The sequence below is a fragment of the Azospirillum baldaniorum genome (genome assembly GCF_003119195.2).
Taxonomy (GTDB): Bacteria; Pseudomonadota; Alphaproteobacteria; order Azospirillales; family Azospirillaceae; genus Azospirillum; species Azospirillum baldaniorum.
In genome coordinates, this window is sequence record NZ_CP022254.1 from 107,501 (window position 1) to 218,601 (window position 111,101).

Annotated in this window: 104 protein-coding genes, 1 tRNA gene and 2 rRNA genes (2 of these 107 running past the window's edge); 73 read left to right on the forward strand and 34 right to left on the reverse strand. The window is 68.9% G+C overall.

Translation table 11 applies throughout. From position 1 onward, the window contains the following. The 4 genes from Sp245p_RS14810 to pyk all read left to right on the forward strand — a co-directional run. A 23S ribosomal RNA gene (locus Sp245p_RS14810) occupies positions 1–882 on the forward strand (it extends 1,865 nt beyond the left edge of the window). Positions 883–1,010: 128 nt separating this feature from the next. Then, a 5S ribosomal RNA gene (gene rrf / locus Sp245p_RS14815) occupies positions 1,011–1,126 on the forward strand. A 100-nt stretch (positions 1,127–1,226) separates the two neighbouring features. Further along, positions 1,227–1,303: transfer RNA gene (locus Sp245p_RS14820), tRNA-Met, on the forward strand. Positions 1,304–2,009: 706 nt separating this feature from the next. Then, entirely contained in the window at positions 2,010–3,428 is a 1,419-nt protein-coding gene (pyk, locus tag Sp245p_RS14825) for a pyruvate kinase (protein WP_014198596.1), read from the forward strand. 167 nt (positions 3,429–3,595) lie between these two features. Here pyk and Sp245p_RS14830 read toward each other — a convergent pair whose 3' ends face one another. Beyond that, entirely contained in the window at positions 3,596–4,597 is a 1,002-nt protein-coding gene (locus Sp245p_RS14830) for an aldo/keto reductase (protein ID WP_014198597.1), read from the reverse strand. A gap of 150 nt (positions 4,598–4,747) precedes the next feature. Between Sp245p_RS14830 and Sp245p_RS14835 the strand changes: the two genes are divergently transcribed. Then, complete coding sequence (locus tag Sp245p_RS14835; RefSeq protein WP_014198598.1) at positions 4,748–5,656, forward strand: LysR family transcriptional regulator; 909 nt, start codon at positions 4,748–4,750, stop codon at positions 5,654–5,656. Positions 5,657–5,660: 4 nt separating this feature from the next. Here the strand turns inward: Sp245p_RS14835 and Sp245p_RS14840 are convergent, their stop codons facing one another. Both Sp245p_RS14840 and Sp245p_RS14845 read right to left on the reverse strand, forming a co-directional pair. Then, positions 5,661–6,425, reverse strand: coding sequence for a metallophosphoesterase family protein (locus Sp245p_RS14840; protein WP_014198599.1), 765 nt, complete (start codon positions 6,423–6,425; stop codon positions 5,661–5,663). 199 nt (positions 6,426–6,624) lie between these two features. Then, complete coding sequence (locus Sp245p_RS14845; RefSeq protein ID WP_014198600.1) at positions 6,625–7,314, reverse strand: hypothetical protein; 690 nt, start codon at positions 7,312–7,314, stop codon at positions 6,625–6,627. Between the two features lie 188 nt (positions 7,315–7,502). Between Sp245p_RS14845 and Sp245p_RS14850 the strand changes: the two genes are divergently transcribed. After that, a complete protein-coding gene (locus tag Sp245p_RS14850; protein WP_014198601.1) occupies positions 7,503–9,164 on the forward strand; it encodes a CorA family divalent cation transporter in 1,662 nt (553 codons plus the stop codon). A 164-nt stretch (positions 9,165–9,328) separates the two neighbouring features. Continuing rightward, positions 9,329–9,487: a DUF3309 family protein gene (locus tag Sp245p_RS14855; RefSeq protein ID WP_014198602.1), complete on the forward strand. Its 159-nt coding sequence runs from the start codon at positions 9,329–9,331 to the stop codon at positions 9,485–9,487. 67 nt (positions 9,488–9,554) lie between these two features. Here the strand turns inward: Sp245p_RS14855 and Sp245p_RS14860 are convergent, their stop codons facing one another. After that, positions 9,555–9,791, reverse strand: a complete 237-nt coding sequence (locus Sp245p_RS14860; RefSeq protein ID WP_014198603.1) for a hypothetical protein — start codon at positions 9,789–9,791, stop codon at positions 9,555–9,557. A 199-nt stretch (positions 9,792–9,990) separates the two neighbouring features. Here Sp245p_RS14860 and Sp245p_RS14865 point away from each other — a divergent pair, with 199 nt between their 5' ends. Beyond that, positions 9,991–10,467 carry a CYTH domain-containing protein gene (locus tag Sp245p_RS14865; RefSeq protein ID WP_014198604.1) on the forward strand — a complete coding sequence of 159 codons (477 nt, stop codon included), beginning with the start codon at positions 9,991–9,993 and terminating at the stop codon, positions 10,465–10,467. 208 nt (positions 10,468–10,675) lie between these two features. Next, entirely contained in the window at positions 10,676–11,320 is a 645-nt protein-coding gene (locus Sp245p_RS14870) for a BON domain-containing protein (RefSeq protein WP_014198605.1), read from the forward strand. An 84-nt stretch (positions 11,321–11,404) separates the two neighbouring features. Here Sp245p_RS14870 and Sp245p_RS14875 read toward each other — a convergent pair whose 3' ends face one another. After that, positions 11,405–11,827, reverse strand: coding sequence for a bacteriohemerythrin (locus tag Sp245p_RS14875; RefSeq protein ID WP_041812471.1), 423 nt, complete (start codon positions 11,825–11,827; stop codon positions 11,405–11,407). Between the two features lie 221 nt (positions 11,828–12,048). On the opposite strand from Sp245p_RS14875, the gene Sp245p_RS14880 reads away from it, so the two are divergent. Beyond that, positions 12,049–12,855, forward strand: coding sequence for a Fic family protein (locus Sp245p_RS14880; protein WP_014198607.1), 807 nt, complete (start codon positions 12,049–12,051; stop codon positions 12,853–12,855). A gap of 13 nt (positions 12,856–12,868) precedes the next feature. On the opposite strand, the gene Sp245p_RS14885 is transcribed toward Sp245p_RS14880, so the two are convergent. Next, positions 12,869–14,542: a CocE/NonD family hydrolase gene (locus tag Sp245p_RS14885; RefSeq protein ID WP_014198608.1), complete on the reverse strand. Its 1,674-nt coding sequence runs from the start codon at positions 14,540–14,542 to the stop codon at positions 12,869–12,871. 258 nt (positions 14,543–14,800) lie between these two features. Beyond that, positions 14,801–15,316 carry an adenine phosphoribosyltransferase gene (locus tag Sp245p_RS14895; RefSeq protein WP_035678983.1) on the reverse strand — a complete coding sequence of 172 codons (516 nt, stop codon included), beginning with the start codon at positions 15,314–15,316 and terminating at the stop codon, positions 14,801–14,803. Between the two features lie 198 nt (positions 15,317–15,514). On the opposite strand from Sp245p_RS14895, the gene Sp245p_RS14900 reads away from it, so the two are divergent. From Sp245p_RS14900 to Sp245p_RS14920, 5 genes are all read left to right on the forward strand, one after another. Beyond that, positions 15,515–16,651: an MlaE family lipid ABC transporter permease subunit gene (locus Sp245p_RS14900; RefSeq protein ID WP_244948005.1), complete on the forward strand. Its 1,137-nt coding sequence runs from the start codon at positions 15,515–15,517 to the stop codon at positions 16,649–16,651. A 6-nt stretch (positions 16,652–16,657) separates the two neighbouring features. Further along, entirely contained in the window at positions 16,658–17,455 is a 798-nt protein-coding gene (locus tag Sp245p_RS14905) for an ABC transporter ATP-binding protein (RefSeq protein WP_014198613.1), read from the forward strand. 9 nt (positions 17,456–17,464) lie between these two features. After that, positions 17,465–18,424: an MlaD family protein gene (locus Sp245p_RS14910; RefSeq protein ID WP_014198614.1), complete on the forward strand. Its 960-nt coding sequence runs from the start codon at positions 17,465–17,467 to the stop codon at positions 18,422–18,424. After that, positions 18,421–19,086, forward strand: coding sequence for an ABC-type transport auxiliary lipoprotein family protein (locus Sp245p_RS14915; RefSeq protein WP_014198615.1), 666 nt, complete (start codon positions 18,421–18,423; stop codon positions 19,084–19,086). The genes Sp245p_RS14910 and Sp245p_RS14915 overlap by 4 nt, the downstream gene beginning before the upstream one ends. 81 nt (positions 19,087–19,167) lie before the next feature. After that, on the forward strand, positions 19,168–19,929 hold the full coding sequence (locus tag Sp245p_RS14920; protein WP_014198616.1) for a DUF6969 family protein: 762 nt from the start codon (positions 19,168–19,170) through the stop codon (positions 19,927–19,929). Positions 19,930–19,954: 25 nt separating this feature from the next. Here Sp245p_RS14920 and rpoH (Sp245p_RS14925) read toward each other — a convergent pair whose 3' ends face one another. Further along, positions 19,955–20,854, reverse strand: coding sequence for an RNA polymerase sigma factor RpoH (gene rpoH / locus Sp245p_RS14925; RefSeq protein ID WP_014198617.1), 900 nt, complete (start codon positions 20,852–20,854; stop codon positions 19,955–19,957). Between the two features lie 300 nt (positions 20,855–21,154). On the opposite strand from rpoH (Sp245p_RS14925), the gene Sp245p_RS14930 reads away from it, so the two are divergent. The 4 genes from Sp245p_RS14930 to pseG all read left to right on the forward strand — a co-directional run bounded on the left by Sp245p_RS14930 (position 21,155) and on the right by pseG (position 25,401). Beyond that, a complete protein-coding gene (locus tag Sp245p_RS14930; protein ID WP_014198618.1) occupies positions 21,155–22,564 on the forward strand; it encodes a cytochrome ubiquinol oxidase subunit I in 1,410 nt (469 codons plus the stop codon). 5 nt (positions 22,565–22,569) lie between these two features. Beyond that, positions 22,570–23,577, forward strand: coding sequence for a cytochrome d ubiquinol oxidase subunit II (gene cydB / locus Sp245p_RS14935; RefSeq protein ID WP_103041523.1), 1,008 nt, complete (start codon positions 22,570–22,572; stop codon positions 23,575–23,577). Between the two features lie 88 nt (positions 23,578–23,665). Beyond that, a complete protein-coding gene (locus Sp245p_RS14940; protein WP_052584409.1) occupies positions 23,666–24,340 on the forward strand; it encodes a hypothetical protein in 675 nt (224 codons plus the stop codon). Positions 24,341–24,357: 17 nt separating this feature from the next. Further along, complete coding sequence (gene pseG, locus Sp245p_RS14945; protein ID WP_014198621.1) at positions 24,358–25,401, forward strand: UDP-2,4-diacetamido-2,4,6-trideoxy-beta-L-altropyranose hydrolase; 1,044 nt, start codon at positions 24,358–24,360, stop codon at positions 25,399–25,401. On the opposite strand, the gene Sp245p_RS14950 is transcribed toward pseG, so the two are convergent. Together Sp245p_RS14950 and Sp245p_RS14955 are read right to left on the reverse strand one after the other, a co-directional pair. Then, positions 25,388–26,158, reverse strand: a complete 771-nt coding sequence (locus Sp245p_RS14950; RefSeq protein WP_109138654.1) for an SDR family NAD(P)-dependent oxidoreductase — start codon at positions 26,156–26,158, stop codon at positions 25,388–25,390. The genes pseG and Sp245p_RS14950 overlap by 14 nt on opposite strands. 11 nt (positions 26,159–26,169) lie before the next feature. Next, positions 26,170–27,252 carry a 3-oxoacyl-ACP synthase III family protein gene (locus tag Sp245p_RS14955; RefSeq protein WP_014198622.1) on the reverse strand — a complete coding sequence of 361 codons (1,083 nt, stop codon included), beginning with the start codon at positions 27,250–27,252 and terminating at the stop codon, positions 26,170–26,172. Positions 27,253–27,370: 118 nt separating this feature from the next. On the opposite strand from Sp245p_RS14955, the gene Sp245p_RS14960 reads away from it, so the two are divergent. The 17 genes from Sp245p_RS14960 (at position 27,371) to Sp245p_RS35750 (ending at position 49,154) form a co-directional block, all read left to right on the forward strand. Further along, positions 27,371–28,498, forward strand: coding sequence for an aromatic ring-hydroxylating oxygenase subunit alpha (locus Sp245p_RS14960; RefSeq protein WP_014198623.1), 1,128 nt, complete (start codon positions 27,371–27,373; stop codon positions 28,496–28,498). Between the two features lie 8 nt (positions 28,499–28,506). Beyond that, positions 28,507–29,265 carry an SDR family NAD(P)-dependent oxidoreductase gene (locus Sp245p_RS14965; protein ID WP_109138845.1) on the forward strand — a complete coding sequence of 253 codons (759 nt, stop codon included), beginning with the start codon at positions 28,507–28,509 and terminating at the stop codon, positions 29,263–29,265. A gap of 29 nt (positions 29,266–29,294) precedes the next feature. Further along, positions 29,295–29,846, forward strand: a complete 552-nt coding sequence (locus Sp245p_RS14970) for a GNAT family N-acetyltransferase (protein WP_014198625.1) — start codon at positions 29,295–29,297, stop codon at positions 29,844–29,846. 164 nt (positions 29,847–30,010) lie between these two features. Beyond that, the gene (locus tag Sp245p_RS14975) at positions 30,011–30,718 is read left to right on the forward strand and encodes a sugar phosphate nucleotidyltransferase (protein WP_236778230.1); all 708 of its coding nucleotides are present in this window, start codon (positions 30,011–30,013) and stop codon (positions 30,716–30,718) included. A 14-nt stretch (positions 30,719–30,732) separates the two neighbouring features. Next, complete coding sequence (locus Sp245p_RS14980; RefSeq protein WP_109138656.1) at positions 30,733–32,679, forward strand: tetratricopeptide repeat protein; 1,947 nt, start codon at positions 30,733–30,735, stop codon at positions 32,677–32,679. 65 nt (positions 32,680–32,744) lie between these two features. Beyond that, complete coding sequence (locus Sp245p_RS14985) at positions 32,745–34,364, forward strand: glycosyltransferase (protein WP_014198629.1); 1,620 nt, start codon at positions 32,745–32,747, stop codon at positions 34,362–34,364. 30 nt (positions 34,365–34,394) lie between these two features. Further along, positions 34,395–35,447: a pseudaminic acid synthase gene (gene pseI, locus Sp245p_RS14990; protein ID WP_014198630.1), complete on the forward strand. Its 1,053-nt coding sequence runs from the start codon at positions 34,395–34,397 to the stop codon at positions 35,445–35,447. Continuing rightward, the gene (locus tag Sp245p_RS14995; protein WP_014198631.1) at positions 35,444–36,202 is read left to right on the forward strand and encodes a cytidylyltransferase domain-containing protein; all 759 of its coding nucleotides are present in this window, start codon (positions 35,444–35,446) and stop codon (positions 36,200–36,202) included. The genes pseI and Sp245p_RS14995 overlap by 4 nt, the downstream gene beginning before the upstream one ends. A gap of 15 nt (positions 36,203–36,217) precedes the next feature. Then, positions 36,218–36,451: a hypothetical protein gene (locus Sp245p_RS15000; RefSeq protein ID WP_014198632.1), complete on the forward strand. Its 234-nt coding sequence runs from the start codon at positions 36,218–36,220 to the stop codon at positions 36,449–36,451. 7 nt (positions 36,452–36,458) lie between these two features. Then, positions 36,459–37,277, forward strand: coding sequence for an alpha/beta fold hydrolase (locus tag Sp245p_RS15005; protein WP_014198633.1), 819 nt, complete (start codon positions 36,459–36,461; stop codon positions 37,275–37,277). A gap of 13 nt (positions 37,278–37,290) precedes the next feature. Beyond that, positions 37,291–37,569, forward strand: coding sequence for an acyl carrier protein (locus Sp245p_RS15010; protein WP_014198634.1), 279 nt, complete (start codon positions 37,291–37,293; stop codon positions 37,567–37,569). After that, positions 37,566–38,759, forward strand: coding sequence for an ANL family adenylate-forming protein (locus tag Sp245p_RS15015; protein WP_014198635.1), 1,194 nt, complete (start codon positions 37,566–37,568; stop codon positions 38,757–38,759). The genes Sp245p_RS15010 and Sp245p_RS15015 overlap by 4 nt, the downstream gene beginning before the upstream one ends. Then, entirely contained in the window at positions 38,756–39,487 is a 732-nt protein-coding gene (locus Sp245p_RS15020; protein ID WP_014198636.1) for an SDR family NAD(P)-dependent oxidoreductase, read from the forward strand. The genes Sp245p_RS15015 and Sp245p_RS15020 overlap by 4 nt, the downstream gene beginning before the upstream one ends. A gap of 16 nt (positions 39,488–39,503) precedes the next feature. Beyond that, a complete protein-coding gene (locus Sp245p_RS15025; protein ID WP_014198637.1) occupies positions 39,504–40,616 on the forward strand; it encodes a 3-oxoacyl-ACP synthase III family protein in 1,113 nt (370 codons plus the stop codon). Between the two features lie 142 nt (positions 40,617–40,758). Beyond that, positions 40,759–42,624, forward strand: coding sequence for a flagellin N-terminal helical domain-containing protein (locus tag Sp245p_RS15030; protein ID WP_014198638.1), 1,866 nt, complete (start codon positions 40,759–40,761; stop codon positions 42,622–42,624). A 132-nt stretch (positions 42,625–42,756) separates the two neighbouring features. Beyond that, positions 42,757–43,185: a flagellar biosynthesis repressor FlbT gene (locus tag Sp245p_RS15035; protein WP_014198639.1), complete on the forward strand. Its 429-nt coding sequence runs from the start codon at positions 42,757–42,759 to the stop codon at positions 43,183–43,185. Continuing rightward, a complete protein-coding gene (locus Sp245p_RS35750) occupies positions 43,182–49,154 on the forward strand; it encodes a tetratricopeptide repeat protein (RefSeq protein WP_246119782.1) in 5,973 nt (1,990 codons plus the stop codon). The genes Sp245p_RS15035 and Sp245p_RS35750 overlap by 4 nt, the downstream gene beginning before the upstream one ends. A gap of 83 nt (positions 49,155–49,237) precedes the next feature. Here Sp245p_RS35750 and Sp245p_RS15055 read toward each other — a convergent pair whose 3' ends face one another. Together Sp245p_RS15055 and Sp245p_RS15060 are read right to left on the reverse strand one after the other, a co-directional pair. Continuing rightward, positions 49,238–49,420, reverse strand: a complete 183-nt coding sequence (locus tag Sp245p_RS15055) for a YdcH family protein (protein ID WP_014198642.1) — start codon at positions 49,418–49,420, stop codon at positions 49,238–49,240. Positions 49,421–49,645: 225 nt separating this feature from the next. Continuing rightward, positions 49,646–53,239, reverse strand: a complete 3,594-nt coding sequence (locus Sp245p_RS15060; protein WP_014198644.1) for a tetratricopeptide repeat protein — start codon at positions 53,237–53,239, stop codon at positions 49,646–49,648. A gap of 153 nt (positions 53,240–53,392) precedes the next feature. Between Sp245p_RS15060 and Sp245p_RS15065 the strand changes: the two genes are divergently transcribed. Next, positions 53,393–54,682: a tetratricopeptide repeat protein gene (locus Sp245p_RS15065; RefSeq protein ID WP_014198645.1), complete on the forward strand. Its 1,290-nt coding sequence runs from the start codon at positions 53,393–53,395 to the stop codon at positions 54,680–54,682. Between the two features lie 17 nt (positions 54,683–54,699). Here Sp245p_RS15065 and Sp245p_RS15070 read toward each other — a convergent pair whose 3' ends face one another. The 3 genes from Sp245p_RS15070 to Sp245p_RS15080 all read right to left on the reverse strand — a co-directional run bounded on the left by Sp245p_RS15070 (position 54,700) and on the right by Sp245p_RS15080 (position 57,656). Next, entirely contained in the window at positions 54,700–56,085 is a 1,386-nt protein-coding gene (locus tag Sp245p_RS15070) for a tetratricopeptide repeat protein (RefSeq protein WP_014198646.1), read from the reverse strand. Positions 56,086–56,108: 23 nt separating this feature from the next. After that, positions 56,109–56,795: a BON domain-containing protein gene (locus Sp245p_RS15075; protein ID WP_165359981.1), complete on the reverse strand. Its 687-nt coding sequence runs from the start codon at positions 56,793–56,795 to the stop codon at positions 56,109–56,111. Between the two features lie 63 nt (positions 56,796–56,858). Continuing rightward, positions 56,859–57,656, reverse strand: a complete 798-nt coding sequence (locus Sp245p_RS15080) for an N-acetylmuramoyl-L-alanine amidase family protein (protein ID WP_014198648.1) — start codon at positions 57,654–57,656, stop codon at positions 56,859–56,861. A 307-nt stretch (positions 57,657–57,963) separates the two neighbouring features. Between Sp245p_RS15080 and Sp245p_RS34950 the strand changes: the two genes are divergently transcribed. The 4 genes from Sp245p_RS34950 to Sp245p_RS15095 all read left to right on the forward strand — a co-directional run bounded on the left by Sp245p_RS34950 (position 57,964) and on the right by Sp245p_RS15095 (position 60,404). Further along, positions 57,964–58,116, forward strand: coding sequence for a hypothetical protein (locus Sp245p_RS34950; protein WP_158282581.1), 153 nt, complete (start codon positions 57,964–57,966; stop codon positions 58,114–58,116). Positions 58,117–58,544: 428 nt separating this feature from the next. Then, positions 58,545–59,288 (forward strand): MotA/TolQ/ExbB proton channel family protein, encoded by a 744-nt coding sequence (locus tag Sp245p_RS15085; protein WP_165359982.1) that lies wholly within the window; start codon positions 58,545–58,547, stop codon positions 59,286–59,288. Continuing rightward, the gene (locus tag Sp245p_RS15090) at positions 59,275–59,886 is read left to right on the forward strand and encodes a hypothetical protein (RefSeq protein WP_014198652.1); all 612 of its coding nucleotides are present in this window, start codon (positions 59,275–59,277) and stop codon (positions 59,884–59,886) included. The genes Sp245p_RS15085 and Sp245p_RS15090 overlap by 14 nt, the downstream gene beginning before the upstream one ends. Further along, on the forward strand, positions 59,883–60,404 hold the full coding sequence (locus Sp245p_RS15095) for a hypothetical protein (RefSeq protein ID WP_014198653.1): 522 nt from the start codon (positions 59,883–59,885) through the stop codon (positions 60,402–60,404). The genes Sp245p_RS15090 and Sp245p_RS15095 overlap by 4 nt, the downstream gene beginning before the upstream one ends. A gap of 43 nt (positions 60,405–60,447) precedes the next feature. Here Sp245p_RS15095 and Sp245p_RS15100 read toward each other — a convergent pair whose 3' ends face one another. Further along, positions 60,448–60,834: a hypothetical protein gene (locus Sp245p_RS15100; protein WP_014198654.1), complete on the reverse strand. Its 387-nt coding sequence runs from the start codon at positions 60,832–60,834 to the stop codon at positions 60,448–60,450. 169 nt (positions 60,835–61,003) lie between these two features. On the opposite strand from Sp245p_RS15100, the gene purU reads away from it, so the two are divergent. After that, positions 61,004–61,870 carry a formyltetrahydrofolate deformylase gene (gene purU, locus Sp245p_RS15105; RefSeq protein WP_014198655.1) on the forward strand — a complete coding sequence of 289 codons (867 nt, stop codon included), beginning with the start codon at positions 61,004–61,006 and terminating at the stop codon, positions 61,868–61,870. Positions 61,871–61,902: 32 nt separating this feature from the next. Here the strand turns inward: purU and Sp245p_RS15110 are convergent, their stop codons facing one another. Continuing rightward, positions 61,903–62,697 (reverse strand): response regulator, encoded by a 795-nt coding sequence (locus tag Sp245p_RS15110; RefSeq protein ID WP_014198656.1) that lies wholly within the window; start codon positions 62,695–62,697, stop codon positions 61,903–61,905. Between the two features lie 581 nt (positions 62,698–63,278). Between Sp245p_RS15110 and Sp245p_RS15115 the strand changes: the two genes are divergently transcribed. The 4 genes from Sp245p_RS15115 (at position 63,279) to Sp245p_RS15130 (ending at position 66,595) form a co-directional block, all read left to right on the forward strand. Further along, a complete protein-coding gene (locus tag Sp245p_RS15115; protein ID WP_014198658.1) occupies positions 63,279–63,842 on the forward strand; it encodes a hypothetical protein in 564 nt (187 codons plus the stop codon). A gap of 175 nt (positions 63,843–64,017) precedes the next feature. After that, positions 64,018–64,551 carry a MarR family winged helix-turn-helix transcriptional regulator gene (locus tag Sp245p_RS15120; protein WP_014198659.1) on the forward strand — a complete coding sequence of 178 codons (534 nt, stop codon included), beginning with the start codon at positions 64,018–64,020 and terminating at the stop codon, positions 64,549–64,551. Then, positions 64,548–66,185 carry an AMP-binding protein gene (locus Sp245p_RS15125; RefSeq protein WP_014198660.1) on the forward strand — a complete coding sequence of 546 codons (1,638 nt, stop codon included), beginning with the start codon at positions 64,548–64,550 and terminating at the stop codon, positions 66,183–66,185. The genes Sp245p_RS15120 and Sp245p_RS15125 overlap by 4 nt, the downstream gene beginning before the upstream one ends. Next, entirely contained in the window at positions 66,182–66,595 is a 414-nt protein-coding gene (locus tag Sp245p_RS15130; protein WP_014198661.1) for a GtrA family protein, read from the forward strand. The genes Sp245p_RS15125 and Sp245p_RS15130 overlap by 4 nt, the downstream gene beginning before the upstream one ends. Here the strand turns inward: Sp245p_RS15130 and Sp245p_RS15135 are convergent. Both Sp245p_RS15135 and Sp245p_RS15140 read right to left on the reverse strand, forming a co-directional pair. Continuing rightward, the gene (locus tag Sp245p_RS15135; protein WP_014198662.1) at positions 66,559–67,329 is read right to left on the reverse strand and encodes a class I SAM-dependent methyltransferase; all 771 of its coding nucleotides are present in this window, start codon (positions 67,327–67,329) and stop codon (positions 66,559–66,561) included. The two genes, Sp245p_RS15130 and Sp245p_RS15135, sit on opposite strands and share 37 nt — an antisense overlap. A gap of 179 nt (positions 67,330–67,508) precedes the next feature. After that, positions 67,509–68,384: a ChbG/HpnK family deacetylase gene (locus Sp245p_RS15140; RefSeq protein WP_014198663.1), complete on the reverse strand. Its 876-nt coding sequence runs from the start codon at positions 68,382–68,384 to the stop codon at positions 67,509–67,511. Between the two features lie 48 nt (positions 68,385–68,432). On the opposite strand from Sp245p_RS15140, the gene hutI reads away from it, so the two are divergent. From hutI to hutU, 4 genes are read left to right on the forward strand one after another with little or no spacing between them, the layout of a single operon-like run. After that, positions 68,433–69,647, forward strand: a complete 1,215-nt coding sequence (hutI, locus tag Sp245p_RS15145) for an imidazolonepropionase (protein ID WP_014198664.1) — start codon at positions 68,433–68,435, stop codon at positions 69,645–69,647. Between the two features lie 45 nt (positions 69,648–69,692). Next, positions 69,693–69,941, forward strand: coding sequence for a hypothetical protein (locus tag Sp245p_RS15150; RefSeq protein WP_014198665.1), 249 nt, complete (start codon positions 69,693–69,695; stop codon positions 69,939–69,941). Beyond that, positions 69,938–70,363, forward strand: coding sequence for a type II toxin-antitoxin system VapC family toxin (locus Sp245p_RS15155; RefSeq protein ID WP_014198666.1), 426 nt, complete (start codon positions 69,938–69,940; stop codon positions 70,361–70,363). Before Sp245p_RS15150 ends, Sp245p_RS15155 begins: the two co-directional genes overlap by 4 nt. A 43-nt stretch (positions 70,364–70,406) precedes the next feature. After that, on the forward strand, positions 70,407–72,095 hold the full coding sequence (hutU, locus tag Sp245p_RS15160) for a urocanate hydratase (protein WP_014198668.1): 1,689 nt from the start codon (positions 70,407–70,409) through the stop codon (positions 72,093–72,095). Here the strand turns inward: hutU and Sp245p_RS15165 are convergent. Both Sp245p_RS15165 and Sp245p_RS15170 read right to left on the reverse strand, forming a co-directional pair. Next, a complete protein-coding gene (locus Sp245p_RS15165; protein ID WP_109138661.1) occupies positions 72,073–73,029 on the reverse strand; it encodes a DMT family transporter in 957 nt (318 codons plus the stop codon). The genes hutU and Sp245p_RS15165 overlap by 23 nt on opposite strands. Before the next feature lie 28 nt (positions 73,030–73,057). After that, on the reverse strand, positions 73,058–73,855 hold the full coding sequence (locus Sp245p_RS15170) for a helix-turn-helix transcriptional regulator (protein WP_109138662.1): 798 nt from the start codon (positions 73,853–73,855) through the stop codon (positions 73,058–73,060). A 112-nt stretch (positions 73,856–73,967) separates the two neighbouring features. Between Sp245p_RS15170 and Sp245p_RS15175 the strand changes: the two genes are divergently transcribed. The 7 genes from Sp245p_RS15175 to Sp245p_RS15205 all read left to right on the forward strand — a co-directional run bounded on the left by Sp245p_RS15175 (position 73,968) and on the right by Sp245p_RS15205 (position 81,051). Continuing rightward, positions 73,968–74,732: a class I SAM-dependent methyltransferase gene (locus Sp245p_RS15175; protein ID WP_014198671.1), complete on the forward strand. Its 765-nt coding sequence runs from the start codon at positions 73,968–73,970 to the stop codon at positions 74,730–74,732. Between the two features lie 30 nt (positions 74,733–74,762). Then, positions 74,763–75,233 carry a GNAT family N-acetyltransferase gene (locus Sp245p_RS15180; protein WP_014198672.1) on the forward strand — a complete coding sequence of 157 codons (471 nt, stop codon included), beginning with the start codon at positions 74,763–74,765 and terminating at the stop codon, positions 75,231–75,233. Positions 75,234–75,369: 136 nt separating this feature from the next. Further along, positions 75,370–76,971: an ABC transporter substrate-binding protein gene (locus tag Sp245p_RS15185; RefSeq protein ID WP_014198673.1), complete on the forward strand. Its 1,602-nt coding sequence runs from the start codon at positions 75,370–75,372 to the stop codon at positions 76,969–76,971. Between the two features lie 132 nt (positions 76,972–77,103). Continuing rightward, entirely contained in the window at positions 77,104–78,114 is a 1,011-nt protein-coding gene (locus tag Sp245p_RS15190) for an ABC transporter permease subunit (protein WP_014198674.1), read from the forward strand. A gap of 8 nt (positions 78,115–78,122) precedes the next feature. Next, positions 78,123–79,049, forward strand: a complete 927-nt coding sequence (locus tag Sp245p_RS15195; protein WP_014198675.1) for an ABC transporter permease subunit — start codon at positions 78,123–78,125, stop codon at positions 79,047–79,049. Positions 79,050–79,057: 8 nt separating this feature from the next. Further along, positions 79,058–80,047, forward strand: coding sequence for an ABC transporter ATP-binding protein (locus Sp245p_RS15200; RefSeq protein ID WP_014198676.1), 990 nt, complete (start codon positions 79,058–79,060; stop codon positions 80,045–80,047). Continuing rightward, complete coding sequence (locus tag Sp245p_RS15205) at positions 80,047–81,051, forward strand: peptide ABC transporter ATP-binding protein (RefSeq protein WP_014198677.1); 1,005 nt, start codon at positions 80,047–80,049, stop codon at positions 81,049–81,051. Before Sp245p_RS15200 ends, Sp245p_RS15205 begins: the two co-directional genes overlap by 1 nt. A gap of 25 nt (positions 81,052–81,076) precedes the next feature. Here Sp245p_RS15205 and Sp245p_RS15210 read toward each other — a convergent pair whose 3' ends face one another. Further along, positions 81,077–81,370 carry a DUF3072 domain-containing protein gene (locus tag Sp245p_RS15210; protein WP_014198678.1) on the reverse strand — a complete coding sequence of 98 codons (294 nt, stop codon included), beginning with the start codon at positions 81,368–81,370 and terminating at the stop codon, positions 81,077–81,079. Between the two features lie 178 nt (positions 81,371–81,548). On the opposite strand from Sp245p_RS15210, the gene Sp245p_RS15215 reads away from it, so the two are divergent. From Sp245p_RS15215 to Sp245p_RS15240, 6 genes are all read left to right on the forward strand, one after another. Further along, positions 81,549–81,959, forward strand: coding sequence for a bacteriohemerythrin (locus Sp245p_RS15215; protein ID WP_014198679.1), 411 nt, complete (start codon positions 81,549–81,551; stop codon positions 81,957–81,959). A 421-nt stretch (positions 81,960–82,380) separates the two neighbouring features. After that, the gene (locus tag Sp245p_RS15220) at positions 82,381–83,034 is read left to right on the forward strand and encodes a MotA/TolQ/ExbB proton channel family protein (protein ID WP_014198681.1); all 654 of its coding nucleotides are present in this window, start codon (positions 82,381–82,383) and stop codon (positions 83,032–83,034) included. Next, positions 83,031–83,666: a hypothetical protein gene (locus tag Sp245p_RS15225; protein ID WP_014198682.1), complete on the forward strand. Its 636-nt coding sequence runs from the start codon at positions 83,031–83,033 to the stop codon at positions 83,664–83,666. Before Sp245p_RS15220 ends, Sp245p_RS15225 begins: the two co-directional genes overlap by 4 nt. A 22-nt stretch (positions 83,667–83,688) precedes the next feature. Then, the gene (locus Sp245p_RS15230) at positions 83,689–84,225 is read left to right on the forward strand and encodes a hypothetical protein (RefSeq protein ID WP_014198683.1); all 537 of its coding nucleotides are present in this window, start codon (positions 83,689–83,691) and stop codon (positions 84,223–84,225) included. A gap of 127 nt (positions 84,226–84,352) precedes the next feature. Then, positions 84,353–84,841, forward strand: coding sequence for a YajQ family cyclic di-GMP-binding protein (locus tag Sp245p_RS15235; protein ID WP_014198684.1), 489 nt, complete (start codon positions 84,353–84,355; stop codon positions 84,839–84,841). A 190-nt stretch (positions 84,842–85,031) separates the two neighbouring features. Further along, the gene (locus Sp245p_RS15240; RefSeq protein WP_014198685.1) at positions 85,032–85,487 is read left to right on the forward strand and encodes a hypothetical protein; all 456 of its coding nucleotides are present in this window, start codon (positions 85,032–85,034) and stop codon (positions 85,485–85,487) included. Between the two features lie 15 nt (positions 85,488–85,502). Here Sp245p_RS15240 and Sp245p_RS15245 read toward each other — a convergent pair whose 3' ends face one another. Then, complete coding sequence (locus Sp245p_RS15245; protein ID WP_014198686.1) at positions 85,503–86,513, reverse strand: M23 family metallopeptidase; 1,011 nt, start codon at positions 86,511–86,513, stop codon at positions 85,503–85,505. Between the two features lie 129 nt (positions 86,514–86,642). Then, positions 86,643–87,017 carry a response regulator gene (locus Sp245p_RS15250; RefSeq protein WP_014198687.1) on the reverse strand — a complete coding sequence of 125 codons (375 nt, stop codon included), beginning with the start codon at positions 87,015–87,017 and terminating at the stop codon, positions 86,643–86,645. Between the two features lie 247 nt (positions 87,018–87,264). On the opposite strand from Sp245p_RS15250, the gene rpoH (Sp245p_RS15255) reads away from it, so the two are divergent. Then, positions 87,265–88,140: an RNA polymerase sigma factor RpoH gene (gene rpoH, locus Sp245p_RS15255; protein WP_014198688.1), complete on the forward strand. Its 876-nt coding sequence runs from the start codon at positions 87,265–87,267 to the stop codon at positions 88,138–88,140. A 343-nt stretch (positions 88,141–88,483) separates the two neighbouring features. Beyond that, complete coding sequence (locus tag Sp245p_RS15260) at positions 88,484–90,562, forward strand: putative bifunctional diguanylate cyclase/phosphodiesterase (protein WP_109138663.1); 2,079 nt, start codon at positions 88,484–88,486, stop codon at positions 90,560–90,562. 28 nt (positions 90,563–90,590) lie between these two features. On the opposite strand, the gene Sp245p_RS15265 is transcribed toward Sp245p_RS15260, so the two are convergent. Beyond that, on the reverse strand, positions 90,591–92,480 hold the full coding sequence (locus Sp245p_RS15265) for a potassium/proton antiporter (protein ID WP_014198690.1): 1,890 nt from the start codon (positions 92,478–92,480) through the stop codon (positions 90,591–90,593). A gap of 274 nt (positions 92,481–92,754) precedes the next feature. Here Sp245p_RS15265 and Sp245p_RS15270 point away from each other — a divergent pair, with 274 nt between their 5' ends. Together Sp245p_RS15270 and Sp245p_RS15275 are read left to right on the forward strand one after the other, a co-directional pair. After that, positions 92,755–93,507, forward strand: coding sequence for a porin (locus Sp245p_RS15270; protein WP_041812479.1), 753 nt, complete (start codon positions 92,755–92,757; stop codon positions 93,505–93,507). 139 nt (positions 93,508–93,646) lie between these two features. Then, positions 93,647–93,826, forward strand: a complete 180-nt coding sequence (locus Sp245p_RS15275; protein ID WP_014198692.1) for a hypothetical protein — start codon at positions 93,647–93,649, stop codon at positions 93,824–93,826. Positions 93,827–93,903: 77 nt separating this feature from the next. On the opposite strand, the gene Sp245p_RS15280 is transcribed toward Sp245p_RS15275, so the two are convergent. Further along, positions 93,904–94,434 (reverse strand): GNAT family N-acetyltransferase, encoded by a 531-nt coding sequence (locus tag Sp245p_RS15280; protein ID WP_014198693.1) that lies wholly within the window; start codon positions 94,432–94,434, stop codon positions 93,904–93,906. A gap of 180 nt (positions 94,435–94,614) precedes the next feature. Here Sp245p_RS15280 and Sp245p_RS15285 point away from each other — a divergent pair, with 180 nt between their 5' ends. Then, on the forward strand, positions 94,615–94,929 hold the full coding sequence (locus tag Sp245p_RS15285; protein WP_014198694.1) for a hypothetical protein: 315 nt from the start codon (positions 94,615–94,617) through the stop codon (positions 94,927–94,929). A 20-nt stretch (positions 94,930–94,949) separates the two neighbouring features. On the opposite strand, the gene Sp245p_RS15290 is transcribed toward Sp245p_RS15285, so the two are convergent. Further along, positions 94,950–95,966: a patatin-like phospholipase family protein gene (locus tag Sp245p_RS15290; protein ID WP_014198695.1), complete on the reverse strand. Its 1,017-nt coding sequence runs from the start codon at positions 95,964–95,966 to the stop codon at positions 94,950–94,952. A 190-nt stretch (positions 95,967–96,156) separates the two neighbouring features. Here Sp245p_RS15290 and Sp245p_RS15295 point away from each other — a divergent pair, with 190 nt between their 5' ends. Then, positions 96,157–97,950, forward strand: coding sequence for an ABC transporter ATP-binding protein (locus Sp245p_RS15295; protein ID WP_014198696.1), 1,794 nt, complete (start codon positions 96,157–96,159; stop codon positions 97,948–97,950). Between the two features lie 21 nt (positions 97,951–97,971). Here the strand turns inward: Sp245p_RS15295 and Sp245p_RS15300 are convergent, their stop codons facing one another. Then, a complete protein-coding gene (locus Sp245p_RS15300; protein ID WP_014198697.1) occupies positions 97,972–100,584 on the reverse strand; it encodes a hybrid sensor histidine kinase/response regulator in 2,613 nt (870 codons plus the stop codon). A gap of 351 nt (positions 100,585–100,935) precedes the next feature. Here Sp245p_RS15300 and Sp245p_RS15305 point away from each other — a divergent pair, with 351 nt between their 5' ends. Further along, positions 100,936–102,714 carry a tetratricopeptide repeat protein gene (locus Sp245p_RS15305; protein WP_109138665.1) on the forward strand — a complete coding sequence of 593 codons (1,779 nt, stop codon included), beginning with the start codon at positions 100,936–100,938 and terminating at the stop codon, positions 102,712–102,714. A 22-nt stretch (positions 102,715–102,736) separates the two neighbouring features. On the opposite strand, the gene Sp245p_RS15310 is transcribed toward Sp245p_RS15305, so the two are convergent. The 5 genes from Sp245p_RS15310 to Sp245p_RS15330 form a co-directional block, all read right to left on the reverse strand. Then, positions 102,737–103,462 (reverse strand): protein tyrosine phosphatase family protein, encoded by a 726-nt coding sequence (locus Sp245p_RS15310; protein WP_014198699.1) that lies wholly within the window; start codon positions 103,460–103,462, stop codon positions 102,737–102,739. Positions 103,463–103,554: 92 nt separating this feature from the next. After that, entirely contained in the window at positions 103,555–104,556 is a 1,002-nt protein-coding gene (locus Sp245p_RS15315) for a hypothetical protein (protein ID WP_014198700.1), read from the reverse strand. Positions 104,557–104,587: 31 nt separating this feature from the next. Beyond that, entirely contained in the window at positions 104,588–105,583 is a 996-nt protein-coding gene (locus Sp245p_RS15320; RefSeq protein ID WP_014198701.1) for a hypothetical protein, read from the reverse strand. Positions 105,584–105,693: 110 nt separating this feature from the next. Further along, positions 105,694–106,533, reverse strand: coding sequence for a 23S rRNA (adenine(2030)-N(6))-methyltransferase RlmJ (locus Sp245p_RS15325; protein ID WP_014198702.1), 840 nt, complete (start codon positions 106,531–106,533; stop codon positions 105,694–105,696). A 57-nt stretch (positions 106,534–106,590) separates the two neighbouring features. Further along, complete coding sequence (locus tag Sp245p_RS15330; protein ID WP_244947660.1) at positions 106,591–107,235, reverse strand: transglycosylase SLT domain-containing protein; 645 nt, start codon at positions 107,233–107,235, stop codon at positions 106,591–106,593. A gap of 522 nt (positions 107,236–107,757) precedes the next feature. On the opposite strand from Sp245p_RS15330, the gene Sp245p_RS15335 reads away from it, so the two are divergent. Next, positions 107,758–109,137, forward strand: coding sequence for a tetratricopeptide repeat protein (locus Sp245p_RS15335; RefSeq protein ID WP_014198705.1), 1,380 nt, complete (start codon positions 107,758–107,760; stop codon positions 109,135–109,137). A gap of 31 nt (positions 109,138–109,168) precedes the next feature. On the opposite strand, the gene Sp245p_RS15340 is transcribed toward Sp245p_RS15335, so the two are convergent. Beyond that, positions 109,169–110,107: a LysR family transcriptional regulator gene (locus tag Sp245p_RS15340; RefSeq protein WP_014198706.1), complete on the reverse strand. Its 939-nt coding sequence runs from the start codon at positions 110,105–110,107 to the stop codon at positions 109,169–109,171. 127 nt (positions 110,108–110,234) lie between these two features. Here Sp245p_RS15340 and wrbA point away from each other — a divergent pair, with 127 nt between their 5' ends. Together wrbA and Sp245p_RS15350 are read left to right on the forward strand one after the other, a co-directional pair. Then, positions 110,235–110,837 carry an NAD(P)H:quinone oxidoreductase gene (gene wrbA / locus Sp245p_RS15345; protein WP_014198707.1) on the forward strand — a complete coding sequence of 201 codons (603 nt, stop codon included), beginning with the start codon at positions 110,235–110,237 and terminating at the stop codon, positions 110,835–110,837. 67 nt (positions 110,838–110,904) lie between these two features. Beyond that, positions 110,905–111,101: the start of a glutathione S-transferase family protein gene (locus tag Sp245p_RS15350; protein WP_014198708.1), read on the forward strand. 751 nt of this gene lie beyond the right edge of the window; the window shows 197 of its 948 coding nt (coding positions 1–197); it begins with the start codon at positions 110,905–110,907; its stop codon lies beyond the right edge, outside the window.

The following is a 111,101-nucleotide window of genomic DNA, read 5'->3' on the forward strand; positions in this document are numbered from 1 at the left end:
TCAGCGAAATTGAACTCTCCGTGAAGATGCGGAGTACCCGCGGTCAGACGGAAAGACCCCGTGCACCTTTACTACAGCTTTGCAGTGGTGCTAGGGATCTCATGTGTAGGATAGGTGGGAGGCTAGGAAGCCCGGGCGCCAGCTCGGGTGGAGCCATCCTTGAAATACCACCCTTGAGGTCTCTGGCATCTAACCGCGCTCCGTTCATCCGGAGCCGGGACCCTGCATGGCGGGTAGTTTGACTGGGGCGGTCGCCTCCCAAAGTGTAACGGAGGCGCGCGATGGTGGGCTCAGAGCGGTCGGAAATCGCTCGACGAGTGCAATGGCATAAGCCCGCCTGACTGCAAGACAGACAAGTCGAGCAGAGACGAAAGTCGGCCATAGTGATCCGGTGGTTCCATGTGGACGGGCCATCGCTCAACGGATAAAAGGTACGCCGGGGATAACAGGCTGATGACTCCCAAGAGTCCATATCGACGGAGTCGTTTGGCACCTCGATGTCGGCTCATCACATCCTGGGGCTGGAGCAGGTCCCAAGGGTTCGGCTGTTCGCCGATTAAAGTGGTACGTGAGCTGGGTTTAGAACGTCGTGAGACAGTTCGGTCCCTATCTGCCGTGGGTGTCGGAGTTTTGCGAGGATCTGTCCCTAGTACGAGAGGACCGGGATGGACATACCTCTGGTGCACCGGTTGTCACGCCAGTGGCATGGCCGGGTAGCTAAGTATGGACGGGATAACCGCTGAAAGCATCTAAGCGGGAAACCCACCTCTAAACCAGAACTCCCTTGAGAGCCGTGACAGACCATCACGTCGATAGGAGGCATGTGGACGGGCGGCAACGCCTGAAGCTGAGCCTTACTAATCGCTCGATCGGCTTGATCCTTCCCAGCAGGCGGCCCGCGCGCAGCGGCAAGCCCTGGGCGCATGAGCCAACACCGCAAGAATGCAAAACGTCCTCGATCAACGCCCCCTCTGCCGTCCAATCCGGATGGTTCGCGTGTGCCTTGGTGACCTGGTGGTCATGGCGAGGCTCCCAACACCCGATCCCATTCCGAACTCGGCCGTGAAACGCCTCAGCGCCGATGGTACTGCGTCTTAAGACGTGGGAGAGTAGGTCGCCGCCAGGTCACCACGGCACACGCCAAACCACCACGGACGTGGACGCAGAAGGCTTCCAGCACACTTGACAATCGTCGTCGCACTGCCGGTTCCCAGCAGCCCAACACCCGCGGGGTGGAGCAGCCCGGTAGCTCGTCAGGCTCATAACCTGAAGGTCGCAGGTTCAAATCCTGCCCCCGCAACCAAATCACCTGTTCGCCAAGGCCGGCCCCGGAGACGGGGTCGGCCTTTCGCGTTTCCAGGCCACGGATCCGGGCAAGGCCCCTCATCGAGCCGCTTCCCACGCTGCGCAGCCCGCGACGCGACAGGGGCTGGCTCCGGAACGCCTCTCCGATCCGAAGCCGGATTCCGTTCCTTGCCAGCGGTAGCGCAGACCGGCGCTCAGCGTGTGGCCGGTGGCGTCCCGGCGCAGGTCGGCGTTATAGCTGCCGTAAGCATGGAACCGGTCGCCCAACTCCGCCGGCAAGCCTGACCGTGCTTTCCGCCCGTCACCGCGAACTGGGCCAGCGCCGGGCTGGACGCGAACAGCAGAAGGCCCACGCAACCGTGCAGCACCGCGGTTGCCAAGAGCCCCTGTCGTGTCGGCATGGGCACGCTCCCTGTCATGACGCGATGCTGTGATGGCGGATGTCTTGCGGGCGGAATGGAGCCGCGAGTGATGGCGGCCTTGCGTGACCGTTCGGTGATGACTGGAGACGCGAACGGACGCGGGAACCGGCCTGGCGGCGGCTCTGCCACAGCCGGGTATTATTGCGGGTTCGGTGGTTGTCAGCGGGCCGTTACCCACCAATGTGAACGGCAGCCGGGCGGTTCCATGACCGCCCACTTCCCACCCGGCATGCCCGCCGTTCGACACTCCATCAAGGAGGCGGCCCAAGAGGCCGAAATTATATGCGTCGTCACCGCCGCGCGAAGATCGTTGCCACGGTCGGTCCCGCCAGCAACACGCCTGAGATGCTGAAGCGGCTGTTCCTGGCCGGCGTCGATACCTTCCGCCTGAATTTCAGCCACGGAACGCACGAGGATCACGCCAAGGTTCACGCCGCCATCCGCGCGCTGGAGGCCGAGATGGGCCGTCCCATCGGCATCCTTCAGGACCTGCAGGGACCGAAGATCCGCGTCGGCACCATCCGTGACGGCAAGATCACCGTCGCCGCCGGCGAATCGATCCGCTTCGTCCTGTCCGGCGCCGACGGCGACAAGACCGCGATCCCGCTGCCCCATCCGGAAATCTTCGCCGCGGTGATGCCGGGCCACAATCTGCTGATCGACGACGGGCGCGTCCGCGTCGCCGTGACCGGGCTGGGCGACGATTACATCGACGCCAAGGTGGTGATCGGCGGGACCATCTCCAACCGCAAGGGCGTCAACCTGCCCGACACGGTGCTGGAGCTGTCGCCGCTGACCGCCAAGGACCGCGTCGACCTCGCCTTCGGTCTGGAACTGGGCGTCGACTGGGTGGCGATGTCCTTCGTGCAGAAGCCGGCGGACCTGCTGGAGGCCCGCGGGCTGATCGGCGACCGCGCCGGGCTGATGTCGAAGATCGAGAAGCCGGCGGCGCTCGACCGCATCGACGACATCATCCGCCTGTCGGACTCGGTGATGGTTGCCCGCGGCGACCTGGGCGTCGAGATCCCGCACGAGGAGGTGCCGGGCCGCCAGAAGGAGCTGGTGCGCGCCTGCCGCCTCGCCGTGAAGCCGGTGATCGTGGCGACGCAGATGCTCGACTCCATGGTCAACGCGCCGACCCCGACGCGGGCCGAGGCGTCCGACGTGGCGACCGCCATCTATGATGGCGCCGACGCGGTGATGCTGTCGGCGGAATCGGCCAGCGGCGCCTTCCCGGTGGAGGCCGTGGAGATGATGGACCGCATCATCCGCAGCACCGAGCAGCACAAGCTCTACCGCTCGATCATCGACGCGTCCGACCCCGGCGAGGAGCAGACCGCGCCCCACGCGGTGGCCGCCGCCGCCGCCGATCTGGCCGAGGTGATCCACGCCTCGACCATCGTCGCCTACACCTCCAGCGGCACCACGGCCGCCCGCATCGCCCGGCGCCGCCCGGCGGTGCCGATCCTGGCGATCACGCCGCACGCCGCGGTGTCGCGCCGCCTGTCCCTGCTCTGGGGCGCGCACAGCGTCCTGTCCGCCGACATCCACACCTACGAGGAGATGGTCGAGCGGGCGCTGGGCTTCGCCAAGGAGGAGGGCTTCGCCAAGCCCAACGACCAGATGGTCGTGGTTGCCGGCATTCCCTTCGCCAAGGCGGGGACCACCAACAACCTGCGCGTGGTGCAGGTCGAGGGGTAAGGCGCGGGCGGCGGTTGCCCTCTCGCTAACCCTCCCCCGCTCTCGGCGGACCAAAGGTCCGCCTGCCGCGTCAGCGCAAACCTCTGGTTTGCGCGAGAGCTTCGCAGGGGAGGGGACAAATCTCCCTCTCCCGCGAAAGCGGGGGAGGGCCGGGGTGGGGGCAAACCTTACCGCTGCCTGTACGTCTCGCTGTCCATATGGACGAGCTGCGCCGCCGGGTAGCGTTCGCCCGCCGCGGCGCCGGGCGGCAGGGCTTCGGCCAGCTGCGCCAGATCCTCCGCCGACAGGGTGAGATCCAGGGCGCCCAGCGCCTCGGCCAGACGGTCGCGGCGGCGGGCGCCGACCAGCGGGACGATGTCGCGGCCCTGCGCCGCCACCCAGGCGATGGCGACCTGGGCCACCGAGCCGCCGATGCGCTGGGCGATCTCGCGCAGACGCTCGACCAGCGCCAAGTTCCGGTCCAGATTCTCGCCCTGGAAGCGCGGGCTGCGGCTGCGGAAATCCTGGCCCGTCCGGTCCTTGCTCCAGTGGCCGCTGATCAGGCCGCGCGACAGCACGCCGTAGGCGGTGACGCCGATGCCAAGCTCCCGGCAGGTGGGCAGGATGGCCTCCTCGATCCCTCGGGAGATCAGGGAGTACTCGATCTGCAGATCGCTGATCGGGTGCACCGCGGCGGCGCGGCGGATGGTGTCCGGGCCGACCTCCGACAGGCCGATGTGGCGGATGTAGCCGGCCTTCACCATGTCGGCCATGGCGCCGACCGTGTCCTCAATGGGGACGCTCGGGTCGAGCCGCGCCGGGCGGTAGATGTCGATGTGGTCCACCCCCAGCCGGCGCAGCGAGTAGGTCAGGAAGTTCTTCACCGCCGCCGGGCGGGAATCGTAGCCGTTCCAGCCCATCTGCGGATCGCGCAGGGCGCCGAACTTGACGCTGATGAGCAGCCCGTCGCGGTCACGCCCGCGCAGGGCGTCGCGGATGAGCAGTTCATTGTGCCCCATGCCGTAGAAGTCGCCGGTGTCGAGCAGGGTGATCCCGGCGTCGAGCGCCGCGTGGATCGTGGCGATGCTCTCCTCCTGGTCGGCGGGGCCGTAGAAGTCCGACATGCCCATGCAGCCGAGACCGATGACCGAGCTGACGGGGCCGGCGGCCCCGAGTGTGCGCTGTTCCATGTTCCTGATCCTCTCCGTCCGTCGCGGCGCCGTTCCAGCGCCGCCTTGCCCTGAATGATGACCCGGGGATGATGACCCGGCGCCATTGACCCGATAAGCTGGACAATGCCGAATGGGCTGTTCATTGCATCGAACAATCGGAATCTGGGAATGGACGACACCGACCTGCGCGACCTGCAAGCCTTCGCCGCCGTCGCCCGCCATCGCAGCTTCCGCCGCGCGGCGCTGGAGCAGCGGGTGTCCGTCTCCAGCCTCAGCCAGCGGATGCGGGAGTTGGAGGAGCATCTCGGCGTCCGCCTGCTGAACCGCACGACCCGCAGCGTCGCCCCGACCGAGGCCGGGGAGCAGCTTCTCCGCCGTCTGGAGCCGGCGCTGGGCGAGGTGGCCGGCGCCCTGTCCGACCTGCGGGAGCGGCAGGGGCGTCCGGCGGGGCGGCTGCGCATCAACGCGCCGGCCCCGGCGGTCGATCTCGTGCTGGCCCCGATGGTCACGCCCTTCCTGACCCGCTTTCCGGATGTGGAACTGGAAATCACCGTGGACATCGCCCTGATCGACATCGTGGCGCAGGGCTACGACGCGGGCGTGCGCTACGAGGAACATCTGGCGCAGGACATGGTCGCGGTGCCGCTCGGCCCGCCGCAGCGCTTCGTGCTGTGCGCCGCGCCGTCCGTGCTCGACCGTTTCGGGGTGCCGGAACGGCCCGAGGACCTCCTGGGCAAGCCGAGCGTCTCAACCGTGTATGCCAGCGGCGCCCACCCGCCCTGGGAGTTCGAGAAGGACGGCCGCATCGTGCGCATCCAGCCCGGCGGCCCCTTCCACGCCGGGCACACCGGAATCCAGCTGCGGGCGGCGCTGGACGGGTTGGGGTTCCTGATGACCTTCGATGAGTATGTGCGCGAGCACATCGCCGCCGGCCGTCTCGTCGCCGTGCTGGAGGACTGGAGCCAGAGCTTTCCCGGCCCCTTCCTCTACTACCCCTCGCGCCGCCAGCCCCCGGCGTCGTTGCGCGCCTTCCTCGACTTCCTCAAGGACTGGCGCCGTCAAGCCGCCACACCGTGAGGCGTCAGATGGTGCAGAGGAAGCGGCGCTCGCCGCCCTCCAGGACCAGCGCGGTCAGCCGGTTGGAGGCGTAGGCCCCGGTGTCGATGCCGATGCGGTTGGAGCGGATGTCCGGCTGCTCGACGATGGTGTGGCCGTGCACGACGAGCTTGCCATGGTCGAGGTGGGAGGTCAGGAACTCCCGACGGATCCACAGCAGATCCTCGTCCCGCTGGCGGTGCAGCGGCAGGCCGGGACGGATGCCGGCGTGGACGAACAGATAGTCGCCGATGGCGACGCTGGAGCGCAGCCCGGCCAGGAAGGTCCGGTGATGCGGCGGCAGGGCGGCCGCGAAGCGCTGGCGGGCTTCGTCCACATGCTCCGGCGGGGCGCCTTCGACGGGGGCCGGAACGCCGTAGCTGGCCAACGTCGCCCGCCCGCCATACTCCAGCCAGTCCGGCCCGGCCTCCGGCTTCTCGATGAAGTCCATCATCGCGGCCTCGTGGTTGCCGCGCAGGTGGATGGCGCCGAAGCCGGGCAAAGGCTCGCGGCACAGCCGTTCGATGACCATCGCGGAGTCCGGACCGCGGTCCACATAGTCGCCGAGAAAGACCAGATACTTGACGAGGTCAGCGCCGCTCGCCGCGTCGCGGTCGATCTGCGCCAGCAACTGCTCAAGCAGATCCAGGCGTCCGTGGATGTCGCCCACCGCGTAGACGCGCACGCCCCGCGGCACATGGCTCGCGACGGGCTCCGGGTCCGACCACAGTTTGCGCGCAAAGCCGAACACGCTCCGCTCTCCTCCGTCTTCGATGGGTGGGTCCTGCCTTGACAGGATGGGGATGACGGCGAGCGCTCTCAAGTCGGACAGCCGATTGCCCGGAACGCCTTCACCGAATTCATCCTCATGGGGCGAGTCGGACGGCAAAGAGTGGGTGCGGTCAAGCGGCCGGAATGGGTACCCCGGACGGCGTTCCTTGGCGGCGCCGTCAGGAACCGGGCATGGCCCGGTCCAGCGCCTCCAGCAGGCCGCCCAGCCGGAACTCCACGGTCCGCCGGTCGAGCCGTGGCCAGTGATAGACCTGCGTCGCGCTGTTGGCCTGCTTTTGGAACTCCAGCCGCAGCGGGCGGTCCGAGCGGATCAGCGGCATCAGGCGCTCCATCGGGCCGCAGGTCAGGCCGATGCGCCGCGGCTCCTTGATGGCGGCGAAGCGCCTCAGCATCTCCGCCCCCGCGTCCTCGTCGGCGATGGCGCCCTCGGCCACCTGACTCAGGAAGCGGTTGAATTCGGGCGGCCCCCCTTCCGACCCCGTGTCGGGCTGGCCTGCTCCATCGAGCGCATCGGCGAGGTCGGAAAGCTGTCGCGGCGTGTAGAAACGCTGCGGCGGGGCGCCGTCCACCGCCAGGGCAATCGGGTGGGCGAGCGCGATGGGCTCGTCGAACACGATGTAGAGGGAGGTGCAGGCCGCGTCGCGCACCGCGCTGATGCTCAGCTCGCCGAGGCCGCCCCGGTTGTCGGGGAAGGGCTGGACGGCCGACACGGTGCAGCGCCGCCCGGCGCCCTCGCCGGCGCAGACGGTGTCGGAGACAATGTTGGAGACAGGGGCCTCCACGGCCAGGGCGGACGTGGCCGTTCCCAGCCCGGCCACCAACAGGAACAGCCCGATCCGGCGCGTCATGGGCAAATGAATCCTCCTTCGGCGCATGATCTGAACGGGGACGCTACCAAGGCCGGGCTTTCGTCCTGGTTAATGGTCCGGCTCGATGGGATGGTGCGAACGCCCGGCAATCCCACTTTGGTGCCGCGTTTTCGCCGGTCCGGACTCTGCTAGGATGTGGGAAAAGAAGGACAAGGGGGAGGGGCGCCATGGACGAAAGCCCGATCCGCGTGCGCCGGTTTCGCGAGATCCTGCTGTGGCCGGTGCAGTTGATGCCGCTGAAGGAGGGCGCGCAGATCCAGAACCATTGGGAATGGCTGGGCGGGCCGGGCTGCCCCTGGCAGGAGGTGGCGGACGAGTTCACCCAGGACCCCGCCGAATTCAGCGAGCGCCATTACAGCGAGTTTGTGTCCTTCCTGCCCTATGTCCAGCGCTTCCTCTATGGCGAGGGGGAAACGCGCGACCACCGGCCCGGCTATGGCGGCTCTCCGATCCGCGTCTTCCGGCGGCGCGACGTGGCGGCGCTGACGGTCACCCTGCGGCGGGGGCAGGCGCCGCTGCGTTTCTCCATTGCCCATGTCGATCTGCATTTCTTCCACGACGTTGACGTGGCGATCCTCGTCGTCGAACTGTTCGGCGATAACCTGCCGCTGGACCGCGTGCAGGACACGCTGTTCCGGCTGGGACGCACCTATCCGCCCGCCTGGGAGCCGGACGGCAGCGCCGCGCAATGCCCGCACCGCGTCGAATGGATCGGCACCGACGGAGCCGTGCTCGCCGTTTCCGACTATGAGCGGAAGGCCGATTACCTGTCCTTCGTGTGCCGCCATCGGGCGCCGCGCATCGCCGCCCACTGGTCGTTCCTTCTGCGTCCCCTGGTCCACCACCATTCGGAGGAGACCGGGCTGCTGCGCTACCGCCAGCTCGAATATCAGCGGATGCCGGCCATGGCCTATCTGTCGCTGGACGAGCCGGAACGGCTGGAACGGGCGGACTGGGTGCGGCTGGGCTTCGCCACGTCGCCCGGGCTGGGACCTCCTGAGGTGATGCCCTTCGCCCCGGCCTTCCTGGAGGGCTTCGAGCAGCGCTACTGCTACGACCGCTACTGGGACCCGCGGGCGCCCGGCGCCTGGACGCGCAGCCGCATCCTGTGCTGCGGCCATTCGCTGGTCATGGTGGGGCCGGAGGGCGATGCCTTCTTCACCGATGCGGAAACCGGGCTGCTCGGCCAGTTCCGGCACCAGTATTTCCTGCTCGGGCTGGTCGTGCATTTCCACCGGGCGGCCCTGGTGATGCTGTCCGATCGGCTGGTGCTGGCGGTCAGCCAGCTCGACATCGGCACCGTGGAGTCGGTGAAGCGGTTCAAGCGCGACATCCGGCAGGTGTTCGAGATATTCCTGCGCTTCACCCACCGCTACTGGTTCCACGAGCTGTCGATCCAGGGGCCGTTGCGCGACCTGTTCCGTCTGTGGGCCGGGCATCTCGGCACCGACCGCCTCTACGCCGAGGTGCGGGACGAGGTTCAGGACATGTCGGACTATTTGGACAGCGACGGGCTGCGGCGGCAGGCCAACACGGTGCTGCGGCTGACCGTGGTCACGGTGGTCAGCACCATCGGCACGCTGGTCACCGGCTTCCTCGGCATGAACCTGCTCGCCATGGCCGACGACCCGCTGCCGGCGCGCGTTCTGTTCTTCCTGTTCGTCCTGCTGGCGACGGTTGGCCTGATCGCCTTCAGCGTGATGCGCTCCAAGCGTCTGGCCGACTTCCTGGAAGCGCTGTCGGACGAACGGCTGCCGGGGCGGAGCAAGCTGGCACTGCTGGCGAAGGTGTGGGAGCGCCCGAGTCGCCGCGCCGGACCGCCCTTCTGAGCGGGTGGAGGGCCGGTGGAAACGTGATTTGAGGAAAGACCGGAAGGGTAGGGCGTCGCTTCCCCGAATGGAGATGGCAGGCGCCAAAGAACAGGAGGGGGTCAGGAACCAGCCGGCCAAGCTCGCGTTCTTCTCAGCGAAAGCTCCACATTTGGGAGGACGTCATGAGCATCGGCACCATTCTGCTCATCATTTTGATTCTCGTTCTAATCGGCGCGGTTCCGGCCTGGCCGCACAGCCGCGGTTGGGGCTATGGCCCGAGCGGCATCCTCGGCGTGCTGCTGCTGGTCCTGATCGTGCTGCTGCTGATGGGCCGCATCTGACGGGCAACCCCGTCCGGGCAATCCAACGCGCGGGCGCCGTTCCCGTTCCGCCACCGGCCTTTGGGCGTCACGCTCCGGGGCTGCGGCCGGGACGGGAACGGCGCCCGTTGCGCATGACGAACATCAGCCAGCCGATCGGCCCCAGAATCAGCACCATCACCACCCAGCCGGCCCGTGGGCCGAAGGGGCAGCGCGTGCCGGGCGGGGGACGCCACGGGCCGCCGCGCCGTGACAGCATCACATGGAGGAGGGGCGCGCCGTAAAGGGCGAACAGGATCAGCCAGGGTGCGAAGTCTTGTGCCATGGCGGCATGCTACCCCAGAACGGGTGGCGGCTCCCACCACGGAGCGTCGGGAACCGCGTCGTGGGCGCTTGTTCGATGATGTGTCCAAATGGTAATACCGCAACGCAGGAATGGACTTCATGCGTATGAGGCATGGTTGCGCCGCAACGTCGCGGGCGATTATCCTCAGCGGCGTCCGATATGCCGAAAGGCGGATATCATGGCGGTTGAGATCGAACGGCGCTTTCTGGTCCGGAGGGACATCCGTCCCCTGTGCCGAAACGGCCTGTCCATCGTCCAGGGCTATCTGCCCTCCGACGATGGCCGCACGGTGCGGGTCCGGGTGGCCGGTCCGGACGCCACACTGACCGTCAAAGGCCCCCGCCGCGGCCTGTGCCGTGAGGAGGTCGAACACCAGATACCCCTCGACCTCGCCTTGGGCCTGCTGCGCCACAGTTGCCGGCGCGGGCTGATCGAGAAGACCCGCTACCTTGTCCACCATCATGGTCTCTGCTGGGAAATCGATGTGTTCGGCGGCGAGAACGCCGGTCTGGTGATCGCCGAGGTCGAACTGTCCCATCCCGACCAAGTCGTTCCGCTTCCCAATTGGGTGGGGGCGGAGATTACGCATCGGGCGGCCTACAGCAACTCCGCCCTGTCGCGCAGCCCGATCCGTCACTGGGTCAGCGCGGCTTAACTCTCCTCCCGGAAAAAAGAAGCCCCGGTCCGAAGGAAGGACCGGGGCCAAGGCTGCGTGGATGACTGTGTGCAATGCAGCAATCCGCGTGCCAGATTGTGCGGACACTCCGGCGATGCGCCGAAAGGGGAACGCAGCCCGGCGCCGTCCTGTTGCAAAAGGGCCGTCCGAACGGGCGGCGGGCAACGGCGAACGGGAGTCTGGCACGATGTCTCAGTACGAGAACCGGTGGAAGGACGAGGCCCGCAACGTGGACGAGGACGACCGCCGCGACGTCCGAGACCGCAATGAATTTGGGCGTGGCGCCTACGGCGCAGGCGGTTATCCCCGGAGTGACTACGAAAGCGGCGGTTCCGGCGGACGCGATCCCAGCCGTCGCTGGGGCAGCGACTGGGGCCATGCCGAGCGCGGATGGCATCGCGACGACCACGGGTGGGATGACCGGATGCGGAATGAGCGCCATCGCGACGAGCCCATCGGGATGGCGCGGGAACGCAATTTCTGGGAGCAGGCCGGTGACGAGGTCGCCTCCTGGTTCGGCAATGACGATGCCGAGCGCCGCCGCGAGGAGGACGAGCGGCGCGCCCAGTTCCGCGGCCGCGGCCCACGGGGCTACACCCGGTCGGACGAGCGTATCCGCGACGATCTGAACGACCGGCTGACCGAGGACCCCTATCTCGACGCCTCGGACATCACGGTGTCCGTGTCGGGCAGCGAGGTCACGTTGGACGGCACGGTGGACGATCGCATGGCGAAGCGGCGGGCCGAGGACTTGGCCGACGCTATCTCCGGCGTCCGTCACGTTCAGAACAACCTGCGCCTTCGCGAGCCGGGCGGCACCATGGCCTTCTGATAGGACCTTCTGATCGAGTGCGGCCTCCGAGGCGCTGACGAGACGCCCCCGCTCCACCCGGTGCGGGGGCTTTCGCGCGTGCGCTCAATGGGCGGTGGTGCTGCCGGCGTCTTCGGCCATGAAGGGGCTGTACTGCTTGTCCACCGACTGGATGTGCTCGATGAACCATTCCTTCAGGAGAAGGATCAGGTCGATGCGCAGCATCATCTCGTTGCTGTCGTCATCGTCCAAGGTCAGCTTGTGCACCTCGTCGATGAAATAGCGGTGCGCGGCCCGGTGGGCGTCGAGGCCGGGATAGCCCTGCTGCTCCATCAGCGCCTCCTCCCGCTTGAAATGCACGGTCGTGTATTCCTGCAAGCCCCCCAGCAGCCCGGACAGGCTGGCACGGTCCTTTTCCGCGATGCCGGCCTTCAGCAGCCGGTTGAACATGTCGAGCAATTTTCGGTGGTCGTCGTCGAGAATTTCGACGCCGACGCTCATCGATTTATCCCAGGCAACATGTTGCATCGGATCAATCCTTTCAGAGGGCCGGGTCAGGCGAGTATAGGGGGCGCGGAAATCTTGTATTGCGATGTTAAAACCGGCAACCGCGGCGGCACAAGCGGCAAAAAACCGCAGGCCGGAGGTTGCGTCGCCCCCTGTTGACCTTGTGGGCCGGCAAAGGATGTGCTTCCCCGCGCGCCGTCCAGGCATTATGAAAATGCACGGGATCTGCGGAGTTCGGGACGATGGCGCTGCTGGACGATATTCTGGAAAAGAAGCGGGTTCTGGACGACGCCCGGCCAATGCCGTTGACAGTGGTCCGCGATCTGGCCGACCGCTTCGAGCGCGGCCTGACCACCGCCTGCCTCCTCGTCGAGGGGGTGGAACTGTCCCCCGACGACATCCGCATGGTGCTGGATCGCGGCGCGGTGCTGCGCAGCCGTCCGGCCGAGCCGCAGCGCCTCGCGCTCAACCACCGCGCCGCGCTGGAACTGATGGCCCGCCTGTCGTTCCAGGGCGGCGGGGTGGTGACGGAGCGCACGATCGCGGCCTTCCATGGCGTGCTCTACCAGGGGATCGACACGAACGCCGGGCGCTACCGGGACGGCGCGCTCAAGGACGACGCCGGGGCCTCTCCCGATCCGGCGAAGGTGCGGGTGTCGATGTCGGCGCTGTCGGGCTGGCTGCGCCGGACGGAAGCGGGGCCGGAGGCCGCCTTCGAGGCGCATCACCGGCTGATGAGCGTCCGTCCCTTCTTCCAGGGCAACGCCGCGACCGCACTTTTGCTGTGCAACCTGATCCTGAACCGTGCCGGCTTCCCGCCGGTGGTGATCACGGACGAGGATCGCGAGATGTACGCCGCGATGGTCGAGCGCGCTTGGTCGCTCGGCGACAAGACGCCGTTCCGCGACCTGATGATGCGCTTGCTCGACCGCAGCCTGAACCTGTGCCTGCGCAGCGCCGCCCGCGCCCTCCGTGACTTCGAGCCGGCCGACGAGGATGAACACGGCTTCGGCGGTGACCATGACGAGGGCTACGGCCGGCGCCCCTGACGGGGTCTGACGGTCAGCCTCGGGCTGGCAGCAGCAGGCGCGACGGCCGGGCGCCACCGCCGTGGATGAGCAGGGTGATCGGCTGCGCGTCCACCAGCCGGGTTTCGCCCGGCTCCGCCCCCGTCCCCGGATTGATGGGATAGGCCGGGAAGCAGGACCCGGCGAGGCTGAGGCGCAGCGCGCTTCCGGCGGGCAGGGTCGCGCAGAGCGCGCGCAGGGCCACCGGCATGGGACGCTGCTCGCCGCCCGGCTCCACCCGCGCGTGCCCCTGGCTGAGCGGCAGGACGCGCCCGTCGGGCAGCACGGCGGAGAGGACGGCGCTGACGTCGAAGGACGGCGCGTCGGCCTCCACCCAGATTTCCAGGGCGGCCAATCCCGACAATGTCAGCGGCGCCGTGAGCGGAGCGGTGTCGTAGACCGCCACGTCGGGGCGGGCGTCGGCGGCGGCGCGGTCGCGCGGGCCGGCGTCCGGAACCGCGTGACCGCCCACGGTGGGCACCGGATCGCGCGGATCGTGGACCAGCACGTCGAGGAACGCTTCGTCCGGAGCATCGTCGCGCAGGGCGCCGCCGCGCCGCGTGGCGAGTCCGTCGCTCGACAGATGCAGGGGCCTTGCGGCGGGCAGCAGGGCCGGCAGGTCGCGCCAGCGGCGTTCCAGAACGTCGAACAGGCGGATTGGGCCGCCGCGCTCCGCGCCGTTCATCTCCCCTTTCAGGAAGCGCTCGAACCAGCCGAGTTGCAGGGCGTCGAAGGACGGCACGTCGGCCGGCTTCGGGCTGTCGAGCCCGGCATGGACCGCCACCCCATGGCGATCCCAGGGACCGACCAGCAGGCGGACGGTGCCATCGCAGCCGGCGGACAAGGCGTCGTGCGCCTCCAGCGTGCCGGTCAGGCGCGGGTCGTACCAGCCGCCGATCTGAAGGACGGAGACCTCACCGATACCGCCGGAGAGAGCGTGGCGGGGAGACAGCTCGTCCCAGCTTCCGCCCGGGCCCGGCGTGGTCAGCCAGTCGTCGTAATGGCAGTGCCGCGCATAGTCCCGCAGCACCCGCGGGCGGGACGGAATCTCGTCGTCCAGCGGCAGGCTGCGGATCGCCTCCAGGAGTGCGCGGTAGGCCGCGCCATCCTCCAGCCGGCGGGCGGACTCCGCCGCGCAGTGCAGCGCCCAGCCCATCGCGTCGGCCAGCCGGAAGGCGCCGCCCTCCGTCGCCCAGTCGGTGAAGACATCCCACCCGGCCAGCGCCGGAACCACAGCGCGCAGCGCGGCGGGCCGCTCGGCCAGGGCCAGAAGCTGCGCCATCCCGGCGTAGCCGCTGCCGTACATGCCCACCGTGCCGTTGGAACCGGGCAGGGAAGCCGCCCAGGCCACCGCGTCGGCGCCGTCCTCGCGCTCCGCTTCGAAGGGGCGGAATCGGCCCTCCGACGTGCCGCGCCCGCGCACGTCCTGCACCACGACGACGTAGCCGCGGGCGGCGTACCAGCGCGGGTGCGCGTAATGGCTGGTCATCGCCGTGCGCCGCCCGCAGGCCAGACGCAGCAGCAGGACCGGCCAGGGGCCGACCCCGTCGGGGCGGTAGAGATCGGCGTCCAGCCGCACACCGTCGCGCGTCCGCATGGAAACGGTTTCGGGCGGCCGGACGGCCAGGAGAGGCGGCTGTTCGAGAATCACCGGGGCCATATGGGTCATGGGGCGCCCTGCCGAGCAACTGTGACCGGCAACTCTCGCAAGCGCTGTGCCATGACCGGCGGATGGCCGTCGCGACGTTCCCTCTCCCGCCCCGGGAGAGGGAAGGGACCCGCGCAACGCGCGGGAAGGGTGAGGGTACCGGCACAGGTTGGTGTCTGATCCTCGGCAGCACCCTCACCCGGCGCCTTCGGCGCCACCCTCTCCCGGGGCGGGAGAGGGTGCCCAAACGATGGGCAGACGCCTTTCCGGAAGGCGCTTTTACGAATCGTAGCTCATCAGCGAGACGCTGGGCACGTCCAGCTTGTCGCGGCCGTTGAGGAAGGTCAGCTCGACCAGGAAGGCGGCGGCGCGGACGTCGGCGCCGACGCGGCGCAGCAGGCTGATCGCCGCGGCCATGGTGCCGCCGGTCGCCAGCAGATCGTCGAGGACGACCACGCGCTGGCCCGGCTTCACGGCGTCGGCCTGAACCTCGATGGTGTCGGTGCCGTATTCCAGGTCGTAGGAATGGGCGACCTTGTCGCCGGGCAGCTTGCCGTGCTTGCGCACCATGATGAAGCCGGTGCCGAGCGCCAGGGCCAGCGGGGCGGCGATCAGGAAGCCGCGCGATTCGATGCCCACCAGCAGTTCCGGCTTGTGCGGGCGCAGCGCCTCGGCGAGCTGGTCCACCGCTTCCTTCCACGCCTCGGCGTGAGCCAGCAGCGGAGAGATGTCGTAGAAGAGGATGCCGGGCTTGGGGAAGTCGGCGATGCCGCGGATGTGGTTCTTCAGATCGATGGGGTTCGGCATGATGAAAAGGTTCCTGTGCAACGGCGGCGCCATACTATCGGGGCGGACCTCCGCGTGCAAACCACCGCTGTGCGGCTGTTTTTCCCCGGCTTGAGGTTGACCATCGGGGGGCTTGCGGCCAAGTTCCTCTCCACAAGCATGAGCATCGCCGCATGGCGGCACCGGAAGGGAAGGGCAGGACGGGGCATGGCGCGCGAAAGGGCGTGGTTGGAATCGTCGCGCGCCGGCGACGGTGAGTGGCGGCTGGCGGCTCTCGGCCATTGGGATTTGAAGGCCGCCGGGTCGCTGTCGGGCACGCTCGACCGCTTCGCGCTGGACGGCGGCGGGGCGGTCAGCCTCGACCTGTCGCGGCTGGACGCCATGGACACGGTGGGGGCCTATCTGCTGTCCGCCCTGTCCGACCGGCTGAAGGCGGCTGGCCACGGCGTCGATCTGGCCGCCATCCGCCCGGAGCACGCCGCCCTGTTCGACGCCGTGCGCGAGGTCGGTCCCCCGCCGGTCGAGCGGGCGCAGACGCACCGCCCCATCCTCGACATGCTGGAGCGCACCGGTCGCACCGCCGTCGACGGGCTGCGCGAGGGGCGGGATCTGCTCTCCTTCCTCGGCCTCATCGCCATCACCTTCGGGCGGCTGATCGTGAATCCGCGCCGGCTGCGCTTCCGCTCGGTGATGTTCCACATCGAGCAGACCGGGCTGAACGCCCTGCCGATCCTCGGGCTGCTGTCCTTCCTGATCGGCGTGGTGCTGGCCTTCCAGGGGGCGGACCAGCTCCGCCGTTTCGGGGCGGAGCTGTTCGTGGTCAACCTGCTGGGCGTGTCGATCCTGCGCGAGATCGGCATCCTGATGACCGCCATCATCGTGGCCGGGCGCTCCGGTTCCGCCTTCACCGCGCAGATCGGCACCATGAAGGTGAACCAGGAGGTGGACGCCATCAGCACGCTGGGGCTGGACGTGGTGGAGCTTCTGGTGGTGCCGCGCGCGCTGGCCCTGATGATCACCCTGCCGCTTCTGGCCTTCTACGCCGACATCATGGGGCTGTTCGGCGGTGCTGTGATGAGCTACGCGACGCTGGACATCACCTTCGGGCAGTTCATCCGCCAGCTTCACGGCGCCGTCACGCTGCCGCATTTCCTGGTTGGACTGGTGAAGGCGCCGGTCTTCGCGCTGGTGATCGCCATGGTCGGCTGTTACGAGGGGCTGAAGGTGTCCGGCAGCGCCGAGAGCGTGGGCACGTTGACCACCAAGTCGGTGGTCGAGTCCATCTTCCTGGTGATCGTCCTGGACGCGGTCTTCTCCGTCCTGTTCTCCTTCCTCAGGCTGTGAGGGACCGTGGCGCCTTTCGACGATGACCAACGGACCGGTGCGCAGGACGCGGTGATCCGCGTGCGCGGGCTGGTCACGCGCTTCGGCCCGCAGGTGGTCCATGACGGGCTCGACCTCGACGTGCGGCGGGGCGAGGTGCTGGGCGTGGTCGGCGGCTCCGGCACCGGCAAGTCGGTCCTGCTCAAGGAGATCCTCGGCCTGATCCGCCCGGCGGACGGCCGGATCGAGCTGCTGGGCCGCGACACCGCCGGCCTGCCGGAATCGGAGCGGGTGGCGCTCCAGGCGCGCACCGGCGTGCTGTTCCAGAACGGCGCGCTGTTCAGCTCGATGACCGTGGCGCAGAACGTCATGGTGCCGCTGCGCGAGCACACCGACCTGTCGGCGGCGCTGTCGGCGGAGATCGCGCGGGTCAAGATCGCCATGTCCGGCCTGCCGGCCAACGCCGGGGCCAAGTTCCCGTCGGAGCTGTCGGGCGGCATGATCAAGCGCGCCGGTCTTGCCCGCGCGCTGGCGCTCGACCCCGACATCCTGTTCCTCGACGAGCCGACGGCCGGGCTGGACCCCATCGGCGCCGCCGCCTTCGACCAGCTGATCCGCAACCTCCAGCGCAGCCTGGGGCTGACCGTCTTCATGGTCACCCACGACCTGGACAGCCTGACCTCCATCTGCGACCGCATCGCCGTGCTGGTGGACAAGAAGATTCGCGTGGGCACGCTGGAGGAGCATCTCCGCGACCCGCACCCCTGGATTCACGACTATTTCCACGGACCGCGCGGCCGCGCCGCGCGCCATGCAGAAAGCTGACCGGACGCCATGGAAACCCGCACCAGCTACATCCTCGTGGGCAGCTTCGTGTTGGCCTTGCTCGCCGGCCTCTTCGTCTTCACGGTCTGGGTCGCCAAGATCCAGCTGGAGGAGACGCGCCAGCCCTATTACATCTACTTCACCGGCTCGGTGACCGGCCTTCAGGAGGGCAGCCCGGTGCGCTACCGCGGCATCCCCGTGGGCACGGCGACCGACATCCGCCTGGACCCCAACGACGTCAGCCGCGTGCGCGTGCGGATCGAGGTGCAGGAAGGCACGCCGATCAAGACCGACTCCATCGCCTCGCTGGAGGTCCAGGGCATCACCGGCGGCGCCTACGTCCAGATTTCCGGCGGCACGGAGATGAGCGAGCTTCTGCGCACCGCGCATGACGGCGGCATCCCGGTGATCCCGTCGCGCCCGTCGTCGCTGACGGTCTTCGTCGACGCCGCCCCGCAGCTTCTGAACCGCGCGCTGGACCTGACCAACAGGGTGGCGGACCTGCTGACCCCGCAGAACCAGGCGGCCATCGCCGAGATCCTGGCGAACACCCGCGACCTGACCGGCGAGCTGGCCCGCGCCAGCCAGGGGCTGGACACGACGCTCGCCCAGGCCAACCGGACGCTCCAGGGCTTCGAGACGGTCGGGCCGCAGATCGGCGAAACCATGGACCAGGCGCAGCGCACGCTGGCCGCGGTGGAAGGCGGCATGAAGACGGTGAGCGGCGATCTGCACACGCTGGCCGGATCGCTGAACAAGACCGCCAACCAGCTCAACGCCATGATCGGGGAGAACCGTGGGGCGATCCGCGACTTCACCGGTGGCGGGCTGTATGAACTGACCTTGCTGATCTCGCAGTTGCGCGACCTGTCGGGGCAATTGTCCCGCGTCGTGACGCGGATCGAGAACGACCCGTCGAACTTCCTGTTCGGCGGAACCCGCCAGGGCGTGGAGGTGCGTGGACGATGACGAGCCGTTTGATGAAGGGGGTGGCGGCGGCGCTGCTGGCGGTCGGCCTGATGACCGGCTGCGCGGCGCTGAATCCCACCGCGCCCAGCCTCTACACGCTGACGCCGGGAACCGTGGCGGAGTCCGGGCTGCCGCCGGTGAGCTGGCAATTGCTGGTGGAGCCTCCGGCGGCCAGCGCCGGGATCGACACGCCGCGCATCGCGGTCACCCGCTCCGCCACCGCGCTCGACTATTTCGCCGGGGTGTCCTGGGCCGACCGGGCGCCGAACATGGTGCAGGGTCTGATCGTCCAATCCTTCGAGGACAGCCGGCGGATCGTCTCGGTCGGGCGCGATTCCGCGGGCTTGCGTTCCGATTTCCTGCTGAAGACCGAACTGCGCGACTTCCAGGCGGAATTCAGCGCCGCCAGCGCCGCGGCTCCGGACCGGGTGCGGGTCCGGCTGTCGGCCAAGCTGGTCGCCATGCCCAACCGGACCATCGAGGCGGGCGAGACCTTCGACGCCGTGGTCCCGGTGCGCGGGTCGGATTTCACCGACGTGATCGCCGCCTTCAACACGGCGCTGGGTCAGGTGGAAGGCGCGCTGGTGGATTGGACCCTGCGGCGGGGCGAGGCGGTGTTCCGTGCGGATGCCGGCCGTGGCCGTTCGGCGGGCGTCCGTTAAGGAAAGCGCTTGCTATGCGTACAAAGCCTCATACGTAATAGGGATCTGGGAAGGGCAGGGGCTGACGGGACAGAGCATCCGATGATGGAGCTTTCGGAGCTTTCGCGCGACGAGTTGCAGGCGATGTCGGAGGCCGCGCGGGAGGTCCGGCAGTGCCAGCGGGTGCTCGCCAAGACCGGCGACACGGTCGTGGGGGAGCTTTTGCGCGGGCACGGCACGCTCTACGAATGGCGCCACTACCCACCGGGCGACGTCTACGACGCCGAGTATCACGCCCAGTACTATTATCATTGCCACCCCGAGGACGAGCGGCCCGACGGTGAGCACGGGCACTTCCACACCTTCCTGCGCCCGCTCGGGATGCCGCCGGGCATGGAGCCGGTGCCCTTGCGGGATTACGAGGAGCCGGACAATCCCAACGACGCGCTGTCCCATCTGGTGGGGATCGCCATGGACGTGGCGGGGCAGCCGGTGCGCCTGTTCACGACGAACCGCTGGGTGACGGGAGAGACGTGGTACGGGGCCGAGGACGTGATCCGCATGCTCGACAGCTTCACCGTCGATCACGCCCGCCCGTCCTGGCCGGCGAACCGCTGGATCACCGCGATGATTCGGCTGTTCCGGCCGCAGATCATCAGCCTGCTGCACGAGCGCGACCGGACGGTCGCCGCCTGGAGCGACCGCCATCCGGACGGCTGGGTCTACGAGGACCGGTCGCTGGAAGTGACGTCGCAGATTTTGATTTCGGTGGAGGAGCAGATCGCGACGGTGGAGCACGCGCTGCGCGGCGTGCGGCGGCGGACCTCCGTGCTGCCGGAGCCGCCGCGCTTCGTTACGCCGTAACGCATCGTGCGGAGGCTGCTGCCGGTCACACCGGCAGCAGCGCCTTGCCCGTGGTGCCGGGAGCCTGCCGGGCCTGGGCCATCACCGCCTTCTGGACCTTTTCGAAGGCGCGCACCTCGAGCTGGCGCACGCGCTCGCGCGAGACGTGGAAGTGCTGGCTCAGCTCCTCCAGGGTCAGCGGCTCGTCGCGCAGGCGGCGGGCCACCAGGATCTGCCGCTCGCGGTCGTCGAGAACGCCCAGCCCCAGCTTGAGGAACTGCTGCCGGCGCTTGCGTTCCTGCGCACCGGCCAGGATCGCCTCCTGGTCGGGACCCTCGTCGGCCAGAAGGTCCAGCCATTCGCTGTCGCCATCCTCGGCCAGGGTGGCGTTGAGCGAGCGGTCGGTGCCCAGCCGGCGGTTCATCTCGATCACGTCGGCCTGGGAGACGTCCAGCGTCGTCGCGATGCTCTCCACCGCTTCCGGAGACAGGTCGCCGCCGAAGGTGCCGTTCTCGGCGTCCTGCAACTGCGCCTTCAGCCGGCGCAGGCTGAAGAACAGCTTCTTCTGGGCCGCCGTGGTGCCGATCTTCACCAGCGACCAGTTGTGCAGCACATATTCCTGGATCGCCGCCCGGATCCACCAGGACGCGTAGGTGGCGAAGCGGAACCCCTTGTCGGGGTCGAACTTCTGCGCCGCCTGCATGACGCCGACGTTGCCCTCGGCGATCAGGTCGGACAGCGGCAGGCCGTAGCCCTGATAGCCGCGGGCCATTTTGAAGACGAGCCGGAGGTGGCTGCCGATCAGCTTGTCGAGGGCGCGGCGGTCCTGCCGCTCCCGCCAGCGGATGGCGAGGTCGCGTTCCTGCTCGGGAGTGAGGTAGTCGTACTTGCGGGTTTCTTTTAGAAAGAGGGTGAGGGGTTCGCCAGAAACTGCCAGTTCCGTCAAAGAGCTTCTCCTGATTCCGGCATCCTCGGGAAACACCCTGCAATGGACCGATGGACCCCGGCCCGGTTGGCCGGCGGGGCCATCGGAGCGGGGTTGAGATCGGCTGTGGCCCAGGGCCGGCCGTGAATGTGTGGATGTCGGCAAGAGCTTAGAAATAAGAGATCGCGGCGGCGGTTCAAGGGGTGGGGGGAAAGAAAGTATCCGCAGCCGGAAAATGGGAACTCCCCGGGACAGGCCGCGTTGGGGGTCGGTCGGGCCGGTCGGAATCGGCCCAGTGACCGCCAATGGAGGGCCACGCCCATGGACCTCGATCCGCTGCTTCTGTCACGAATCCAGTTCGCTTTCGTGATTTCTTTTCACATTCTTTTCCCCTCTTTTACGGTGGGACTGGCCTGCTGGATCGCCGTGCTGGAGGCGCGGTGGCTGATCACCGGCAAGGCGCTGTACCGCAGCCTGTCGGAATTCTGGACGCGGATCTTCGCCATTTCCTTCGGCATGGGCGTGGTCTCGGGAATCGTGATGACCTACCAGTTCGGCACGAACTGGAGCCGCTGGTCCGACATCGTCGGCAACGTTCTGGGTCCGCTGATCCAGTACGAGGTGGTGACCGCCTTCTTCCTGGAGGCCGCCTTCCTCGGCATCCTCCTGTTCGGGCGTGACCGCGTGCCGCGCGGCATCCATTTCCTGGCGGCGGTTCTGGTGGCCACCGGGACGGTGCTGTCCTCCTTCTGGATTCTCTCGGCGAACAGCTGGATGCACACCCCGGCGGGGGCGGAACTGCGCGACGGGCGGTTCTTCGTCACCGACTGGTGGGCGGTGGTCTTCAACCCCTCCTTTCCCTACCGGCTGGCCCACATGCTCACCGCGATGTTCCTGACCACCGGATTCGTGGTGGCCGGCATCAGCGCCTTCTACCTGCTGCGCAACCGCTTTCTGGAGCACGCGCGGGTCGGCCTCAGCATGTCGCTGGCGCTCATCACCATCCTGGCGCCCTTGCAAATCTTCCTCGGCGACCTGCACGGGCTGAACACGCTGGAGCACCAGCCGGCCAAGATCGCCGCGATGGAGGGCCATTGGGAGGGCGGGGCGCGGGCGCCGCTGATCCTGTTCGCCATCCCCGACAACGAGGCGGAGACCAACCACGCCGAAATCGCCATTCCCGCGCTGTCGAGCCTGATCCTGACCCACGAGTGGGACGGGGTGGTCCCCGGCCTGAAAAACTTCCCGGCGGCGGACCGCCCCAACCCGGAAATCCTGTTCTGGACCTTTCGCATCATGGTGGGGATCGGCATGATCATGCTGACGGTGGCGCTGATCCATCTGGTGCAGCGGGTGCGCGGAAAGCTCTACAGCCCGCACTGGTTCCACAAGCTCCTGGTCGGCTGCATGCCGCTGGGCTTCATCGCCATCCTGGCCGGCTGGTTCACCACCGAGATCGGGCGCCAGCCCTGGGTGGTCTACGGGATGATCCGCACGGCGGACGCGGTGACCCCGGCCCTGACCGGCGGGGCGGTGCTGACCTCGCTGATCGTGTTCATGGTGGTCTACGCGATCATCTACGGGGCCGGGACCTATTACCTGTTCCGCTTGCTGACCATCGGGCCGTCGCGGCTGAACGACGAGGATCTGGAGGTCCCCGCGGTGGCGCAGGGCCATCAGCCGAAGCGGCCCCTGTCGGTGCCCGGCGAATCCATCGAACCTGCGGAGTGACGTCCATGGAAGGCAGCCTGCTGACCCTCGCCTGGGTCGCCATCGTCGGTTTCGCCGTCTTCATGTATGTGCTGATGGACGGCTTCGATCTGGGCATCGGCATCCTCTACCCCTTCGCCCCCAGCGAGGAGGCGCGGGACGTCATGATGAACTCGGTGGCGCCGGTCTGGGACTTCAACGAGACGTGGCTGATCCTCGGCGGGGCGGGGCTGTTCGCGGCCTTTCCCATCGCCTACGCCGTCGTTTTGCCGGCCATGTATCTGCCACTGCTGCTGATGCTGATTGCGCTGATCTTCCGCGGCGTCGCCTTCGAGTTCCGCTTCAAGGCGCGGAGCAGCCGCCATCTGTGGAACAAGGCCTTCTTCCTGGGCTCGCTGCTCGCCACCTTCGCGCAAGGGGTGGTTCTCGGCTCCTTCATCCAGGGGATCGAGGTGGAAGGGCGCAACTTCGCCGGGACCATGCTGGACTGGCTGACCCCCTTCAGCCTGTTCTGCGGCGTGGCGCTGATCGCCGGCTACGCGCTGCTGGGGAGCACGTGGCTGATCTGGCGGACCATCGGGATTTTGCAGGACTGGTGCTTCCGCGTGGCGCGGCGACTCCTCATCGTGGTGCTGGTTCTGGTCGCGGCGGTCAGCCTGTGGACGCCCTTCCTGGACGCTTCCATTGCCGCGCGCTGGTTCTCGGTTCCCAACATCCTGTTGCTGTCGCCGGTGCCGCTGATGGTCGGCTTCCTCGCCTTCGGCCTGTGGCGGGCGTTGGACGAGGGGCGGGAGGTGTTGCCCTTCGCCTTCGCCATGGGGCTGTTCGCCCTGTCCTACCTGGGGTTGGCGATCAGCCTGTGGCCGGTGCTGATCCCGCCGGGGATCACCGTGTGGCAGGCGGCCGCCCCGCCGGAAACCCAGGTCTTCCTGCTGATCGGCATGGCCTTCCTGATTCCGACGATCCTGATCTACACCGCCTACAGCTACTGGGTTTTCCGAGGCAAGGTAACGGGCGCCATTGGTTATCATTGATGGCGGTTATCATTGAAGGCGGCGATCATTGAGAACCCGCCCGACGCTGGCGTACAACAGCCGACCCCTTTTCGACGGAGACCGCGCCATGACCCCAGACACCGCCCCGGACATCAGCTTCGCCGAGGTGATGCTGCGCAAGGGCGCGGAGCTTCTGCAGGACACGCTTCCGGAGGACACGGCCGAGGAGGCGGTCAACATCATGGCGCGCCGTCTCGCCATCGCCGCGACGATGGACGCCCCGCTGGTCGTCCACGCCGAGGGCGGCGGGCGTCCGGAGATGTTCGAGGAGGCGATGCGGCTGGCCGGAGTCTCCGCCGGGGAGCGCGCCGCCGCCCTGGCCGAGGCCCGGCAGGCCGAGCGCGCCGTGGTGTTCGAGTTCGACGGCACCGGCCCGCTGACCGGCAACCGCGTGGTCGCCGCGGTGATTCGTCCGGAGGACCGGCCGGACCTTCTGGAGGCCTACATCGCCATCGGGCGCCTGCGCGACGGGACCGCCCAGGTGACCGTCGCCCCGGCGACCCTGCGCCTCGACGCCCGCGCGCTGGCGGAGACGCTGGCGCTGATCGGTCCGGCGGCACAGCACAGCCTCAACGCCGCTAACGCCGCCATGGCCCACGCGGCGAACATCACCGCTTTGCCGGGGCATGAGCTGGACAGCATGCCGGGCGCCCTCGTCGCGCTCTACTGGCACGCCTTCTGCCTGTCCTCGGCCCGCACGCGGCTGCGCCCCACCGGGCCGAACGCGCCGACCCTGCATTGAAGGCCGGGAGACGGCCCGTGAGGGTGCTGTTCCGCGCCGACGCCGGGGAATCCATCGGGGCCGGGCACGTCATGCGCTGCCTCGCGGTGGCGGAGGCCGTGCAGGAGCTGGGCGGCGACGCCCTGTTCGCCGCGGCGAGCCTGCCGCCAGCTTTGGAGGACCGTCTGCGCGCTGCCGGCATGGCCGTTCACTGGATCGACGCGGCCTCCGGCAGTGCCGCCGACCTTGCCGCGACGCGCGCCATCGCGGCGGAAGCCGGCACCGCGGCCGTCGTGCTGGACGGTTATGGATTCTCCGAAGGCTGGCGGGCCGGGCTCGCCGAGACGGGGTTGCCGATCCTAGCCTTCGACGACGCCGGGACGGGGGAGCCGATCCACGCCGAACTGATCGTCAACGCCGCGCCGGACGCCGCGTCGCTGCCCTACCGTAAGGGCAACCCGGACGCCCGGCTGCTGCTCGGCCCCGCTCACGCGCCGTTGCGTCGGGAGGTGCGGGAGGCCGCGGCGGCGGCCAAGCCACCGCTTGAGGAACGCTGTGGCCTGCTGGTCACCTTCGGCGGCTCCGACCCGCTGGGGCTGACGGCTCCGGTGATCGAACGTCTCGCGCCGCGCCTGCCGCTTGGTGTCCGGATGGACGTGGCGGTCGGCGGCGCGGTGCGCGACGCGTCCGCGGTGGAGGCCGCGGCGGGGTGTTTCAAAGACAGCGTTCGGCTGCACCGCGACACGCCGCGCATGGGGCACCTGATGGCGCAGGCTGGGCTGGCCGTCTCGGCGGCGGGAACCACAACCGGTGAACTGGCAGCCATCGGCACGCCCGCCGTCCTCGTCACCATCGCCGACAACCAGCTGGAGGCCGCCCGCCAGTCGGAGGCTCTGGGCTGGTGCGCCCTGGTGCCCGGACAGACCGAAGGTGCTCCGGAGCGGATCGCGGACGTGGCGCTGGAGCTTTGGGCCGATCCGGCGCGGCGGCGGACCATGGCAGGCAAACTGGCGGGGATCGTCGATGGCCAGGGCGCCTTGCGCATCGCGCGTGCGCTGGCGGAGGCGATCACCCCGCGGTGAAGCCACCGTCCACGGGCAGCACCGTCCCGGTCACCCAGCGCCCGCTGTCGGCCAGCAGATAGGCCACGGCGTCGGCCACGTCCTGCGGCGCGCCGTAGCCCAGCGGGTGGGCGGCGGCGAGCGCGGCGTTCTGCTCCGCCGGCAGCATGGCGAACTGCTTCTCCGCCTTGGCGCCCAGCACCACCGCTGGGGCCACCACATTGACGCGGATGCGCTTGTCGGCCAGTTCCAGCGCCAGCGACTGCGCCACCGAGACCAGCGCCGCCTTGCTTGCGGCGTAGAGCGAGCGGCCCTTCTGCCCCTTCAGCCCGGCAACCGACCCGACATAGACGATCGACCCGCCGCCCGGCGAGACGACGCCCTTCTGGTGGAAGCCGCGCGCCAGCATCAGCGATGCCCCGACGTTCAGCGTGAAATAGCGGTCGAACTGCGCCCGGTTGACCTGCCGCAGCACGGAGTAGCCCTGCTGCGACGCGGAATGGACCAGACCGGCGAAGGGACCGCCCGCCTCCGCCAGCCCCTTCATCCAGCCGGGAATGGCGTCGAGGTCGGTCAGGTCGAAGGGGGCGACGCTGTGCCGCTCCGGCCCGTCCAGCAGGGCGCGGGTGGCCTCCAGCGCGTCGGCGCGGCGACCGACCAGAGTGAGATCGGCGCCCAGCCCGGCCAGCGCCCGGCAAATCTCGCGCCCGATGTCGCTGTCGGCGGAGGCCCCGGTCACCAGCAGGCGCCGTCCCGTGAGGTCGAGCGGGTTGCGCATGGCCCGGCGGCTCAGGGAGTCAGCAAGGGGAAGTCGTCGGGGATCTCCTGCACCGCCGGGGCGGGGATCGGCCCGACGTCGGCGACCACGGCGCCCCAGGACCAGCCGACGCCGAAACCGGCCAGCAGCATCTTGCGCGTGCCGGTGGACAGCGCCTCGCCCAGCCGGTGGCTGACCGCCAACGGGATCGAGGCGGAGCTGGTGTTGCCGAAATCGTGCATGTCCACGAGGAATTTTTCCGGCGGGAATTTGGTCTTCTTGCGCAGATGCTCCAGCATGAAGGCGTTGGCCTGATGCATCACGCAGAGGTCGATGTCCTCCACCCCCACGCCGGCGAACTCCAGCGTCTCGCGGATCAGCGGCGGTACGGCGCGCAGCGTGAAGGCGAAGACCTCCGCCCCGTTCAGCGACAGGCGCGAGTCGGTGAACATTTGCTCCTGCTTCTCCGCCGGCCAGGGCTCGCGTCCCGGCACCAGCGAGTTGCGGCGCCCGCCGGCCTTGACCCAGATGTTCTTGGCCCCGCCGCCGTCGGTGCCGACGACGACATGGATCGGCGCGGCCCCCTGGCTGACCTCCAGGGCCACGGCCCCGCCCGCATCGCCGAACAGCGGCAGGGTGGAGCGGTCGCCCGGCACGAGGTGGCGCGAGCTGGTGTCGCCGCACAGCACGATGGCCCGCCGGCCCGTCGAGCCGCCGAGCAGCCGCCCGGCCATCCACAGCCCATAGACGAAGCCGGAGCAGCCCAGATTGACGTCGAAGCAGGCTGCCCCCGTCCCCAGCCCCAGCCGCTTCTGCATGACGCAGGAAGTCGCGGGCACGTTGTAGTCGGGGTCCTGCGACACGAAGACCAGCACGTCGACGCTGGCCGGGTCCCAGCCGAGCTGGGCGAGCAGCCCTTCCGCCGCCGCCACGCACATGTCCGACGCGCAGATGTGCGGCGGGGCGATGCGCCGCTCGTAGACGCCGGTGGTGGCGAACAGCTTCTCCGCCTCCTCCGCCGTGAAGAGGGAGTGGTCCTCCAGGAAGGAATGGCGGTGCGGCGGCACGGCGGCCCGGAATCCCGCGATGCGCACGCCCTCGATGATGGCCTTCACCGGCTGCTCCCTCCCTCCGCCGCCGCTGCGTCCGTCCTGGACTTGGGCGAATTCGGAGACTATTAACCGAAAGAACGCTAGGGTCGAATGATTAACGAACCGATAAATGGAATCAGCCATGGATGACCGGGGTCAGCAAAGCCAGCTTTCGTTCCCGCCCGACATGGTGATCCCGCCCCAGCGTTACTCCGGCGAGGCCAATCACGCCGAAGAGGCGGCGCGAGTTTTCCGCCGTTGCTGGATGTTCGTTGGATTTACGGACGACCTGCGCAACGACAACGACTTCATCACCGCGGACATCGCCGGCACCTCGGTTCTGGTCCAGAATTTCGACGGGGAACTGCGGGCCTATCACAATGTCTGCACGCACCGCTATTCGCTGATCCACCTGCGGCCCTGCGGCAACGGCAAGCCGGTCTGCCCCTATCACGGTTGGGTCTTCAACCGCGACGGCGTTCCGGTCGGCATCCCCGGCAACCGCGAGCATTTCGGCCTGGACGACGCGGCGAAGAAGCGCCTTGCCCTGCGGCGCTTTGAGGTGGCGGTGCGGGGCCGCTTCGTCTTCGTCCGGCTGGAACCGGCTGGGGCGGGGCTGGACGAGCAGCTGGGCGCCTACGGCGCCGTGCTCGACCATCTGTCGGACCTGTTCACCGACCGCATCGACGAGGGCGTGCTGCCCTGGAACGCCAACTGGAAGGCGGCGCTGGAAAGCGCGCTGGAGGTCTACCACGTCGACGCCACCCACCCGGAGACCTTCAAGGGCTACGTCAAGAAGGTGTGGATCTGCTCCTACGAAGGCGAGCATTCGCGGGGCGTCAGCCAGCTTTCTGATGGCTCAGCGCGCTGGTGGGACGGGGTGAGCCAGAAGATGGGGCTGCCGCGCAGCGACCGGCTGGAAAGCTACGACCATTATCTGATCTTCCCCAACCTCGCCATCGGCGTCTCCCATGGCGCGCTGATGAGCGTCCAGACCTACGATTCCATCGGGCCGGACCGCTGCGAGCTGCATTACCGCCTCTTCCTCGGCGAGACGTCCAAGCCGCAGACCAAGGGCGGGGCCGCGCGCAAGGCGGTGGAGGCCAACGTCTCCGGCTTCAACCGCACCATCCTGGGCGAGGACCAGCGCGTGGCCGAAGCCACCCACAAGGGGCTGAAGCAGGTCCAGGCCCCGGCCGTCCTCGGCTCCTGCGAGGAGCGCATCGCCGCCTTCCACCGGGCGTGGCTCGCCCGCATGGCCGCCGAATGAGCCGGGACATGAGCCCGCTCGTCGATCTCGCCGGACGGCATGTCCTGGTCACCGGCGCGTCCGCCGGGATCGGGCGGGCGACCGCTCTGCTGGCCGCCGGGCTCGGCGCGCGGGTCACGCTCAACGGGCGCGACGCCGGACGGTTGGCCGAGACGTCGGCGCTTCTGCCGGGGGAGGGGCACCGGACGGCGGCCTTCGACCTGTCGGACAGCGACGCCATTCCCGGCTGGGTCAAGGCTCAGGCGGAAACCGGCGGTCCCATCGCCGGTCTGGCCCATTGCGCCGGCGTGCAGGTCGGCAAGCCGGTGCGCGGCGTCGACCGCGCCTTCTTCGACGGCATCCTGCACGCCAACCTGCTGAGCGCTCTGGCGCTGGCCCGCGGCCTGCGGCAGAGGGGCTGCCACGCCGAACCGGCGGCGCTGGTCCTGGTGTCCTCCGTCGCCGCGGAGATCGGACAGCCGGGCAACGTGGTCTATTCGGCGGCCAAGGGCGGGCTGGTCTCGGCCACCCGCGGGCTGGCCATGGAGTTCCTGCGCGACGGCATCCGCGTCAACTGCGTCGCTCCGGCGATGGTCGAGACGGAGATGATGGAGCGTTTCCGCCGCACCACCACGGCGGAGCAGTTCGAGGCGATCCGCGCCGCCCATCCCATGGGCTTCGGCAAGCCGGAGGACGTGGCTTCGGCCATCGCCTTCCTGCTGTCGCCGGCCAGCGGCTGGATCAACGGGGTGATGCTGCCGGTGGACGGCGGCTATCTGGCGACGTGACGCCGCAGGTGTTCGAAGGGTAAGGGTCCATGTTCCGCTTCCGCCGACCGACGGCCGACGATGCCGAGATGCTGCTGCGCTGGCGAACCGAGCCGTCGATCACCCGCTTCATGTTCACCGATCTGGCGACCCCCGACGTCGAGCGGCAGCGCGCGTGGCTGGCCGCGATGGACGCCCGCGCGGACTTCCGCCATTTCATCATCGAGCATGAGGGCCGCCCGGTCGGCTATCTTTCCTACTATGACATCGACCGCGTGCATCTGCGCTGCTCCTCCGGCTCGTACATCGTGGAGGAGAAGGACAGGCGGAAGCTCGCCGGCTTCCTGCACTGCTTCATCATGGATTATTGCTTCTACGGTTTGGGGATGAACAAGCTCTTCAACTATTTCATGGAGGGCAACGACACGGTCATCCGCATCCAAAGGGTTGTGAAAGCGCGCGAAGTTGGGGTGCTGCGTCAACATGTTCAGAAATACGGCCGTTTCCACGACGTCCATGTGTTCGAGACGCTGCGCAGCGATTGGGAGGGACACCCCCATATCTTCCCGCGCGAAACCACGCTGGCCGCCTTCGCGGAATAGGCCAGGCGGCTGGGGGCTTACGTTGGGCGGTCGGCCGGGAAAGTTCGCCGTCACCCCCACCGAATGTTTGACCAATCCACCGCCGACGCGGTATGCGGCGGGGGTGGGGGCGGCGCCGCGGCGCCGGGAGCATGAGGGGAAGCACGGTGCGGCCTGAGGAAGCCTTGACGGACATCGACGTCACGCTGCTTGCCGGTGGTCTCGGCTCGCGCATGCGGGGCGTCTCGGGCGACACGCCCAAGGTGCTGGCGCCCATCGCGGGCCGTGCCTTTCTCGGACATCTGCTGGACCATCTGGCGGCCTACGGCGCGCGCCGGGTGGTGCTGTGCCTGGGCCATCTGGCCGACCGGGTGACGGCGTGGCTGGCCCAGGGCGACACCAACCGCTCGCTGGACGTCGTCTGCCAGATCGAGCCGAGCCAGATGGGCTCCGCCGCGGCGCTCGCCTACATCCGCAAGGACCTCAAGGCCGGCACCGTCCTGGTGATGAGCGGCGACACCTTCCTGGACGCCGACCTGCGCGCCTTCGTCGCCTCGCACCGCCTGTCGGGGGCGGAAGCGTCGGTGCTGTGCGTGGAGGTGGAGGACGCCGCCCGCTTCGGCCGGGTGGAGGTTGGGCCGGACAGCCGCGTCCGCCAGTTCCTCGACAAGGCGCCGGGGCGCGGGGTCATCAACGCCGGAGTCTATCTCTTCTCCGCGGCCTTCCTCGACCGCATCGCGGCCTCCGGGGCCAGTTCGCTGACCCGCGACGTGCTGCACAAGATGCCGCCGGGAACGCTGCACGGCCACGTCGCCAAGGCGCGCTTCATCGACATGGGCACGCCGGAAAGTCTGGCGGTCGCCGCCAGCGTGATCGGCGGCCGCGAGACCTGAGCGGAGCGGACGCCGTGGCGACGCTGGACGAGGCGCTGGCCATCGCGCTCGACCTTCACACCGCCGGGCGGACGGAGGAGGCGGAGGCCCTCTACGGGCGCATTCTCGACGCCGTTCCGGACGAGCCCAACGCCCTTCATCTCTACGGCCTTCTCTGCGCCCAGGGCGGACGTCTGGAGCAGGCCGCCGAGCTGCTGAACCGGGCGGTGGCGCTGCGCCCCGGCCTTCCCGAGTACCGAGCCAACCTCGCCATGCTGCATCAGGCCCGCGGCAATCCCGCCGCAGCGGCCGAGGAGTACCGCGCCGCCCTGCGGCTTTGCCCCGATTCGGCGGCGCTCGCCTTTCCGTTGGCCGGAGCGGCGCGGCAGGCGGGGCAGGGCCGGCTCGCCATGGCGGCCTATCGCCGCACGACCCTTCTCCAGCCCGACCTTGCCGAGCCACTGGTCCAGGCCGGAATCCTGCTGCGCTACGAGGGGCGGACGGGTGAGGCGGTGACGGCCCTGCGCCGCGCCGTCCGGCTGCGTCCCGACCATGGGGAGGCGTGGCACCATCTCGGCGTGGCGCTTCAACGCCTCAAGAGCCCGGAGGCGCCGGCGGCGCTGACGCACGCCGCGGCCTTGTTGCCGGAAGACGCAACGGTCCGGCTCAATCTCGGCCGCGCCTATTACGAGGCGGGATGCTGGGACGCCGCCACCACGGCTCTGCGCGGCGCGCTGGCGCTCGATCCGGCGAACGACGGCGCGCTGGAGCTTCTCGCTGCCGCCCGTCGCAGAACGGGCGGGCAGGCGGAGACCATGACGGCGCTGCGCCGCCTGCTGCGGCTGCGTCCGGAGGCGGCGAACGGCTGGTACGCGCTGTCGCTTGCCGAACCCGGCGCCCTAGGGGCGCTCCGCCGCGCACTGGCCCTTCAGCCGGATCACCGCAACGCTTTGAGCGGTTTGGCGAACCGGCTGCGCGACCGGCGGGAGATCGCCGCGTCGCTGCGCCTGCACGATCGCGCCGTCCGCTTGCAGCCGGCCAGCGCCGAGGCGCGCTGGAACCGCTCCCTGGCCCGGCTCCTCGCCGGCGACCTGACCGGCGGCTGGGAGGATTACGAGGCGCGCTGGGGCGTGGCCGATTTCCCGACCAGTCCGCGCGGGCTGCCGCAGCCGCTGTGGAGCGGCGAGGGCATCGCCGGGCAAACCATCCTGCTGCACGAGGAACAGGGCCGCGGCGACGCCATCCAATTCGTCCGCTACGCCCCGCTGGTCGCCGCCCGCGGCGCTCGTGTGCTGCTGGAGGTCGGGGCCGATCTGGTTCCCCTGTTCCGCGGCCTGCCGGGGGTGGAGCGGGTGTTTGCGCGCGGCGAGGCTTTGCCCGCCTTCGACTGGCAGTGCCCGCTGCTCAGCCTGCCGCGAGCCTTCGCCACACGGCTGGAGAGCGTCCCCGCCGCCGTTCCCTACCTGACCGCCGACCCGGCACGCGCTGCGACGTGGCGGGGACGGCTGGCCGGCGACGGTCTCACGGTCGGGCTGGTCTGGGCCGGCAACCCGCAGTTCGCCGGTGATCGGGAGCGATCGCCGGGCTTGGCGGCGCTGGCCCCGCTCCTGGCGGTGCGGGGCTGCCGCTTCTTCGGCCTGCAACTCGGCCCCGGCCATGACGAGATGGCGCGGCGGACAATGCCGCCGTCCTTCACCGATCTGGCGCCGGAGATTCGCGACTTCGCCGACACCGCGGCGATCATGGCGTCGCTGGACCTCGTGGTGTCCTCCTGCACCGCGCCCGCCCATCTTGCCGGTGCGCTGGGCGTTCCGCTGTGGGTGCTGCTGTCCCACGCGCCGGACTGGCGCTGGCTGCTCGACCGCGCCGACAGCCCCTGGTACCCGACCGCCCGCTTGTTCCGCCAGCCCCGCCCCGGCGATTGGGCCACGGCGGTGGACGAGGTTGCGGCGGCTCTGGCCGAACACGCGGCGCGTTCTTGAAACCTTAACCACGCCGGGGCTATCAGGAGGCGGGGCGCACCACAGGCGCCGGTTGGGGGATCCGCATGTCCGACATCGCCGGGGAACAGGCTGCCACGCTGAAGGCCCTGCTGGCCGAGCGTCAGTTCAACGCCGACCGCCTCAACGCCCTGACGACCCACTGCGAGCGCATGCGCCGCGAACTGGATCGGGATGTCCGCCTGTCCATCGCCGAGGCGCTTCGCCGCGACCCGCCGACCGGGGAGACGGTGCTGCTCCACTCCGTGCTGTTCCAGTTGACCGGCGACCTCTACCACTACGAGCGAATTCTTCATTATTTGCTGCTGGGTGGGGAGCGGGTGGGGCCGCAGTTGATGCACTACACCTACTGGTGCATGGCGCGGCAGCTGTTCCTGGCGGCGTCGGCACCGGAGAAGCTGGGCGCCTTCGGACCCTGCGACCTGTTCCGCTTCTACGAGGATCTGGTTTGGGCGGTGGCGCGGCGCTGGGGCGTCGTTCCGCCGCGCCATGTGCCGCGCGCCGGGCCGATCCGACGGGTGGCCGTGCTGACCAACCAGTTCACCAACGACCAGCACCAGCCCTCGCGCGACTGCTTCGACTACGCCAGCCGGCTCCAGGACGATTTCGGACTCGATGTCGCCATCATCAATTGCAACACCATGCCGTTGCGGGCCGAGAGCCTGTTCGTACCACCGATGGTCGCGGGGTTGGTCTCCGACTACGAGGGTGTCTTCGCCCTGAAGATGTTCGGCAAACAGGTGAAGATGGCGTCCTTCACCGACCGCGCCTTTTCCAAGGACAAGCTGTCCACCATCGTCGGCGCCATCGACGGTTACGACCCCGACCTGCTGGTGACCTTCGGCGGGGCCAACGTGGTTGGCGACCTGTTCGCGGTGACCGGCGCGCGGCCGGTGGTCTGCCTGCCCACCACTTCGGGCATGACCATCTCGCTGGCCCATCTGGTGCTGGGCTATGAGGAAGGGAACCACACCGACGCCATGCCGGCGCTCTACCGCGGTCCCTTCGCGCGGCGCTTCCGGCCCTTCACGCTGGGCTTTTCCCCGCCCCCCACGGCGGGTGTCGAGGGCGCACCCGATCTGGGCGACGCCGCCTTCGTCTTCGCCGTGGTCGGCACCCGCCTGGACATCGAGGTGACCGCGGAATTCCTCGCGCTGGCCGATTCCATCCTCGACCGTTGCCCCGGCGCGGTGATCGTCTTCGCGGGAGAGGTTGAGCAGTTGCCGGCCCGCCTGAAGGCGACGCGCAACGGCGCGCGGATGCGCAGCCTGGGCCATCTCAAGGACATCCGCGCCTTCTACCGGCGCTGCCACGCCTACCTCAACCCGTCGCGCCAGGGCGGCGGCGGCAGCGCCGCCTACGCCATCGCGGAGGGGCTGCCGGTGGTCACGCTGGCCTGGGGCGACGTGGCGAGCGTGGCGGGAGCCGGCATTCCCGTTCCGGACGCCGCCGCCTACGTGGAGCGGGCCGCCGCCCTCGTCGCCGACCCGGCGCTGCGGGAGCGGCAGTCGGAGCTGTCGCGCATCCGTTTCCAGACCGTCGGCGACCGTCACCGTTGCGCCGAACGGCTGCTGGCCTATGGCGAGGAGGCGCGGGACCTTCTGCGGGCTGCGGCCAAGGCGGGCGCACAAAAGGAAGACCCGCCGTCCGCTTCCGTGGCAGAGTGAAACCCGACCATCACAGCGAGACCGCCCTCCGTGCCGCGCGACGTCATCATCAACGGCCGTCCCATCGGCCCCGGCCATCCGCCCTATCTGATCGCCGAGATGTCGGGCAACCACAGGGGCGACCTGAACCGGGCGCTCGCCCTGGTCGACGCCGCCAAGGAGGCCGGCGCCGATGCGGTGAAGCTGCAGACCTACACCGCCGACACCCTGACCATCGACCATGACGGGCCGGGCTTTCTGCTGGAGGGCGGGCTGTGGAAGGGCCGCACCCTGCACGACCTCTACCGCGAGGCCCACACCCCCTGGGAGTGGCACCGCCCGCTGTTCGAGCGCGCGCGCGCCATCGGCCTGACCATCTTCAGCTCCCCCTTCGACGACACGGCGGTGGATCTGCTGGAGCGGTTGGACGCCCCGGCCTTCAAGATCGCCTCCTTCGAGCTGAACGACCTGCCGCTGATCCGCCGGGCCGCCCGCTCGGGCAAGCCGCTGATCCTGTCCACCGGCCTCGCCACTCTGGGCGAGATCGCGGAGGCGGTGGAGGCTGTCGGAGACACGCCGCTTGTCCTGCTCCATTGCGTCAGCGGCTACCCGACGCCGCCGGAGGACTGCAACCTGCGCACCATCCCGCATCTGGCGCAGGCCTTCGGCGTCGATGTCGGCCTGTCCGACCACACCCACGGCGTGGCGGTGCCGGTCGCCGCGGCGGCGCTGGGGGCAGTGGTGATCGAGAAGCACTTCACCCTGTCCCGCGCCGATGGCGGGGTGGACAGCGCCTTTTCCCTGGAGCCGGCGGAGTTCAAGGCGATGGCCGATTCCGTGCGCACCGCCTGGGCGGCTCTGGGCCGCGTCCATTACGGGGTGAAGCCGAGCGAGGCGGGAGGACGTGATTACCGCCGCTCCCTCTACGTCACCGCCGACGTGGCGGCGGGCGAGGCGCTGAGCGCCGCCAGCGTCCGCTCCATCCGCCCCGGCTTCGGAATGGAGCCGAAACATCTCCCCGCCGTGCTCGGCCGCCGCGCCGCCCGCGCGCTGAAGCGCGGCGAGCCGCTGCGCTGGGACATGCTGGCCCCGGAGGACGAATGAGCGCCGCCACGGCCAAGCCGCGCGTCGTCTGCATCTCGCAGGCCCGCATGACCTCGACCCGACTGCCCGGCAAGGTGCTGATGGAGGCGGCTGGGCGTCCGCTGCTGGCGCATCATCTGGAGCGTTTGGCGCGTTGCCGGACGCTCGACGCGCTGGTGCTGGCGACCACGGTGAACGGCACCGACGACCCGGTGGCGGAATTGGCGAGATCGCTCGGGGTGCCGGTGTTTCGCGGCGACGAGCAGGACGTGCTCGGGCGCTTCGCCGGGGCCGCTGCCATGGCCGGCGCCGACGTGGTGGTGCGGGTCACCGCCGATTGCCCGCTGATCGACCCGGCGCTGGTGGACCGCGTGGTGGCCGCCTTCCTGGAATCGGCGCCGCCGCTGGACTATCTCAGCCTGGACGTCACCCGCTTCCCGCGCGGCCTGGACAGCGAGGTCTTCACCCGCGCCGCTCTGGACGAGGCCTCCGCCTCCGCCACCGACCCGGCGGAGCGCGAGCATGTCACCGCCCATATCTACCGCCGTCCGGAGCGTTTTCGCATCGGCGCCCCCCTCGCGCCGGAGGACGGCAGCGTCCTCGACCAGCGCTGGTGCGTGGACGAGGCCGCCGACCTGGAACTGGTCCGCCGCCTGCTGGGCGCCTTGCTTCCCGAAAATCCCGGCTTCGGCTGGCAGGATTGTTGCAATCTGCTGCGCCAGCACCCTGAATGGGCCGACCTGAACGGCAGCGTGCGTCAGAACACGCTCCACTGAAACGGAGACACCACCATGGACCGCAAGGAATTCCTGCTCGCGCTCGACGAGATGCTGGAACTGGACGCCGGCACCCTGACGGGCGCGGAAGAACTCGACTCCATCGACGCCTGGGACTCGCTGGCCGTCATCAGCTTCATCGCCCTGGTCGATGAGAAGCTCGGCCACGTCGTGGAGGGCGAGAGGCTCGTCAAGGCGAAGACGGTGGACGACCTGCTGGGTCTGGCCGGCATCGCCGTGACGGCCTGAGTCCCAGGTGACCGGAAGGTTCGAGCGCTCCCCGAGGCGCGGACGGGCGGACATCGACGGCGGTCCGGCCTCCTATCTGTCGATGGGGCGGGGCGGCGTTCCGGCTCTGCTGCTGCACGGCTTCGCCGGGGATTCGCTGACCTGGCAGTTCAACGCCGCGGCGCTGGCCGCCGACCGCCGGGTCCTGGCGGTGGATCTGCCGGGGCACGGCGCCTCGACCCTGGAGGTCGGGGACGGGCGGGTCGCCGCCTTCGCGCCGTGGCTGCTGCGCCTGCTGAACACCCTGGAGATTCCGCGCGTCCACGCCGTCGGCCACTCCATGGGCGGATACGTCGCCCTGGAACTGGCGCGTCTGGCACCGGATCGGGTGGCCAGCCTCTCGCTGGTCGCCAGCGCCGGCCTCGGCCCCGATTTCGATCTGGAGTTCCTGCGGCGGGTCGCCGCGCTGGAGACGGTGGAGGAGGGGCGGGACTGCGCCGCGCGCCTGTTCGCCCGGCCCTGGCTGCTGGCGGGGCGCGTCGGCGAGGTGATGCACGCCCAGGCCACCGATTCCCGCCGCCGCGCCGCTCTGGAGCGGATCATCGCCGGCTCCTTCGCCGAGGCGCACCGGTCGCCCGACCCGGTGGACTGGACGGTCTTCCCCATGCCGATCCAGTTCCTGTGGGGGCGGGAGGACCGCATCATCCCGGTGCCGACCGCCGACCGCCTGCCCCCCGAAGCGCCGCTTCATCTCTTCGACAAGGCCGGGCACTTGCCGCATAGTGAGGCGGCGACCCCCGTCACGGCCACCCTCCGCGACTTCCTGTCCGCATGCGACCCCCGATGACCGATTTCCCCCAATGACCGATTCCATGTTTGCGCTGATCGCCGAAGAGCTTGCCCGCATCGCCGCCGACAAGGGGGAGACCCTGCCGGCGCTCGGCCCGGACACACGTTTCCTCGGCGGGGACCTGCCGATCGACTCCCTCGACCTCGCCACGCTGCTGGTGGTGCTGGAACAGCGCACCGGCAAGGACCCCTTCCGCGCCGGATTCGTCCAGTTCAACACGGTCGGGGAACTGGCGGCCCTTTACCGTCCGGCCCTCCACCGTCCGGACATGCCCGCCGGGTCCCGATGAACCGGCCGCCACCCTCCTGGCTGCATCCCGGCGTCCGCCTGATCGAGGCGGGGCGAAGCGTCGGCTGGGTGGAGATCGCCGCGCAGGCCGATGCTTTCGAAGCGGCGTTCCGGGCCGCGGGAGGGAGGGCGGTCCTGCCGCCGCAGGGCGTGCCGGCCCTCGTTGCCGCCCTTGTCGCGGCCGAACGGGTCGGGGTGGAACTGCATCTGTCGCGCCGCGCCTCCGCGGAGACGGACGGCAAGCCCCATGGGCCGGGCTTCGCGGTGTTGCTGGAGACCTCCGGCACCACGGGCACGCCGAAGCTGATACGCCACGACTTCCAGCGCCTGCGCGGACGCCTGCGCGGTGCCGCCGATCCGGACGCGCGTTGGCTGCTGGCCTATGAGCCGGCGGCCTTCGCCGGGCTTCAGGTCATCCTGACGGCTCTGGCGGCGGGGGCGACGCTGGTGTCGGCGCCCGGCGCCGCTGCGGGGGAACTGGCGCGTCTCGCCGTGAGGCACGCGGTGACCCACATCAGCGCGACGCCAAGCTTCTGGCGTGCCTTCCTGCTGGCGCTCGACGGCGAGGCGCCGCCCCTGGCGGTCGTCACGCTGGGCGGGGAGGTGGCCGACCAGCCGCTGCTCGACCGGCTGGCGGAGTGTTTCCCGAACGCGAAGCTTCGGCACATCTACGCCTTGACGGAGGCCGGAGCGCTGTTTGCGGTGGGCGATGGACAGGCCGGGTTTCCCGCCGCTTGGCTGGATGGCGGCATCGACGGGGTGGGCCTGCGCCTGAGCGACGGCGTGCTGGAGGTGAGCAGCCCCCGCGCGATGCTCGGCTATGGGGATGGCTGGCTGTCCACCGGCGATGTCGTGGAGGTGCGCGGCGACCGCGCGCTGTTCGCCGGGCGGCTGGACGGTCGGATCAATGTCGGCGGGGTCAAGGTTTCGCCGGAGGTGGTGGAGCAGGTGCTGCTGGACGTGCCGGGCGTGCGGGACGCCTTGGTTCAGGCCGCGGCCAACCCGGTGACCGGCCACATCCTGACCGCCCTGGTGGTCCCGGCGCCGGGGGTGGAGGAGGCCGTGCTCCGCGCCGCGATCCGCACCGCCGTGGCCGACCTGCCGCCGGCGGCGCGTCCCCGTCTGGTGACCATGACCGGGAGCATCGCCCTGGGGGCGGCGGGCAAGAAGACGCGGAAGGGAACGGCATGAGCGGCAAACGGCACGTCATCGTCACCGGCGGCAGCCGCGGGCTGGGGTTGGGGATCGTCGAGGCGCTGCTGGCCGAGGGCTACCGCGTCTCCACCTGCAGCCGCGCGCCGGGCGAGGCGTTGGAACGGTTGGCCGGTCCCGACCTGTTCTGGCAACCCTGCCGCATCGGCGACGGGGAGGCGGTGCGCGCCTTCATGGACGCCGCTCTCGACTGGGGCGGCGGATCGCCGCTGTGGGGGCTGGTCAACAACGCCGGCATCGCGCGCGAAGGCGTGCTGGCGACCTTCCCGGAGATCGACGTCGAGGAGGTCATCCAGGTCAACCTGACCGGTGCCATCCAGGTTGCCCGTGCCTTCCTGCGCGCCAAGCTGGTGAAGCGGGGGCCGGGGCGGATCGTCAACATCTCGTCGATCATCGGGCAGCGGGGCTACAATGGGCTGTCCGCCTATTCGGCGTCGAAGGCGGGGCTGGACGGGCTGACCCGCGCGCTGGCGCGCGAGGTCGGGCGCCTCCAGGTCACCGTCAATTCGGTCGCGCCCGGCTATCTCGCCACCGAGATGTCCGGCACGCTGGCCGACGGGCAGCGCGACCAGATCGTCCGGCGCACGCCGCTGGGCCGGCTGGGCGACGTGGCCGACGTGGTGCCGGTGGTCCGTTTCCTGCTGGGCGACGGGGCGGGTTTCGTGACCGGCCAGACCATCGTCGTGGACGGCGGCATCACCGGCTGACGGAAGGAGACGCCCCATGGTGGCCAGCGTGATCGAGGGCGTCGCCCTGGCGGGAATCGTCGCCTGCGTTCCGGAACGGCGCGAGACGGTGGAGGATCTGGCCGCCCGCTTCGGCGAGGACGCCGCCCGCCGGATCGCCAAGGCCACCGGAATCGAGGCGCGCCATCTGGTGCCCCCTCACCAATGCACCTCCGACCTGGGGGAAGCGGCGGCGCGGCGCCTGCTGGACCGGTTGGGCTGGGCGACGGACAGCGTCGATCTGCTGGTCATGGTCACCCAGACCCACGACCACATCCTGCCGGCCTCGGGCTATCTGCTCCACCATCGGCTGGGACTGGGCAAGGGGGCGGCGGTGCTGGACCTGACGCTCGGCTGCTCGGGCTTCGTGCATGGCCTCTGGACGGCTTCGGCGATGCTGAAGGCGGCGGGCGGGCGGCGCGCCCTTCTGGTCGCGGGCGACACGACATCGCGCGTGCTCGACCCCGACGACCGCGCCGTGGCGCCCTTGTTCGGCGACGCCGCCACGGCCACGGCGCTGGTCATGGAGGAGGGGGGGGCACCCATGGCCTTCGTGCTGGGCAGCGACGGCGCCGGCGCCCCTTACCTCGCCGTTCCCGGCGGCGGCCTGCGGCGGCCCGGCGAGCCCGCGCACCTGTTCATGGACGGCACCCAGGTCTTCGCCTTCACGCTGCGCGAAGTGCCGGGCAACATCCGCGCCGTTCTGGAACGCGCCGGCTGGACGATGGGAACGGTGGACCGTCTGGTCCTGCATCAGGCCAACGCCCAGATGATCCGCCACCTCGCGCAGAAGCTCGGCGCCACGCCCGATCAGACGGTGGTCGGGCTCGCCGGATTCGGCAACACCAGCTCCGCCTCCATTCCCCTGGCGCTGGCCTCCGAGCTGGGGACGGCGTTGTGCGACGGACCCTTGCGCCTCGTCCTGTCGGGGTTCGGCGTCGGCTGGTCCTGGGGAAGCGTGGCGCTGACCGCCGGTCCGCTCGCCGTTTGCGAGGTGATGACGCTTCCTGCAAGCCCGGCAGAATCTGCCGGGTCGGAAGCGCAACCGGCAAAGGGTGCCGGGCGGGAGGCAATTCTTGCCGGGCCCTCGGCAAAAATTGCCGAGCCCTGATTTGCCCGGAGGCAGGAATTGCCTCGCCTGGGCGGCAAATTCGATCTGGCCCATTTATTGCCTACTGGTAGCCCGAGGGAATTAGTCCCTCTCCGTGCGCGCACCGTCGTACGGACTGAAATCCTCCAAAAGGAGTGACTCCATGGCTACCAGCGACATCTCCCTCTCGTCGTCGATGCGCACGAACCTGCTGCAGCTGCAGGGCGTCCAGGACTCGATCGCGAAGAAGCAGAACATCCTCTCGACCGGCAACAAGATCAACTCGGCCCTCGACGGCCCGACGTCGTTCTTCGCCGCGAAGAACCTGACCCAGCGCGCCGGCGATCTGACCGCGCTGAAGGACACGATGGGTCAGGCCATCAGCACCATCAAGGCCGCCGACAAGGGCTTGTCCTCGATCGACGACATGATCGAGCAGGCGCGCGGCCTGACCACCGCCGCCTATTCCGCTCTGGGCACCGACGCCGGCTCCGTCGCCACCCGCAAGTCGCTCTCCAACCAGTTCAACGCGCTGAAGGAGCAGATCGACAAGCTGGCCGGCGACTCCGCCTACGGTGGCAAGAACCTGCTGGCGGGCAACGGCCTGCGGCTGGACTCCACCAGCGACTCGCGCCGCGCCGTCAACACCATCCAGGGCATCGAGAACGCCCGCATCACCAACGTGGTGTCGACCGACACCTACACGGTGCGCGTGAAGGGCGACGGCTCCATCGAGGGCGCGGCCGGCGAGATCAACAGCGCCGAAATGGCCCACGGCCTGGTCGGCCTGAAGCTGTCCGGCACGATGACCACCTCGGCGGGCAGCTTCTCCGACGTGCAGATCGAGGTCCGCGGCGCCTCGGGCCGCGAGCGGTCGTTCATCGTTACGGACGGCAACGAGTCGCGCACGATCACCTACTTCGACAACAGCCAGACCATCGCCGCCAACACGACGAGGACGGCCTCGACGGGTACCGCGCAGCTTACCAATGTGACGCTGGGCGGCACGATCGAAGCCGGCGACAGCTTCACCATCACCGTCGAAGACCAGACCTTCACCTACACCGCCACCGCCGGCGACGTGGCGACGGGTCAGACCGCGCGCAACAACATCGCCAACCAGCTCAAGGCGTCGATCAACAACGCGCTGGGCGCCAACGGCCGCCTCAGCGGCAAGGACGTCCAGACCGTCACGGTCAACTCGGGCGGCACGATCACGCTGTCCGGCGCGACGACGACCAACTCCGCCCGTGAGATGACGGTCAAGGCCACCGCCGAGAACGCCCTGACCAAGCGCATCTCCGAGAGCTTCGCGTCGGGCACCATCGTGTCCTTCACGGTCGACCGCAAGCTGCTGGAGCAGGCCGCCAACGGCGGCAACGGCGTCTCGTCGATCGAGAAGAAGGTCGACATCCAGATCTCGGTCAGCAACCTGAGCGGCGCCACGGTGACCCGCGACGGCATGTCCAAGCGCGGCGAGGGCAAGCTGGCGGACGGCGAGAACGCCTACGCGTTCGACACCGGCACGGTGCGCTTCAACGTCGATCAGAAGACCATCAAGCAGGCGGCGGCGGCCAACTCCGCGGCCAACCTGGTCTCGGTGCAGGTGACCGACGCCAACACCTCCAACGATCTGACGGTGCAGCTCAACGAGCGCAACACCAACGCGATCACGGTGAAGGCCCAGAACCTGACCACCAGCGGCCAGGGCCTGCGTCTGGACTACGCGCAGAACGACTGGACCGACCGCGCCGACATCGACAAGGCGGTCGCCAGCATCGACTACGCGAAGCAGAACCTGCGGTCGTCTTCGCAGACGCTGTCGACCAACCTGAACGTCATCACGACCCGTGAGAACTTCACCAAGGAGTTCAGCGACGTGCTGACGGAAGGCGCGAGCAAGCTGACGCTGGCCGACCAGAACGAGGAAGGTGCGAACCTGCTGATGCTGCAGACCCGTCAGCAGCTCGGCACCATCGCCCTCTCGCTGGCCAACCAGTCGCAGCAGTCGATCCTGCGTCTGTTCTAAGCCTGAGAGTTCGGGTAGGATTACGCCCGGCGGGCGGCGGCGCAAGCCGCCGCCCGTTTCATTTGGTGCGGCGCTTTCCGGCAATCGCTTTCCGCTTCCGCGCGCCGCCGAGACAAGGACCGGGTTCGTTTCATGCCTCTGAAGTTCGTTCTCCGCCCCAATGAAAAGGTCATCATCAACGGTGCGGTCATCGGGGCCGGCGATCGTCCCGGCTCTTTCTTCCTCTACAACACCGCCAACTTCCTTCGTGGGCGAGAGGTGTTGAAGGAAGAGCAGATCGATTGCATCGAGAAGAAGCTCTACTTCGTCATTCAGCTCATCTATATCTTTCCGGAAGATGCGGTGCTCAACCTGCAACGCTTTGCTTCCATTCTGGCCGAGACGCGCGAAGCCCGGCCGGATTGCCGGGATGACCTTGATGAGATCGAACGGCTGGTCGAGGCGCGCAACCATTACCGCGCCCTGAAAATCTGCCGGAAGATGTTCAAGGGCGGGTCCGAAGCGTCATCCAACGCCGCCGACGGTGCAGCGGACAGCCCGGCGGTCGATCCGGCGCCGTGATCGAAGCGGACCTGCAGGGTTGGGAGGGCCGGTCGGCGGACGACATTCTGACCGACGCCATCGCACAGCATCGCGCGGGGAATCTGGACGAGGCACGGGCACTCTACAGCCGCATCCTGTCCGCCGACCCATCCCACACCGATGCCCGCCACCTGTCCGGCATCGCCGCCTATCAGGCCGGTCAGGCTGCGCAAGCCTCGGCGTGCTTCCGGGCGACCTTGGCGATCGATCCGTCCTTCGCCGCCGCCTACAACAGCCTGGGCAACGTCCTGGCCGACCGGAGCCGTCCGGACGACGCGGCCCGCGCCTATCGTCGAGCCATCGCGCTTCAGGGCGGCTATGCGGAAGCGCTCGGCAATCTCGGTCTGCTTCTGCAGGCGCAGGAGCGGATCGACGACGCCATCGCCGCTTACGAGGCGGCGCTGCGCGCCGATCCCGGGCGCACCGCGACCCGCTTCGATCTGGCGGTGCTCCTTCGCCGCCGCGGTCGCCTGAACGAGGCCGCCTTGGCTTTCTACCGGGTGGTCCAGGCCCAGCCGGACCATGCCGAGGCCTGGCGCAGCCTTGCGCTCGTGCTGCGCGTCCTGAACCATTCGGACGCGGAGCTGTGCCTGCGCCGCGCCCTGTCCGATGATCCGACGGACCGCGAGGTGGCGCGGGATCTGGGGACGCTTCTGAACGAGCGCGGCGACTTCGCCGAGGCGGTGGCGGTTCTGGCTCCGGCGGTGGATGCCGACACGGGCCGGGACGCGCGCCTGCTCTTCCATTTGGGCAGCGCGCTGCAGGGGGATGGACGGCTGGCGGAGGCGGTCGCCCGCTATCGAGAGGCGTTGCTCCAGGACCCGCTGCTGGCGGGGGCGTGGAACAATCTCGGCGTGGCCTTGCTTGATCTGGGGGACCACGCCGCCGCGGTGAGGGTGCTGCGGACGTGCATCGCTTTGCGTCCCACCGATGCGGTGGCCTTCAACAACCTGGGCACCGGCCTTGACGGCGTGGAGCGGCCGGAGGCCGCCGCCGGTGTCTTCCGGCGGTCGCTGATCATTCAGCCGGACTATGGCAAGGCCCTGAACAATCTCGGCAACTCCCGCCGGGTCGCGCGACGGGCGGAAGCGGCCGAGGCGCTGTACCGGCGGGCGTTGATCGTTCAGCCGGACTATCCCGACAGCTACACCAACCTCGGCAACGTCCTCAAGGACTGGGACGACTGGCAGGGCGCGCTGCGCCTGCACCGGCGTGCGGTGCGCCTGGCCCCGCGGAGTGCCATCGCGCGGACCACCCTGGGTCTTGCCTTGAACGTGCTGGGACGGAACGAAGAGGCGGAGGCCGCGCATCGGCGCGCCCTGTCCATCGATCCGGGGCACGCGGAAGCCTATGCCAACCTCGGCATGCTGCAATGGCAGTCGACGCGCGTTGCGGAGGCGGAGCGAACCCTGCGCCGCGCCCTGCGCATCGACCCGACCCTGGCTGCGGCGCGGCTGAACTTCGCCCTGGTCAGCCTCGCGAGCGGCAATCTGTCGGAGGGCTGGGAGGCCTATCAGGACCGGTTCAGGGCCAAGGGGCATCCGGAGCGCACCATCGGGGCGCCGCTCTGGCGGGATGACGCGGCGACCGTCCGCCGGCTTCTGGTCTGGCGCGAGCAGGGGGTGGGGGACGAGATGATGTTCGCCTCCTGCTATCCCGCCCTGGCGGATCGGGTGGCGGCGGGTCGGATCGGTCAGGTCGTCCTGGAATGCGACCCTCGGCTGGTCAGCCTGTTCAGCCGCTCCTTTCCCTGGGCCACCGTCCGGGGGGAAGCCGCGGCTCCCCACGGAACGGAGACCTTGGTTTCTCCGGATGGCGACGCCCACATCGCCGCGGGCGCTCTCCCGCGTCTTCTGCGTCCCGACCTGGCGAGCTTCCCGCCCCGTCCTTGGCTGGTCCCCGACCCGGAACGCCTTGCCGTCTGGCGGGAGCGGTTGGCCATCCTGGGGCCGGGGCTGAAGATCGGCTTCGCCTGGCGCAGCCAGTTGATGACCACCGAGCGAAAGGCCGCCTACATCACTCTGGAAGCGTTCGAGCCCCTGTTCGCGGTTCCCGGAGTGGTGCTCGTCAATCTTCAATACGGCGACTGCGAGGCGGAGATCGCGGCGGCGGAGGCGCGGTTCGGCGTGACCATCCACCGCTGGAGCGACCTGAATCTCAAGGACGACTTCGAAGGCGCGGCGGCCCTGACCGCCTCGCTCGATCTGGTCATCGCGCCCGCCGTGTCCACCGGTGAACTGGCGGGAGCCCTGGGCGTGCCGGCTTGGCGCATCGGCGCCCGCGACTGGACGCAACTCGGCACCGGCGTTCGCCCCTGGTACCCGACGATGCGCCTGTTCCAGCCGCGCCCCGGCGAGACGCTGGACGCTGTCATGGCGCGGATCGCCCAAACCCTGCGCGGCTTGGCACGGCCGGTTGAGGGCGTCACAAGCCGCCCGCCCGCGGCCCCCGTGGATGTCGCTCCACTGGTCGCCGAGGCCGTCGCCGGCTACCGCGCCGGGGCGCTGAAGGATGCGGAAGATCAATGCCGGGCGGCGCTGGACTCCGTTCCGGACCATCCCGTGGCCCTCCATCTCCTGGGGATTCTGCGGCTTCGCCAGGGCGATGCCGGGGAGGCGGCGGTGGTGCTGGCTCTTGCGGTGAAGGCCGATCCCGACAACGCCGCCGCCCATGCCGCGCTGGCCGATGCGTGCAAGGCGGCCGGCCGGCACGATTCCGCTTTGGCGGCGCAACGCAACGCCGTCCTTCTCCGTCCGGACGCGGCGGAGCATTGGCTCAACCGAACCGCCCTCCTGCGGGAGCGCGGCGCGGGCGACGAAGCGGAGGCCTGCGCGCGGCGCGCCCTGCGGATCCGCCCGTCGCTCGGTGTGGCGCACACCCATTTGGGGCACCTGCTCGCCGAGCGCGAGGACCGGGCCGGGGCGGAGCGGAGTCATCGCCGGGCGCTAGCCCTGACGCCGTCGGAGGTGGACGCGCTGGTGAATCTCGGCGCGCTCCGCCTGAGGGCCGATCAGCCCGCAGAAGCGGAGCGGCTGCTGCGACGCGCCACCGTGACCGCACCGCACGCCGCCATCGCCTGGAGCCACCGGGGCAGCGCGCTCGACCGGCTGGGGCGCGTCGAGAAGGCGTTCGCCTGCCACAGCCGGGCGGTTGGCCGCGCGCCGGAGATGGCGGAGGCCCAGGCGAATCTCGCCATGCACTGGGCGCGGCGGCAGCGCCCGGCCGAGGCCATCGCCGCCTACCGCGAAGCCATCCGGATCAATCCGGCGCTGCCGACCGCTCATTACAACCTGTCGCTCCTGCTTCTGGAGCAGGGAGAGCTTCGCTCCGGATGGGCGGAGCATGACTGGCGCTTCGACACCCCCCAGTTCCGTGACCAGAAGCGACGCTTCGCCGTGCGGCCCTGGCGCGGCGAGAACATCGCCTCCGCCCGCCTGCTGGTCTGGCGGGAGCAGGGGGTGGGCGACGAGATTCTCTTCGCCTCCTGCTATCCCGATCTGCTGCGCCGCGCCGGGCATCTGGTGGTCGAATGCGACCGCCGTCTGGTGTCGCTCTTCGCGCGCTCCCTCCCCGGAGCGACGGTCCGTCCGCCGACCGTGGAGCCGCGCGACGTGGACGTGCAGGTCGCCGCCGCGTCGCTGCCGCGGTTGCTGCGCTCCGACTGGAAGCGGTTCCCGGCCCAGCCCTGGCTGGTGCCTGAGCCCGGACGCCTGGACCGCTGGCGGAATCGGCTGGCCGCTCTGGGGCCGGGACTGAAGGTCGGCATCGCGTGGCGCAGCCAGATCATGGACGGGGAGCGGCGGGCCGCCTACGTCACGCTCGACGCCTTGGCGCCGCTGTTCGCCGTGCCGGGCGTGGTCTTCGTCAATCTGCAGTACGGGGATTGCGCGGCGGAGATCGCGGCGGCGGAGGCACGCTTCGGCGTGACCATCCACCGCTGGGACGACCTGAATCTCAAGGATGATTTCGAGGGCGCGGCGGCCCTGACCGCCAATCTGGATCTCGTCCTCACCCCTGCCGTCTCCTCCGGCGAGTTGGCCGGCGCTCTGGGTGTGCCGGTGTGGCGGTTCGGGCACCGCGACTGGACGCAGCTCGGCACCGGTGTCCGTCCCTGGTTCCCGTCCATGCGACTCTTCCAGCCGCGCCCCGGCGAAGGGCTGGACGCCGTGACGGGCCGGATGGCGATCACGCTGCGCCGGCTCATGCCGGTGGACGACGAACCGCCAACTGGTGGGGATGCCGCGATCGACCCGGACCTCCTGCTGGAAGCCGCCGCCGCCCATCATCGGGACGGGCGGCTGGCCGAGGCGGCTCCGCTGTACGAGCGTGTGCTGACGGCGCGGGCGGACCACCCGGTCGCGCTCCACCTGTCGGGATTGCTGGCGCACCAGTCCGGCGACTCCGCTGCGGGGGCGGGGCGCATCGCCCGTGCCCTGGACGCGCTGCCCGCCTACGGGGCCGCCCAGTCGAGCCTGGGGACCGTGCTGATGGCGCTTGGCCGTGCGCCGGAGGCGGTGCGCCGATTCCGGCTGGCGCTCGCCCTGCAACCGGGCGCCGCGGCGGCACTGACCAACCTCGGCAACGCGCTGGAAGCGGTGCATGATTTGCGCGCCGCGGCGCAGGCCCACCGGCGGGCGACCTTGGCCGACCCCACGCTGGCGGAGGCGCACGACAACTGGGGCGCGGTGCTGACCCGGCTTGGCGCCTTGGAGGCGGCCGAGGAGCGCCATCGCCATGCCCTGCGCCTGGCCCCGGAACGCGAGGACGGCTGGCTGAACCTTGGGGTGGCGCTCCGCCGGGCGGGACGGCTGGATGAGGCCCGGCGGACCCTGGTCCGTGCGCTCGCCCTGGCGCCGGCGCAAGGAGATGCGTTGGCCAATCTGGGGCGGCTGTTGCGCGACCGGGGCGAGACCGCAGCGGCGGAGCGCTGGTGCCGCCGCGCCCTGAGGGTGGAACCGGGGCACCCGGCGGCAGCCTTCAATCTCGGCCTGTTGGATCTTGCCCGCGGCAGACTGGAAGCGGGCTGGGCCGGCTATGACGCGCGCTTCCGTGCCCGTGAGCTGTCCGGTGCCGCCCGTGCCGTCGCCGTCCCGGCCTGGGAGGGGGAGGACCCCGCCGGCCTGCGCCTTCTGGTCTGGGCGGAGCAGGGGATCGGTGACGAAATCCTGTTCGCCGGCTGCCTGGACGACTTGATCGCGCGGGCCGCCGCCGTGGTGGTGGAGTGTGACCGGCGGCTGGTGCCGCTGTTCGCGCGGTCCTTTCCCCGCGCGGAGTGGCGACCGGCCCCTGCGGACCCCGAGGCGCCCTGCGCCGGAATCGACCGCCATGTCGCCATGGGATCGTTGCCGCGCTGGCTGCGGCCCCGCTTCGACCGCTTTCCATCGCGCCCGTCCTTCCTGACCGCCGACCCCGAGCGGGCCGCCCAATGGCGGGAGCGGGTGGACGCGCTCGGCTCCGGCCTGAAGGTGGGAATCGCGTGGCGCAGTGGTCTGATGACGGCGGAGCGCCGCGGAGCTTATGCCCCGCTGGACGCGTGGGGACCGGTGTTCGCGGTGCCGGGAGCGATCTTCGTCACTCTGCAATACGGCGACTGCGCCGCCGAGATCGCCGAGGCGGAGCGCCGGTTCGGGGTGACCATCCACCGCTGGGGCGATCTGGATCTGAAGGACGACCTGGACGGCGTGGCGGCCCTGATGACGGCGCTCGACCTCGTCATCACGCCGGCGAGTTCGGTGGGGGAACTGGCGGGGGGGCTGGGCGTGCCGGTCTGGCGGTTCGGGTTGCAGGGGGATTGGACGGCGCTCGGCACTGGGGCGCGGCCCTGGTTCCCGACCATGGCGCTGATCACCGCACCGCCGGGACAGCCGGCGTCGGGCGCCTTGCCGACGATCGCACGCCGTTTGGCCGAGTTTCGTGCCGCGGCCTGGCGCGGCAACGCGGACACTTGATATCGCGGGCACTTGATAAAGAAAGCCGGGAGCGAACCGTCCGCCGCCCCCGACTTTACGAATCGGATCGATCCGGAAGGGTGCTAATTCACCCTGTGACTGGTTCTTGCCAAGCGATCAATTTCTTCCTTGAGGTGGAGCTTCTCAAGCTTCATCCGCTTGATGGCACTTTCGTCAGGCCACGAACGCTTCTCCTCGTCGAGGATGGCGCGGTCGAGACGCAGGTGCTTTTCCTGCAAGGAAGATAGGCGAGCATCAGTGTGCATGGGCTGCTCTCCGTCAGATCGAACCGGCTCCTGCCAAGTCCGGCAGGCCGGAAACCATAGTGTTCACCCATCCGTGCCGCCAAACAACCCCAAACTTTTGTCCTAGTACTCCAAAGACGGGGAGTGACCGCCCCTTACGATGGGGAGTAGGACAATCCGCCGCATAGGACTGCCTCTTGCCATTCGTTGCGGGATTATACCAAAAGATTGATTTTTCTTGCCAAGTCATAACTCTTTAGAGATATGGTTTGGCGCCATCCGGGCCAGCATCCGGGCGATGCGGCGGACCATATCGGCGGAGGTCTCGCCAGGGAGCGGGGCGATCAGCCTTTGGGTGGGAAACCAGGGCCGCGCGCCGCTGCCCATCCAGGTCCAGTCCCGACCACCCAGCCGCCAGACCGGTACCCCCAGGGCACCCGCCAACTCTCCGGCGGCGGTGGCGGGCAGGATGACGAGGTCGAGCGCCGCCATCAGGGCCGCCACCCCCTCCAGATCGTTCTTGAGGTCCAGCTCGTCCCAGCGATGGACGCGCTGCGCGCCGTCGGGCTCGATGGAGGCCAGTTCGGCGGCGCAGTCGCCGTATTGCAGGTTGACGGCACGGACACCCGGCACCTCCAGCAGCGGCAGCCAGTCGGTGATGCGGGTGTAGGCGCCTTCGCGATGCGCCGTGATGATCTGGCTGCGCCAACTGATGCCCACCTTCAGGCCCGGGCCAAGCGCCTCCACCCGTTCCCGCCAGAGGGCAGCCCGCTCCGGATCGGGGGACAGGAAGGACGGGCGGACAGGAAAGCGTTCCAGCCGGTCCCGCCGGATGGCGGGCAGGGAACCGGCGGGGATCTGCAGGTGGCAGTCCGGCGGGTCGAACCGCTCCCGCCCATCGGCGGTGAGGGACTCCGCCCGCACGACCGCCCAGGGGAAGGCGCGGGCGTAAAGGGACACCAGCCGCGCATCGCATTCCAGGACCACGGTTCCGCCGCTGTCCTTCAGGTCGCCGAAGACGGAGGCAAAGAGGATCTCGTCGCCCAGCCCCTGCTCCGGCCAGACCAGCAGGCGGCGCCCGTGCAGAGGCTCCCCATTCCAGACGGGCAGCGCGATGCGGCGCGCCCTTTGAAGCTGGCGGGCGGAGAAACGCCGCCCGTAGCCGGCCCAGCCGGTGACAAGGTCGCCGTCCGCCAGGGCCAGCAGCCCGACGTTCCAGGCGGCGAGCGCCAGTCCGGGGGCCACCCGCAGGGCGCGGTCGAGGAAATGCCGGCAGAGGGCCGGACGATCCGCCATCTTGGCGAGTGTGCCCAGGTTGTTCAGGGTGTCGGCGGAGTCCGGCCGCAAGGTCAGCGCGCGCCGGTAATGGGCCGCAGCCTCGTCGAAGCGTCCCTCCACCTCGCAGGCGAAGCCCAGGTTGGTGTGGGCCGCCGGATTGGCCGGTGCCAGATGGATGGACCGCCGGTGCCAGCGCTTGGCCTCGGCCAGCCGCTCCGGCCCGTTCATGCTCAACCCCATGTGGGTCATCGCTTCGGGGAAATCCGGGCGCAGCGCGATCGCCCGGCGGAAACAGGCGAGGGCTTGGTCCGGACGATCCATGGCCTGCCGGACGAGGCCCAGGTGGTTCCAGGCGGTGGGGAAATCCGGATCGGTCCGGAGCGCCGCTGCGATGTTGCGCTCCGCCTCCGCGTGCTGGCCGGCCTGATGCTGGGTCAGGCCGAGAAGATGGAGGGCGTCGCCGTGCCGTGGCGCCAGATCGAGGACCGCGCGATAGGCCGCCATGGCGTCGTCCAGCCGCCCCGCCCGGTGCAGGGCGATGGCGTGGTTCAGCAAGGCTTCCGGATCGGCGGCGGGCGATGGCGATGGCGGGGCCGGGGGGAGAGTGTCCGCGCGGTCGGGAACAGGAGCCGGAGCGGGCCGCATCGCGGCCAGGCCGCGTGCCATGCCCGCCAGCACCTCGTCGAAGGTTTCGCCCGGGCGTGGCTGGAACAGGCGCATCGTCGGGAACCAGGGGCGGACACCGGTGCCGAGCTGCGTCCAGTCGCGGTGCCCGAAGCGCCACACCGGCACGCCCAAGGCGCCGGCCAGTTCGCCCGCCGCCATCGCCGGGGTGATGACGAGATCCAGATTGGCGGTCAGGGCCGCCGCTGCTTCGAAATCGTCCTTCAGGTCCAGATCGTCCCAACGGTGGATGGTCACGCCGAAGCGCGCCTCCGCCGCCGCGATCTCCGCCGCGCAGTCGTCATACTGCAGATTGACGAACACCATTCCCGTCAGCGCGAACAGCGGCGCCCACTGGTCCAACGTGGTGTAGGCGCCCTTGTGCTCGGGCGTCGCCAACTGGCTGCGCCATCCGATTCCGATCTTCAGACCCGGCCCCAGGGCATCCAGCCGGTCCCGCCACAGGGCGGTGCGGGCCGGATCGGGCTTCAGCCAGGGCGTGAACTGGTCGAAGGAGGCGAGCGTTCCCCGCAACAGGCCGGGCAGGCTGGCCGCCGGAACCTGGAGGTCGGCGTCGGGGGGAACCATGGTTTCCCGCCCTTCGGCATCCAGCGTCTCCGCGCGCACCGTCGCGCGCGGAAAGGAACGGGCGAACAGGCTGACCAGCCGCGGGTCGGTCTCGATGGTCACCGGCCCGCCGCCCCAGGCGATGACATCGCCATAGCAGGAGGCGAACAGGATCTCGTCCCCGATTCCCTGTTCCCGCCAGATCATCAGACGGCGCCGGCGCAGCCCCTCGCCCCGCCACCGCGGTGCGTCGATCCGCCGGTCGGGAAGAACCCGGCCGGCGGCGAAGCGCCGTTCGTAGCCTTCCCAGCCGCGCTCCAGCCGTCCGTGCAGAAGGGCGATGACGGCGAGGTTGTCGCTGGCGCTGGCAAGGTTTGGGTCATGGGCCAGCGCCTCCTCGTAGCAGGCTTCCGCCTTGGTGAACTGCCCCTGCGCCCGAAGGGCGTTGCCGAGATTGTGGATGGCTTCGACGGCGTGCGGGTTCCGGCCGAGCACCTTGCGGAAGCATTGCTCGGCCTGGGCGGGGCGCCCCAGCTTCAGAAGAACGCTGCCCAGATCGTTCAGCGTCACCGGATTGTCGGGCGCGCGCTTCAGCGCCTCGCGGTAGGCGATCTCCGCGCCCTCGTAGGCGCCCTTGCGTTGCAGGGCGGTGCCGAGATTGTGGTGGGCCTTCGGGTCGTCGGGCCGCAGCCGCAGCGCGGCGCGGGCTTGGGCCAGCGCCTCGTCCAACCGCCCGGCGGCGCTCAGCGCGTCGCTGAAATTGGTGTGGGCCTCGACCATCGCGGGGGCCAGCACCGCGGCGCGGGCGAAGGCGCGCAAGGCGTCGTCCAGGCGGTTCTGGGCGCGCAGCGCGTTGCCAAGATTGTACCAAGCTTTGACGTAGCCGGGCTCAATCTCCACCGCCGCGGTGAAAGCCAGCGCCGCCAATCCCGGCAGCGCCTGCGCCTGGAAGGCGTTGCCCAGATTGTGGCGCGGTTGGGCCGACAGGGGATTCAGGGCGGCGGCCATGCGGTGCGCGTCCGCCGCCTCGGCGTGACGGTTCAGCGCGGCGAACGCGCTTCCCAGATTGTCGTGGTAGTCGGCGACGCCACCGGCCTGCCGGATCGCCTCTTCGATCAGCTCGACGGCAGGGCGGGGATGCCCGGCCTGGAGCGCCAGCACGCCCAGCAGGTGCAGCGCGTCGGGGTGGTGCGGGTCGGCGGCCAGGACGGCGCGGTAGTCGCGCTCCGCATCGGCCAGCCGTCCCGCCCGATGGTGGTCGACGGCGCGGCCGAGCCGGGCGGCGAGGGCGTCGGGCGTCGTCGGCGAAGCCTGGTCGGGGGGCTGGTTCATGAGGTTCGCCTTTTCCGTCTGCCCGATCCGGCCCCGGGTTGCGGGGCATTCCGCCGGTCTGTTGCCGCCGGTCTGTTGCCGGAAGGGAGTGCCATGTTCACCGGTTCCCGGTAAAGATGCTGTTTAGCCCATGTCCCATTCAGGAGCCGTTCCGTGTCCGAGCCGAGCGATCCGCCCCGTTCCCCGTCGCCGCGTCCGGGCCTGCTCGCCCGTGGCGTGGGGAGGCTGGGTGGTTTGGCCGCTCAGGCGATGCGCCTCTATGGCGAGGCCAACGCCCTGGCCTCGGACGGGCTGGCCGCGGAGGCGGAAGCCGCCTACCGCCGCACGCTGGCTCTGAACCCGCGCTTCGCGGAGGCGCACAACAACCTGGGCAATGTCCTGCGCGCCCTGGGCCGTGCGGAGGAAGCGGTGGCGGCCTACCGCGAGGCGCTGGCCTGCGGCCTCGACCATCCGCTGGTCCACTACAATCTGGCCTCCGCCCTGAAGGCGGCGGGCGACGCGGCGCCGGCGGAGCGGCATTTCCGCCGGGCGCTGGCCGAGGAACCGGCCTATGCGGAGGCGTTCAACAACCTCGCCAATCTGCTGCGCGACGGAGAGCGGCTGACCGAATCCGCCACCGCCTACCGCCGCGCGCTGGCCTTGCGGCCTGCGTGGGACGAGGCGCACGACAACCTGTCCGGCGCCCTCTACCTGCTTCACGAGGAGGGACGGCACGAGGAGGCGGCGCGGTTCGCCCGGCTTTGGCTGCGCGACCATCCCGACCATCCGGTGGCCCGCCATATCGGCGCCGCCGTCGCCGGCCTGGACGCCGAAGAACGGGCGTCCGACGCCTATGTCCGGCAGGTGTTCGACCTGTTCGCCGGGGAGTTCGACGACAAGTTGCTGGGCGAGCTGGGCTACCGCGCGCCGACGCTGCTCGCGGAGGCGTTGAGCAACGTGGGAATTGTGCAGGACTCAAGCCTGGATGTGCTGGACGCCGGCTGCGGCACCGGCCTGTGCGGTCCCTTCCTGCGGGGCTCTGCCCGGCGGCTGGTCGGGGTGGACCTCTCCCCCGGCATGCTGGAGCGCGCCGCCGCCCATGGCCTGTACGACGCGCTGGATGAGGCGGAACTCGGCGCCTTCCTGTCGGAACGCCCGGCGGCCTTCGACCTGATCGTGGCCGCCGACGTGCTCTGCTATTTCGGCGCGTTGAACGGAATTTTGGCGCAGGCCGCCGCGGCGCTGCGTCCCGGCGGACGGCTGGCCTTCACGGTGGAGCGGCTGGAGGAGGGCGGGGCGCCCTGGCGGGTCAGCCCGCACGGCCGCTACGCCCATACGGAGGGCCATGTGCGGGACGGGCTGAGCGCGGCGGGGCTGACCATCCTGCGCCTTGCTCCGGACACCCTGCGCCATGAGAGCGGCGCGCCGGTGGCCGGGCTGGTGGTGCTGGCAACGCGGCCCTGACGGGGCCGCCGCCAACCTCAGTCGAGCATCGGCAGGCCGGTCTCGATCCGCACCAGGGCGGCGAGCAGCGGAGCGCCGATATCGCGGCGGACGAAGTTGCTCGCCCGGTCCGCGGCGTTGAGCGAGCCCTGGAAGCTCTTGCGCCAGCGGTCGTCGCCGTACATCACCTTCTCCGCCTTGGCCTTCTGGGCGAGCAGGCCGGGCCGGCGGCCGGCGGAATCGTCCACCAGACGGGTCAGCCGCTTCATCAGCTCGTTGGCGCTGGTCGGGTCGCCGCGCTTCAGCGCCGCCTCGATCAGCTCGGCCAGGGCCTCGCCGCGGATGTCGAGGTCCTGCACCTGCTCGGCGTAGGACAGCGCCACCGAGGCGTCGGAGCGGCGGGCGATGCGGCCCAGCACCGCCGGGATCGTCCAGGGATTCTCGTCCTGCACGGTGCGCAGCAGGCCCAGCGCCAGATTGGTGTCGCCCAGCTCCGCCGCGGCGACGGCCAGCTCCGGCGGGCAGCAGTCGGTTTTGGTCTCGCGGAACTTGGAGAACTGCGTCTCCACCGTGTTCAGGAACAGGGTGCGGGCCGCGCCCTCCTTCCCGGCGCGCAGCAGCGTCTGGGCGACCAGACCCAGCTCCCAGCTGCAGTTGCGGGCGGTGGCGTAGGCCTTGGCCTCCTCGGCGAGCTGCCCGGCCAGGGCCATGTCGCCGCGCCACGCCGCCGCCTTGGCGATGTCGGCGAGATTGTAGATGCGGGTCGAGCATTCCGGGATCTGCCGGGTGATGTCGAGCGCGAGCTGGTTCTGCCCCATCAGGGCGAGCGCGCGGGCGACGAACAAGTCCTGGCCGGCCCCGTCGGACGCCGCGCCGCGCCGCACCGCGCTGACGAAAGGCGCGATGATCTCCTTGGCCCGCGCGGTATCGCCGATGGTGTTGTAGGCGACGGCCAGCGACAGCCAGTCCCAGCGGGCGGCGGTGATCGGCGTCTCCACCGGGGGAAGCATCTCCGCCACCCGGTGCAGGAAGCACAGCGAGGTCATCGGCTCGTTGCACACCAGCGAACGGATGCGCGAGCGGAATTCGAAGAAGTCGAAGTCGCCGACGAACTGGTTGGTGACGAGCTGGACGGCCAGCGCGCTGTCCGGATACTTGACGACGATCTCGTTCAGCAGCCGGTCCGCCTCCTTCAGGAAGCGGCTTTCCTCGGCGATGTCGTAGGTGTTGTCCGCCTGCCGGATCATCTGCATCGCCTGGACGAACAGGCGGTTGGCCGGCCCCTGGTCGGGCAGCGGCTGCTGCTGCGCCATCGCCGGGGTGCCGACGCCCCCCGCCGCCACGGTGAACGCCGCCAGCGCCAGGAGCAGGCTCATGGCGGCGGAGGCGGCAAGACGGCGGGCGGGGGCGGGCAGGATGGCCATGGCGGTGCGGAGACCCTGGTGCGCTAGAGGACGCGGGCGTAGTTGACGACACGCTGGACGTTCGGCAGCGTGCGGGCGTGCTCGATCACGCGGTCGAGCTCGCCCTGGTGGGTGGCCAGACCCATGAGATAGACGACGCCGTTGACGGTATCGATGCTGAAATTCTGGCTATGAATTTGTGAATCGAAGGTCAGCTTGGTGCGCAGCTGTGTGGTGATCCAGGTGTCGCGGGCGCTGTCCATGATGCCCGAATCGGTGTCCACCTGGATCTCGTTGATGACTTCCTTGACGCCTTCCACCTGCCAGCACAGGCGCACGGCGTCGAGGCGCATCTGCGCGTCGGTGGCGCGGCCGGTCAGCAGCACGCGGCCCTGGTCGACCGTCAGGCCGATGCGGCTGTGCATGTCCAGCGAATGCTGGAACCACAGATGGTTAATGCGGGCCTTGATCTCGGTGTCCGAGGCGAAGCCGGACAGGCCGCGGTGCTCGCTGGCCGCGACGACGGCGGTGCCCCCGGCGGCGCCCAGCACGACAGGCGCGCAGCCAGACGCAAGACCCGCGACAGCGGCCATCCCGACCAGCGCCCAAAGGCGGCCAAACCCCGACACGCTCTGCCTCCGATCCCCGGCCCGCCGAAAGAGCGGGCGGGCGGAAAAAGTCATGCCGCAGGTGCGTTGGCAATGGGGAATCTTGGGAGTGTCAGGCTTCATCGTGGTTTTGTCCCGGGGTGATGCACGAATGTTTCACTCGCTGCGAGCGCGAAGGAATCCGGGCTAGGCAAAGGGCGCGCGCGTCACCAGCCCGGCGATTTCGCGCGCGAGAACGCGGGCGATCTTCTGCCGCGCCTTGGGGTCGCGCAGGATCGCCTCGTCCTTCGGATTCGACAGGAAGCCGGTCTCCAGCAGAACGGACGGGATGTCCGGCGCCTTGAGCACGGCGAAGTTGGCCGAGCGCATCGGGTTGTCGAGCAGCAGCATCTCCTTCCCCGCCCCCTTCACGATCGCATGCCTGGCCACCAGCGCCGCGTGCTTGGTGTGGCGCGCCGTCAGGTCGAGCAGGATCTCCTTCACGGCCTTCTTGGCATCCTTCACGTCGACGCCGCCCAGCCGGTCCACCGCGTTCTCCTTGCGGGCCAGCGCCGCGGCGAAGGAGTCGGAGCTTTTCTCGGACAGGGTGTAGGCGGACAGGCCGCGGGCCTCGCGGTTGGGCGCGCTGTCGGCGTGGATGGACACGAACAGGTCGGCCCGCGCCGCGCGCGCGGCGTCCACCCGCTCGCCCAGGGCCAGGAAGCGGTCGCCGTCGCGGGTCAGAGTCACCCCCAGCTTGTGTTGCCGCGACAGGAGGCGCCCGACCTCCTGCGCGATGTGCAGGGTGATCTCTTTTTCCTGGGTGCCGCGCGCACCGATGGCGCCCGGGTCGATGCCGCCGTGGCCGGGGTCGAGCACCACCATGCGCGGACGCGAAGCCGGGCGGGGCTTGGTCTGGGCGCCCGCGGCGTGCGGGAACAGCAAGGCGCCGGCCCCGGCGAGGGGGACGGTCAGCGCCAGCTGGAGAAGACGTCTGCGTTCCATTCGCCCCTGATTCCGCAAGGAGTTGGGGCCGCCGAAACCAAAAGTCCTGAGCGCGATCGGAAAGGCGGCGTCCGGCCCGAACAGGCCTGAGGTTGAGCCCAAGGTGTGAGCGTTAACCAATGGGGACGCGCAAAAGGGTTGTCAAGGCCGGCCGGGTTAGCTCCGCCAATTGTCGCGGCCAAGCCATCATGGAGGGCGTCGCCACCCTATGAAGATTCGACTCTTTCCAAGAATTCCTTGATGATGATGGCCGAAAGCGCTAAAATTTTAGAAATAAGCTCGGGAGGTGGCGATGTTGAGGAAAGCCTTGTTCAACATCATCCGGCAGGAGCAGCGCGAGGTCGAAGACGAACTCGAAAAGGAAGAGCGCCGCACGGCTCCCGACGTCGGCCGGGTGGTTGCGTTGCAGCGCGAAGTTACCGACCTGAGGCGCGAACTGGAGCATTACCGCGACGTCTGATCGCACGAATACGAACAATACCGTCCGCAAACCCCTTTCCCGCAGTGGCGGGAAAGGGGTTTTTTGTATTCGCACGCATTGCCCTGGGTCTATCGCGGTGCAGCGTTTTAATGCTGCGGTGCAGCATAGTTTTGCTTATTTCGTGAGCAGCGCAAAGATCGACTTTGAGATTTTGAACAGAATTTAATCACGGCGCTGCCGAAATCGTGGAATCCGTTGATCCAAAGCAATGGACACCGTGGGGGCAGCGGGCAGACTTCCGGGGTAGCCTGTTTGTCACAGGGGCGATTTATCCCATCCGGCCAAGCACATGAACGGACCGGAGCGGCGGGCTGCGGGATTGGGCGAGACCGACGATGAACCGCTGGCACGCCGGTTGCGGAGTGCCAGTCCGAACGCTCCCTGCTCCCTGGATGGAGGGCTGCCCGATGTCGGACGCTGTTTCGGACGCCATGGCCGAAGACGCCCAGAACGTCACTGTTCATTCTCTCGTGCCCACCGTGCGCCGCCGCCGTGGCGGCCAACTGACCGCCGGCCTGTCGCTGGTGTCGCAACGCTACCTGCTGCTTCTGCGCTTCGCGGTCGTCAACGCCGCGGGCTTCACCCTTCTCGCCGCCGCCTGGGCGGAGGGGCTGATCGACCCCATCGTCGCCACCGACAGCACGCATCTCTGCCTGCTGATCTTCCTGGTCTTCCTGGCCGGCCTGGGCCTGTCGGCGCAGCGCATCCTGCGCGCCAGCCGCGAGCTGAACCGCGCCAAGGAATTCGACCCGTCCGTCCCGTCGCGCGCCGCGCGCTATCTGGCGGAGATCCGCGGACGGGATTCCGGGGCGCGGTCGATCGCCGCCTCGTCCCTAAAGTTCAAGCTGTCGGCGCGCATCGGGACGGTGCGGCAGATCTCTTCGACCCTGGTGATCCTCGGTCTGATCGGCACGGTCATCGGCTTCATCATGGCCCTGTCGGGGGTGGACCCGCAGAAGGCCGGCGACGTCGCCGCCATCGGCCCGATGGTGTCGAAGCTGATCGAGGGGATGGCCGTCGCGCTCTACACCACGCTGGTCGGCGGCGTCCTGAACATCTGGCTGAACATCAACATCGGCCTGCTGTCCGGCGCCACGGTGAATCTGATCACCGAAATCGTCGCCGTGGGGGAACGCCATGCAGGCCCTTGACCAGTTCGAGGAGGACGACGCCGGCACCGTCTTCCGCGACGTCATCACGCTGGCGCTCTGCGGCTTCGTGGCGGTGGTCATCCTGCTGCTTCCCCACATCCGGCCGGAGGCCAAGCAGGCTGACACGGCGGGAGTCGCAGCCCCCGGCAACGTGATGGTCGAGGCGCGCTGGCCCGACGAGCTGGACGCCGACGTGGACCTGTGGGTGGAGGCGCCGGGCGACGTGCCGGTCGGCTATTCCAACAAGTCCGGCGTGATCTTCAACCTGCTGCGCGACGATCTCGGCCGCAACGCCGACCCGACGAAGCTGAACTACGAGGCCAGCTACAGCCGCGGCATCCCGCCCGGCGAATACGCGGTGAACCTGCATCTCTACCGGAACAAGGCGACGGTCTTCCCGGTTCCGGTCACGGTGGTGGTCAGCGCCAAGCGGCCGGACGGCGACAACGCGCGCCAGCTCCTTGCCACCACCGTCCAGCTCGACCGGGAGGGGCAGGAGCTGACCGTCTTCCGTTTCAAGCTGACGGAGTCCGGCGAACTGGTCGGCGACAGCGTGCACAGTCTCTACAAGCCCCTGCGCAGTGGGAGGAAATCATGACCCAACTGCTCGACTTCCAGGTCGCCGCGGTCGCGCTGGCCGCCACGCTCGCCACCATCGCCATCTGGGCGCCGCGCCGGCTGTGGGTGAAGGTGTCGGCGGTCGCCGTCTCCATCGGCTTCATGCCAGTCGCCTACGCCGGCATGGCCGACCTGCTGAGCAAGCCGAAGCCGGTCCGCATGGAGTGGGCGCAAAGCGCCACCGCCCAGGCCACCATTCTGGGCGCCCAGATCAAGGAGGGGCAGGGGATCTACCTGTGGCTCCAGTTGGAGGGCGGGGCCGAGCCGCGCTACTACAAGCTGGCCTGGGATCAGAAGCTCGCCGAACAGCTTCAGCAGGCGATGCGCGAGGCGGAGAAGAACCGATCCGGCATGGCCATGACCTTGCCCTTCGAGAAAACCCTGGACCCCGACAAGCCCAAATTCTACGCCCTGCCGCAGCCCCAGCTTCCGGAGAAGAACGGCGAGGAGGGCGGGCCGGGACCGATGGTCTACCGCCACCCCGGCATGGATGCCTGACGCGCTGGACGCGACCGGATCGTGACGCTGGGTACGGGGCTCCTCATCCCAGCTTCACGTACCCCCGCTCGATCACCCGTTCCGCCGCTTCGAAGACCGCCTGCATCTCCTCGTAGGCGCGGCGGACGCGGGCCAGTTCCTCGATGGCGGCGGCATCGGGATGACGGTGATCCGCCACCTTCAGCCCGGCGCGCAGATAGTCGGCCCGCAGCTCCGCCACCCGGACAGCCATGCGTAGGAAGGACGTCTGGTTGAGGTTGGGAAGCTCGCGTCCCATCACTTCGCAGTTCGCCTCCAGCACCGCCGCTTCCATGTTCTCCAGGAAGTGCATGATCCGGTGCCGCGACGTGTTTTCCGCCGCTTCCGGCGTCAGCAGCTTGTCAACCTTGCCCTTGGCATACTCGCCGATGATCTTCCCGCCCATGCCCATGGCTCGCCTCCCGGTTCGGCCCAATGCCGAAACGACGCATTGTCGCATGGGAATCCTTACCAAATGCTGCCGGAAAGGCGTTCCGGTATTCCCACATTGCACGATGCATCCCGCGGACGATCGTGCTAGGGAATCCGCCCTCGATTCCAGGTCGCAACGGTAGGCGCGCATGTCCGGCACCGCTTCTGAATACATCCTCACCGTCTCGTGCCCCGATGCCGTGGGCATCGTCTACGCCGTGTCGGGCTTCCTGGCCGAGCGGTCGTGCAACATCATCGACAGCGCGCAGTTCGGCGACCGCGGGACCAATCTGTTCTTCCTGCGCATTCATTTCTCGGCCGCCGCTGCGGGGCCGTCGCAGGCGGAGCTTCAGGCGGCCTTCGCCGAGCAGGTGGCCGAACGCTTCGGCATGACCTGGAAGCTGCACGACGCCGGGCGGCGCCAGCGGGTGCTGATCATGGTCTCGAAGTTCGGGCATTGCCTGAACGACCTGCTGTACCGCTACCGCACCGGCTATCTGCCGATCGAGATCCCGGCCATCGTGTCCAACCACCGCGACTTCTACCAGCTCGCGGCGTGGCACAACATTCCCTTCCATCACCTGCCGGTGACCAATGACAGCAAGGCCCAGCAGGAGGCCCGTCTGCTGGAGATCGCGGAGCAGGAGAAGATCGATCTGGTCGTGCTCGCCCGCTACATGCAGGTGCTGTCCCCGGCCCTGTGCGAGCGGATGGCCGGGCGGGTCATCAACATCCACCACTCCTTCCTGCCCAGCTTCAAGGGCGCCAAGCCGTACCATCAGGCGCACGCCCGCGGCGTGAAGCTGATCGGCGCCACCGCCCACTACGTCACCTCGAACCTCGACGAGGGGCCGATCATCGAGCAGGAGGCGGAGCGCGTCGACCACACGATGACGCCCGACGACCTGGTGGCCATCGGGCGTGACATCGAGAACATCGTGCTGGCCCGGGCGGTCCGCTACCACGTCGAACACCGCGTCCTGCTGAACGGCGGACGCACCGTCGTCTTCAAGTAAGGCGGCTGGCCTTCTCCGACCCTTCGGGAACCTCAGTGCTTCATGGCGAGCGAGGCTTCCTCGGGGTGGGGGGTGAAGACGGCGCGGGTGATCGCCTGCTCGATCTGCTCGCGGGTGAAGGGCTTGGGGATCACCGGGCCCAGATGCTCCAGCCCCTGCTTGGCCAGTTCGTTGGGGAAGGCGGTGACGAAGATCACCGGCAGGAAGCGCTGGCGGCGAAGCTCCCGCGCCACTTCGATGCCGTTGTCGCCTTCGGCCAGACGGATGTCCATCAGCGCCAGCGTTGGCGCATGGCGGGAGGCCAGGGTCAGCGCCTCGTCCATGGTGGCGGCGTTGCCGCAGACGGTGTGGCCCATGCCGCGCACCGTTTCCGCCAGATCGAAGGCGATGATGGCGTCGTCCTCAACGATCAGGATGGTCGCCGTCAGCTTCGAGCGCACCCGCTCGCGCGCAAAGTTCAGCCGCTCCACCGCGTCTTCCGGGGCGATGCCCAGAACGGTGGCGGCGTCGGCGACCGGCAGGTCCTCCAGGTTGACCAGCAGGTAGAGCCGGCGGTCCATCTCGTCCAGGCTGTGCAGCGCCGCCTCGACCGGGTGGGCGCCGGGGGCGCCGGCCCGGGCGCCGGAACTGTCCTGCAGCTGGTTCAGGTAGCGGTAGAGCGAACCGCGCGACGGGTCCACCGCCGCCGACCCGACCGGCCCGTCCAGATACCATTCCAACGTGCGCGTCACCAGGGCATCCCCCTGCGTCGACGTTCCCGTCAAGGCCCGCGCGTAGCGTCGCAGATAAGGCAGATGTTCCATCAGGTGGCGGGTGTTCTGATCCATGACTTTTTCCCCGTACCTCCAGCCAGTGCGGACCGCCGAGGGGGCGCTGGCTTGCCTGCCGCGTTTCCCGGACTTTGCCGAATGTTCCCGTCCGATCGCTTACAAAGTTAAGTTCATATGGCGCAGTTCGCGCCGTATCGGGAGTGACGACGAAAGGGTTATTCGGGATAGCTTGATCGGATTAAGTCCCGTCGCCGGACGGGCGACGTCATACCTCGTCCGCTTGGGCGCAGGGGCTTTTCGGGCGGTCCGCCCCCGTTCCGTTCGCTGCACATGCGAGGGAAGCGGAACAATTGGCAAAGGCCGGTTGTTGGGATTGCCAATGGTGTGATTCCTCCCTGAACCGCCAGTCACTGCCGCCGCAGCGCCTGTCCCAGCGGGGACGCGCCGGCGGCGTTTTTTTGCACGGCATCGAAAAAAAAGCGCGCTGGTGGGCTTGCGCCGGGATGAGTGCGATATTACTGACTGTCCCCGGCGTCGCGCACCGGTGGTGGAACGGCTTGGAAACCGTCCGGCACCGACACGCCAGACCCGTGCCTGTCGAACCGCGTATGCCAGGGCCGCGCATGCCAGAGTCGCGTATGACCGAACCAGATTTCGACCCGGCAGACTCCGATCGGCCCGATTCCGATCCGCCGGTGACGGATGGCATGGCGCCGGACGAACTGTCGGACTTCCATGCCTGGCGGCAGCGCGTGGTCGGCACCAACATTTCCGACAAGACCCTGCTGGCGACCGATTATCTCAATCACTTCAACGAAATCGTGATGCTGATCGAGATGATTCCGGACATGCCGGACATGCTGGAGGAATGCCTGATCTGGCAGCCCAAGAGCTACCAGGAGCATTTCCGCGACAGCGGCTTCTCGGACAAGGAACTGGCCATTGAGGCGTACGGCCACGTCCCCGCCAAGTTCAAGCGACCGTTCGAGGACACCATCGCCCAGGCGCATCAGGTGGTCCGTCACACGCTTGAGCGCGTGTCCATCGACATCCAGGATGGGGCGACCGACAAGCTGCGGCTGGACTGCCAGACCTCCGTCGCGATGATCCACCGAATCATCCAGGTCGCCAACGGCATCATCCACGGCACCGCCCATGTCATGGAGCAGGGCGAAATCGACCTGTATCTGAGCGCCGACTGAGCGGTCGAACTCTTGGGGTGAAGGCGCCCGATCTCTGCGCAGATGATTATTGCTTGTGCACCAAGCATTCCTTCCTTGCATGGCTCAAAGGCCGAGCGTCCAACTACAGTAAGCCTTCGAACGAAGAAGAGGCGGCGCTGCGGCGGATGCCTCCCACCGGGAGTGGAGACAGACCGTGAAGGGACCCGCCATCGCAGCGGCCGAGGCATCGGCCGGGGCGCAGGGGGACGTGTCGGTCGATGTGGAGGCTGCGGCTGACCTTGCCGCCTCCCCGGAGATGCGCCTCTGGTTGCGTCTTTCGGCGTGCGCCGTTCTCATCGGCGCCCGGTTGCGCAGCCGTTTGCGTGATGAGTTCAGCACCACCCAGCCGCGTTTCGATCTGTTGTGCCTGCTCGACCGTCAGCCGGAAGGGCTGACCATGGGCGAGTTGTCGAAGCGCATGATGGTCACCAACGGCAACGTCACCGGCATTGTAGAACGGCTGTCCGCGGACGGGCTGGTCACGCGCGCCGCGGCGTCGAACGACCGGCGCATGCAGTTCGTCCGGATCACCCCCGAAGGCAGCGCCCTGGCGCAGGCCATTGCGGCGGCGCAACGTCGCTGGCTGGCCGAGCTGACGGCGGGAATGCCCCACGGCGACATGGTGCAGTTGATGGGATTGTTGGGAAAGCTCAAGAACACGGTGCGTGGCGGAGGCGTCAGGGGATGATTCGGTCCGGTCATATCGACAGTTTCACGCGTGACCGGCTGCCGCCGCCGGAGCAGATGCCTGACTTTTCCTACGACCGGCCCGAACTCACCTATCCCGAGCGTCTGAACGCCGCCGCGGCCCTGCTGGACGTTTGGCGGGAGCGCGGCTGGGACGAGCGTCCCTGCGTCATCGGAAACGACGACGTGTGGAGCTATGGCCGCTTCCGCGACACGGTGGACCGCATCGCGCGCCTGCTGACCGAGCGGTTCGGGATCGTTCCCGGCAACCGCGTTCTGGTGCGCGGGACCAACACGCCGATGCTGGCCGCCTGCTGGCTGGCGGTGCTGAAGGCCGGCGCGGTGGTGGTGCCGACCATGCCGCTGCTGCGCGCGACGGAACTGGAAAGCATCATCGAGCGCGCCGCCGTCTCGCTGGCGCTGTGCGACGCGCGCTTCGCCAAGGATCTCAACGGGGCGGCGGAATCGATGGGCGGGGGGATGCCTGTCGTGACCTTCAACGGCGGCGACCTGGAAGGATGGTTGGAAGAGACCGAAGCGGGCTTCGCCGTGGTGGACACCGCCGCCGACGATGTGGCGCTGATCGCCTTCACCTCCGGCACCACGGGCAAGCCCAAGGCGACCGCGCATTTCCACCGTGACCTTCTGGCGGTGGCCGACCTGTCGCCGCAATCGCTGCTGAGGACCGGCGGCGACGACGTGTTCTGCGGAACGCCGTCGCTCGCCTTCGCCTATGGGCAGGGGGGAATGCTGCTGTTCCCGCTGCGGGTGGGGGCGTCGGTCGTGCTGCTGGACCGGGCGACGCCGGAGCGGCTGTTGGAGGTGACCGCGAAGCACAAGGCGACGGTGATGTTCACCGTGCCGACCGTCTACCGCGCCATGACCGCACGGATCGAGGAGGACGCGTCCTTGGCCGAGGGGCTGCGCACGCTGCGCGCCTGCGTCTCGGCGGGGGAGCCGCTGCCCGCCACCACGCTGGAGGGCTGGCAGGCGGTGACGGGAATGGAGATCCTCGACAGCTTCGGCACCACGGAGATGCTGAACGCCGTCCTGCATTCGCCGCCCGGCGCCGTCCGGCCCGGCGCCACCGGGATGGTGGTTCCGGGATACGAGGCCCGCGTGGTCGATGACAGCCTGACCCCGCTGCCTCCCGGCCAGATCGGGCGGCTGGCCGTGCGCGGCCCGACCGGCTGCATCTATCTGGACGACCCGCGCCAGGAGAACTACGTGCAGGGCGGCTGGAACCTGACCGGCGACGCCTTCCGCATGGATGAGGACGGCTATTTCTGGTATCACGCGCGGACCGACGACTTGATCGTCTCCGCCGGCTACAAGATTTCCGGTCTGGAGGTGGAGGACGTCCTGCTCGGCCACGAGGCGGTGGAGGAGTGCGCGGTCATCGCGGCGCCCGATCCGCTGCGCGGCTCCATCCCCAAGGCCTTCATCGTCACCCGCGACGGCGTGCGGCCCAGCGACGATCTGGCGGAACGGCTGCAATGCTACGTCAAGGACCGGATCGCTCCCTACAAGTACCCCCGTGCGGTGGAGTTCCTGGAGCAGTTGCCGCGGACGGAGACGGGCAAGATCCAGCGCTACAAGCTGCGGCAGAGGGAATGGGTCGAGAACGAGGATTGACCGGGGACCGGGCGGCGCACGCACCGCTGGTGCAGTTCCTGCTCTTCGCGATCGTCGGCTGCGCCGCGGCGGTCGGCCATTACGGCGTTCTGATCATCCTGTCGGAGCTGGCGGCGGCCCCGCCGGTCCTGGCCTCGGCGGCGGGATTCCTCGTCGGCGGCGTCATCAGCTACCTGTTGAACTACGGCCATGTCTTCCGCAGCGAGCAGGATCATCTGCCCACCGCCACGAAGTTCGTGGCCGTCGCGGCGGTGGGGCTGTTCGTGAACAGCGCCATCATGTGGGTTTTGGCGCAGCGGCTGGGCCTGCATTACCTGCTGGCCCAGCTCACCGCCACGGCGCTGGTGATGCTGTGGAGCTTCGGGGCGAACCGCTACTGGACCTTCAAGGCCGGATCGCCCGCCGACTGAGTATGGAGCCGGGCGACGAAGGAATGGCGGTGCGGCGTCGGGCCGATGTTCTTCGCCAGACGATCGCCCCGAAGCCCGGCAGCGGACAGCCGGGCCTGCAACTCCGCCGGTGTGTAGGTTGAAAAGCCGGCCTCGCGCCGGATGCGGCGGTAGTCGGACAGGGCCATGCGCCCCAGCCCCATCAGCGCCGCCATCAGGAAGCCGTGCCGGCGCGCCATGCTGAGTTGGCTGGCGATGTCGCGCAGCATCGGCGTGTCGGGCTCCACCACATCGGCGATCAGGATGCGCCCCCGCGCGCCGATCAGGTGGCGCCAGCGGTGAAGGACGCACTCCAACTCCTCGCGCGGGATGTATTGCAGCACGGAGACGGCCAGCACCAGATCGACGCTGCCCGTCGGCAGGGTGGCGAGATCGTCGTCGTCGAGAACCCGGATACCCGGATGGCCGGACAGCCGCTCGCGCAGGCGTTGCCGCACCGCGGGGGCGGCGTCGTACAGCCAGACGTTCCGGCAGCGCTTGGCCATGGCCTCCGCCGCCAGCGCGTCGCCGCAGCCGAAATCCAGGACGGTCCCCCCCTCCGGAAGATGGGCGTCGAGGTCGTTCTGCAGGCAGGCGAAATGCGCCTCCAAATTGCGCTGGTTCGCGTAGATGGCGTTGGGGCGGTTCCAGAAATCGACCCAGCCGCTGGAGCCCTGGCCGCCCGGTGGCCCGGACGACGTCCCATTGTCGTGCATATCCCGCATCCCCTTTTGTGGGCCGCTTCTTACCGAGGGGATTTTGTTGTTCGTCTCTTCTCCCGGAAGAGCCCCCTCGATCCGGCCGTGTCGTAATGATGGTAGGGGCGAACAATCGCAACGGTCAAGAATGACCGGCGGAACTATGCCGCCGGGGGGCGGAGAAGCGGGAGGTTGTATCAGGGCGCCGGGAACTCGGCGAAGCGGGCGAGCCGGATGTTGCGCTCCCCAAGCAAGGCGGCGAAGGCCGGGCTTCTCAGATAGTCATGCTCCACCTTGCGCTGGTCCACCAGCGGGTCGGCGCGGCGCAGGGCTTCGTCCGGGGTGCCGGGATGGACCATAACCAGCAGCCGCCCGGCGGGACGGTCGAGAAAGCGCGCCATCAGCTCCGGGAAGGGCTGGCGTCCGGAGAAGTCGTAGACACCGGCGAAGCGGTCGTTTGCGGGAATGCCGCGCGCCCGCGCCAGCCGCGTCAGCCCGCCGCCCAGCCCGCCGATCAGCAGCGTCTTCGGCACCGCCACGCCGCGGCGCAGGACGGCCCCCACCGGTTCCGCGCACAGGCGGACATAGGCGCCGGGCAGAGTGGCCAGGGCGTCGGCGACAGCGTCGCGCACGGTGGGAAGCTGGTGGACGTGCTGGTGGCCATCAATGTAGGCGGGCGGGCCGCCCCAGGCCGAGGCGAAGGCGTCGAGCTGGCGGGCCAATTCCTCCCGGATTTCCTTGGGATCGAGGCCGCCGGTGTAGGCCAGTTTCATCAACCGCCCCAACGGCGGCAGCTTTCCGTCCGGCGCCAGCTTGGGCAGGGACCCCAGCGGCGGCTGGTCGGTCAGGGTGAAATGCAGCCCAACGTCCGCCTTGTCGGCCAGTTCCTTCAACGGCGCCGCTCCCCCCGCCCAATAGGGGCAGAGCGTCATGGCCGAGGTTGCCGTCAGCCGTCCGGCGGCGATGAGGTCGCGGATGGCCTCGTTGACGCCGGGCGCGAGGCCGTAGTCATCGGCGCAGAGCAGGACCGGATGCGCGGAACGCGGGGCTGGGGTGGTGTCGGTGTCGGGCATGGCGATGTAAGGTGGGACGGACAGCGGCGCAAAGCCGGGGAGGGGATGATGGAGTGGGATAGCCTGTGGTTCAACGGTCATGCGGCCACCATGGCTCCGGGAGGCGTCGTGCGGGACGCGGTGATCGCCGTGAAGGACGGGCGGATCGCCTGGATCGGCGCCGCCAAGGACCGCCCCGCCGGTCGCGCCGCCGAGGAGCATGACCTGGGTGGGCGCTGGGTCACGCCGGGACTGATCGACTGTCACACCCACCTCGTCTTCGGCGGCAACCGCGCCCGCGAGTTCGAGATGCGGCTGGAGGGCGCGACCTACGAGGAGATCGCGCGCGCCGGAGGCGGCATCGCCTCGACCGTCGCCGCGACCCGCGCCGCCGATGAGGACGGCCTGATCGCCAGCGCCGCCGTCCGCCTGCAACGGCTGCTGGCCGAGGGCGTGACGATGGTGGAGGTGAAGTCCGGCTACGGCCTCGACCTCGCCACGGAGCGGCGGATGCTGCGCGCGGCGCGGGCTCTGGGTGAGCGTTTCCCCGTCACGGTGCGGATGACTGGGCTGGCCGCCCACGCGCTGCCGCCGGAGTTCGCCGGGCGGGCGGATGACTACATCGCGCTGGTCTGCGAGGACATCCTGCCTGCCCTGGCTGCGGAGGGGCTGCTCGATGCGGTGGATGCCTTCTGCGAACGGATCGCCTTTTCGCCGGAGCAGACGGCCCGCGTGTTCGACACCGCGCAGCGGCTCGGCCTGCCGGTGAAGCTGCACGCCGACCAGCTGTCGGACGGCGGCGGGGCCGCGCTGGCCGCGCGTTACAAGGCGCTATCCGCCGACCATGTGGAGCACACCGGCGAGGAGGGCGCGCGGGCGATGGCCGACGCGGGGACGGTGGCGGTGCTGCTGCCCGGCGCCTTCTACACGCTGCGCGAGACCAAGCTGCCGCCCATCGAACTGTTCCGGCGCCATGGCGTGCCGATGGCGGTGTCCACCGACTGCAACCCCGGGACCTCGCCCGCCGTGTCGCTCCTGCTGATGCTGAACATGGCCTGCACCCTGTTCCGCCTGACCCCGCAGGAGGCGCTGGCCGGAGTCACCCGCAACGCCGCCCAGGCGCTGGGCATGGCGGCCACCCACGGCACGCTGGAGCCCGGCAAGGCCGCCGACTTGGCGGTGTGGAACGTCGGCGACCCGGCGGAGCTGTGCTATTGGCTGGGCGCCAACCCCTGCGCGGCGGTGGTGCGGGGCGGGCGGCTGGTGCGGGGCGGTGTGGAGTGACGTTGCCGGTACGATGGCGTATTCTGAACCCATCTGGAGGGCGCGATGGGCAAGATCGTTCTTGAGGATGTTGAGGAAGGCACGCTCGATCGTCTGAAGGCGCTTGCGAGCAGCACCGGACGAACGCCGGAGGAGGAAGCGAAGCTCCTGCTGGCGGGTGCTCTTGCGCGCGAAGCCGGTGAGCATGCACGCCGCCGCGACCTGCTGGAGCGCATGCGGCGGACAGCCGCCATGACGCGGCCGGATATGGATGCGGATATTACGGACCTCATCCGGGAGGACCGCGACCGGTGAACGTCGTCGATGCTAGTGTCGCGTTGCGATGGTCGATCCAGGACGGTTACACGCCGTTGGCCCAGGAGCTTGTCAGCGGCGACGGGATGCTCGTCGCCCCCGACCTGGTGGTGCCAGAGGTGACGAACGCCCTGTGGAAGATGCGGCGGTCCGGTCTCATCGGCGAAGAGCAGGCGAACCGGGCGTTGGCGGAAATTCCGCAAGCCTACACGATGCTCGTGCCGACGTCGGGGTTGATCCGGCGGGCCTTCTCCATTGCCGCGACCCTCGATCACCCGGCCTACGACTCTTTTTATCTGGCGCTGTCCGAGGAACTCGGCGCACCGCTCGTCACGCTGGACAAGCGCCTGCACGCCCGCACCCGCTCCACCCCTTGGGAGACGTTGACCGTCCTCCTGGGCGGCGGCACTGTTCCCGTCTGAAAACAACAAACGCATCAAGCAAAATTCGAGAGGGACGAGTCACATGTCCGACACCAAGCCGCCGGCCAACCGCCGCGTCATCCGGGCGCCGCACGGCACCGACCTGTCCGCCAAGTCCTGGCTGACCGAGGCGCCGCTGCGCATGCTGATGAACAACCTCGACCCCGACGTTGCGGAAAACCCGGACGAGCTGGTGGTCTATGGCGGCATCGGGCGGGCGGCGCGGAACTGGGACTGCTTCGACGCCATCGTCGCGTCGCTGAAGACCCTGAACGAGGACGAGACGCTGCTGGTCCAGTCGGGCAAGCCGGTCGGCGTCTTCCGCACCCACGCCGACGCGCCGCGCGTGCTGATCGCCAACTCCAACCTCGTGCCGCACTGGGCGACCTGGGACCATTTCCGGGAGCTGGATGCCAAGGGCCTGATGATGTACGGCCAGATGACCGCCGGGTCCTGGATCTACATCGGTAGCCAGGGCATCGTGCAGGGCACCTACGAGACCTTCGTCGAAGTCGGGCGGCGGCATTACGGCGGCGACCTGAAGGGCCGCTGGATCCTGACCGGCGGGCTGGGCGGCATGGGCGGCGCGCAGCCGCTGGCCGCGACCATGGCCGGGGCGTCCATGCTGGCCGTGGAATGCTCCGCCCGCAGCATCGAGCGGCGGCTGGAGACCAAGTATCTCGACCGCTCGGCGACCAGCCTCGACGAGGCGATGGCGATCCTGTGGGAGGCCCAGGCCGCCGGCACGGCGGTGTCGGTCGGTCTGCTCGGCAACGCCGCGGAGGTGTTCCCGGAGCTGGTGCGCCGCGCCAAGACCGACCCGCGCTTCCGCCCCGACGCGGTGACCGACCAGACCAGCGCCCACGACCCGCTGAACGGCTACCTGCCCGCCGGCTGGACGATGGAGGAGGCCGAGACGAAGCGCCGCAGTGATCCGGCGGCGGTGGTCGCCGCGGCCAAGGCGTCGATGGCGACCCATGTCCGCGCCATGCTGGATTTCCACGCCATGGGCGTGCCGACGCTGGACTACGGCAACAACATCCGGCAGGTCGCCAAGGACGAAGGTGTGGCCGACGCCTTCGCCTTCCCCGGCTTCGTGCCCGCCTACATCCGGCCGCTGTTCTGCCGCGGCATCGGCCCCTTCCGCTGGGCCGCCCTGTCCGGCGATCCGGAGGACATCTACCGCACCGATGCCAAAGTGAAGGAGCTGATCCCCGACAACCCGCACCTGCACAATTGGCTGGACATGGCGCGCGAGCGCATTCGCTTCCAGGGCCTGCCGGCGCGCATCTGCTGGGTGGGGCTGGGCGACCGGGCGCGGCTCGGCCTCGCCTTCAACGAGATGGTGGCGAAGGGCGAGCTGAAGGCCCCCATCGTCATCGGGCGCGACCATCTGGACAGCGGCTCCGTCGCCAGCCCGAACCGCGAGACGGAGGGGATGATCGACGGCTCGGACGCGGTGTCCGACTGGCCGCTGCTGAACGCGCTGCTGAACTGCGCCTCGGGGGCGACCTGGGTGTCGCTGCACCATGGCGGCGGCGTCGGCATGGGCTTCAGCCAGCATTCCGGCATGGTCATCGTCGCCGACGGGACGGACGCCGCGGCCAAGCGGCTGGAGCGGGTGCTGACCAACGATCCGGGCACCGGCGTGATGCGCCACGCCGACGCCGGCTATGACATCGCCAAGGACTGCGCCAAGGAGCAGGGGCTCACGCTTCCGATGATCGGCTGACCGGCTTGGCGGGGGTGGCGCGCGGCGGCAGGGTCGCCAGCGCCACCCCCGGCAGCACCAGCAGGACGCCGAGCAGGTGGAACATCTGGAACTGCTCCCCCAGCAGCGCCCAGGCCGCCACCGCCGCCCACAGCGGCATGACATAGAGCGAGGTGCCGGCCCGCGCCGGACCCATCAGGTTGATCGTCTTCTGGTAGGTCAGGAAGGCCAGGACGGAGGCGAACAGCGCCACCCCGGCGATGCGGACGGCGGCGTCCAGGCTCAGCGGGACGGGGCGCAGGGCCAGCGTCTCCCACGCGTAGAAGGGGGCGAGCACGACGACACCGGCCAGCGCGTTCGCCGCGAACACCGTCACCACCGGCAGCGAACTGCGGGTCTGACGCAGCAGCACCGTGTAGACCGCCCACGTCGCCGACCCCACCAGGATCAACAGGTCGCCGGCGTTGAAGGACAGATGCAGCAGCGCCTGCGCGTCGCCGCGGGTCAGGATCACCAGAACGCCGGCCATCGCGACGGCGATTCCCGCCGCCTGCCGCGGTGTCACCTTCTCGCGCAGCCACAGGGCGGCGATCATCAGGATGATGACCGGGCTGGTGGCGTAGATCAGGGCGGCGTTGGTCGCGCTTGTGCGCTCCAGCCCCATGTAGACGACGGCGCCGCACACGCCCTGGGCCAGCGCGCCCAGCAGAAGAAAGCGCTTCCACGAGGAGCGCAGGGCGTGGCGGTGCTGGATCAGGCCGGGCAGGGCCAGCGGCAGGATCATCAGAAAGGCCAGCACCCAGCGCCAGAAGGCCAGCCCGACCGGCGGCACGATGGCCGCCGCGGCCCGGCCGATCACCACGTTGGAGGCGAAGAAGGCCGAGGAGAGCAGATACAGGGCATAGGCTGTGAAGACGGCATTGCTTTGGGGGGCGTTGCGCGGCTGGCGGTCCATGGGGCGTCCGGGAAAGTCGGTGGGCGTCTTACGGAGCCTGCGGCCCCAGCAGCATCACCAGCTTGTAGTCGGATCGTCCGGCGGGGCACAACGTCACTTGTTCGTAGACCAGCGTCCCGTCCTGGGGATGGGTGAAGCCGCGGGTGCCGCCCTCCCGCTCCAGAACGCCCTGATCCTCCCACAGCCGGGCGAAGCGGGGCGAGGCCGCGCGCAGGCCGTCGACCAGAGCGGTCACCTCCGCATCCCCGGCGCGGCGGGCGGTGTCGGCGCGGAATTCGGCGAGCAGCCGGCGGGCGCGGTCCTCCCAGTCGGCGATGAAACCCCGCGCGGTGGGGTCGAGGAAGACGTAGCGCAGCAGGTTCCGCTCCGCCCCGCCCAGCCAGCCGGAGAAGAGATGCGCCGCGGGGGCGTTCCAGCCGACCGCCGTCCAGACGCGGTCGAGCAGGTAGGCCGGTGCCGCCACAACCTCCAGCGCGGCCAGCAGCGTGGCAGGGCGAGGGTCCGGTCCGTCTTTCGCGTCGGCGTCGGGATCGCGCTTGCGCGACAGCTCGAACAGATAGGCGCGTTCCGCCGCGGTCAGCCGCAGCGCCCCGGCGATGCGCGCCAGCGCCTGCGGCGAGACGGAGACCTCGCGCCCCTGTTCCAGCCAAGTGTACCAGGTCGGGCTGAGGCCGCAGAGCTGGGCGGCCTCCTCCCGCCGCAGGCCGGGCGTGCGGCGGCGGGCCGAGCCGGTCTGCGGGATGCCGGCCTCCGCCGGGGTCAGCCGCTCCCGGTGGGCGCGCAGGAAGGCGCCCAGCCGGTGCCGGGCATCGTCGTCCGAACTCATGGTGGCAGCGCTTATACCAGGATAAGCGCTTGCCTTGTACCAGTTTGCCGAACGGCCGATGCTTGGTCATCACAACGGACACGCCCCAACAAACACGAACGGAATCGCCACCATGACCAACAGCCACCACGGCGTCGTCGCCGCGCAGTACGGCCAGCGCGCCGACGCCTATGTGACCAGCGCCGTCCACGCCTCGGGCGCCGACCTGGACCAGATCGAGGACACGCTGCGCGGCCGGAACGCCGTCCGCGTGCTGGATCTCGGCTGCGGCGGCGGCCATGTCGCCTACCGCGCCGCACCCCACGCCGCCGAGGTGGTGGCGGTGGACGTCACCGCCCCGATGCTGGAGGCGGTGGCCCGCAACGCGGCGGAGCGCGGGCTGACCAACATCACCACCACCCAGGCCCCCGCCGAGCGTCTGCCCTTCGCGGACGGCCATTTCGACGTGGTGCTGAGCCGCTTCAGCGCCCATCACTGGCTGAACGCCGAGGCCGGCCTGCGCGAGGCGCGGCGGGTGCTGGCCCCCGGCGGGCGGGCGGTCTTCGTGGACATCGTGTCACCGGGGGACCCGCTGTTGGACACCCACCTCCAGGCCGTGGAACTGCTGCGCGACACCTCGCACGTCCGCAACTACAGCGCCGCGGAATGGATGGGCGCGCTGTCGCGCGCCGGCTTCGCGGTGACCGGCCTGACGCCGCGCCGCCTGCGCATGGAGTTCGCCGTCTGGACCGCCCGCACCTCCACCCCCGACCTGCGCGCCCAGGCCATCCGCGCTCTCCAGGACCTCGCCTCCGATGAGGTGCGCCGCCATTTCGACATCCTGGAGGACGGCAGCTTTCTCCTGGACAGCCTGACCATCGAAGCGGAGGCTTGCTGACCACAAGAAAAGATCGGGGGAGGGGCGGCAATGGGGGACGTTCATGTGCGAAAGGCCGGGCTCGCCGACGCGGGCACGGTCACCGGCCTCGTGGCAGCGCTGCTCTCCGAACTCTCCGCCGGGCAGAACGACACGCCGCGGGCCGTCATGCTGGCCGTCGCCGAATCCCTGCTGAGCGGCGACGGCCCGTCCTACACGGTTTTCCTGGCCGAGGATGCGGCGGGTCGCCCGCTCGGCGTCGCGACGCTGTCGGAGGGCGTCTGCATCTCCACGTTGGGCCGGTTCGGGACGATCCGTGAATTGTACGTGAAACCGGAGTCGCGCTCCGCCGGGGTGGGGCGGGTGCTGATCCGGGCCGTTCTCGACCATGGCCGCCGCCATCGCTGGTCGCGGGTCGAGGTGGGGGCGCCGTCCGCCGCGGATTGGCCGGATTCCCTGCGGTTCTACAAGCGCGAAGGCTTCACGGAGATCGGGCCGCGCCTGAAGTTCCGCTTGGCCTGACGCCTCCCGTGGAGCTTGCGTGATGCCGCTTGGTTGCGTGTTGACAGACGATTCGGCCACGCGCCAAATGAACCCGCATCACCGGCCGCCGAAAAGAACGGGCGGCCATTCGACCGAACACGGGAGGTTGTTAGGAATGAAGCGCATCCTGCTGGGTGCCGGGCTCGGCGTTGCCGCCACCTTGGCGCTTGCTGCGCCGGCCCAGGCCGCCAAGACCCTCGTCTATTGCTCCGAGGGCAGCCCTGAAAACTTCAACCCGATGGTCAACACGACCGGAACGAGCTTCGACGTCTCGCTGCCCGTGTACAACAACCTCGTGCAGTTCGAGTACGGCGGCACCAAGGTGGTCCCCGGCCTCGCCGAGAAGTGGGAGGTGTCGGAGGACGGGCTGACCTACACGTTCCACCTGCGCAAGGGTGTGAAGTGGCACAGCAACAACGACTTCAAGCCGACCCGCGACGCCAACGCGGACGACGTTCTGTGGTCGTTCAACCGCCAGTGGAAGAAGGACCATCCCTTCCACAAGGTATCCGGCGGCGCCTATGACTACTTCAACGACATGGCGATGCCGGACCTGCTGAAGTCGATCGAGAAGGTCGACGACTACACGGTCAAGTTCACGCTGAACAAGGTCGAGGCGCCCTTCATCGCCAATCTGGCGATGCCCTTCGCGCCCATCCAGTCCGCCGAATACGCCGAGGCTCTGCAGAAGAAGAACCAGATCGACAAGATCGATCAGGCGCCGATCGGCACCGGCCCGTTCCAGTTCGTCGCCTACCAGAAGGACGCGGTCATCCGCTACAAGGCGTTCGAGCCGTATTGGGGCGGCAAGGCGCAGCTCGACAACCTCGTCTTCGCCATCACGCCCGACGCCGCCGTCCGCTACGCCAAGCTCAAGGCCGGCGAGTGCCACATCGTGCCGTACCCGAACCCGGCCGATCTGGAGGCGATGAAGAAGGACAGCGCCATCACCCTGATGGAGCAGGAAGGCCTGAACGTCGGCTATCTCGCCTTCAACGTCACCAAGAAGCCCTTCGACGACGTGCGTGTCCGCCGCGCGCTGAACATGGCCATCGACAAGAAGGCCGTGGTCGACGCGGTGTACCAGGGCGCCGGCGTCCCGGCGAAGAACCCGATCCCGCCGACCATGTGGTCGTACAACAAGGAGATCGAGGACTATCCCTACGATCCGGAGCGCGCGAAGAAGCTGCTGGCCGAGGCCGGCTTCCCGGACGGCTTCGAGACCGACCTGTGGGCCATGCCGGTGCAGCGTCCCTACAACCCCAACGCCAAGCGCATGGCCGAGATGATGCAGGCTGACCTGGCCAAGGTCGGCATCAAGGCCAAGGTCGTGCAGTACGAGTGGGGTGAGTACCGCAAGCGCCTCCAGGCCGGCGAGCACCAGATGGGCATGCTGGGCTGGACCGGCGACAACGGCGACCCGGACAACTTCCTGCACGTCCTGCTCGGCTGCGAGGCCGCGCGTGCCGGCGGGTCGAACATCGCCAAGTGGTGCTACAAGGAGTTCGACGACCTCGTCGTCCAGGCCAAGCGCACCACCGACATCGCCGCCCGCACCAAGCTGTACGAGCAGGCGCAGGTCATCTTCAAGGAAGAGGCCCCGTGGCTGACCGTCGCGCACTCGGTCGTGCACATGGCGCTGAGCAAGAATGTGGTCGATTACAAGATGGACCCGTTCGGCATCCATCGCTTCTACGGCGTCGATTTGAAACAATAAACTCAGCGTAGCAAGCGGCTTTACAAAGCGGTCGCCGGGGCATTAAACCCCCGGCTTCCCTTTGCGGATGCAGAGGTAAAAAAGGGGGCCGCGGCCCCCTTGCTTTCGTTTCGAGCCCCCGGTGACGATCCGATGCTACGCTTCATCCTGACGCGGGTGAGCCTGGTGATTCCGACCTTTCTCGGCGTCACCTTCCTGACCTTCCTTCTGATCCGCCTTGTCCCCGGCGACCCCATCGAGGTGCGCGTCGGCGAGCGCGGGATCCCCCCCGAACGGCTTCTCGAACTGCGGCACGAACTGGGGCTGGACCGGCCCCTGTGGCACCAGTTCCTCGACTACATCGGCGGTGTCCTCCAGGGCGACCTCGGCGTGTCGCTGGTGACGCGCAATTCGGTGTTCAGCGAATTCGTGACGCTGTTCCCGGCGACGCTGGAACTGGCCGCGCTCGCCATGCTGTTCGCCACGGTGGTCGGCCTGCCCGCGGGAATCATCGCGGCGGTGCGGCGCGGCTCGATCTTTGACCATGGGGTGATGGGCATCAGCCTGACCGGCTATTCCATGCCGATTTTCTGGTGGGGCCTGCTGCTGATCCTGTTCTTCTCGGTGGGGCTGGGCTGGACGCCGGTGTCCGGGCGGCTCGACCTGCTCTATTACGTGGAGCCGGTGACCGGCTTCATGCTGATCGACACGCTGATGGCCGGCGAATACGGCGCCTTCTGGTCGGCGCTGCACCACCTCATCCTGCCGATGATCGTTCTCGGCACCGTTCCGCTGGCCGTCGTGGCGCGCATGACGCGCTCCGCCATGCTGGAGGTGCTGGGCGAGGACTACATCCGCACCGCGAAGGCCAAGGGGCTGGCGGGCAAGCGGGTGATCGGCTTGCACGCCCTGCGCAACGCGCTGATCCCCGTGGTCACCGTGATCGGTCTTCAGGTGGGCACGCTGCTGGGCGGCGCGATCCTGACCGAAACCATCTTCTCCTGGCCCGGCGTGGGCAAGTGGCTGATCGAGAGCATCAACCGCCGCGACTACCCGGCGCTCCAGGGCGGGGTGCTGCTGATCGCGACGACGGTGATGACCGTGAACCTGCTGGTGGACGTTCTCTACGGCGTCCTGAACCCCCGCATCCGCCATTCGCGGTGAGGTGAGCCATGACGACTCCTACGACGACGGGCGTTCCGGAGACTCTTCCGGCCGCTTCTCCGCCGGTTTCCCAGCCGCCGCACCCGCTGGTCGAGTTCTGGTACCATTTCCGGCAGAACAAGGGGGCCATGGCCGGCCTCGCCGTGATCCTGCTGATCGCCGTTGTGGCGCTGTTCGCCGAGCTGGTGGCGCCGCACGACCCCAACATCCAGTACCGCGACGCCATCCTGGTGCCGCCGGTCTGGCAGGAGGGCGGGCGCTGGGCCTTCCTCCTCGGCACCGACGACATCGGTCGCGACATGCTGTCCCGCCTGATCTTCGGCGCGCGGCTGTCGATGATGATCGGCCTGATCGTCGTCACGCTGTCGCTGGCGGTCGGGCTGGCGCTGGGCATGATCGCCGGATTCTTCGGCGGCGCCACCGACGCGCTGGTCATGCGCTTCATGGACATCCTGCTGTCGCTGCCCAGCCTGCTGCTGGCCGTGGTGGTGGCGGCGATCCTCGGGCCGGGGCTGGTCAATGCCATGCTGGCGGTGTCCATCGTGGTGATCCCGCACTACGCCCGCCTGACCCGCGCCGCGGTGATGGCGGAGACCAACAAGGACTACGTCGTCGCCTCCCGCGTGGCCGGGGCCGGGCCGCTGCGGCTGATGCTGGTGGTGATCCTGCCGAACTGCGTGGCGCCGCTGATCGTCCAGGCGACGCTCGGCTTCTCCACGGCGATCCTCGACGCTGCGGCGCTGGGCTTCCTCGGCCTCGGCGCGCAGCCGCCGACGCCGGAGTGGGGCACCATGCTGGCTTCCTCCCTCCAGTTCCTCCAGCGGGCCCCCTGGGTCGTCACCTGGCCCGGCGTGGCCATCCTGGTGACGGTGCTGGCCTTCAACCTGCTGGGCGACGGGCTGCGCGACGCGCTCGACCCCAAGCTGAAACGCTGATGCCTGTCATGCCTCTTCTCGACATCAAGAACCTGTCCGTCGAGTTCACCACGCGCGCTGGCACCTTCCGCGCCGTGGACGGGATCGACCTCACCGTGGACGAGGGCGAGGTGGTGGGCATCGTCGGCGAGTCCGGGTCCGGCAAGTCCGTGACCTCGCTCGCCGTGATGGGCCTGCTCGGCTCCAACGGCACGGTGGTCGCCGACCGCATGCGGTTCGGCGGCAAGGACCTGCTGGCGATGAGCCCGTCACAGCGCCGGAAGATCACCGGCAAGGACGTGGCCATGGTCTTCCAGGAGCCGATGACCAGCCTGAATCCCTGCTTCACCGTCGGTTTCCAGATCATGGAGACGCTGAAGGTGCATGAGGGGCTGTCCGGCAAGGCGCTGCGCAACCGCGCCATCGAACTGCTGGAGCAGGTCGGCATCCCGGCCCCGGAAAGCCGCCTGTCGGCCTTCCCGCACCAGCTTTCGGGCGGCATGAACCAGCGCGTGATGATCGCCATCGCCATCGCCTGCAACCCGCGCCTTCTGGTCGCGGACGAGCCGACGACGGCGCTCGACGTGACCATCCAGAAGCAGATTCTCGACCTGCTGGTCCGCCTCCAGAAGGAGCGGGGCATGGCGCTGATCCTCATCACCCACGACATGGGCGTGGTGGCGGAGACGGCGCAGCGGGTGGTCGTCATGTACGCCGGGCAGGTCGCCGAGACGCGCCCGGTGGACGCCCTGTTCAAGGCGCCGCGCCACCCCTACACCGGCGCGCTGCTCGATGCGCTGCCGGAGCGGGCGCTGGGCAAGCGCCGGCTGCCGACCATCCCCGGCGTGGTGCCGGGCATCGGCGACCGGCCGCAGGGCTGCCTGTTCAACCCGCGCTGCCGCTTCGCCACCGACCGCTGCCGCATCGAGCGGCCGGCCCTGTTCGACGTGGATGCCGGCAAGGCGCGCTGCTTCTATCCGCTGGCCGACGCTCCGGTCGGCGCCGGGGAGGTTCTGTGATGACCGACATCCTCGCCGACGTCATGCCGGCCACCGGTCCGGTGGTTCTGGAAGCCATCCACCTGCGCAAGCACTACGCGGTCAAGCGCGGCGCCTTCAAGCCGGCGGCCACCGTCAAGGCGCTGGACGGCGTGTCCTTCCAGCTCGAAGCCGGGAAGACGCTGGCTGTGGTCGGCGAATCCGGCTGCGGCAAGTCGACGCTGGCGCGCTCCGTCACGATGATTGAGCCGCCGTCGTCGGGCCAGCTTCTCTACGACGGTCGCGACGTGGTCGGGCGCACCGCGTCGGAGATGAAGGAACTCCGGCGCACCGTGCAGATGGTGTTCCAGAACCCCTATGGATCGCTGAACCCGCGCAAGACCGTGGGCTCGATCCTGTCGGAGCCGCTGGTCATCAACACCCCGATGGGCAAGCAGGAGCGGCGGGAGCGGGCCGTCGCCATGATGGCGAAGGTCGGGCTGCGCCCCGATCAGGTGGACCGCTACCCGCACATGTTCTCCGGCGGTCAGCGCCAGCGCATCGCCATCGCGCGCGCGCTGATGCTGAACCCGCGGGTGGTGGTGGCCGACGAGCCGGTGTCGGCGCTCGACGTGTCGATCCAAGCGCAGGTGCTGAACCTGATGATGGATCTTCAGGAGGAGTTGAACCTCGCCTACCTGTTCATCTCCCACGACCTCAGCGTGGTCCGGCACATCGCCGACGCGGTCATGGTGATGTATCTGGGCCGGCCGGTGGAGCACGGGCCAAAGGACGTGGTCTACTCCCGCCCGCGCCACCCCTACACCCGCATCCTGATGGCCGCCACGCCGCGGGTGAACCCGGCTCTGCGGGCGGAGCGGGTGATCCCGAAGGGCGAACTGCCCTCACCGCTGAACCCGCCGCCGGGTTGCCCCTTCCACAAGCGCTGCCCCTACGCCACGGAGCGTTGCGCGACCGAGGTGCCGGCGCTGCGCCCCGTGGACGAGCGGCTGGTCGCCTGCCACTTCGCGGAAGAGATGGCCTGAGGTCCGGGTGCCGCGGCGTCTCCCGTCAGGCGCCGCGGCCTGTCTTCTCCTGGAGGGCGTCGATGCGTTTGGAGGCTTCGGCCTTCGTCAACTCCCCATCGAAGCCTTCGCCGGCCTCCTCGCTGAGCGTCTTCAGGTAGGAGGCCTGCGCGCCGGTCATCGGCTCGTCCCCCGTCGTCCAGTCGTCCGGGTCCTTCTCGCGGTTCGAGTGTTCGGCACCCCCGGCGTCCGCGGTTTTCGGGTTGCTACCTGAATTCGGTGCGTCTCCGCGATGGTTCTGTGGGTGCTTCTCACGCTCGTCGCTGCGTTTGACGTTCATGAAATGTTCCTTTCTGCTGGAAACGTCTGTCGAACAGCCGCCGATGGGATTGGTTCCCAACCTTGGCTTCCGGGGACTCGCCGACCGTTGAAGCGCCATGCGGAAGGCGTTACCCTTTCGCGCGCTGGGGTTATCCCCGGCCGGTGAGGTGTGGTCCAGCGCGAAGGGACGGAACGAAATGCCGCTGATGGTGTGGAACGACAAGCTGAGCGTCGGGATCGCGCAGTTCGACGAGGAGCACAAGCAACTGGTCGCCCTGGTCAACGAACTGTTCGACGCCGTCCAGGCGGGGCGCAGCAAGGAGGCGCTGGGCGGCATCCTCGACAGCCTCGTCGCCTACACCAAGTCCCACTTCACCCATGAGGAGGAGCATTTCGCCCGCCTCGGCTATCCGGACCGCGACGCCCACAAGGCGGAACACGACGCGCTGGCCAGTCAGGTGCTGGAGGTGCAGCGCAAGTACCACGCCGGCGTCACCGCCACGCTGAGCATGGAGGTGATGAACTTCCTGAAGAACTGGCTCATCAAGCACATCCAGGGTACCGACAAGAAGTACGGCCCCTTCCTGAAGGAAAAGGGCGTGGCGTAAAGGGCCATTTCCCTAAGGACGATTGCCGGGACGGAACGCCCCGGGTCGCTCCCTTCCTCTCTCCCGCCACGGGGCTTTCCCCGTCCGTGTCGCGCGTCAACCCGGCAGGTCCGTCGCCGGGTGTCGGGAACTCTTGGCCGGGGCCGGGGTTCATGAGGTGACGGATGACTCCTGAATGGCTCCGTCGTCGCGCAATTCCGGCGAAGGTGCGCCGATGAACCGATGGCCGACACGGAGCCGTCCCGCCACCAGCGCCCAGGCCAACGGCGCCGGCGCCCCTAGCGCGTGCCGCCGCACATTCGTCTTCCGCTCTCCCGATCCCGCCATCACCGCCCGGCTTTCCGCGGCGCCGCCGTTACGCGCCATCGCCGTCTGAACATGACGATCCGGAGACACACGCAACCGTCACAGGGTCAAAACCATGGAAGAACAGTGGCTCCTCAAGGCGAAATTCGTCGCTTTCAATCTGACGATTTCGGCGTTCGTTTTCGTCCTGTACGCGCAGGGGTGGCTGGATCGGGTCCTGACCGGGCACATCGCCGTGGCGACCGCGATCATCGGAATCGTGTTCGTGGTCGGCTTGGTGATGTCGGCCTACCGGGTGTGGAAGATCGGCGGTGAGCTGGACCGGGCCAAGCTCGGCGGCGGACGGCTGATGAAGGTCGAGAGCGAACGCGCCCTGGAAATCCGCCTGTTCTCCCGGATTTCGCATCTTCAGCACATCGCCAACGCGCTGGGCATGCTCGGCCTGATCGGCACGGCCTGGGGCTTCAGCCTGTTCGCCGCGAACATCACGCCGGACATGGTGGGCAACGCCGCGTCGGCCGGCGCCATGGTGACCACGCTGGCGAGCGGTCTGGGCGTGGCGATCTACGCGACGATGCTCGGCGGCGCCCTGTGTCTGTGGACCACCTGCAACCTCCAGCTCCTGCGCGGGGCGACGGCCTCGCTGTGCGCGCTGATCATGGACGAGGCCCACGCCCGCTCGCGGCTTGCTCCGCGGACAGGAACGCCGGACTTCGCCGCGCCGCAAGCGGCCCCCTACGGCGCCCTGCGCGGCGAGGCCACACCATGAACGATTTTCTGGGCGAGGACCAAACCGGTGTGCTCGTCGCGCGCGACCTGCTGACGCTGCTGCTGTGCGGCTTTGTGGCCTGCGCGGTCCTGGCGGTTCCCTTCATCAACGAGGCCAAGAAGACCGAGGCCAACCAGCAGAACGAGTCCTCCTCGTCCGCCGCGGCGGGCATGGAGCCGCCGGGAAACGTCATCATCGAGGCGCGCTGGGACGACAAGCTGCGCAGCGACGTCGATCTGTGGGTGCAGGCGCCGGGCGACGTGCCGGTCGGCTACTCGAACAAGTCGGGGCTGATCTTCAACCTGCTGCGCGACGATCTGGGCGCCTACGCCGATCCCACGGAGATCAATTTCGAAACCTCCTATTCGCGCGGTATTCCTCCGGGGGAATACACCGTCAACGTGCATATGTTCCGCAACCTGGAGAATGTGTTTCCCATCTGGGTCCGGGTGGTCGCCCGCGTCAAGGCGGAGCATGAGTCGGGGGCCGCCACCATCGCCGCCACGCGCGTCCGGCTGGACCACGAAGGGCAGGAGATCACCGCCTTCCGCTTCACCCTGACGGAGCGGGGCGAACTGGTGCCGGGGTCCCTGAACGCCGTGTTCAAGCCGCTGCGCTCGGCCAAGAATTGACCCGTCGGATCGAGAGTGCGCCATGGAAAGCCTGACCGTCATCTTCGGCTTCGTTGCCGTCGTCACCCTGCTGCTGGTCCTGTCGGCCCTGCGCTGGACGCGCAGCCGGATGGCGCGCGTAGTGATCCTGCTGCTGTTCGCCCTGCTGCTGCCGGCGGCCTACGCGGCGCCGGCGGCGCTGCTGGGCCGGGCGAAGCCGGTCACGCTGGAATGGATGGGGGCCAACGTGCGCGAGGCCAAGGTGCTGAGCGCCACGCTGGTGGAGAACGAAGCGATCTACCTCACCCTCCTCTGGGAGCAGGCGCCCAACCTCTACCGCCTGCCCTGGGACCGCCGCATGGCGGAGCAGTTGCAGGAAGCGCAGCGCGAGGCCCAGCGCAACGGCACCAACCCGATGATGCGGTTGCCCTTCGAACGGTCCTGGGATGACCGGGAACCGCGTTTCTACGCGCAGCCGCAGCCGAAGATGCCGGACAAGCCCTATGAGAACGCGCCCGGCAACGGCGGGCCGGGCGGCAATCCGGGAATCGAGTTCCAACATCCCGGCCAGCCGACCTGAGACGTTCGGCAGGCTGGTGGCGCCTGCGGACCGCTTTCCGTCACAGCGTCCATGAAGGCCTCTTGAAGGCGGGGTGCGGCCTCGTCTACGGTTCCGCGATTCCGTCCGTTCGAGCAAAGAGAGTCCCATGCCGTCCTTCGACATCGTGTCCAAGACCGACATCCACGAAATCGACAACGCGCTGAACGGCATGCGCCGCGAGATCGAGACCCGCTTCGACTTCAAGGGCTCGCGCTGCACCGTGGAGCGCACCGAGAACGACATCACCCTGCTGGCCGACGACGCCCCCAAGCTCGACCAGATGCAGGAACTGCTGCGGGTCTACGTGACCCGGCGGAAGCTGGACGCCGGAGCGCTGGACTACTCCAAGCCGCCGGAGCGGGCGGCGGGCGACGCGCTGCGCCAGGTCGTCACCGTCAAGCAGGGCATCGCCCAGGACCTCGGCAAGACCATCGTCAAGGCGATCAAGGACGCCAAGATGAAGGTCCAGGTCTCCATCCAGGGCGACGAACTGCGCGTTACCGGCAAGAAGCGCGACGACCTCCAGGACGCCATCGCCCTGGTGCGCGGGCTGAAGATCGAGCAGCCCCTGCAGTATGTGAACTTCCGGGACTGACGGCCGGCCCAGGCCCCGCTGGGGCGAATTTTGCCGGCTGGCCGGTCATTCTTGCCGGGTGGGGCGGAAATTTTTGCCGGGTGCGCGGGCGGCGAGAGGGCCTCGCCACCCGGCCTTCCGCCTCTTCCGATGATGGCCCGTCCCTTGCTTGCCCTGCTTCGGTAGCCGAACGCCGCAGGGTCCACGCGCCATGTCGATACCGGCCAACGCCGACGCTTCCCAGTTGATGCGCATCCGGGCTGAAGAGCTTCTGGAGCGCAAAGGCACGGGTGCGCCCCGGCAGGCGGGGGAGCTCGCCGGCCAGTTCGCCGCGATGCTGGAGCAGCTGAACGGCGTCGGCGGCGAGGATGGTGCGTCGGGCCTGATGGCGTCCTCCGCGGCGGGGCCGGTGACGGGGAGTTCCTCGATTGCCCACCGGCTGGGTGTCGGCGCCGTCAGCGTCTTCGCACAGAGCGGAGCGGACGAGGCAACGGGCGGCCAGACCGCCGACGGCCACACGCCCGACATGCGGGCGCCCAACGCCGAGGAGGCCATGCAGGTGGTGCAGAGCGCGCTCCAGGCCGACAGCGCGCCGAACTTCCGCTGGCTGACCACGCTGCTGACGCAGAGCGCTCCCGACAATATGAAGGCGGGGTCGGCCCAGTAACGGAAGGGTGCCGGCTCAGCGAACCTCCAGCCGGCGCTCCAGCGTGACCACCGTCTTGCCGTCGCGGGCCAGCGTCACGATGCCCTTGTAGGGTCCCTTGGGCCATCCAGCCGCCGGGCGTTTCAGCCCCTGATAGGCGAACCAGACGGCCTTGTCCCCGGTGATGCCCTTGCTGTTGTCGAAGAGGGTGCGGCCATCGCCGTCGAGGATGCGGATCCGCTGGGTGTCGCCGTCGCGGACGCCCATGATGTCCGACCACAGCACCAGCAGGGGCGCGTCCGGTGTCAGCACCTCCCCGGCGAATTCGCCATGGCGGGCCGGCTCGGCCTCCGGAACGCGGCGGGTGGCGAAGCCGGCGCTGAGCCCGGCGGTCGGGCGGTAGGCCAGCGTCTTGGCCGTGGCGGCGTTCCACAGCGGCGTCATGGGCTGGCCGCAGGCGGTGAAGGGCTGCTGGCCCACAAAGGGATCGACGACGGCGCCGTTGTGGCGCACGCCGAAATGCAGATGGGGGAACTCGGTCAGTCCCGACAGACCGACGTCGCCGAGCCGTTGCCCGGCCTCCACCCGCTGGCCGGGAGTGACCGCGACGCTGCCGCGCTTCATGTGCAGGTAGGCGGTCTGCCAGCCGTCGCCATGGTCGATGATGACGGCGTTGCCGCCCCCGACCTTCATCACCGTGTCACGCCCGATGACGTTCACATTCACGTCTTCCATGCCGTCGCGCACCCGCAGGACGGTGCCCGCGGCGGCGGCCAGCACGGCGACGCCCTTGTCCATCGCGGTGTAGTCGGGAAGGCGGAAATCCGTGCCGTCATGGCCGTCGTAGCTCAGCCGGCCGCAGGCATGGTCGCGCCAGCCGGGACCGGCGTCCTCGTCGACGTAGTTCTGGATGAAGCAGGTTTCCCCGATCCGGCACGCGAGCGGTAACCCGAAGGCCGGCGCTTCCGCCGCCGCAGGGCCGGCGAAACCCAGCGCGACCGCGACGAGGCTTGCGGACAGGAGGGTGGCGAGCGCGGCGCGGATCATGTGGGCTTCCCATGGAGGAGAGGCGGGTCTGCCGGGGCAGGGTGAGGCATGCTCCGCCCCGATGCAACCGCAAGGAAGCCATACGCCGGCCGGCCGGGGTGTCCGGCCAGACTCCTTCGTCAGGCTTCCTCAGCCGCCGATCAGCACCGCCAGCACTTCGGAGGCCAGGACCGCGGGCTTGATCGGCTTGCGGACCATCCGGGCGACGCCCAGCTTGGTCAGGGCCTGCATGGTCAGCTCCGGCGGCACCCGCTCGTCGATGCCGGACAGGACGATGATCCGCAGGTTCGGACGAAGGCTCTTGGCTGCCTGGATGACCTCGAATCCGTCATGCTCCGGCATGATGAGATCGGTGACCAGCAGGTCGAACTCATGGAAGGTCAATGACTCGATGGCCGCCCGCGCGTCGGTGCAGCCGGTCACGCTGTTGCCTTCCTTCTCCAGAATCTTGCTGACGATGCTGAGGGATACCGGATCGTCATCGACGACGAGGATGTCGGCCATCGAAGTCTGCCCTCTCATGCTTCGGTGTTTGGGGTTTTGCCAACCTGAATAAGGCCCGGCTGGTTTACGCCCCGTTTATGAGCGGGGACGGCCATGCATCCAGGTCAAGGCACCCGGCACGCGCGCCCGTGCGGCGTTGACTTGGCGTTCCGTCCGCGTAAACTGTGGATGCCTTTGCACAGAGGGCGCCGGTCGCCCATCACGGGGACCGGCGGATTGGGTCATATCGCTTTCAAGAGGATGTGACATGAGCACCGCATTGACGCTGACCACGCCTTTTCCCGGCGAGTCGCTGTCCCGTTACATCGAGCAGGTCCACCGCTTCCCCGTTCTGGGCGCGGAGGAGGAGTATGTGTTGGCCACCGCGTGGCGCCAGCACGGCGACATGGAGGCGGCCCGCAAGCTGGTGACCAGCCATCTGCGTCTGGTCGTCAAGATCGCCACCGGCTTCCGCGGCTACGGCCTGCCGATGACCGATCTGGTCGGCGAGGGCAACATCGGCCTGATGACCGCCGTCCGCAAATTCGAGCCGGACCGCGGCTTCCGTCTGTCCACCTACGCGATGTGGTGGATCAAGGCGTCCATCCAGGAATACATCCTGCGCTCCTGGAGCCTCGTGAAACTGGGCACCACCGGCGCGCAGAAGAAGCTTTTCTTCGGCCTGTCCCGCCTGAAGCGCAAGCTGGGCGAGTTCGGCAACGGCGACCTGAAGCCGGAAAGCGTGTCCCGGATCGCCCGGGAACTCGACGTGCCGGAAAGCGATGTGGTGGCGGTGAACCGCCGCTTCGTCCAGCCGGTCGCCTCGCTCAACGCGCCGCTCTCCGCCGGGGAGGGGACTGCGGAGATGCAGGACTTCCTGCCCGACGAGCGCCCGAACGCCGAGGACAGCCTGCTCGAGCGCGACGAGGCGATGCACCGCAGCGCCATGCTCCACGAGGCGATGACGGTGCTGAAGGACCGCGAGCGCGACATCCTGACCGCCCGCCGCCTCAGCCCGTCGCCGAAGACGCTGGAGGATCTGGCCGCCGTTTACGGCGTCAGCCGCGAGCGCATCCGCCAGATCGAGGAGCGCGCTTTCCAGAAACTGTCCCAGAGGGTACGGGAACTCGCCGCAGCGGCATAAGAGGGAGGCTGTTGCCTCCCTCTCCTCTGTAGTGTATGTCGAAAGGCGTATATCCCGGAGGGTTGGCTTTGGTTGCCAACGCCGTTTCTCCGGGTGAGACAGGGCGGTGTTCTCCTGCCCAGGGTTGTGGTAGGGGGAGCGGTGGATGCAACAGATGTTGTGATTTCGCCGCAATTTGTTGGAAAATGCTCCGCAAGCCGTCATAATGACAACTCGGTTTCTGTGCACCCCTGGGTATCGGGCCTCGTGTCGAGCCTCCGGGGCGCTTTGGTGAGCGGGTACGGTTTTGTCCAACGTGTCTCCGGCAGAGCATCAGGGGCCTGACAGCCCGTCCGCACCGGCAATGCCGACGACATCGGCGTTCCTGGCGTCGCTGGCCGAAAGCCTCATGCACCAAGCGTCCTTCGCGCTGGTCTACGCCGACGCCGGGCATCGCTGCCTGTTAGCGAACCCGGTCTTCGCCGCCGTCTTGCGGATGTCGCCCGAAGCCCTGGTGGGGCGGCCCCTGGCCGAACTCGACCATCCGCTGGCGCGCGCCGTGGTGCAGGCGCTGAACCGCTCCGGCCAAACCGGGGAGGCCGCTCCGGTGGATTGCGAGGTCGAGCGCGCGGACGGCGGGCGCGGCGTGCTGACCGGTTGCGTCCTGCCGCACCGCACCGGCGATGGGGGGCAAGGCTTCCTCGGGCTGTTCCAGGACGTGACCGATCCGGCCCGCATCGCCGATTTCGTCCTGCGCCGCGACCCCTTCGTAACCACGCTGCTCGACGCGGCGGTGGACGGGGTGGTGGTGGCGGACCGCAACGGCATCATCCGCACGGTCAACCGGTCCTGCCGCGACCTGTTCGGCTACGACGAGGAGGAACTGATCGGGCGGAACGTCTCCGTCCTGATGCCGCCGCCCTTCTCCCGCGATCACGACAAGTACATCGGCAGCTATCTGGAGACGGAACGCGCCAAGATCATCGGCATCGGGCGCGACGCGCTCGGGCGCCGCAAGGACGGCGCGGTGTTCCCGATCCATCTCAGCGTCGGGCAGGCCCGGCTGGCACGCGAGGTCGTGTTCGTCGGCATCATCCGCGACATCTCCGAACGGCTGGCGGCGGAGCAGCGGGCGACCTATCTGGCCCGGCACGATCCGCTGACCGGCGTTCTGACCCGCACCGCCTTTCTGGAGGAGTGCGAGGCCGTGCTGGCGACGCCCTTTCCCGGTCAGGAAGGGGGCCTGTTCGCGCTCTACGCGCTCGACGTCGATCAGTTCAGCGACATCAACGAGGCGTTCGGCTTTCATGTCGGCGACGCCGCCCTGAAGGCGATGGTCAGCCGCGTGACCGAGGTGCTGCCGCAGCAGACCTACGTCTGCCGCATCGCCGCCGACGAATTCGCCGCCTTGTCCCGCGTGGAGAGCGCGGAACAGGCGGAGACCCTGGCAGATCTGCTGCACGACCGGCTGACCGCCTCCATCTACGCCGACCGCCATTGGGTGCGGCTGCGCCTGTCGATCGGCGCCGCGGTGCAGGACGCCGACATCCGCACGCTGGAGGAGCTGAACGCCAAGGCCAAGCTGGCGCTCCAGGCGGCGCAGCACAACGGCGGCAACACCGTCTGCTTCTACACGCCGGAGATGGCCGCAGCGGCGACCCGGCGCATGTTCCTGACCATGCATCTCGCCCACGCCATCGAGCGGAACGAGCTGCACATGGCCTACCAGCCCATCGTCGAGGCCCGCTCCGGCCGGATCGTAGGGGCGGAAGCGCTGCTGCGCTGGAACCAGCACACGCTGGGGCCGGTCTCTCCCGGCGAGTTCATTCCGGTCGCCGAGGAAAGCGGCCTGATCGTTCCCATCACCGACTGGGTGCTGAACGCCGTCGTCGAGCAGATGGCGGTGTGGGAACCGGCGGGCACCCTGCCCAACCAGATCTTCATCAACATCTCCGGCCCGCAATTCCTGCGCGGCAACCTCAGCGCCCGTCTCGAGGATCTGCTGGGCTGCCATCCGGAGTTGCGCGGACGGCTGGGGCTGGAGATCACCGAGCAGGCGGCGGTGCGCGATCTGAAGGCCGCCGTGCAGACCCTGACGGAGTTGGAGGCCATCGACGTCCAGGTGGCCATCGACGATTTCGGGTCGGGCTATTCGTCGCTCAGTTATGTGCAGCAGCTTCCGGTGTCGAAGCTGAAAATCGACCGCGCCTTCATGGAAGACATCCCGGACAACCTGAAGAACGGGGCGCTGGTCCGCGCCGCGGTCGGCATGGCGCACGGCCTCGGCCTCGTCACGGTGGCCGAAGGGGTCGAGACGGAGGAGCAGCGGGACTTCCTGGTGTCGGTGGGCTGCGACCTGCTCCAGGGCTACCTGTTCGGCCGCCCCGTTGCCCCCGACGCCTTCGCGGCAATGATCCGCGCCCAGCAGCCCGCGATGGCCTGAGCGTCCGGGGGGAATGCCCGGAGGAGAGTCACCCCTCCAGCCGTTCCGGTTCCTTCCCCGCCAGGGTGGGCGCTTCCAGAGCGCGGGCGGGCAGGCGCTCGCGGCGGGTTTCCCGGCGCTGCCAGCGGCGGAAGGAGCGTTTCGACCACCAGGACAGGATCGTCTGCCAAAGCCGTTCCGGTCCCTGGAACAGCGGCACGCGGGCCTTGTCCATCGCCGACGGCTCCAGCGCGAGCCCGACTGAGGTGATCTGCCCGTCCTGCATGTCGCGGACGATCAGCTCCACGCCACCCATCCGCATCCGGTCGCCCAGCTCGCAGGCGCCGCCGAACTCGTTGCGCAGCAGGTCGCGCAGCGACCGCTGGGCGTTGGCCAGCGACAGGGGCAGGCCGTACATCTCGGCGATCTGCTCCACGGTTGCGTCGGGGTTCAGCGCCAGATCGCCGTAGAAGGCACGGTCGTCCTGATCCAGCGGCCGGCTCTCGGCGAACAGCTTGTCGATCAGCGGCAGTTGGCTGGGCGGGGTGAACAGGTAGACCATGTCCCCGGCCTGGAGCGTCCGCGCCTTGTGCAGCGGCACCACGCGCCCGTCGCGGATGACCAGGGAGGGGCGGGCGAAGCGCGGCGTGCGCTGGCCGCGGGCGGCGGGGCTCTTGGGGTGGACGGTGTAGGCGACCATCTCCTGGTCGGCCCCGCCGGGCAGTTCCAGCTCGAACCGTTCGACCGGGCCGCGCCGCGGCGGGACGATCAGCTTCAACCAGCGCGCCATCGGGCCGATCGTCCAGCCCTGCACCGCCAGCGACACGATCACCACCAGGAAGGCCGTGTTGAAGATCACCTGACCGCCCGGCAATCCGCCCAGGATCGGCACCAGCGCCAGCAGCATCGACACCGCGCCGCGCAGCCCGACCCAGGCCATGAAGGTCTTCTCGTTGGCCGAGAAGCGGAAGGGCAGCAGGCACAACCACACCGCCAGTGGCCGCGCCAGCAGGATCAGCAGGACGGCCAGGGCCAGGGCGGGCAGGGCGATCGCCCCGAAGTCGTGCGGCGTGGCGAACAGGCCCAGCATGACGAACATGACGATCTGGCTGAGCCAGGTCAGGCCCGAATGGAACTGGCGCAGGCCCAGCGCCCCGCGCAGCTTCACGTTGCCGGCGACCAGACCCGCGGCATAGACGGCGAGGAAGCCGCTGCCGCCCAGCTCGTTCGTGCCGGCGAACAGGAACAGGGCGAAAGCCAGGGTGACCACCGGGTTCAGGCCGGGGTCGAGGCGGGCCTTGTTGATGAAGGCGGCCAGCACGGCCCCGCCCAGCACGCCGAGGACCGCCCCGCCGGCGATCTGCTTGACCAGGAAGCCGGCCAGTTCCAGCGGCGTTCCCCAGCCGTGCAGCGCCGCCTCCACCAGCATGGCGGTCAGCAGGATGGCGGTCGGGTCGTTGCTGCCGGACTCGATCTCCAGCGTCGAGCGCACGCGGTCGCGGATGGTGATGCCGCCGACCCGCAGCAGGAAGAACACCGCCGCCGCGTCGGTGGAACTGACCGCCGCGCCGACCAGGAAGGATTCGATCCAGGGCAGGCCCAGCAGAAAATGCGCGGCGACGCCGATGACCCCGGAGGTGATGGCGACCCCGAAGGTGGCGAGGCTGAGCGCCGGCCACGCGGCGGCGCGGTAGCTCGACAGCTTGGTGTCCAGGCCGCTTTCGAAGAGGATCACGGCGAGCGCGATGGAGCCGATCAGAAAGGCGCTGTCCGCGTCGTTGAAGCTGATGCCCCCGACGCCGTCGATCCCGGCGAACAGCCCGACGCCCAGGAAGATCAGCAGCAGCGGTGTGCCGATCCGCAGCGCCAGATAGCTGGTCAGGATGCTGACGATCAGCAGCGACGACCCGATCAGGATGATGGTGCTCGCTGTCTCCATAGTCCTCGCGCCGGGAAGGGAGTGATGCCGCCTTTGCGGTCATCCGATTTTGGCAATTCTTGGGCGCGAGTGCAACGCAGCGGCCAAAATTTCCCAATGTTCCTAAAATAATACAGAAATGTCTCCCGCAATGCAGCATTGCGGCGAGCTACAATCCTTCCGGGTTAATGCAACGGGCGAGGGGCATTTCATGTTTCGTACACGGCGTATTCCGACACCACCCCTCGCAGCCCTGATCCTTGTCCTGTCCTCCGCCGCGGCGACGGCGGGAGCCTTGCCCGACCTGGACCGCACGGCGGCGGGCGGCGGTGCCACGCCGATCCGGTTCGACAAGAAGGCGATCGATCTCGGCGGTTGGGGCGCCCTGGAGGTCGGCCAGACGGAAAGCGCGTCGCGCCGGATGGTGGTGACCACGCCGGTGCGCGACCAATGGTTCTCCGACCCGGTTTTCATGAACGACGGCGCGTTCGGCGGGCCGGACGCCCGGGCGACCTATTATTCGCCGCGCCTGCACGGCTTCAACATCGGCCTCGGCTACACCCCTGTCCGCACGGAGCTGGGGGCGGCCGATCCGCTCGCCCGCCATGTGGTGGAAGGCGTGGTGCGGCACGACGGCCGGCTGGGCAAGGCCCGGCTGCGCATCACCGCGGGGGCGGGCAAGGCCGCCGTCGCCAAGGACCGCGGCACGCCCCGCCGGTCCTGGGTGGTCGGCGGGCAGGTGACGCTGCCCGGCGTGACGGTCGGCGCCGGCTATCGCGAGCAGTTGCCGGATGACGGCGCGGCGCGGCGGACGCTCAACGCCGGCCTCTATCTGGAGCAGGGCACGCCGTTGCGGGGCTGGACGGTCATGGGGCGGCTGGCCCACAGCCAGGTCGGCGCCGAGGCCCCGCAGGAGGCTTGGTCCACGGGCCTGCGGTTCCGCATGTCGCCGAAGGTCAGCGTCACCGCCGACCTGGGCACCATGACCTACAGCGGAGACCCGTCCGACAGCACAATGCTGCGTGTCGGAACCCGCGTTCTGTTCTGAACGATGGCCCAAATGGGCTTGATATCCCTCTTTCGTCCTCATCCAACGGTGGTTTCCCGACGGAAACGCGGTTTCGTGGAAGCAAATCGCCTGCTCGCCTGTTTATAGGGGCGAGAAGCACCACAAGGAGGGTTTGGACATGTCTCGTTTGCGCCTGATCGGGACCGCCATTGCGCTGTTGACGCTCGCGGCCTGTTCGACCGGCGGGGTGGTTGGCGGCACGGCTGGCGCCGCGGGCGGCTACGCGGTGGACGGCAAGCGTGGCGCCATCATCGGTGGCCTGGGCGGCGCCGCGCTGGGCACGGCTCTGGATCGCTGACCGGACGCAACGGGTACATCCGTTGCCGATTGCGACAAGCGCGTCGCGCCGACCGGGCGCGGCGCGCTTTCGTTTTTTCAGGCGCGCCATTCCTTGCGCAGGATGGCGTACTGCATCGTGTTTTCGTAGAGGGGGTTTCCGTCACCGTCCGTCGTGAAGGAAATGAACTCCACGAACAGCCCTTCCTTCCTCATGCCGAGCCGCTCGCACAGGCGTTGCGACGCGATGTTGGTGTCCTCGACGTAGGCGTAGAGACGACGCGCCTGCCTCGCCGTGAACAGATGGTCGAAGAGGGCGCGCGCGGCCTCTGCGGCGTATCCCGCCCCCGCGAACTCCGCGTTGAAGTTCCAGCCGACCGAATGGGTGTCCGGCGGTTCAGGCATTTGGAACAGGTCGCCGATCGCCCGGCCGGTGCTGCGCAGGCACACGGCGAGGTGCTCGTCGCTTCGGCTGCGCGCGTCCACCTCCGCCGCCGCCGCGTCGAGGTCGTCCAGTTTGAGCGAGAGGAAGCAGCTTGCTCGGGGATGGCTCAGATAGGCGAGCAGGTCGGGAGCGTCCCCCTCTTGGAAGGGCCTCAGGATCAGGCGGTCCGTGATGATCGGGTCCATTCATCGTCTCTGCGGAAGGGGCCGGGCGGAGAGGCCGGCAGATCATGAGCCGGTCAATTTTGCCGCCCGGCACATCGGAGCCCCCAGGCATCCCACTTATGCGGTTGATTGCCAAGCATATTTAAAGTTGCATAAAACTTGCTTGAGGGATCTCCAACCCATCGGTCACGAGAAACCGTCATGCAAATCGGCAGCTATTTAACTGAGGTCTCCCGCGTCGTCGCCAAGTTCGCGGTGAAGACCGAGAAGACCGAACCGGAGAAGGAGGCGAGCGGAGTCAGCGCCGCCGACGCCTTCCTCAAGGAGGCGCGAAAATCACCGGCCCAACGCATCCGGGACCAGATTCTCGCCCGCATGAAGCTGGACGAGGAATCCCTCGCGTCCATGCCGGCGGAGAAGCGCGCCGCGGTCGAGAAGCAGATCGCCGAGGAGTTGAAGCGCCAGTTGTCCGGCGAGAAGGACCGGCGCGGCGCGGCGGTCGACCTGACCGCCTGACTTCGCTCAGACTGGGGGGCTCAGACCGGGGGCGCGTAACCGAACACCCTCAACGCGTCCTGAAGGTCGGGGAGGACGCGCTCGACCGCCGCCTCCCCCTCGCGGATGCAGTCGTCCGCCCGGTCGAACTCCGACAGGCCGATGTGACCCAGCCGCGGCGTGATGTGCACGTCCGGCGGCTCGCCCGCCAGACGGGACCGCGCGATGCGGTCGGTGACGATGCCCAGCGAGGACACCATGACGCCGAACAGGCTCGGCCCCTCGTAATCGCGCCGGAAGATGCGGCGGCTCAGCGCGCCGATGGGCACGCGGAAGCCGGCACGGGATTTGGACTCGCCGTCCGGCCCTTGCTCCTCGTCGATCAGCTTCAGGAGGTCGAACCCCGCCGCGGTCGGCACGGCCGCGCCGGGGCGCCGCGACTTGCCGATGATGTCGGCGGCCAGATTGACGGCGATGACCATCTGGGCGCCCAGGGCACGGCAGGCCGACACCGGCACCGGGTTGACCAGGGCGCCGTCGACCATCCAGCGCCCCTCGAAGCGCACCGGCGGAAAGACCCCGGGCAGGGAGAAGGAGGCGCGCAGTGCGTCCACCAGCGGGCCGTTGCGCATCCACACCTCGTGCCCGGTGACCAGATCGGTGGCGATGGCGGCGAAGGGGTTGGGAAGATCCTCGATCAGGACGTCGCCCAGATGGTGGCGCATCTCGGCGACCAGCCGGTCCCCGCCGATCAGCCCGCCGCCCTGACGCAGCCGCAGGTCCAGATAACCGACGATCTTCATCCGGGTCAGGCTGCGCGTCCACTCCTCCAGCGCGTCGAGCTTGCCGGCGAGATGGAGGCCGCCGACCAGCGCTCCCACCGAACTGCCGCAGACGATGTCCGCCTCGATACCGTAGCGCGCCAGCGCCCGCAGGACGCCGATGTGCGCCCAGCCGCGGGCCACCCCGGCGCCCAGCGCCAGACCGATGCGCGGCCGGTGATGGTGCTGGCCGTAGCGATTGCCGGGACCCTGTCCGTTTCCGCCGTCCGCCGCCATGGCGCCTCCTTTGCACGGGGTGGAGCGCGTTCCGGCCGGTATCGTGCCATCCGCCCGGTTAAGGAAGCTTGATCGGTTCCGCCCCGCCGGACAAGGTCCGCCGGATGGGGCCCGGTGAAGTAAGGCCCGGTGGACAAGCACCGGCGCCATCGGCTAAGCCATCGCGATTGCGCTACAGGAAGACGTGCACGTGAGCAAGAAGAGCGGAGAACGGCTGCGCCTCGACGCGGCGACGGAACGGCTGGTCGGCCGCATGCTGCGGGAATGGGTGCGCCCCTACACCGGCAAGCTGATGGTGTCCTTCCTGCTGATGGCCGTGGTGGCGGCGGCGACCGGCGCCTATCCGCTGCTGATCGATCAGGCCTATTCGATGTTCTCCGAGCAGGACCGCGGCATGCTGCTGGTCATCCCGCTCCTGATCATCGTGGTCACGGCGGTCAAGGCGTTGTCCATGTACTCCCAGACGGTGGTGACCACCGACATCGTGCAGCGGATCATCACCGACGTGCGCCTGTCGATGTTCGACCATCTGCTGCGGTCCGACACCGCCCAGCTTCACGCGGCCCCCACCGGGACGCTGACCTCCCGCTTCATCAGCGACGTCGACCTGATCCGCAACGCCCTGTCGCGGACCCTGACCGGGCTGGTGCGCGACATCCTGACGGTGATCGCGCTGGTCGGGTCGATGTTCTATCTCGACTGGGTGCTGTCGCTGATCGTCTTCCTGATCTACCCGATCGCCGCCATTCCCATCGTGAACATCGGCAAGCGGCTGCGCCGCGTGTCGCGCGACACCCAGGCGCAGATGGGCGACATGACCGCCCTGCTGACGGAAAGCCTGGCGGGCGCCCGCATGGTCAAGACCTACTCGCTGGAGGATTACGAGCGCGCCCGCGCCGCCCGCGCCTTCGAGGACAATTTCGCCCTGACCATGAAGGCGACCCGCGCCCGTTCCCGCATCGACCCGATGATGGAGGTTCTGGGCGGCGCCGCGGTGGCCGGGGTGATCGCCTTCGCCGGCTACCGCATGGCGATGGGCGAGGGCTCGGTCGGCGCCTTTTCCGGTTTCGTCGGCGCGCTTCTGATGGCGGCGCAGCCGGTGCGGGCCATCGGCACGCTGAACGCCGTGCTCCAGGAAGGTCTGGCCGCCGCCCAGCGCATCTTCGAGCTGGTGGACGAGAAGCCGACCATCACCGAGCAGCCCGGCGCCAAGCCCCTGGCGGTGGAGCGCGCCGCCGTGTCCCTGCGCGACGTCCGCTTCGCCTACGAGGAGGGGACGGAGACGCTGAAGGGCATCGACCTGGACGTTCCGGCGGGAGCCACTGTGGCCCTGGTCGGCCGCAGCGGCGCCGGCAAGTCCACGGTGTTCAACCTGATCCCGCGCCTCTACGACGCGACCGGCGGACAGGTGCTGATCGACGGGCAGGACGTGCGGGCGGTGACGCTGAAGAGCCTGCGCGGCGTCATCTCGCTGGTCAGCCAGGACACGGTCCTGTTCAACGACACGGTGCGCGCCAACATCGCCTTCGGGCGGCTGGACGCCCCCTTCGACGATATCGTGGCCGCCGCGAAGGCGGCCGCCGCGCACGACTTCGTCGCCCGGCTGCCGGAGGGCTACGACACGGTGATCGGCGACCGCGGCGTGAAGCTGTCGGGCGGCGAGCGGCAGCGCCTCGCGCTTGCCCGCGCCTTCCTGAAGGACGCGCCGATCCTGCTGCTGGACGAGGCGACGAGCGCGCTTGACAGCGAGTCCGAGCGGCTGGTGCAGGGGGCGCTGGAACGGCTGACCCAGGGGCGCACGACGCTGGTCATCGCCCACCGGCTGGCCACCGTGCGCAACGCCGACCGGATCGTCGTGATGGAGGGCGGGCGCATTCTGGAGCAGGGCACCCACGACACCCTGATCGCGCAGAACGGCACCTACGCCCGCCTGTGCAAGCTCCAGTTCGGCGAGGACGGCGAGGCCGCCCTGCTCGCGCCCTGACCCGGCAAAGCGGAACCGGGCTCAGTCCGCCGCGGGCACCATCTCCACCACGGCGTTGCGCAGCTCGTGGGCGGCGATGGGTTTGTGCAGCAGGGTGTGGCCGCCCGCGCGGGCTTCCGCCAGACGTTCCGGGGCGGTGTCGCCGGTGATGATCGTTGCCGGAACCGACGTCCTCAACCGCTCGCACACCGCCCGGATGGCGTCCAAGCCGGTCTTCCCATCGCGCAGGCGGTAATCGGCCAGGATCGCGCTCGGCCATTCCCCGCTCTCGACATGCTGAACCGCGTCCTCGATGGAACCCGCCGTCAGCACCCTGTACCCCCAGCCCTCCAGCATCGCCTGCAGGCCGAGACGGATCAGCGGTTCGTCGTCGATCACCAGGATCATGCCCCGCCCGTCGTTCGTCAGCCGCCGGGCTGCCACCGGCTCGGAACGGGTGGCGTGACGGGCGATCAGCGGCACCTCGACGCAGAAGGCGGACCCCGTCCCCAGCCTTGAGCGCAGATGAACCTTGTGGCCGAGCAGGCGGGCGAGGCGGCGCACCACCGCCAGACCGAGCCCCAGCCCCTTGCTGCGGTCCCGCTCCTGGTTGCTGACCTGGAAGAACTCCTCGAAGATTTCCTCCTGCTTGTCGGACGGAATGCCGATGCCGGAGTCCATCACCTCGATGCGCAGGCGGTCCCCCCGCCGACGGCAGCCGATCAGCAAACCGCCGCGTTCGGTGTAGCGCAGCGCGTTTTCCACGAGGTTGCGCAGGATGCGCATCAGCAGCGCCGGATCGCTGCGGACCGTCAGGGCGCAGGGAACCACGCGCAGCCGAAGCCCCTTGGCCTCCGCCTGGGGATGATACTCGGCGCCCAATCGCTCGATGATCGGACCGATCGCCAGATCCTGCAATTGCGGAACGATCAGCCCGGCATCCAGCTTGGACACGTCGAGCAGGCTGTCGAGCAGCATGCGCAGCCCGTCCATGGCCTGACCCATGGAGTCGAGAACCGGGGCCGCGGGGTGCCCGTCCAGCCGCTCCGCCAACGCCGATTGGAACAGCATCATCGCCTGGACCGGCTGCCGCAGGTCATGGCTCGCGGCGGCGAGGAACTTGGATTTCGCGACGTTGGCGCGGTCGGCCTCGGCCTTGGAGGCGCGCAGGGCGTTCTCGGTGCGGCGGCGTTCGGTGATGTTGCGGACGATGCCCGTGAAGTAGCGGTGCTCACCGGCGGTCCATTCGGTGACCGCCAGTTCGATCGGGAAGATCGAGCCGTCCTTGTGCCGTCCTTCGACCTCGCGCCCGACACCGATGATCCTCTTCTCGCCGGTCTGCTGATAGGCTTGCAGATAGCCGTCATGGGCGGAGTGGTAGGGCTCCGGCATCAGGACGCGGATGTTTCGTCCGACCGCCTCGCCGGCCTCGTAGCCGAAGATGCGCTCCGCCGCCGGGTTGAAGCTTTGGATCGTGCCGGTCTCGTCGATGACCAGCATGGCATCCACCGCGGTCTGAACGATGGCCCGGTGACGGGCCTCGCTTTCCGCGAGCGCCGCCTCGCGCCGCCGGATGAGGTCCGCGGCGTTGCGGATGGCGCGGCCCACCGCCTCGATCTCGGACACGCCACCGTTGGGCGGTGGGACGGGGTGCCCGGCGCCCAAGGCTTCCGCCGCTCCGGCCAGTTGGGAAACGGAGCGCGTGAGGCGCCGTCCGAGCAGAATCGCCGCCGCGATCCCGATCAGCAGAAGGACAAGGCCGCCACCGGTGAACAGGAGGAGGTCATGACGCGCCGGGGACGCCACCAGGGTCGTTGGGACGCTCGTCGCAACCACCCAGCCGAAGTTGCGGGACCGGCTGTAGGCCTGGATCGCCTCCACATCTTCCAGGTTGACGGCGCGGTGGATTCCATCCGGCACCGCCTGCATGCCGGTCCACAGCGCGGCGGGAAGCCGTTTGCCGACGAACTGCTCGCTCAAGTGCGAGCGTGCGATGACGATACCATCCTGGTCGATCACCCCGGCCCGCCATCCCGCCGGAATGCGCTCCGGCGACACGATGGCCTGAAGCCGTTCCTGGGGAATGTTGAGGCTCAGCAGATAGCGGATCTGCCCTTCGCGGATCACCGGGGCGGTCACCGCCAGAATTGGCGCCTGGCTCACGTCCCCTATGAAGAGGCCGGTGACTTGCGGCCTTCCCGTGTCGATCACCCTCTGGTCGGATTCGAGCACGGTGCTGTCCGGCAGATCGGCGCCCCAGGGCATCCGGGTGTTGATGCGCTGCTGACCCTGCGGATCGCGCAGAACCACGTTGGTGCCCAGCCGGTCGCGCACGCCGGCGGCTTGCCGGTAGAAAGCGGCCAGATCATCCGTCGTCAGGCTTTCCGATGTGGTCAGCACCTCGGCGGCGGCGATCTGGCGGCTCACCTCGCGTTCCACGTCCTCGGCCAGCAGGCGTGTCCGGTCGAGCACGAGCTGTTCCGTTTGCTGGGCCTGCGCATCGACGTTGCGGATGAGGAGGGACACCGAGAAGAGAACCAGCGGAACCGCAACCGCCATCACCAGAAGGATGAGCCAGCCCCGCACCCGTTGCGGTCGCATGTGCCAGGTCAGGCGCCGTGTCGGACGCCGCGGCGTTTCCAGGTTGAGGGTCATTGAACCGGCCGGAGTTCAAACACGGCCTTGCGCCGGATCGCCGGAGCGTGTGGCCGCTCTCCTGGGACTGGCGGAAGGGATGTGGTTTCGGCGGGGCGGTCGATCGAGGGAGCGTATCCGGTCCGAACGTACCGAGGCATTTCGCAGACCATTCCTGAGGCAACAGGTTGCGGGCATCTCTAAACCGGACTGTATCATACCGCGCACTAATTGGTTGATAATCCATCCACTCGCTCATGAAAGAGCATTTTGGGGCGGGCCGATCACAAGGGACGCTTTCGCGGATCGCCTCGACGCGCGTCCTCGGAGGGCGATTGGCGCCAGGGACGATCCGGTCTATGGTGCGGCCTCATGGAACCAGCCCTCGACGACGCGATTCGCCTGCACAAATCCGGCAACCATGCGGGGGCGGAGCCTCTCTACCGCGACGTGCTGGAGCGTGAACCGGCGAATCGCGGCGCGCTGCATATGCTCGCAATGCTTCTGGTTCAGACCGGGCGCCCGGCGGAGGCCGTCGGTCACTTCCGGGCCATCCTGCGGCTGGAGTCCGGCAGCGTCGCCGGATACAGCAACCTCGCCGCCGCCCTGCGCCTGGCCGGTCAGGGGGCGGAGGCCATCGCCTGCCTGCATCGGGCGCTCTCCCTCGATCCGGCGCATGCGGGTTCCTGGTTCAATCTGGGCAATGGGCTGAAGCAGCAGGAAAAGGCGGCGGCCGCGGCGCGGAGTTACCGGCGCTCCCTGGCGCTCGAACCCGGTCATGCCGGGGCGGCGGGCAATCTGAAGGCGTTGCGCGATCAGTGGGGAACGCGTCTGGACGAGGCGGAGCGGCGGGTTGTCGCGGCGCGGCCCCCGGAGGCGGACGCCGATACCCGAACGGCGGCGGCCGAGGCCCTGGTGGTGGTCGGGGATGCGGTGGCGGCGGAGGCGATGGCGCGCGCGGCCCTGGAGCGGGATGAGCATCATCACCGCGCCAACCGGTTGCTGGGGCGCCTGCTGCTGGAGTGCAGCGGGGCGATGGGCGTTCAGGACGGCAAGCCCTTCGTGGTCGACCGGGCGTTGGTCGAGGAGGCCATCGGTGCGCTGCGTCGGGCCGTTGCCGCCCGCCCGGACGACGATGAGGCCGACTGGCTGCACGTTGCCGCGGTGGCGACTCTGGTGCAGGTGGGCATGGTGTCCGACACGGTGTTGCGCGACGGGGCAAGGGCTGCCTGGGTTCGCCTGCGGCGCCACCCCAAGGACACGGTCGCGGCCTCGGTCGTCGGTTTCCACGCCTACCGCCGGGACCGGCTCGTCCTCGCCTCCTGGCTGAGCCGACGCTTCCGGCGGCGCTTCACCGCGGCGGAGGTCGCGCGGGAGCATGAGTTGGGCCTGTGGACCATGCTGCGCGCCGACGATGCCTTCCTCCGCACCCTGCCGCCGGTCGAGGCGGTGCTGGAGCGCATGGCGCCCCTGGAGTGCCGCGGCGAACCGGCGGCCGGGCCGGCCGGCGAACCGGTGATCTTCTTCTGCTGCGACGACGTCTATTTCCAGCGCTTCGCCCCGACGCTGCTGGAGTCGTTGGCGGAGCGGATGCCGGGCGCCTTGGTCGCCGTCCATGTGGTGTCGCCGTCGCCGGAGACGGAACGGGCCATGGCCCGCTGGCGGACCGACCGACGGCTGAGGGTGGGATTCTCGCTGGACCGGCCGGACATGGCGGGATGGACCGACATCAAGCGCGTCACCTACTACGCCTCCGCCCGTTTTCTCCGCGCCTTGCAGTGGCTGCGCCGGTTGGATCGCCCGCTGATGGTGGTCGACACCGACGCCTGGATCACCGGAGACTTGCGGGCTCTCCGGGCGGAGATGGCCGGATACGACGTCGGCCTCATGCTCGACGGCCGCCGCCGTGGTCCGTCACGGGAAATTCCGGTCGGGTTTGCCGTTTACGAGAACAGCCCCGGCGGCGACCGCTTCCTGTCGCTGCTCGGCTCCTACATCGGGCATTTCCTGGCGGGGGCGGAGGTCTACTGGATGCTGGACCAGATGGCCCACTACGCGGTGCTCGACTGGTTGAACCGGCATGAACCGGTCCGTGTGCGCCGCTTCGACTTCCTGAGCTTCCCCTATTGCCACTTCGTCGGGGCGAAGTGACACGCCCCGCTCATTTCCGCGCTCACTCCCGCCCGAGAACGCGGTCGACCACCGTGTCGGCCCATTCGCGGGAGCGGAAGCTGGCCTTGGCCTCCACCGGGTCGTAGACGCGCTCCACCCAGTCCCAGAAGGCGGTCGGGCGCTTCTCGTTGTAGGCGGCGTACAGCTCGAAGAAATAGTCGAGAATGCCGGTCTTCGCCTGCTTGAAGTGGCCGTACTTCCAGTGAAGCTGCTTGGTCGCCCGCTCCAGCGGCACGCCTTCGTGGATGAAGAGGTAGAGCGCCGACATGAAGCCGGCGCGGTCCGCCCCCGACTTGCAGTGCAGAAGCGCCGGATATTGCATGGTCGCGAACAGGTCGCGGGCCTTCAGCAGCGTCTCCTTCTTCGGCATGTCGCGGGAGTTGACCGGAAAGTCCACCAGCGTCAGCCCGGCCGCCCGGCAGGCCTCGGCCTCCAGGATGTAGGAGGCGCAGTCGCGGCCGCCGCGCAGGTTCAGAATGGTCTTCACGCCGCGCCGTGCCGCTTCCCGGATGTGGGAGGGGGAGGGCTGGCTCGCCCGGTACATGTTGGGGGAGATGCGGTAGGTGTTCGAATAGACCAGCCGGAAGCAGGCATGGTCGATGAACACGCTTTCGAAATGTCCGAGCGCCCGTTGCAGCGGGGAGATCATGCGCCCGCGCGCCCGCTTGATCCCGTCGGCCAAGGCGGTGGTCGTGTAACGGCGCAACATCTTCCGGGTGGTGGCCACGCAAGCAGTCTCCAAATCGACAAGGCCGCCAAGATAGGCACACTTTGCGTGGCGTCAAGGCCGCCGCGCCGCTGGGCAGTGCGGCGGTTTGGTCATCCGGCCCGCAGGACCCGCCCGTAGATATCGTACCGCGCGGCCAGCGACAGCACGATCTCCATGTAGAGGTTGATCAGGCCGTTGGCGTAGAAGGCCGGGCAACCGGTGTAGTGGCGCTCTCCCGGCTGGGCGGTCGGCTCGATCAGGTCGGCGTTCAGGACGATCATGCCACCCGGCGCCTCCGCGTCATAGACGAAGGCGGTCTGGTGGCGGGGCAGGGGGTGGATGGCCTGATGGTCGTCGGCCTCGATGTGGCCGGCCCCCATGAACTGGCACAGCATGCCCAGGCTGCCCATGGCGAGCGGCAGCACCTGCTTCAGGCTGCGGCGCGACAGGTCGTCGTATTCGGCCGGGGTCAGGCCGGGCTTCAGCATCGGCGCGGACTCGCACAGGTTCCAGCAGACGTGGAGCGCGGTGTGGCTGCCGGTCTTGGTGATCGACAGCATGTCGTAGCCGGACGGCGCGTGCAGCACCGACGCCTCCAGCGTGTTGGCGAGGACGAAGCCGGCCGCGGCGAGCGGGGTGATGGCGCCCTCCGCCCGGCAGCGCTCCTCCTCCAGCGTCACCTTGATCGCCCAGTCCTTGATGATGGCGTCCAGCAGGTGGCACACGCTGTCGCGCAGGAAGCCGATCAGCGTCTCCGCCGGGGCGGCCTCCAGCCCGGCGGTGTCGGCGACGTCCAGCCCGTGCGGCGAGTCCGGCGGGTTGCACAGCAGCAGATGGCCGTCGGCGTCCAGCGGCATCCGGTTGGTGATGTGGTCGCGCAGGTCGTTGTAGAGGAAGGCCAGCAGCGTGTTGATCGCGACCTTCTCGTAATCCTCCTTGCGGGTGTCCGCATGGGCCGGGCACTGGCCGGCGAGGCGCTGAAGCTCCTCGGCAAAGAGGTAGTTCGGGTCCTCGGTGATGCGGTGCAGGATCGGCGCGAGGTTGATCCGGGTCATCCCGGCCTCCTCATGCGCGGCGAGATAGGTCAGTGCGAAGTCGTTGGAGCGGGCCATGATGGGGCGTCAATCTCGTGAATGAGGACGGTCAGCGGTCGCGAAGCCGGTCGTAGACGCCGTAGTCCATGGCGATGCTGGCCACGATGTCGAGATACAGTTTGATGAAGCCGGGCGTGTAGAAGGCCGGGCAGCCGGTGTAGTGCCGCTCCTCGGGCTTGGCGAAGCGCGTGATCGGCTCCGGGTTCAGGCAGATCAGCCCGGCCTCGTCGAGGACGAAGGCGGTCTGGTCCTTGGGCAGCAGATGGATGGCGAGGCCGTCATGCGGTTCGATCCCCGACGCCTCCATGTAATGGACCAGCATGCCCAGGCTGGCCATCGACAGCGGCACCACCTGCTTCAGGCTGCGCCGCACAAGGTCGTCGTAGGCCGCGGCATCCCTGTCCGGCAGCAGCAGGGGGGCGGCCTCCACCATAGCCCAGCAGATGTGGATGGCGGTGTGGCTGCCGGTCTTGGTGATCGACAGCATGTCGTAGCCGGCGCGCTGGTAGAGCGGCGAATCCTCCAGCGTCGTGCGCAGGATGAAGGTGGCGGCGGCGGCGGCGGAGATCTCGCCCGTTCCCTGCGCCCGGTAGTGCTCCTCCTCCGACAGCAGGTCGGCCGCCCAGCCGGTGATGAGGCCATCGAGCAGATGGCAGGTGGCATCGCGCAGGACCGAGGCCATCACATCGAGCGGGGCCGCCGCCATCGCCGCGCGGTCGGCCGGGTTGATGCCGTGGGGGGAGCGCGGCGGGATCGGCAGCATCACCTGTCCGCGCTCGTCCAGCGGCAGCTTGGACGCCACATGGTCGCGCAGCCGTTCGAACAGATAGGCCAGCAGCGTGTTGACCGTCACCTTGTCCGCGTCGTCGGCGTTGGGGGCGGCGTGCATGGGGCACTGGCCACCGCCGCGGCGCAACTCCTCGCTGAACAGAAAGGCCGGGTCCTTCTGGATGGTCTGGAGGATGTGGGCGATCGAGACGCGCTCCAGCCCGGCATCGGCGTGAGCCTTGATGAAGCTGCTGGCGAAATCGTTGGAACGGGACATCGTGGCCTTGCCGGAACGGAGTAATCCCGTTCAGCCTAGGGCGAGTGGTGGGGCGGTTGCAACGGCAACCTCTGTGACCGGTTGCCGCTTCTCCGTTGAAATTTGCGGTTTTACCCCTCGGGAACCAGCCAGTCGACCGTGCAGCCGCCGCCGGTGGAGGGCAGGGCGGCGTGCAGCGCGGGCAACATGGCGCGCAGCGTGTCGTCCAGCGTCCAGGGCGGGTTGACGATCAGCAGCCCGGACCCGTTCAACCGCAGATGCGTGTCCTCCGGATGCCAAGTCAGCTCGACGGTCAGGATCTTGCGGATGCCGGTGTTCTCCACCGCCTCCTGGAAGCGCCAGACGGCCGGGCGTTCCTTGATCGGGTACCACAGGGCGTAGACGCCGGTGGACCAGCGCTTGTGCGCCGCCTTCAGCCCCTCGGCCATGCGGGCGAACTCGTCCGGCTGCTCGAAGGGCGGGTCGATCAGGACGAGGCCGCGCTTCTCCCGCGGCGGCAGATGGGCCTTCAGCGCCTGATAGGCGTCCGTCTTGAAGGCCGAGACCTGACGGTCCCCGGCGAATTCCGTCTTCAGGCTCTGCCAATCATCGGGATGCAGTTCATTGAGGAGCAGCCGGTCCTGCTCGCGCAGCAGCGCCCGCGCCAGCCGCGGCGATCCGGGGTACCAGCGCAGCCGCCCGTCCGGGTTCAGCGCGGCCACCGCGTCCAGATAGGGCCGCAGCGCCGGGTGCGGCGCCGGCTGGCCGAACAGCCGTCCGATTCCGTCCTGGAACTCCAGCGTTTTGCGTGCCGGTTCGGAGTCCAGGTCGTAGCGCCCGATGCCGGCATGGGCGTCGAGCACGCAGAAGGGCGCCGGCTTGGCGCGCAGATGATCGATGATCAGCGCCAGGACGGCGTGCTTCATCACATCGGCGGGGTTGCCGGCGTGGAAAATGTGACGGTAGTTCATGGGGCAGGGATTTAGCCCATCGGGGCGTTCCGCGCCATCCCCTGCGAAGCCAGGTTATCAGTCGAGGGAGGCGACCTGCTGGGCGTTGCGGAAGGTGCGGCGGGTGCTCGGCGCGATGCTGGTGGGCTCGGAGTCGCCGCAGCGGGCGGATTCCAGCAGCTTGGCGCTCTTCGGGTCCAGCTCGTTCAGGTGCTGCCAGATCTTGCAGACGTAGTTCTGGGCCTGACGGGTGGAGCCGCCGTTGTAGCGGGCGACGGCGGTCTTCCAGCTTCCCTGCTCGCCGTGAAGGCGAAGGAGAAGGCGGCCGGCGTAATAGACGTTCTCGCGGGGATCGACGATCCGCTCAACCGGCTGGAACTCGCCGCGGTGAGTGCCCAGCGAGATCTGCATGCAGCCGACATAGACGTTCTGGCGAAGCTGGCCGCGCTTGTCGCGGAGATGCCTAGCGGCGTCGTTGGCGTTGCGGGCGTAGACGGGACGGCCCTCCACGCTCATCGCGAAGGGGGTCGGGGCGCCGTCCTGGCCGCTTTCCACCAGGGCGATGGCGACGAGAAGGCCGGAGGGGATGTTGAACTTGCGCTCGGCCTCCACGGCGTGGGAGACGCAGCTGCTGTCCTGGGCGGCGGCGGGCTTGGCGAGGAGGACCGGAGAAGCGGCTAAGCCCAGTGCAAGAGCGATCCAGCCGCCATACGTGCGTCGCACGCGCTGAGTTCGATCCTGCATATCCTCGGTCCCCTCTTCGTTGCCGGGTTCATCCGGCTTCGTTTTGGCCCCCCGCGCGGGGCCGCCATTACCGGTCACCGAGTCGCTTACGGTGACCGCCTCCTACCCGAAAGTTCAGCGCCCACCATCGGGCGCCGAAGCCACACTTCCAAAAATTTTATACAGCGTCAATCTATTTGCTGCCCGGTAATACCACGCCTTTCGATCGAACGATGTCACAAGGCGGCGGGAAAAACCCACTCCAGGCCTTGGTCTTAGCCATCAAGGCACTGATTCCGAAGCGCTTTGAAAAACCGAAAGAGGTGGATTGTGCGAAAGGCGTACAAATCCATCCAATCGGCCTAATGCGACGGTTTGAAGCTCGATTCGCTGCCGAACGACCTCCTTCGGATGCCTCTTGCGCGCGCTCGCAAGCTGGTGCAGGAGTTCGTGTCTTCTTCCGCTTTCCGGAGTCTCCCGGAGCGGGGACGGCGACAGCGCATCTCCCATAGCGAAGTGATCGTGGATCGCGATTCGACGGCTCAAGCCGACCGGGAGGGGGCAGGCCCCCTCGTCCAGCCCGGAGACGTTCCGGGCATTTTGTTCCAGACTGGCTATGACCGACTCTACGCCGCCGACGCGGCGGGGGCGGCGCGTGCCTTCCGGCTCGCCTGCGCCGCCGATCCGGGGTCGGGCGAAGCCTGGGGCGCCTTGGCCGACAGCACGCGGGACGCGGGCGAGGCCGCCGGAGCGCTGGCCGCCTGCGGGCGGGCGGTGGCGCTCGACCCCGGCGTGTGGCCCTGGCGGATCGCCCTGGCCGACGCGCTGCGCGCCGCGGGCCGGTTCGAGGAGGCCGTGGCCACCGGACAGGTGTTGACGGCGGAACGGCCGGATTCCGCAACGGCCCGGCTCGGTCTCGCCCGCGCCCTGGCGGCGGCGGGCCGGCGGGGCGCCGCGCTGGAGGAGTACCGCGAGGCCGTGGCCCTGCGCTCCGGCGACCGCGAAACGGCTCTGGAACTGGCGGCCCTGCTGGTCGAGGCCGGCGACGCGCTGGGCGCGGTCGAACTGCTGCAGCCCTTGTCCCGCCGGGACCCGGAGGACGCCGACCTGCACGCCGCCATCGGGCGGGCCTGGATCGCCCTGCAGGAGCCGGTGAAGGCGTTGACCGCTCTGCGCCGTGCCCAAGGCCTCGACTCGGACGGCCGACTCGGCTGCGCGGCGATGATCGCCGCGCTGGAAGGCGGCGCGGGGGAAGACCTGTCGGCCGCCTATGTGCGCGCCCTGTTCGATCGTTACGCCGACCGTTTCGACCAGGATCTGGTGGGCAAGCTTGGCTACTCCGCACCGGCCCTGCTGCGCGAGGCGGTCGACCGGCTGGGGCCCGCATCCGAACTTGGGGCGTCTGGTTTGCGCGTTCTGGACCTCGGCTGCGGCACCGGGCTGGCGGGCGTGGCGTTCCGTCCGCTGGCCGGGCATCTCGCCGGGGTCGATCTCGCCCCGCGCATGGTCGAGAAGGCCCGCGCCCGCGCATTGTATGATGAGTTGTCGGTCGGTGACGTGGTCGCGGCGGTGGAGGCGGTGCCCGGCGCCTATGACCTGCTGGTCGCCGCCGACGTGCTGGTCTATCTCGGCAACCTGACCGCGCTGTTCGAGGGCGCTGCCAAGGCCCTGCGCCCGGCGGGCCGCTTCGCCGCGACGGTGGAGCGTTTGGACGGCGAGGCGGCGACCTCCGGCTACGCGCTCGGCCCGTCGCGGCGCTACGCCCACAGCGAAGCCTATCTGCGGGCGATGGCGGCGGCGGCGGGCCTGACGGTGCTCCTGATGGAGCCCTGTTCCCCCCGCCGGGAGAAGGGCGTGGGCGTGCCGGGTCTTCTCTTTATATTGGAGAAGCCGGCGGCCTGACGAAAACGGCTTTTCGGGATGGGGGCGTCCGTCACGCCTCCGCCCGGAAGGGCTGCAGGCTGAGCAGGGCGCAGTCCCAATAGGGACGCGGGCCGAAACGCTCGGCCAGGAAATCGACGAAGACGCGGACTTTCGGCGACAGATGCCGGTTCTGCGGGTAGACCGCGAAGACGTTCGATTCCGCCATGTAATAGTCCAGCAGCAGGCACTGGAGCTGCCCCTTGGACAACGCCTCGCCGCACAGGAAGGTGGGCAGAACGATGATACCGACGCCGGCGATGGCGGACTCGCGCAGCAGGTCGCCGTTGTTGGTGCGCAGCGACCCCGACACGCGGACCGACCGCATGGCGTCACCGACGCGGAACTGCCACTGCTCGGCGGTCGGGATGTTGGTGTAGATCAGGCAGTTGTGGTTGGACAGCTCATCCGGCGTCTGAGGTATCCCGTGCTTCTCCAGATAGGCCGGGCTGGCGCAGACCACTTGGCGGTTGGGGGCCAGGCGCTTGGCGATCAGCGAGCTGTCGCGCAGCCGCCCGATGCGCACCGCCAGATCATAGCCCTCGTCGATCAGATCGACGTAGCGGTCGTTCAGATCCATCTCGATCTCGATGGACGGGTAGCGTTCGAGGAACTCGGCGACCGCCTTGGCCAGATGCAGCAGCCCGAAGGACACCGGCGCGTTGACCTTCAACCGCCCGCGCGGCGCGGCGTGCAGGTCGGCGACGGCCTGCTCCGCCTCCTCCAGATCGGCGATGATGCGGGTGCAGCGCTCGTAATAGGCCTGCCCGACCTCGGTCAGGCTGAGCTTGCGCGTGGTGCGGTTCAGCAGCCGCGCCCCCAGCCGGTTCTCCAACTCCGCGATGCGGCGGGAAACCACGGACTTGGACAGGTTCAGGCGCTCCGCCGCGGTGGTGAAGCTTTTGGTGTCCACGACCTTGATAAAGGCCGTCATGTCGTCGAGGCGATCCATCCCATTGTTCTACACCCGGGAACAATGAAGTTCCAGCACCCTGGATTTGCTGGAGGGCGGCAACGCGCTATCTCTTTGGAACGCCGCAGCCTCCAGCGCGGCCGCAACGACAGAGGGGAGACGAGACATGGCGAAGGTTCTGGTGCTCTACTACAGCAGCTACGGCCACATCTCCACCATGGCGCAGGCGATGGCCGAAGGCGCCCGCTCGGTTCCGGGAACCGAGGTGGCGGTGAAGCGCGTGCCGGAGCTGGTCCCCGAGGAGGTGCGGCAGAAGGCGCACTTCAAGGAAGAGCCGAACATTCCCATCGCCGACCCGAACGAGTTGGCCAACTACGACGCCATCATCCTGGGCGTGCCGACGCGCTACGGCAACATGCCGGGCCAGATGAAGAATTTCCTCGACCAGACGGGCGGCCTGTGGGCGAAGGGCGCGCTGGTCGGCAAGGTGGGCGCCGCCTTCTCCTCCTCCGCCACCCAGCACGGCGGGCAGGAGAGCACGATCCTCACCACCCACACCGTGCTTCTGCACCTCGGCATGGTGATCGTCGGTCTGCCCTACAGCTTCCAGGGCCAGATGGGCGTGGACGAGGTGATGGGCAACAGCCCCTACGGCGCCAGCACCATCGCGGGCGGCGACGGCTCCCGTCAGCCGAGCGCCGTCGAACTGGACGGCGCCCGCTACCAGGGGCGGCACGTCGCGGAGATCGCCAAGAAGCTGCACGGTTGAGGGTGAAGTGCGCCTCTCCCGCCCGGACGGCGGGAGAGGCGGCACCGGACAGAGGGGAGTTCAGGGCATGGGCCTGTTGATCGACGGCCGCTGGCACGACCAGTGGTACGACACCAAGAACAGCGGCGGCGCCTTCGTCCGTCCGGAAACCCAGTTCCGCAACTGGGTGCGGGCCGACGGCTCGACCCCGTTCCAGCCGGAGGCCGGGCGCTATCACCTGTTCGTGTCGCTGGCCTGCCCCTGGGCGCACCGCACGCTGATCCT

Bases quoted from the DNA above. Each gene is read 5' to 3' on its own strand.
- Sp245p_RS15325 (WP_014198702.1), bottom strand. From the start codon at position 106,533: ATGAACTACCGTCACATTTTCCACGCCGGCAACCCCGCCGATGTGATG.
- Sp245p_RS14985 (WP_014198629.1), top strand. From the start codon at position 32,745: ATGTCCGACATCGCCGGGGAACAGGCTGCCACGCTGAAGGCCCTGCTG.
- Sp245p_RS14830 (WP_014198597.1), bottom strand. From the start codon at position 4,597: ATGGAACAGCGCACACTCGGGGCCGCCGGCCCCGTCAGCTCGGTCATC.
- Sp245p_RS15190 (WP_014198674.1), top strand. From the start codon at position 77,104: ATGCTACGCTTCATCCTGACGCGGGTGAGCCTGGTGATTCCGACCTTT.
- Sp245p_RS15100 (WP_014198654.1), bottom strand. From the start codon at position 60,834: ATGGGCATGGGCGGGAAGATCATCGGCGAGTATGCCAAGGGCAAGGTT.
- Sp245p_RS15340 (WP_014198706.1), bottom strand. From the start codon at position 110,107: ATGGATCGCCTCGACGACATGACGGCCTTTATCAAGGTCGTGGACACC.
- Sp245p_RS15285 (WP_014198694.1), top strand. From the start codon at position 94,615: ATGCAAATCGGCAGCTATTTAACTGAGGTCTCCCGCGTCGTCGCCAAG.
- rpoH (WP_014198688.1), top strand. From the start codon at position 87,265: ATGAGCACCGCATTGACGCTGACCACGCCTTTTCCCGGCGAGTCGCTG.
- hutU (WP_014198668.1), top strand. From the start codon at position 70,407: ATGTCCGACACCAAGCCGCCGGCCAACCGCCGCGTCATCCGGGCGCCG.
- cydB (WP_103041523.1), top strand. From the start codon at position 22,570: ATGGAAGGCAGCCTGCTGACCCTCGCCTGGGTCGCCATCGTCGGTTTC.
- Sp245p_RS15180 (WP_014198672.1), top strand. From the start codon at position 74,763: ATGGGGGACGTTCATGTGCGAAAGGCCGGGCTCGCCGACGCGGGCACG.
- Sp245p_RS15220 (WP_014198681.1), top strand. From the start codon at position 82,381: ATGGAAGAACAGTGGCTCCTCAAGGCGAAATTCGTCGCTTTCAATCTG.
- Sp245p_RS15210 (WP_014198678.1), bottom strand. From the start codon at position 81,370: ATGAACGTCAAACGCAGCGACGAGCGTGAGAAGCACCCACAGAACCAT.
- Sp245p_RS14880 (WP_014198607.1), top strand. From the start codon at position 12,049: ATGGCGCTGCTGGACGATATTCTGGAAAAGAAGCGGGTTCTGGACGAC.
- pyk (WP_014198596.1), top strand. From the start codon at position 2,010: ATGCGTCGTCACCGCCGCGCGAAGATCGTTGCCACGGTCGGTCCCGCC.
- Sp245p_RS15055 (WP_014198642.1), bottom strand. From the start codon at position 49,420: ATGCACACTGATGCTCGCCTATCTTCCTTGCAGGAAAAGCACCTGCGT.
- Sp245p_RS14885 (WP_014198608.1), bottom strand. From the start codon at position 14,542: ATGACCCATATGGCCCCGGTGATTCTCGAACAGCCGCCTCTCCTGGCC.
- Sp245p_RS15225 (WP_014198682.1), top strand. From the start codon at position 83,031: ATGAACGATTTTCTGGGCGAGGACCAAACCGGTGTGCTCGTCGCGCGC.
- Sp245p_RS14915 (WP_014198615.1), top strand. From the start codon at position 18,421: ATGACGAGCCGTTTGATGAAGGGGGTGGCGGCGGCGCTGCTGGCGGTC.
- Sp245p_RS15115 (WP_014198658.1), top strand. From the start codon at position 63,279: ATGACCGAACCAGATTTCGACCCGGCAGACTCCGATCGGCCCGATTCC.
- Sp245p_RS14970 (WP_014198625.1), top strand. From the start codon at position 29,295: ATGTTCCGCTTCCGCCGACCGACGGCCGACGATGCCGAGATGCTGCTG.
- Sp245p_RS15000 (WP_014198632.1), top strand. From the start codon at position 36,218: ATGGACCGCAAGGAATTCCTGCTCGCGCTCGACGAGATGCTGGAACTG.
- Sp245p_RS14930 (WP_014198618.1), top strand. From the start codon at position 21,155: ATGGACCTCGATCCGCTGCTTCTGTCACGAATCCAGTTCGCTTTCGTG.
- Sp245p_RS15260 (WP_109138663.1), top strand. From the start codon at position 88,484: ATGCCGACGACATCGGCGTTCCTGGCGTCGCTGGCCGAAAGCCTCATG.
- Sp245p_RS14845 (WP_014198600.1), bottom strand. From the start codon at position 7,314: ATGACGCGCCGGATCGGGCTGTTCCTGTTGGTGGCCGGGCTGGGAACG.
- Sp245p_RS15265 (WP_014198690.1), bottom strand. From the start codon at position 92,480: ATGGAGACAGCGAGCACCATCATCCTGATCGGGTCGTCGCTGCTGATC.
- Sp245p_RS15095 (WP_014198653.1), top strand. From the start codon at position 59,883: ATGACCCAACTGCTCGACTTCCAGGTCGCCGCGGTCGCGCTGGCCGCC.
- Sp245p_RS14920 (WP_014198616.1), top strand. From the start codon at position 19,168: ATGATGGAGCTTTCGGAGCTTTCGCGCGACGAGTTGCAGGCGATGTCG.
- Sp245p_RS15195 (WP_014198675.1), top strand. From the start codon at position 78,123: ATGACGACTCCTACGACGACGGGCGTTCCGGAGACTCTTCCGGCCGCT.
- Sp245p_RS15135 (WP_014198662.1), bottom strand. From the start codon at position 67,329: ATGCACGACAATGGGACGTCGTCCGGGCCACCGGGCGGCCAGGGCTCC.
- Sp245p_RS14960 (WP_014198623.1), top strand. From the start codon at position 27,371: ATGGATGACCGGGGTCAGCAAAGCCAGCTTTCGTTCCCGCCCGACATG.
- Sp245p_RS15015 (WP_014198635.1), top strand. From the start codon at position 37,566: ATGAACCGGCCGCCACCCTCCTGGCTGCATCCCGGCGTCCGCCTGATC.
- Sp245p_RS14995 (WP_014198631.1), top strand. From the start codon at position 35,444: ATGAGCGCCGCCACGGCCAAGCCGCGCGTCGTCTGCATCTCGCAGGCC.
- Sp245p_RS15035 (WP_014198639.1), top strand. From the start codon at position 42,757: ATGCCTCTGAAGTTCGTTCTCCGCCCCAATGAAAAGGTCATCATCAAC.
- Sp245p_RS15010 (WP_014198634.1), top strand. From the start codon at position 37,291: ATGACCGATTCCATGTTTGCGCTGATCGCCGAAGAGCTTGCCCGCATC.
- Sp245p_RS15315 (WP_014198700.1), bottom strand. From the start codon at position 104,556: ATGGCCCGCTCCAACGACTTCGCACTGACCTATCTCGCCGCGCATGAG.
- Sp245p_RS14850 (WP_014198601.1), top strand. From the start codon at position 7,503: ATGGACGAAAGCCCGATCCGCGTGCGCCGGTTTCGCGAGATCCTGCTG.
- Sp245p_RS15140 (WP_014198663.1), bottom strand. From the start codon at position 68,384: ATGCCCGACACCGACACCACCCCAGCCCCGCGTTCCGCGCATCCGGTC.
- Sp245p_RS15085 (WP_165359982.1), top strand. From the start codon at position 58,545: ATGTCGGACGCTGTTTCGGACGCCATGGCCGAAGACGCCCAGAACGTC.
- Sp245p_RS15075 (WP_165359981.1), bottom strand. From the start codon at position 56,795: ATGAAGCCTGACACTCCCAAGATTCCCCATTGCCAACGCACCTGCGGC.
- Sp245p_RS14870 (WP_014198605.1), top strand. From the start codon at position 10,676: ATGTCTCAGTACGAGAACCGGTGGAAGGACGAGGCCCGCAACGTGGAC.
- Sp245p_RS15175 (WP_014198671.1), top strand. From the start codon at position 73,968: ATGACCAACAGCCACCACGGCGTCGTCGCCGCGCAGTACGGCCAGCGC.
- Sp245p_RS14835 (WP_014198598.1), top strand. From the start codon at position 4,748: ATGGACGACACCGACCTGCGCGACCTGCAAGCCTTCGCCGCCGTCGCC.
- purU (WP_014198655.1), top strand. From the start codon at position 61,004: ATGTCCGGCACCGCTTCTGAATACATCCTCACCGTCTCGTGCCCCGAT.
- Sp245p_RS15230 (WP_014198683.1), top strand. From the start codon at position 83,689: ATGGAAAGCCTGACCGTCATCTTCGGCTTCGTTGCCGTCGTCACCCTG.
- Sp245p_RS15205 (WP_014198677.1), top strand. From the start codon at position 80,047: ATGACCGACATCCTCGCCGACGTCATGCCGGCCACCGGTCCGGTGGTT.
- Sp245p_RS15060 (WP_014198644.1), bottom strand. From the start codon at position 53,239: ATGAACCAGCCCCCCGACCAGGCTTCGCCGACGACGCCCGACGCCCTC.
- Sp245p_RS15080 (WP_014198648.1), bottom strand. From the start codon at position 57,656: ATGGAACGCAGACGTCTTCTCCAGCTGGCGCTGACCGTCCCCCTCGCC.
- Sp245p_RS15200 (WP_014198676.1), top strand. From the start codon at position 79,058: ATGCCTCTTCTCGACATCAAGAACCTGTCCGTCGAGTTCACCACGCGC.
- Sp245p_RS15170 (WP_109138662.1), bottom strand. From the start codon at position 73,855: ATGAGTTCGGACGACGATGCCCGGCACCGGCTGGGCGCCTTCCTGCGC.
- hutI (WP_014198664.1), top strand. From the start codon at position 68,433: ATGGAGTGGGATAGCCTGTGGTTCAACGGTCATGCGGCCACCATGGCT.
- Sp245p_RS14860 (WP_014198603.1), bottom strand. From the start codon at position 9,791: ATGGCACAAGACTTCGCACCCTGGCTGATCCTGTTCGCCCTTTACGGC.
- wrbA (WP_014198707.1), top strand. From the start codon at position 110,235: ATGGCGAAGGTTCTGGTGCTCTACTACAGCAGCTACGGCCACATCTCC.
- Sp245p_RS15215 (WP_014198679.1), top strand. From the start codon at position 81,549: ATGCCGCTGATGGTGTGGAACGACAAGCTGAGCGTCGGGATCGCGCAG.
- Sp245p_RS15240 (WP_014198685.1), top strand. From the start codon at position 85,032: ATGTCGATACCGGCCAACGCCGACGCTTCCCAGTTGATGCGCATCCGG.
- Sp245p_RS15275 (WP_014198692.1), top strand. From the start codon at position 93,647: ATGTCTCGTTTGCGCCTGATCGGGACCGCCATTGCGCTGTTGACGCTC.
- Sp245p_RS15020 (WP_014198636.1), top strand. From the start codon at position 38,756: ATGAGCGGCAAACGGCACGTCATCGTCACCGGCGGCAGCCGCGGGCTG.
- Sp245p_RS15290 (WP_014198695.1), bottom strand. From the start codon at position 95,966: ATGGCGGCGGACGGCGGAAACGGACAGGGTCCCGGCAATCGCTACGGC.
- Sp245p_RS15030 (WP_014198638.1), top strand. From the start codon at position 40,759: ATGGCTACCAGCGACATCTCCCTCTCGTCGTCGATGCGCACGAACCTG.
- Sp245p_RS15235 (WP_014198684.1), top strand. From the start codon at position 84,353: ATGCCGTCCTTCGACATCGTGTCCAAGACCGACATCCACGAAATCGAC.
- Sp245p_RS15110 (WP_014198656.1), bottom strand. From the start codon at position 62,697: ATGGATCAGAACACCCGCCACCTGATGGAACATCTGCCTTATCTGCGA.
- Sp245p_RS15125 (WP_014198660.1), top strand. From the start codon at position 64,548: ATGATTCGGTCCGGTCATATCGACAGTTTCACGCGTGACCGGCTGCCG.
- Sp245p_RS15185 (WP_014198673.1), top strand. From the start codon at position 75,370: ATGAAGCGCATCCTGCTGGGTGCCGGGCTCGGCGTTGCCGCCACCTTG.
- Sp245p_RS15250 (WP_014198687.1), bottom strand. From the start codon at position 87,017: ATGGCCGACATCCTCGTCGTCGATGACGATCCGGTATCCCTCAGCATC.
- Sp245p_RS14950 (WP_109138654.1), bottom strand. From the start codon at position 26,158: ATGCGCAACCCGCTCGACCTCACGGGACGGCGCCTGCTGGTGACCGGG.
- Sp245p_RS15320 (WP_014198701.1), bottom strand. From the start codon at position 105,583: ATGTCCCGTTCCAACGATTTCGCCAGCAGCTTCATCAAGGCTCACGCC.
- Sp245p_RS15025 (WP_014198637.1), top strand. From the start codon at position 39,504: ATGGTGGCCAGCGTGATCGAGGGCGTCGCCCTGGCGGGAATCGTCGCC.
- Sp245p_RS15090 (WP_014198652.1), top strand. From the start codon at position 59,275: ATGCAGGCCCTTGACCAGTTCGAGGAGGACGACGCCGGCACCGTCTTC.
- Sp245p_RS14875 (WP_041812471.1), bottom strand. From the start codon at position 11,827: ATGCAACATGTTGCCTGGGATAAATCGATGAGCGTCGGCGTCGAAATT.
- Sp245p_RS14965 (WP_109138845.1), top strand. From the start codon at position 28,507: ATGAGCCCGCTCGTCGATCTCGCCGGACGGCATGTCCTGGTCACCGGC.
- Sp245p_RS14910 (WP_014198614.1), top strand. From the start codon at position 17,465: ATGGAAACCCGCACCAGCTACATCCTCGTGGGCAGCTTCGTGTTGGCC.
- Sp245p_RS15165 (WP_109138661.1), bottom strand. From the start codon at position 73,029: ATGGACCGCCAGCCGCGCAACGCCCCCCAAAGCAATGCCGTCTTCACA.
- Sp245p_RS15305 (WP_109138665.1), top strand. From the start codon at position 100,936: ATGGAACCAGCCCTCGACGACGCGATTCGCCTGCACAAATCCGGCAAC.
- Sp245p_RS15150 (WP_014198665.1), top strand. From the start codon at position 69,693: ATGGGCAAGATCGTTCTTGAGGATGTTGAGGAAGGCACGCTCGATCGT.
- Sp245p_RS14855 (WP_014198602.1), top strand. From the start codon at position 9,329: ATGAGCATCGGCACCATTCTGCTCATCATTTTGATTCTCGTTCTAATC.
- Sp245p_RS15280 (WP_014198693.1), bottom strand. From the start codon at position 94,434: ATGGACCCGATCATCACGGACCGCCTGATCCTGAGGCCCTTCCAAGAG.
- Sp245p_RS15070 (WP_014198646.1), bottom strand. From the start codon at position 56,085: ATGGCCATCCTGCCCGCCCCCGCCCGCCGTCTTGCCGCCTCCGCCGCC.
- Sp245p_RS14865 (WP_014198604.1), top strand. From the start codon at position 9,991: ATGGCGGTTGAGATCGAACGGCGCTTTCTGGTCCGGAGGGACATCCGT.
- Sp245p_RS14900 (WP_244948005.1), top strand. From the start codon at position 15,515: ATGGCGCGCGAAAGGGCGTGGTTGGAATCGTCGCGCGCCGGCGACGGT.
- Sp245p_RS14940 (WP_052584409.1), top strand. From the start codon at position 23,666: ATGACCCCAGACACCGCCCCGGACATCAGCTTCGCCGAGGTGATGCTG.
- Sp245p_RS15300 (WP_014198697.1), bottom strand. From the start codon at position 100,584: ATGACCCTCAACCTGGAAACGCCGCGGCGTCCGACACGGCGCCTGACC.
- Sp245p_RS15245 (WP_014198686.1), bottom strand. From the start codon at position 86,513: ATGATCCGCGCCGCGCTCGCCACCCTCCTGTCCGCAAGCCTCGTCGCG.